This window comes from Kitasatospora nipponensis (genome assembly GCF_039528135.1).
In the GTDB taxonomy this organism is placed as follows: domain Bacteria; phylum Actinomycetota; class Actinomycetes; order Streptomycetales; family Streptomycetaceae; genus Kitasatospora; species Kitasatospora nipponensis.
Map to the genome: position 1 here is coordinate 57156 of NZ_BAAALF010000001.1, position 115343 is coordinate 172498.

General features: G+C 72.1%; 94 protein-coding genes and 3 pseudogenes (1 of these 97 only partly in view). 42 read left to right on the forward strand and 55 right to left on the reverse strand.

Features of this window, described 5'->3' with window-relative positions:
• Positions 1-609: discoidin domain-containing protein (locus tag ABD323_RS00230; protein WP_344437507.1), on the forward strand; the 609-nt coding region annotated here is incomplete at its 5' end.
• A gap of 5 nt (positions 610-614) precedes the next feature.
• Here ABD323_RS00230 and ABD323_RS00235 read toward each other — a convergent pair.
• Both ABD323_RS00235 and ABD323_RS00240 read right to left on the reverse strand, forming a co-directional pair.
• The gene (locus ABD323_RS00235; protein ID WP_344437510.1) at positions 615-3863 is read right to left on the reverse strand and encodes an ATP-binding protein; all 3249 of its coding nucleotides are present in this window, start codon (positions 3861-3863) and stop codon (positions 615-617) included.
• Between the two features lie 295 nt (positions 3864-4158).
• Positions 4159-4785 carry a response regulator transcription factor gene (locus tag ABD323_RS00240; RefSeq protein ID WP_344437513.1) on the reverse strand — a complete coding sequence of 209 codons (627 nt, stop codon included), beginning with the start codon at positions 4783-4785 and terminating at the stop codon, positions 4159-4161.
• A gap of 212 nt (positions 4786-4997) precedes the next feature.
• Between ABD323_RS00240 and ABD323_RS00245 the strand changes: the two genes are divergently transcribed.
• Entirely contained in the window at positions 4998-6425 is a 1428-nt protein-coding gene (locus tag ABD323_RS00245) for a COG1470 family protein (protein ID WP_344437515.1), read from the forward strand.
• Between the two features lie 53 nt (positions 6426-6478).
• Here ABD323_RS00245 and ABD323_RS00250 read toward each other — a convergent pair whose 3' ends face one another.
• Positions 6479-6868, reverse strand: a complete 390-nt coding sequence (locus ABD323_RS00250) for a DUF4280 domain-containing protein (protein WP_344437517.1) — start codon at positions 6866-6868, stop codon at positions 6479-6481.
• Between the two features lie 357 nt (positions 6869-7225).
• Here ABD323_RS00250 and ABD323_RS00255 point away from each other — a divergent pair, with 357 nt between their 5' ends.
• Both ABD323_RS00255 and ABD323_RS00260 read left to right on the forward strand, forming a co-directional pair.
• Entirely contained in the window at positions 7226-8707 is a 1482-nt protein-coding gene (locus ABD323_RS00255) for a condensation domain-containing protein (RefSeq protein ID WP_344437519.1), read from the forward strand.
• 274 nt (positions 8708-8981) lie between these two features.
• The gene (locus ABD323_RS00260) at positions 8982-11285 is read left to right on the forward strand and encodes a chitobiase/beta-hexosaminidase C-terminal domain-containing protein (protein WP_344437521.1); all 2304 of its coding nucleotides are present in this window, start codon (positions 8982-8984) and stop codon (positions 11283-11285) included.
• A gap of 106 nt (positions 11286-11391) precedes the next feature.
• Here ABD323_RS00260 and ABD323_RS00265 read toward each other — a convergent pair whose 3' ends face one another.
• The 3 genes from ABD323_RS00265 to ABD323_RS00275 all read right to left on the reverse strand — a co-directional run bounded on the left by ABD323_RS00265 (position 11392) and on the right by ABD323_RS00275 (position 14288).
• Positions 11392-12714, reverse strand: a complete 1323-nt coding sequence (locus ABD323_RS00265; RefSeq protein WP_344437523.1) for an NAD-binding protein — start codon at positions 12712-12714, stop codon at positions 11392-11394.
• 180 nt (positions 12715-12894) lie between these two features.
• Positions 12895-13680 (reverse strand): neprosin family prolyl endopeptidase, encoded by a 786-nt coding sequence (locus ABD323_RS00270; protein ID WP_344437525.1) that lies wholly within the window; start codon positions 13678-13680, stop codon positions 12895-12897.
• Between the two features lie 287 nt (positions 13681-13967).
• The gene (locus ABD323_RS00275) at positions 13968-14288 is read right to left on the reverse strand and encodes a DMT family transporter (protein WP_344437528.1); all 321 of its coding nucleotides are present in this window, start codon (positions 14286-14288) and stop codon (positions 13968-13970) included.
• Between the two features lie 456 nt (positions 14289-14744).
• Here ABD323_RS00275 and ABD323_RS00280 point away from each other — a divergent pair, with 456 nt between their 5' ends.
• The 10 genes and pseudogenes from ABD323_RS00280 to ABD323_RS00325 all read left to right on the forward strand — a co-directional run.
• The gene (locus tag ABD323_RS00280; protein WP_344437530.1) at positions 14745-15776 is read left to right on the forward strand and encodes a LacI family DNA-binding transcriptional regulator; all 1032 of its coding nucleotides are present in this window, start codon (positions 14745-14747) and stop codon (positions 15774-15776) included.
• Between the two features lie 515 nt (positions 15777-16291).
• Positions 16292-17428, forward strand: coding sequence for an ABC transporter substrate-binding protein (locus tag ABD323_RS00285; protein WP_344437533.1), 1137 nt, complete (start codon positions 16292-16294; stop codon positions 17426-17428).
• A gap of 3 nt (positions 17429-17431) precedes the next feature.
• Positions 17432-18346 (forward strand): ABC transporter permease, encoded by a 915-nt coding sequence (locus ABD323_RS00290; protein WP_344437535.1) that lies wholly within the window; start codon positions 17432-17434, stop codon positions 18344-18346.
• Complete coding sequence (locus tag ABD323_RS00295; protein WP_344437537.1) at positions 18343-19233, forward strand: ABC transporter permease; 891 nt, start codon at positions 18343-18345, stop codon at positions 19231-19233. The genes ABD323_RS00290 and ABD323_RS00295 overlap by 4 nt, the downstream gene beginning before the upstream one ends.
• Before the next feature lie 71 nt (positions 19234-19304).
• Complete coding sequence (locus ABD323_RS00300; RefSeq protein ID WP_344437539.1) at positions 19305-20363, forward strand: ABC transporter ATP-binding protein; 1059 nt, start codon at positions 19305-19307, stop codon at positions 20361-20363.
• A gap of 143 nt (positions 20364-20506) precedes the next feature.
• The gene (locus tag ABD323_RS00305) at positions 20507-22168 is read left to right on the forward strand and encodes a TIGR03767 family metallophosphoesterase (protein ID WP_344437541.1); all 1662 of its coding nucleotides are present in this window, start codon (positions 20507-20509) and stop codon (positions 22166-22168) included.
• Positions 22169-22272: 104 nt separating this feature from the next.
• Entirely contained in the window at positions 22273-23244 is a 972-nt protein-coding gene (locus ABD323_RS00310; protein ID WP_344437543.1) for an inorganic phosphate transporter, read from the forward strand.
• Positions 23241-23909: a DUF47 domain-containing protein gene (locus ABD323_RS00315; RefSeq protein WP_344437545.1), complete on the forward strand. Its 669-nt coding sequence runs from the start codon at positions 23241-23243 to the stop codon at positions 23907-23909. The genes ABD323_RS00310 and ABD323_RS00315 overlap by 4 nt, the downstream gene beginning before the upstream one ends.
• A gap of 68 nt (positions 23910-23977) precedes the next feature.
• Positions 23978-25749, forward strand: a pseudogene (locus ABD323_RS00320) (glycerol-3-phosphate dehydrogenase/oxidase).
• 547 nt (positions 25750-26296) lie between these two features.
• A pseudogene (locus ABD323_RS00325) lies at positions 26297-26704 on the forward strand (EamA family transporter); the annotation flags it as partial.
• A 50-nt stretch (positions 26705-26754) separates the two neighbouring features.
• Here the strand turns inward: ABD323_RS00325 and ABD323_RS00330 are convergent.
• From ABD323_RS00330 to ABD323_RS00375, 10 genes are all read right to left on the reverse strand, one after another.
• Entirely contained in the window at positions 26755-28818 is a 2064-nt protein-coding gene (locus ABD323_RS00330) for a WD40 repeat domain-containing protein (protein ID WP_344437547.1), read from the reverse strand.
• Positions 28819-28915: 97 nt separating this feature from the next.
• Positions 28916-30103 carry a cytochrome P450 family protein gene (locus tag ABD323_RS00335; protein WP_344437549.1) on the reverse strand — a complete coding sequence of 396 codons (1188 nt, stop codon included), beginning with the start codon at positions 30101-30103 and terminating at the stop codon, positions 28916-28918.
• 119 nt (positions 30104-30222) lie between these two features.
• Positions 30223-31194, reverse strand: coding sequence for a sugar kinase (locus ABD323_RS00340; RefSeq protein ID WP_344437551.1), 972 nt, complete (start codon positions 31192-31194; stop codon positions 30223-30225).
• Positions 31191-31817 (reverse strand): bifunctional 4-hydroxy-2-oxoglutarate aldolase/2-dehydro-3-deoxy-phosphogluconate aldolase, encoded by a 627-nt coding sequence (locus tag ABD323_RS00345; protein WP_344437553.1) that lies wholly within the window; start codon positions 31815-31817, stop codon positions 31191-31193. Before ABD323_RS00345 ends, ABD323_RS00340 begins: the two co-directional genes overlap by 4 nt.
• A 20-nt stretch (positions 31818-31837) precedes the next feature.
• Positions 31838-32683 carry a hypothetical protein gene (locus tag ABD323_RS00350; protein WP_344437555.1) on the reverse strand — a complete coding sequence of 282 codons (846 nt, stop codon included), beginning with the start codon at positions 32681-32683 and terminating at the stop codon, positions 31838-31840.
• The gene (gene dgoD / locus ABD323_RS00355) at positions 32677-33822 is read right to left on the reverse strand and encodes a galactonate dehydratase (RefSeq protein WP_344437557.1); all 1146 of its coding nucleotides are present in this window, start codon (positions 33820-33822) and stop codon (positions 32677-32679) included. Before dgoD ends, ABD323_RS00350 begins: the two co-directional genes overlap by 7 nt.
• Positions 33819-34535, reverse strand: a complete 717-nt coding sequence (locus tag ABD323_RS00360; RefSeq protein WP_344437559.1) for a FadR/GntR family transcriptional regulator — start codon at positions 34533-34535, stop codon at positions 33819-33821. Before ABD323_RS00360 ends, dgoD begins: the two co-directional genes overlap by 4 nt.
• Before the next feature lie 84 nt (positions 34536-34619).
• The gene (locus ABD323_RS00365) at positions 34620-35387 is read right to left on the reverse strand and encodes an SDR family NAD(P)-dependent oxidoreductase (RefSeq protein ID WP_344437561.1); all 768 of its coding nucleotides are present in this window, start codon (positions 35385-35387) and stop codon (positions 34620-34622) included.
• 76 nt (positions 35388-35463) lie between these two features.
• Positions 35464-38646 (reverse strand): NACHT domain-containing protein, encoded by a 3183-nt coding sequence (locus ABD323_RS00370; RefSeq protein WP_344437563.1) that lies wholly within the window; start codon positions 38644-38646, stop codon positions 35464-35466.
• On the reverse strand, positions 38643-38987 hold the full coding sequence (locus ABD323_RS00375) for a trypco2 family protein (RefSeq protein WP_344437565.1): 345 nt from the start codon (positions 38985-38987) through the stop codon (positions 38643-38645). The genes ABD323_RS00370 and ABD323_RS00375 overlap by 4 nt, the downstream gene beginning before the upstream one ends.
• A gap of 265 nt (positions 38988-39252) precedes the next feature.
• Between ABD323_RS00375 and ABD323_RS00380 the strand changes: the two genes are divergently transcribed.
• The 6 genes from ABD323_RS00380 to ABD323_RS00405 all read left to right on the forward strand — a co-directional run bounded on the left by ABD323_RS00380 (position 39253) and on the right by ABD323_RS00405 (position 54035).
• Entirely contained in the window at positions 39253-42549 is a 3297-nt protein-coding gene (locus ABD323_RS00380) for an AfsR/SARP family transcriptional regulator (RefSeq protein WP_344437567.1), read from the forward strand.
• Positions 42550-42749: 200 nt separating this feature from the next.
• Positions 42750-43946: a DUF4185 domain-containing protein gene (locus tag ABD323_RS00385; protein ID WP_344437569.1), complete on the forward strand. Its 1197-nt coding sequence runs from the start codon at positions 42750-42752 to the stop codon at positions 43944-43946.
• An 18-nt stretch (positions 43947-43964) separates the two neighbouring features.
• Complete coding sequence (locus ABD323_RS00390; protein WP_344437571.1) at positions 43965-46325, forward strand: DUF8189 domain-containing protein; 2361 nt, start codon at positions 43965-43967, stop codon at positions 46323-46325.
• 65 nt (positions 46326-46390) lie between these two features.
• Entirely contained in the window at positions 46391-47914 is a 1524-nt protein-coding gene (locus ABD323_RS00395) for a PLL family lectin (protein ID WP_344437573.1), read from the forward strand.
• A gap of 182 nt (positions 47915-48096) precedes the next feature.
• Positions 48097-50901: a helix-turn-helix transcriptional regulator gene (locus tag ABD323_RS00400; protein WP_344437575.1), complete on the forward strand. Its 2805-nt coding sequence runs from the start codon at positions 48097-48099 to the stop codon at positions 50899-50901.
• Between the two features lie 674 nt (positions 50902-51575).
• Positions 51576-54035, forward strand: a complete 2460-nt coding sequence (locus ABD323_RS00405) for a ricin-type beta-trefoil lectin domain protein (protein WP_344437577.1) — start codon at positions 51576-51578, stop codon at positions 54033-54035.
• 116 nt (positions 54036-54151) lie between these two features.
• Here ABD323_RS00405 and ABD323_RS00410 read toward each other — a convergent pair whose 3' ends face one another.
• On the reverse strand, positions 54152-54520 hold the full coding sequence (locus ABD323_RS00410; protein ID WP_425555815.1) for a winged helix-turn-helix transcriptional regulator: 369 nt from the start codon (positions 54518-54520) through the stop codon (positions 54152-54154).
• A 219-nt stretch (positions 54521-54739) separates the two neighbouring features.
• Between ABD323_RS00410 and nadC the strand changes: the two genes are divergently transcribed.
• The 3 genes from nadC (at position 54740) to ABD323_RS00425 (ending at position 57071) form a co-directional block, all read left to right on the forward strand.
• Positions 54740-55669, forward strand: coding sequence for a carboxylating nicotinate-nucleotide diphosphorylase (gene nadC, locus ABD323_RS00415; RefSeq protein WP_344437581.1), 930 nt, complete (start codon positions 54740-54742; stop codon positions 55667-55669).
• Positions 55657-56514, forward strand: a complete 858-nt coding sequence (locus ABD323_RS00420; protein ID WP_344437584.1) for a PhzF family phenazine biosynthesis protein — start codon at positions 55657-55659, stop codon at positions 56512-56514. Before nadC ends, ABD323_RS00420 begins: the two co-directional genes overlap by 13 nt.
• 290 nt (positions 56515-56804) lie before the next feature.
• Complete coding sequence (locus ABD323_RS00425; protein ID WP_344437586.1) at positions 56805-57071, forward strand: hypothetical protein; 267 nt, start codon at positions 56805-56807, stop codon at positions 57069-57071.
• 24 nt (positions 57072-57095) lie between these two features.
• Here the strand turns inward: ABD323_RS00425 and ABD323_RS00430 are convergent, their stop codons facing one another.
• Complete coding sequence (locus ABD323_RS00430; RefSeq protein ID WP_344437588.1) at positions 57096-57530, reverse strand: hypothetical protein; 435 nt, start codon at positions 57528-57530, stop codon at positions 57096-57098.
• Between the two features lie 467 nt (positions 57531-57997).
• Positions 57998-59695, reverse strand: a complete 1698-nt coding sequence (gene dacB / locus ABD323_RS00435; protein WP_344437590.1) for a D-alanyl-D-alanine carboxypeptidase/D-alanyl-D-alanine endopeptidase — start codon at positions 59693-59695, stop codon at positions 57998-58000.
• Between the two features lie 376 nt (positions 59696-60071).
• Here dacB and ABD323_RS00440 point away from each other — a divergent pair, with 376 nt between their 5' ends.
• The 3 genes from ABD323_RS00440 to ABD323_RS00450 all read left to right on the forward strand — a co-directional run bounded on the left by ABD323_RS00440 (position 60072) and on the right by ABD323_RS00450 (position 63223).
• Positions 60072-61004 carry a LysR family transcriptional regulator gene (locus tag ABD323_RS00440; RefSeq protein WP_344437592.1) on the forward strand — a complete coding sequence of 311 codons (933 nt, stop codon included), beginning with the start codon at positions 60072-60074 and terminating at the stop codon, positions 61002-61004.
• Between the two features lie 166 nt (positions 61005-61170).
• A complete protein-coding gene (locus tag ABD323_RS00445) occupies positions 61171-61428 on the forward strand; it encodes a hypothetical protein (protein ID WP_344437594.1) in 258 nt (85 codons plus the stop codon).
• A gap of 25 nt (positions 61429-61453) precedes the next feature.
• A complete protein-coding gene (locus ABD323_RS00450; RefSeq protein WP_344437596.1) occupies positions 61454-63223 on the forward strand; it encodes a serine/threonine-protein kinase in 1770 nt (589 codons plus the stop codon).
• Between the two features lie 76 nt (positions 63224-63299).
• On the opposite strand, the gene ABD323_RS00455 is transcribed toward ABD323_RS00450, so the two are convergent.
• Complete coding sequence (locus ABD323_RS00455) at positions 63300-64133, reverse strand: S1 RNA-binding domain-containing protein (RefSeq protein ID WP_344437599.1); 834 nt, start codon at positions 64131-64133, stop codon at positions 63300-63302.
• 129 nt (positions 64134-64262) lie between these two features.
• Between ABD323_RS00455 and ABD323_RS00460 the strand changes: the two genes are divergently transcribed.
• Positions 64263-65321, forward strand: coding sequence for a hypothetical protein (locus tag ABD323_RS00460; protein WP_344437601.1), 1059 nt, complete (start codon positions 64263-64265; stop codon positions 65319-65321).
• A 180-nt stretch (positions 65322-65501) separates the two neighbouring features.
• Positions 65502-65690, forward strand: a complete 189-nt coding sequence (locus ABD323_RS00465) for a hypothetical protein (RefSeq protein WP_344437604.1) — start codon at positions 65502-65504, stop codon at positions 65688-65690.
• Positions 65691-65932: 242 nt separating this feature from the next.
• Here ABD323_RS00465 and ABD323_RS00470 read toward each other — a convergent pair whose 3' ends face one another.
• Both ABD323_RS00470 and ABD323_RS00475 read right to left on the reverse strand, forming a co-directional pair.
• Positions 65933-66679 carry an alpha/beta fold hydrolase gene (locus ABD323_RS00470; RefSeq protein WP_344437608.1) on the reverse strand — a complete coding sequence of 249 codons (747 nt, stop codon included), beginning with the start codon at positions 66677-66679 and terminating at the stop codon, positions 65933-65935.
• Positions 66680-66951: 272 nt separating this feature from the next.
• Positions 66952-67686, reverse strand: coding sequence for an SDR family oxidoreductase (locus ABD323_RS00475; RefSeq protein ID WP_344437613.1), 735 nt, complete (start codon positions 67684-67686; stop codon positions 66952-66954).
• A gap of 70 nt (positions 67687-67756) precedes the next feature.
• On the opposite strand from ABD323_RS00475, the gene ABD323_RS00480 reads away from it, so the two are divergent.
• The gene (locus ABD323_RS00480; protein ID WP_344437616.1) at positions 67757-68704 is read left to right on the forward strand and encodes a LysR family transcriptional regulator; all 948 of its coding nucleotides are present in this window, start codon (positions 67757-67759) and stop codon (positions 68702-68704) included.
• Positions 68705-68773: 69 nt separating this feature from the next.
• Here ABD323_RS00480 and ABD323_RS00485 read toward each other — a convergent pair whose 3' ends face one another.
• The 15 genes from ABD323_RS00485 to ABD323_RS00555 form a co-directional block, all read right to left on the reverse strand.
• Positions 68774-69742, reverse strand: coding sequence for a hypothetical protein (locus ABD323_RS00485; protein ID WP_344437619.1), 969 nt, complete (start codon positions 69740-69742; stop codon positions 68774-68776).
• 14 nt (positions 69743-69756) lie between these two features.
• Entirely contained in the window at positions 69757-70605 is an 849-nt protein-coding gene (locus ABD323_RS00490; RefSeq protein ID WP_344437622.1) for a papain-like cysteine protease family protein, read from the reverse strand.
• A gap of 964 nt (positions 70606-71569) precedes the next feature.
• Positions 71570-72367 carry a DUF427 domain-containing protein gene (locus ABD323_RS00495; protein ID WP_344437625.1) on the reverse strand — a complete coding sequence of 266 codons (798 nt, stop codon included), beginning with the start codon at positions 72365-72367 and terminating at the stop codon, positions 71570-71572.
• Positions 72368-73269: 902 nt separating this feature from the next.
• Positions 73270-73617, reverse strand: a complete 348-nt coding sequence (gene cas2e / locus ABD323_RS00500; RefSeq protein WP_344437628.1) for a type I-E CRISPR-associated endoribonuclease Cas2e — start codon at positions 73615-73617, stop codon at positions 73270-73272.
• Positions 73614-74594 (reverse strand): type I-E CRISPR-associated endonuclease Cas1e, encoded by a 981-nt coding sequence (cas1e, locus tag ABD323_RS00505; protein ID WP_344437632.1) that lies wholly within the window; start codon positions 74592-74594, stop codon positions 73614-73616. Before cas1e ends, cas2e begins: the two co-directional genes overlap by 4 nt.
• 39 nt (positions 74595-74633) lie before the next feature.
• On the reverse strand, positions 74634-75344 hold the full coding sequence (gene cas6e / locus ABD323_RS00510; RefSeq protein WP_344437635.1) for a type I-E CRISPR-associated protein Cas6/Cse3/CasE: 711 nt from the start codon (positions 75342-75344) through the stop codon (positions 74634-74636).
• On the reverse strand, positions 75344-76069 hold the full coding sequence (gene cas5e / locus ABD323_RS00515) for a type I-E CRISPR-associated protein Cas5/CasD (protein ID WP_344437638.1): 726 nt from the start codon (positions 76067-76069) through the stop codon (positions 75344-75346). Before cas5e ends, cas6e begins: the two co-directional genes overlap by 1 nt.
• On the reverse strand, positions 76066-77268 hold the full coding sequence (cas7e, locus tag ABD323_RS00520) for a type I-E CRISPR-associated protein Cas7/Cse4/CasC (RefSeq protein ID WP_344437640.1): 1203 nt from the start codon (positions 77266-77268) through the stop codon (positions 76066-76068). Before cas7e ends, cas5e begins: the two co-directional genes overlap by 4 nt.
• A gap of 56 nt (positions 77269-77324) precedes the next feature.
• Entirely contained in the window at positions 77325-77951 is a 627-nt protein-coding gene (casB, locus tag ABD323_RS00525; RefSeq protein ID WP_344437642.1) for a type I-E CRISPR-associated protein Cse2/CasB, read from the reverse strand.
• Positions 77948-79684 (reverse strand): type I-E CRISPR-associated protein Cse1/CasA, encoded by a 1737-nt coding sequence (gene casA, locus ABD323_RS00530; protein ID WP_344437644.1) that lies wholly within the window; start codon positions 79682-79684, stop codon positions 77948-77950. Before casA ends, casB begins: the two co-directional genes overlap by 4 nt.
• A complete protein-coding gene (gene cas3, locus ABD323_RS00535; protein ID WP_344437647.1) occupies positions 79674-82538 on the reverse strand; it encodes a CRISPR-associated helicase Cas3' in 2865 nt (954 codons plus the stop codon). The genes casA and cas3 overlap by 11 nt, the downstream gene beginning before the upstream one ends.
• 48 nt (positions 82539-82586) lie before the next feature.
• Entirely contained in the window at positions 82587-83951 is a 1365-nt protein-coding gene (locus tag ABD323_RS00540) for an AAA family ATPase (RefSeq protein ID WP_344437649.1), read from the reverse strand.
• The gene (locus ABD323_RS00545; RefSeq protein ID WP_344437651.1) at positions 83948-85450 is read right to left on the reverse strand and encodes a hypothetical protein; all 1503 of its coding nucleotides are present in this window, start codon (positions 85448-85450) and stop codon (positions 83948-83950) included. The genes ABD323_RS00540 and ABD323_RS00545 overlap by 4 nt, the downstream gene beginning before the upstream one ends.
• Entirely contained in the window at positions 85447-86598 is a 1152-nt protein-coding gene (locus ABD323_RS00550) for a hypothetical protein (RefSeq protein ID WP_344437655.1), read from the reverse strand. The genes ABD323_RS00545 and ABD323_RS00550 overlap by 4 nt, the downstream gene beginning before the upstream one ends.
• A 93-nt stretch (positions 86599-86691) precedes the next feature.
• Positions 86692-87549 (reverse strand): hypothetical protein, encoded by an 858-nt coding sequence (locus tag ABD323_RS00555; protein ID WP_344437658.1) that lies wholly within the window; start codon positions 87547-87549, stop codon positions 86692-86694.
• A 1315-nt stretch (positions 87550-88864) separates the two neighbouring features.
• Here ABD323_RS00555 and ABD323_RS00560 point away from each other — a divergent pair.
• On the forward strand, positions 88865-89431 hold the full coding sequence (locus ABD323_RS00560) for an NUDIX hydrolase (protein WP_344437660.1): 567 nt from the start codon (positions 88865-88867) through the stop codon (positions 89429-89431).
• A gap of 138 nt (positions 89432-89569) precedes the next feature.
• On the opposite strand, the gene ABD323_RS00565 is transcribed toward ABD323_RS00560, so the two are convergent.
• The 13 genes from ABD323_RS00565 to ABD323_RS00625 all read right to left on the reverse strand — a co-directional run bounded on the left by ABD323_RS00565 (position 89570) and on the right by ABD323_RS00625 (position 99464).
• Positions 89570-90202, reverse strand: coding sequence for a mycothiol-dependent nitroreductase Rv2466c family protein (locus ABD323_RS00565; RefSeq protein WP_344437662.1), 633 nt, complete (start codon positions 90200-90202; stop codon positions 89570-89572).
• A gap of 55 nt (positions 90203-90257) precedes the next feature.
• A complete protein-coding gene (locus ABD323_RS00570) occupies positions 90258-90920 on the reverse strand; it encodes a 3'-5' exonuclease (RefSeq protein WP_344437664.1) in 663 nt (220 codons plus the stop codon).
• Positions 90921-91014: 94 nt separating this feature from the next.
• On the reverse strand, positions 91015-91980 hold the full coding sequence (locus ABD323_RS00575; RefSeq protein ID WP_344437666.1) for a phosphoribosylaminoimidazolesuccinocarboxamide synthase: 966 nt from the start codon (positions 91978-91980) through the stop codon (positions 91015-91017).
• A gap of 45 nt (positions 91981-92025) precedes the next feature.
• Positions 92026-92811 (reverse strand): dTMP kinase, encoded by a 786-nt coding sequence (locus ABD323_RS00580; protein WP_344437669.1) that lies wholly within the window; start codon positions 92809-92811, stop codon positions 92026-92028.
• An 82-nt stretch (positions 92812-92893) separates the two neighbouring features.
• Positions 92894-94006, reverse strand: coding sequence for a DegT/DnrJ/EryC1/StrS family aminotransferase (locus tag ABD323_RS00585; protein ID WP_344437672.1), 1113 nt, complete (start codon positions 94004-94006; stop codon positions 92894-92896).
• On the reverse strand, positions 94003-95037 hold the full coding sequence (locus ABD323_RS00590; RefSeq protein WP_344437674.1) for a radical SAM protein: 1035 nt from the start codon (positions 95035-95037) through the stop codon (positions 94003-94005). The genes ABD323_RS00585 and ABD323_RS00590 overlap by 4 nt, the downstream gene beginning before the upstream one ends.
• Positions 95027-95749, reverse strand: a complete 723-nt coding sequence (locus tag ABD323_RS00595; RefSeq protein ID WP_344437675.1) for a dTMP kinase — start codon at positions 95747-95749, stop codon at positions 95027-95029. The genes ABD323_RS00590 and ABD323_RS00595 overlap by 11 nt, the downstream gene beginning before the upstream one ends.
• Complete coding sequence (locus tag ABD323_RS00600; RefSeq protein WP_344437677.1) at positions 95746-96564, reverse strand: class I SAM-dependent methyltransferase; 819 nt, start codon at positions 96562-96564, stop codon at positions 95746-95748. The genes ABD323_RS00595 and ABD323_RS00600 overlap by 4 nt, the downstream gene beginning before the upstream one ends.
• On the reverse strand, positions 96554-97087 hold the full coding sequence (locus tag ABD323_RS00605) for a phosphoribosyltransferase (RefSeq protein WP_344437679.1): 534 nt from the start codon (positions 97085-97087) through the stop codon (positions 96554-96556). The genes ABD323_RS00600 and ABD323_RS00605 overlap by 11 nt, the downstream gene beginning before the upstream one ends.
• A gap of 38 nt (positions 97088-97125) precedes the next feature.
• Positions 97126-97764, reverse strand: a complete 639-nt coding sequence (gene folE, locus ABD323_RS00610) for a GTP cyclohydrolase I (RefSeq protein WP_344437681.1) — start codon at positions 97762-97764, stop codon at positions 97126-97128.
• A 48-nt stretch (positions 97765-97812) separates the two neighbouring features.
• A complete protein-coding gene (locus ABD323_RS00615; RefSeq protein WP_344437683.1) occupies positions 97813-98523 on the reverse strand; it encodes a 7-carboxy-7-deazaguanine synthase QueE in 711 nt (236 codons plus the stop codon).
• Positions 98524-98555: 32 nt separating this feature from the next.
• Positions 98556-98966: a 6-pyruvoyl trahydropterin synthase family protein gene (locus ABD323_RS00620; protein ID WP_344437685.1), complete on the reverse strand. Its 411-nt coding sequence runs from the start codon at positions 98964-98966 to the stop codon at positions 98556-98558.
• A gap of 39 nt (positions 98967-99005) precedes the next feature.
• Positions 99006-99464 (reverse strand): ATP-binding protein, encoded by a 459-nt coding sequence (locus ABD323_RS00625; RefSeq protein ID WP_344437687.1) that lies wholly within the window; start codon positions 99462-99464, stop codon positions 99006-99008.
• Positions 99465-99682: 218 nt separating this feature from the next.
• Here ABD323_RS00625 and ABD323_RS00630 point away from each other — a divergent pair, with 218 nt between their 5' ends.
• Both ABD323_RS00630 and ABD323_RS00635 read left to right on the forward strand, forming a co-directional pair.
• Complete coding sequence (locus ABD323_RS00630) at positions 99683-100543, forward strand: helix-turn-helix domain-containing protein (protein ID WP_344437689.1); 861 nt, start codon at positions 99683-99685, stop codon at positions 100541-100543.
• Positions 100540-100770: a DUF397 domain-containing protein gene (locus ABD323_RS00635; protein ID WP_344437691.1), complete on the forward strand. Its 231-nt coding sequence runs from the start codon at positions 100540-100542 to the stop codon at positions 100768-100770. Before ABD323_RS00630 ends, ABD323_RS00635 begins: the two co-directional genes overlap by 4 nt.
• A 306-nt stretch (positions 100771-101076) precedes the next feature.
• Here ABD323_RS00635 and ABD323_RS00640 read toward each other — a convergent pair whose 3' ends face one another.
• The 5 genes and pseudogenes from ABD323_RS00640 to ABD323_RS00660 form a co-directional block, all read right to left on the reverse strand.
• Positions 101077-101490, reverse strand: coding sequence for a transposase (locus tag ABD323_RS00640; RefSeq protein WP_344437693.1), 414 nt, complete (start codon positions 101488-101490; stop codon positions 101077-101079).
• Positions 101491-101492: 2 nt separating this feature from the next.
• Positions 101493-102365 (reverse strand): transposase, encoded by an 873-nt coding sequence (locus tag ABD323_RS00645; RefSeq protein WP_344437695.1) that lies wholly within the window; start codon positions 102363-102365, stop codon positions 101493-101495.
• 242 nt (positions 102366-102607) lie between these two features.
• Positions 102608-105694, reverse strand: coding sequence for an FxSxx-COOH system tetratricopeptide repeat protein (gene fxsT, locus ABD323_RS00650; RefSeq protein WP_344437697.1), 3087 nt, complete (start codon positions 105692-105694; stop codon positions 102608-102610).
• The gene (locus ABD323_RS00655; protein ID WP_344437699.1) at positions 105691-106020 is read right to left on the reverse strand and encodes a hypothetical protein; all 330 of its coding nucleotides are present in this window, start codon (positions 106018-106020) and stop codon (positions 105691-105693) included. The genes fxsT and ABD323_RS00655 overlap by 4 nt, the downstream gene beginning before the upstream one ends.
• A 253-nt stretch (positions 106021-106273) precedes the next feature.
• Positions 106274-107675: pseudogene (locus ABD323_RS00660) on the reverse strand (transposase).
• Between the two features lie 821 nt (positions 107676-108496).
• Between ABD323_RS00660 and ABD323_RS00665 the strand changes: the two are divergent.
• The 10 genes from ABD323_RS00665 to ABD323_RS00710 all read left to right on the forward strand — a co-directional run.
• Positions 108497-109117, forward strand: coding sequence for a hypothetical protein (locus tag ABD323_RS00665; protein ID WP_344437701.1), 621 nt, complete (start codon positions 108497-108499; stop codon positions 109115-109117).
• Positions 109118-109347: 230 nt separating this feature from the next.
• Positions 109348-110013, forward strand: coding sequence for a hypothetical protein (locus ABD323_RS00670; RefSeq protein WP_344437703.1), 666 nt, complete (start codon positions 109348-109350; stop codon positions 110011-110013).
• A 47-nt stretch (positions 110014-110060) separates the two neighbouring features.
• Entirely contained in the window at positions 110061-110693 is a 633-nt protein-coding gene (locus ABD323_RS00675) for an SAF domain-containing protein (RefSeq protein ID WP_344437705.1), read from the forward strand.
• Positions 110693-111490, forward strand: a complete 798-nt coding sequence (locus ABD323_RS00680; RefSeq protein ID WP_344437707.1) for a MinD/ParA family ATP-binding protein — start codon at positions 110693-110695, stop codon at positions 111488-111490. Before ABD323_RS00675 ends, ABD323_RS00680 begins: the two co-directional genes overlap by 1 nt.
• Positions 111487-112836, forward strand: coding sequence for a TadA family conjugal transfer-associated ATPase (locus ABD323_RS00685; RefSeq protein ID WP_344437709.1), 1350 nt, complete (start codon positions 111487-111489; stop codon positions 112834-112836). Before ABD323_RS00680 ends, ABD323_RS00685 begins: the two co-directional genes overlap by 4 nt.
• Entirely contained in the window at positions 112833-113705 is an 873-nt protein-coding gene (locus tag ABD323_RS00690; RefSeq protein ID WP_344437711.1) for a type II secretion system F family protein, read from the forward strand. The genes ABD323_RS00685 and ABD323_RS00690 overlap by 4 nt, the downstream gene beginning before the upstream one ends.
• 212 nt (positions 113706-113917) lie before the next feature.
• Positions 113918-114589, forward strand: coding sequence for a type II secretion system F family protein (locus ABD323_RS00695; RefSeq protein WP_344437713.1), 672 nt, complete (start codon positions 113918-113920; stop codon positions 114587-114589).
• A gap of 32 nt (positions 114590-114621) precedes the next feature.
• The gene (locus tag ABD323_RS00700) at positions 114622-114843 is read left to right on the forward strand and encodes a hypothetical protein (protein WP_344437714.1); all 222 of its coding nucleotides are present in this window, start codon (positions 114622-114624) and stop codon (positions 114841-114843) included.
• A 55-nt stretch (positions 114844-114898) separates the two neighbouring features.
• A complete protein-coding gene (locus ABD323_RS00705) occupies positions 114899-115255 on the forward strand; it encodes a TadE/TadG family type IV pilus assembly protein (protein ID WP_344437715.1) in 357 nt (118 codons plus the stop codon).
• A gap of 22 nt (positions 115256-115277) precedes the next feature.
• Positions 115278-115343, forward strand: partial view of a TadE family protein gene (locus ABD323_RS00710; protein WP_344437718.1) — the start only. It continues 366 nt past the right edge of the window; 66 of the gene's 432 nt are visible here — the first part of the coding sequence; the start codon lies at positions 115278-115280; the stop codon falls past the right edge of the window.

Consider the following 115343-nt stretch of genomic DNA (forward strand, 5'->3'; position numbering starts at 1 on the left):
TGGCAGAGTCGCCGGCGGCGCCGCCGGCTCGCCCGCCGACGGCGGGGCGGACGGCTGAGGCGGCTGGTCACCCGGCTGCTGGTGCTCGCGCTCCTGGTGGCGCTGGCCTACGGCGCGGTCGCGCAGGGCCCGCGGCTGGTCAGCGCGGTGCGGGACCGCTTCACGCCGCCGACCCCGGTGAACGCCGCCTCGGTGCGGGCCTCCAGCGAAGCCCCGGGCCACCCGGCCGCCGCCGCGGTCGACGGCACCTGGGACCACTACTGGGCACCGGTGGATCCGCCGTCGGGTCCCCCCGTCGGGCAGTGGCTGGAGGCGGACTTCGCCCAGCCCTTCCGCCTGGTCGACCTCGTGGTCAACTCCGGTTCCTCGGCGCACCAGGACGAGTTCCTGACCCAGGCGCGACCGGCCGACATCGAGATCACCGCCTGGGGCGGGGACGGCCGCGTGGTCCACAAGTCCGTCCGCCTGGAGGACAAGCCGGACTCGCAGACCGTGCAGCTGCCGATCGCCGGCGTCGTACGGATCCGGCTGACGGTCCAGTCGACCTACGGGATGCAGCCGGGCCGGCTGGTGGCCCTGGGCGAGGTCGAGTTCTACCAGCGGAGCTGACCCGGTCAGTTGCTCAGGGTCAGCGAGTGCAGCATCCCCTCGTACTCCTGGCGGGCCCGCTCGCCCGCCGCGACGTCGCCCGCCCGGTGGGCGGCGGCGATCAGCACCCGCCAGGAGGCGTCGCGGAAGCGGTCGAGGTCCAGGCTGCGCCGGGCGGCTGTGGCCGAGGCGTCGAAGTGGTCGAGTCCCAACTCCACCTCGGCCAGGGCCTGGTAGGCCTCCGCCGCCAGGTTGCGCAGCCGGGCGCGTTCGGTGACGACCCACTCGGCCGGGCCGTCCTCCGGCAGCAGGTCCCCGGTGTACAGCCGCACGGCCGCCTCCAGCAGCTCACCCCCCTGCGGCGCGGGCAGCGGGCGCGCGTGCCGCCAGCGCCGGACCGCGCGCTCGAACTCCTGCACGTCGCAGCGCACATCGGGCTCCGCGGCGAGCCGGTAGGAGGCGCCGTAGCGCACCAGGAACCGCGCCGAGCCGCGACGGCTCTGCGGTTCCAGGAAGGTCCGCAGCCGGGAGACCGTCACCTGAAGGTTGCGGATCCCCTGCTCGGGGGGGAGACCGGGCCACAGCGCGTCCAGCAGGTGGTCCCGGTGGAGCGCGGCGCCCGCGTGCATCGCCAGCAGCCGCAGCAGCGTGCCGGCCTTGGGACGGACACCCGACAGGTCGAGCTCCACGCCACCGCGCTCGATCCGGAAACCGCCCAGGCAGTGGAACCCCAGCGGGCCCGAAACGGCCACCGTCCCCGCCCGGTTGGCCACCGCCGTGGCCCCGCGGCCGGTGGCGTGACCCGCCGCGTGGCCGGCACCGGGCTGCCCGACCGCCGCGACCGCACCGACCGCCGCGACTGCACCGACCGTCGCGACCGCACCGACCTGCCCGACCGCTCCGACCGGCCCGACGCCCCTGCGGGTCCCGCCGGGCGAGGGCGTGCCGGCGGGCTCGGTCGGCTCGCCGGGCCCGCCCAGCACCACCGCGCGGGTCTGCAGCGCGAGCTCCAGCGCCCGCGGCCGCCCCCAGAGTTGGGCGAGCCGCACCTCCTCGGCCGAGAGCCGCTCGGCCTCCTCCTGCTCGCCGAGCCCGTGGTGGGCCCGGGCGGCCAGGGAACGCCAGTGTCCGTAGGCGATGCCCTGGATGCCCTGCCGGGCCAGGAACCGGCCGTAGCCCAGCGCGGCGTCCCGCGCCGTGCGCAGGTCCGACTGCTCCAGGCACAGGCGGCCGAGGGTGAGCAGGATCTCCGGCGGCCGCCCGCCCGCCTGTCCGGCGCTCAGCCCGTCCTGCTCCATCCACCGTGCCGCCTCCTGCGGCAGGCCCAGGCTCAGCAGGGCGTCGATCAGCAGGGCCTGCGCACGGACCCACAGGGCGCTGTCCTGCCGGACACCGACCCGCTCGACCAGCGCGCACGCCTCCCGGGCCGTCTCCACGGCCTGCGCCGTGCGCTCCTGGGCCAGTTCGAGGCGACCGCGGGTCAGCAGGCCGACCGCCGACTCGGGGCCGCGCCCCCACGGGGCCAGCAGCGGCGCGCAGGGCCGGTGGAGGCGGGGCAGATCGTCCTCCTCGGCCCGCATCAGCGTGCGCAGGTTGGTCCAGAACACCATCTCGTCCAGGAAGGCGTCCTGCGGGCAGTCCGCCAGGGCGCGGCGGGCCTGGGCCGCCGCGGCCGCCGCCGACCGGCCGGCCCGGCACTCCTGCACCCCGCGCAGGGTGGCCAGCACGCGGCGCACCTCGGGGACCCCCCGCCCGCGGCCGTCGAGCCGGGCCACCCGGCGGTCCAGTTCCCCCGGCGCCGTCTGGTCGGCCAGCACGGTGACCAGCGCCCGGGCCTCCAACCGCAGGGCCAGGTCACCGCCGTCCAGTTGGCGGACCGCGCCGTCCAGCACCCGGCGTGCCTCGGGCAGCGAACCGGAGGCGGCCAGGGCGTCGGCCAGTCGCTCCGCGACCTGGGCCTGCTGGAAGGGGCCCCGGGCGTGCCCGGCCGCCTGGGTCAGGTGTCCCACCGCCGCCCTGACGTCGGTGCGGCCCTCGGCGGTCCCCAGTTCGCGCAGCAGCGTCAGCAGGGCCTCCGGGTCGGGCTGGGGTTCGTACAGGGCGCGGGTCAGGTACCGCACCGCGGCCTCGGAGCGTCCCGCCGCGGCCGCCGCGCGGCCCGCCGCCCGCAGGATCTCCAGGGCCCAGCCCTCGCCGACCGGATCGGCCAGCAGCAGCTGGTGCACCGCCTCCTCCTGCCGTCCGCCGGAGCGGTACAGCACGCGGGCCGCCCGGACCCGCAGCGTGCTGGCGGTTCCCGCCGGCAGGAACCGCGCGATGGCCGCCCCGACGACCGGGTGCCGGAAGGCGAGTTGACGCCGGTTGAAGAGCACCCGGGCCTGGATCAGCCGGTCCGCGGCCTGCACCGCCGCCGCGTGCGCGAGCGGCACGACGGCCGCCGCCAGGGCCAGGTCCGCGCCGTCGCCCAGGACCGCGACGGCCCGCGCCAGGGCGAGGGCGTCCATGCCCAGGCGTTGCAGCCGCCCCTCCACGTCCTGCGCGATCGCCTGCGGCACGTGGGCCAGCAGGTCCACGGGACTCTGGGCGGACACGTCGCGGCGGGCGAGCTCGCCGAGCAGCCCGCGCAGCATCCGGGGGTTGCCGCCGGTCGCCTGCCGGCAGGCGAGCACGAAGCCCGGGTGCGGCTCACCGTCCAGGACGGTCCGCACCAGCCGGGCGACCTCCTCCGTGCCGAGCCCGGACAGCTCGGTGCGCAGCAGGTGGTCGGCCACGTCCTGGAACGCCTCCGGGTGGCAGACCGGTTCGCCGGCGCGCACCGCGACCACCAGGACCAGCGGCAGCCGCACGGCGAGGTGGACCAGCTGGCTGATCGCCTGGAGCGAGGACCGGTCGCACCACTGGAGATCGTCGACCACCAGCAGCAGCGGGGAGCGGGAGGCCGCCTCGTCGAGCCGGCGGTAGAGCGTGACCAGGGCTTCGAAGAGCCCGGCCTCGGAGGCGCGGCCGCCGTGCGGGACCGGATCCAGGTCCGGCACCCCCGTGAACCCCGGGGTGGCGAGCTGCAGGGAGGCGAGGACCTGCCGGGCCACCCCGAGCGGCTGCCCCCGGTCCTGCGGGTGGCACCGGCCGCGGGCGACGGTGAACCCGAGCCGCCGGGCGCGGGCGGCCGCCTCGACCAGGAAGGCGGTCCGGCCGATGCCCGCCTCGCCCTCCACCAGCAGCGCACCGGTCTGCCCGCCCAGCGCGGCCCGCAGCGCCCGCTCGACCGACGCCATGGTGGCCGCCCGTGACGATCCGCCGGCCTCCGCCCGGGACACCTGACGGGGTGGCCCGGCGTCGCTCCCGGTGGCGGCCGCCGCAGGGGCCGCGAGCGGTCCGCGCGGCCCGGACGTGGTCGACCCCTCGGGAACGGTGAACCGATGATGCGTCAAGTCAACAACCTCGCGCTGTCTGAGCGTCAGATGGGCGCCAACGGGACGTGCCAGCCGACCTTAACCGACGGGTAACCTGATGTCATCGTTCTGTGACGGCCGGCTGACAGGGACGCCCCAAAGGCTCCACCGCGCACCCTCAGATCAGGCCCTCCCGCAGCGCGTACGCCACCGCGTGCGCGCGGTTGCGAAGCTGCAGCCGGCTGGTCACGTCGTGCAGCACGTTCTTGACCGTGCGCTCCGAGTACGCCAGTTCGTCGGCGATCTCCCGGGTCTCGCGACCCTCCGCCACCAGCCGCAGCACCTCGATCTCGCGCGGATCCAGGCCGGAGAAGGAGATCCCGCGCGGATCCAGGACCAGGCGTTGCAACCGGCCCACCTGACCGAGCAGCCGGCCCAGCAGGTCGGGCGGTACCGCCCCCTCGCCGCGCGCGGCGGCCGTGATCACCTGGGTGAGCCGCAGCGCGGTCACCTCGTGACGGCGGATCAGGCCCACCACCCCGCACTCCACGGCCGCGGCCAGTCCGGACTCCGCCACCCGTGCCACCACCAGGACCAGCTTGGCCGCGGGACTGCGCCGGCACAGCCGTCGCAACAGGGCCACCGTCGCCGGGTCCACGCGTTCGGAGACGATCAGCAGGACGTCGGCCTGCTCCTCCTCCGCCGCGTCCAGGACCCGCACCTCGGGACAGAGGCGCAACTGGCTGACCACCCCGGACTGCGAGATCAGGTCGTCGGCGTGGACGAAGACGGCAACGCGTTCCACAACGTTCCTCCAGGGGTCGGACGGTCGCCGTCGCCGGGCCGGGTGCCCACGGCGTACGCGGGCGCACCGGGCCCGCTCCGGCGAGGGGGCACTATTGTGCGAAGGCGAGTTGCCATGTCCCTAACAGCGTCCTAACGGTCCGTCAGCTCTGCCCCCCACCGTGCCCCTACGGGCGCTGTGAACGGCCCGCGACCTGCCTACATTCGGCCGGCATGACCGTAACCGCCCACTTGGATTCGCACTCCCTCTCGGTAGATCCGGGCAGCGCGCAGCGCACCACCCTGCACATCCGCAACGAGGGTGACATCGTCGAGTCCTACCGGCTCTCCGTCGTCGGGGCCGCGTCGGACTGGACCGAGCTGGAGCCGTCCGCTCTGACGCTCTACCCCGGCACCGACGGGACGGTCGCCGTGACCTTCCGGCCACCGCGCTCCCACCAGCTCGCCGCCCAGGAACTCGCCTACGCCGTCCGGGTGGTGCCCACCGAACGCCCGCAGGGCGCGACCGTCCCCGAGGGCGTGGTGCGGGTGCTGCCCTTCCACGAGCTCGACGTACGGCTGCTCCCCAAGTCGACGCAGGGGCGGTTGCGCGCGCGGTCCCAGGTCGGGATCGAGAACCGGGGCAACACCGCCGCCTCGGTGCTGCTCGCCGCCACCGACCCCACCGAGCGCCTGCGGTGCTCCCTCAAGCCGGCGGCGCTGGTCGTGGGACCGGGGGAGCGGGCGCACGTCGACCTGGCGGTCCGCGCCAGGAAGCGCCTGTGGCGCGGGCGGGCCAAGGTCCATCCCCACCAGGTCACGGTGGAGACCGGCGAGGGCACCGAGCCGAGGACGGCCACCCTGCCCGGCAGTTACGAGCAACTGCCGATCCTGCCGGGGTGGTTGTTCGCGGCGGTCGGCGCCCTCGCGGCCCTGGTCGCCCTCTGGTTCGCCCTGGTGCGGCCCACCGTGCAGTCGGCGGCCCGGCAGTCGGTCGACGCCCAGGTGAAGCAGGCCGTCCAGGCGGCCGTCAACCCGCCCGCGGTACCGGGCGCCGGCGGGCAGGCGCCCGCACCGGGCGGATCGTCGGCCAAGCCGCTCGCCGGCCCGGGGGCGAGCCCGGGGGCCGGGCACGCTCCGTCCGGCGGTACGTCGGGCGGTGCTTCCGGTGCTCCGTCCGCCGGTTCGGAGCCGGCCGGCGGCAACGGCACCCCGCCGCCCGGGCCCGGCGGCGGTGGTGGCACCAACGGCGGCGCGACGGCGGGCGCGGGCAGCGTCCAGGGGCAGTTCTCCACCCGCCTGGACACCACGGTCAAGCCGGGCAGCCACGGTGAGGCGACCTTCCAGGTCCCCGCCGACCGGATGCTGCTGATCACCGACATCGTGGCCGAAGCCCCGCAGGGGGACGAGGGAGTCCTCACCGTGAGCATCGACGGCACGGTCGTGAGCTCCCTCGCGCTGGAGAACTTCCGCGACCACGACAGCCACTGGGTCACCCCCGTCCAGGCGTCACCGAAGAGCAGGATCGTGCTGTCGGTGGCCTGCCGGAAGCCGGGCACCCCGCCCGACGCGTCCGCTTCGACGGCCTGCGTCGAGTCACTGTTCGTCAACGGGCAGGCGGTCGCACCGCCCTCGCCGTCCGGCTCGCCCTCACCGCACTGAGCGAGCGCGCCCGCCCCCGGCCCGCCGCGCGGGCGGGCGCGCTCCGCGAGGCCCTATCCCGCCACCTCGGTGGCGACCTGACCCGCCGTCACGATCGTGATCTCGCCCTCCCAGACGCAGCCGCACATCGAGGCGTCGGTGAGCGCGGGTACCCCGGCGACCAGGACCGTGGGCGAGCCGGGTTCCCACGGCCCGCTGACCACCGGAACGCAGGGCTGTGGCGTGAGGACCCCCAGGGACTCCAGCGTCGCGTTCACCGCGGGGTTCTCCGGGCTCACGCAGACGCCGAACGAGGGGATGTTGACCAGCGGCACGGCGTCGGCGACGGTCGCGATCGGACCTCCCTGGGCCGTCGCGTCCTCGCGCAGGACCGTCAGCGGCACCGGTCCCCCCTGGCCGAACGAGCACGTCACCGCGGCGCCGTGGACCACCAGCCTGCCCATGCTCCCGTCCTCCCCACCCTCGACGCGGCCGCGGGCGTGGTCCCGGGCGGACGGCGCGCCCGGCCGACAGCCGCCGACAGTACCCCCCGGCCCGTCGGCTGGGCACCCTGCGCGCACCGGCGGCCCGCCGTCGCCCCGCCCGCACGGTCCCGCGGAGCCAGTCGAACCCTGCCCCGACCGGTGCCCTCGCGACCGTTGCACCGCCGCCCGCCGGCGCACTTCGTTAGCCCAGACCGGTCTACCGCGTTTCTCCCAGATGATCCGATCGTTGGTCTGCTCGTGCGGTCGAGCGATGCCCCGCGGGCACGGGTCGACGGCAGCCTGTCCGTGCCCCGGGGGCCTGCGAACGGAGACTTCGTGCGAGTGACCGACCTCCAGCGGTGCGAGATCCGGCCCGGACGCCTCGTGGAGTGGACGCTGCATCCGAGGGTCGTCGAGGCCGCGAGCCGCCTGCCGGACGATGCCCGCCCGCCCGCGTACGTGCAGGAGTCCCACGTGCGAACGGCCCGGGCGGTCCGCCGGGCCGGCCTGTTCGTGCCGACCTGGCTCGGCACCGCGTTCGACATCCCGGGGCGGGTCGACCTCGACGTCCTCGAAGGCGCGCTGCGGGCCTGGACGCTGCGGCACGAGACGCTGCGCAGCGGGCTGCGCTGGGTCGGCGAGGAGATGCGGCGCTTCACGCTGGACGCCGACGCCGTCGCGCTGCACCGCGCGGAGGTCGGCGACTTCCCCGACGCGGTGGCGCTGACCCGGTACCTCCAGGACCGCTTCGACCACGCGGCGGACGCGCTCACCTGGCCGAACTTCATCTTCACCGCCGTCGTCAGGGACGACGGCACGAGTGTCTACCTGGCGTTCGACCACACCAACGTCGACGCGTACTCGCTCCAGCGCATCGCCGCCGAGATCCACGAACTCTACGCGGCGGGCCTCGAGGGCCGTGCCGTGGAGCGGACGCCGGTCGCCAGTTACGTCGACTTCTGCGCCACCGAGCGCGCGAGCGCCGACCGGATCGACGACACGCACGCGATCGTCGCGCGCTGGCGGGAGTTCATCCACCGGTGTGACGGCAGACTGCCGGCCTTCCCCCTCGACCTCGGCCTCGATCCCGAAGCGCCGTTGCCGAGGCAGAAGTTGATGGACGAGATGCTGGTGGACGCCTCCGACGCGGCGGCCTTCGAGGCGTACTGCCGGCCCTACGGCGGGAGCCTGAGCGGCGTCCTGGCGGCCACCGCACTCATCGTCGGCGAGGCGGGCGGGCAGCAGGTGTACCGCACCGTCGTGCCGTTCCACACCAGGGCGCACTCCCAGTGGGCGGACTCGGTGGGCTGGTACGTGGGCGGCGCGCCGATCGAGGTTCCGGTGGCGCGGGCGCCGGACTTCGACGGCGCGCTGGCGGCGGTCCGCACGGCGCTGCGGGAGAACCGGCCGTTGTCGCGGATGCCCATCGCCCGGGTGCTCCAGTTGCTGGGCTCGGACTTCCGGCCCACCTCCCCGGACCTGTACTCGATCGTCTCGTTCGTCGACGCGCGCGGCATCCCGGGAGCGGAGCGCTGGCAGGACCTCAAGGCCTGCGCGCTGCTGCGGGTTTCGTACGGCGACCAGGTGTGCGCGTGGATCACCAGGCTCCACGAGGGGCTGCAGTTCGCCAGCCGCTATCCGGACACCGGCGTCGCGGCGAAGAGCATGCGGCTGTACGTCGAGCGGCTGCGGGAGATCATCGTCTCGGTGGCGCGCGAAGGCGTGGCCCGGTCCGGATCGCCGGCGCGATCGGTGGGCACCGTCATCAGTCCCCGAAGGTTCAACTCCCGGCAGTCGGCTTCCCTCTTCAAAGAGTGAACATTGCGCTACCTCTTGACGATGGTTCAGACCACTACGAGACTCCCTCGGAGGCGCTCGCTCCCGATCACCTCTAGGAGTGAGTGCCTTGTGAACTGACTCGAAGGCCCCTCCCCACGGCGGCCGGGAGTCATGCTCCGAGGTGACACCTGCACTTCCTCGGGGCCGATCTGGCGTTCACTTCACGAACACAGGCGAGAGGACCCCCCACCTCATGCATCGCACCGTTCCTCCGAGTCGCAGGCCCTCCCATCCGGGGCGGGGGCACCGCACCGTGGCGTTGCTCGCCGTCCTCGCCCTGGCGCTCGCCGGGCTGCTCGGCCTGACGTCCACCTCCGGGACCGCGGCCGCCGCGTCCGGCGACTACACCCAGAGCGTCACCCCACTGGGCGCCTCGCAGGCCCAGATCACCTTCACCCCGACGACGCCGGCCCTGTACGTCGACGTCCACTACCTGATCAACGGCACGGGCCAGCAGAACTTCCGGATGACCGACGCCGCCGGCAGCTGGACCCGGACCGTCGGCTCGCTCACCACCGGCACGCTGGTCGAGTACTGGTTCACCTACGAGAAGAACGGCCCGCAGTACGACACCCCGCACTTCAGCTACACGCAGGGCGCCGCAGGCGGCCCGGGCCAGGTCGCCACACCGGCGTTCAGTCCGGCCGGCGGCTCCTTCCCGAGCGCCCAGTCGGTCACCATCACCGACGCGACGGCGGGTTCGACCATCCGCTACACCCTCGACGGCTCGCTGCCCACGGCGTCGTCGACCCTCTACACCGGGCCGATCACCGTCGCCGCCTCCGCCACCGTCCAGGCCGTCGGCTCCGCCCCCGGCCTGACCGACTCGCCCGTGGCCGCCGCCACCTTCACCATCGGCGGCTCGACGACCGGATGCCCGACGCAGTCCGACACCCCCGACTTCGGGCCGAACGTGCACGTCTTCGACCCCGGCATGTCCAGCGCCGCCATCCAGTCACAACTCGACGCCCAGTTCGCCCAGATGAAGGACACCACCACCGCGCAGTTCGCCGAGAACCGGGTGGCCGACCTGTTCAAGCCCGGCGTGTACACCGTGGAGGACAACGTCGGCTTCTACACCTCGGTCGCGGGCCTGGGGCAGAACCCGGACGACGTGACCATCAACGGCCACGTCACGGTCGACGCGTTCAACGCCTCCGACGCGGGCAACGCGACGCAGAACTTCTGGCGTTCGGCGGAGAACCTGGCCATCAACCCGGCCGGCGGCGACCGCTGGGCCGTGGCGCAGGCGGCGCCGTTGCGTCGTGTCGACGTCCACGGTGACCTGCAGCTCTACCCCGCCAGCTACGGCTGGGCGAGCGGCGGCTACCTGGCCGACACCAAGGTGACGGGCCAGGCGTCCTCCGCCTCGCAGCAGCAGTGGTACACCCGTGACAGCAGCCTCGGCAGCTGGAGTGGCGGGGTGTGGAACATGGTCTTCTCCGGCACGGCCGGCGCACCGGCGACCACCTTCCCGAACCCCCCGGAGACCACGCTCGGCACCACCCCCGTCTCGCGCGACGTGCCCTACCTCTACCTCGACGGCACCGGCAGGTACCGGGTCTTCCTGCCCGCGCTGCGCACCGGCGCCTCTGGCCCCAGCTGGGCGGGTGGCAGCACCCCGGGCAGTTCGCGGGCGATGAGCCGGTTCTACGTCGTCAAGGCCGGCGACACCGCCACGACCATCAACGCGGCGCTGGCGCAGGGGTGCGACCTCTTCGTCACCCCGGGCGTCTACCACCTCGACCGGACGCTCAACGTCACCAAGGCCGACACCGTCGTGCTGGGCATCGGCTACCCGACGTTCGTCCCCGACAACGGGGCCAACGCGATGCAGGTGGCCGACGTCGACGGCGTCCGGCTCAAGGGCCTGCTCTTCGATGCCGGCACCACCAACTCGGCCGCGCTGCTGACCGTGGGGACCACCGGGTCCTCCGCGAGCCACGCGGCGGACCCGACGACGATCCAGGACGTGTTCTTCCGGATCGGGGGCGAGATCGCGGGCCGGGCGACCACGAGCCTGATCGTCAACAGCAGCGACGCGATCATCGACGACATCTGGGCCTGGCGCGCCGACCACGGCAACGCGGGCACGGTCGGCTGGGGCGTCAACACGGCCGACCACGGCCTGGTCGTCAACGGCGCCAACGTCGAGGCCACCGGCCTGTTCGTCGAGCACTACCAGAAGGAGGAGGTGACCTGGAACGGGCAGAACGGCAGGACGATCTTCTTCCAGAACGAGATGCCGTACGACGTGCCGAACCAGGCCGCCTGGACGGGTCCGAGCGGGGCCAACGGCTACGCCGCCTACAAGGTGGGCGCCGGCGTCACCTCGCACGAGGCGTGGGGGCTGGGCAGTTACTGCTACTTCAACGTCAACCCGTCGGTGAACGCCTACCACGCCTTCGAGGTCCCGGCCGCGGCGGGCGTGCGGTTCCACGACACGTTCACCGTCTCCCTGGGGGGCAAGGGCACCATCACCCACGTCATCGACGACACGGGAGCGATCACGCCCACGGGCAGCACCGTGCCCAGCAACGTGGTCTCCTTCCCCTGATCCGTCATCTCTCACCCGTCACCGGGAACCCGTCACCCCGCACCGGGCACCCCTCGCGCCGGCCGGTCCACGCTCCTCGGGCCGGCCGGCGCCGGCGCCCCCTGCGCTACCCGGTTCGCCCGGCCGGCGACGGTCCCGGGGCGACGTGGTCGCAGTCGTCGCGGGCCGGGACCGGGCGGGGCACCAGGCCCTCGTCCGGCAGGTCGAGGTAGTCGCAGTCGAAGTCGGCCACCACCAGCCGCGGCCGCTCGCCCAGGAGGGTGGCGACGACGAAGGCGGCGCTCGCCCGCGTGGTGTCGCGGGTGTGACCGAGCGGCAGCAGCGAGCGGGTCTCGGCGATGGCCTCGTTCTCCCCGGCCCGCAGCACGACACGGACACCCGGTGCCGCGCCGTGGGCGGCGACGGCCACGGCGATGTTGTCCAGCTCGTCCGACCCCATGGCGGCCAGCGCCCGCGCGCGGTGCAGTCCCAGCCGTCGCAGGACGCGGCGGTCCTCGCCGTGGGCGAGGACGACGGGTATGCCCTGGGAGCGGGCCAGCCGCAGGTGGGCGGCGGTCGGGTCGCGTTCGACGGCGACCACGGGGATGCGCAGCTGGTGCAGCGCCTGGCACAGGCGCAGGCCCACCTGTCCGAGCCCCACGACCAGCACGTGGCCGGAGCGGGGCAGCACCCGCGGGCCGAGGAGGCCGACCAGGCGCGGGCCGCTCATGCGGTTGACGAGGCCGGCGGTCAGCAGGGCGGTGAAGCCGAGCGTCGAGAGCATCATCGCGCCGGACACCGCCTGGTAGGCCCGGTGCCCGGGGTGCGTGCCGGCGGGTCCCACGGCGGTGACGACCCGCGCGGCCTCGACGAACGCCGTCCCCACCGGTTCGTGGAAGGCCGTGCAGAGCCAGGCCCAGTCCAGGCCCAGGACGGCCGTGATGCCGAGGAGTCCGCCGAGGAGCATCCGGGAGTCCGCGTCGTGCGGCCGCAGCTGGCCGCTCAGCCGCCCGACCAGCGACCGCCACCGGGCGGCTGGCGTGCTGCGCCACGGTGTGCGGACCAGCCGGCCGTCCTGCCGGCGCACCGCGGGCGCCGTGCGGGGCAGCGCCAGGAGGTCGGGGTCCGCGCAGAGTCCGGCCAGGGTGGGGGCGAGCAGTTCGGCCGGGGAGAGGGTGGTGCAGTGCGGCAGGAGGGCCTGGAGCTGCTGGGCGATGGTGCGGTCGAAGACGGCGACGACGACGGGTGTGGTGGGGCTGAGGTGCCGCACGGCCAGGGCGTAGCGGAGCGCGGTGACGTCGTCGCCGGTCAGGACCGCCACGCCCGGCGGCCCACCGCTCAGCGCCCGTTCGAGCTCCTGGTCGTCGGGGGTCGTCAGGTGGTGCACCCGGCGGCGCTGTTGGCGCAGCGCGGCGCAGACGCGTCGGGTGAGGCCGGTCGTCCCGATCACGACGAAGCCGTCCGGGTGTGGCGCGCGGTTTGAAGTGGCGTGACTGGCAGAGGCGTTGGGCACGGGGGCTTCCTCGTCGAGGCCTGGGCCGGGGGCCGGTGGCCGTCCGGCAGGGGGCGCGGCTGCGGGCGACTGCTGGGGGAGTGTCCGTAGCCGCGCCCGGTCAGCGCGGGAGCCGGCTCAGCAGGAGCCGCCGGCGCCGGGTCCGCCGAGGTGGAACGACGTGGCGGTGACGCTGCCGAAGCCGTAGGACCGGGGATCGGTCGCCCGCACCGTGAAGTTCGGCTGGTCGCTCGACCCGTACAGCTGGTAGCCCGAGATGGCGGAGGAGGTGGACCAGCTCCCGCAGGAGCCGTTGCCCATCCAGCTCTGGCTGGTCTGGTTGGGGTCGGCGACCTCACCGAAGGCGCTGACGAGCTGTGCGCTGGTGAAGGTGTCGGCCTGGGTGAGGGGGTCCCGCCAGAGCGAGTCGGGGAAGTCGCCGACGGCGTGGCCGTTGTAGTAGATCCACCAGGCATGGCTGGTGGCGTCGTGGTTGATCTGGAAGGTGGCGGTGGCCCCCGAGGTGACGGCCATGCCGGGCTGGACACCCGTGCCGCTCGCCGGCACGAAGCCGCAGCCGTTGTAGCACGTGACCTGGCCGCTGACCCAGTGGAAGACGAACAGGTGCGGCAGGTAGTCGCCGTTGACCTGCGGGTCGACGGTCCAGCCCACCTCGATCGTGGACTGCTGGTTCGCGTCCTGGAGGGAGAGCTCCTGCAGCGTGTGGCCCTGGGCGCTGGCCAGGTAGGGGGTGGCCTGCGTCATGGTGACGCCCGCGCCGGTGGCGTGGGTGCTCTGCTGACCGGAGACGTAGCTGAACCACGCGCCGTTGCGGTACGTGGCGGCCTGCGCGCCCTGGGCGGGCAGCAGGAGGGCGAGACCCAGCGCGGCGCCGAGCGCGGTGAGGGTTCTTCGGGTGGACATGGGCGACCCGGTTCTCTGTGGGGGTTGGTTCCGGGACGGGCTGTCCCGGGGGTCGTCGGGGTGCGGCGGCGACCGCTCGCGAGGCGGCCGCCGCCGCACCCCGCCGGGGAGGGGCCTGGAATCACGGACGAGGGCGCGGCGCCGCGGCCCGGGATCAGCCGGCCGCGCGGCGGGAGCACCGCTCATCGCGAGATAACTCCATTTACATGGCTGGTTAAGTTAGGCGTGACCGACGGTGCTCCGCAACCCCTGCGGCCGAGTCATTCGCTGCCGGGTCGTCGGCGTCCTCAGTGGCCGCCCCGCAGGTTCAGCACCACCACGCCCGCGATCACCAGGGCGATGCCCAGCCACTGCAGGCGTCCCATCGACTCCCCGAACGCCGCCACACCGATCGCGGCCACCGCCGCCGTTCCGGCGCCCGACCAGACGGCGTAGGCGACCGAGACCGGGATGGCGCGCAGCGCCCTTCCCAGCAGGGCGAAGGAGAGCGCGTACCCGAGGACGACGGCGACGCTCGGCAGCAGCCGGCTGAAGCCGTCGGTGAGCTTGAGGCAGGTGGTGGCGCACACCTCGGCGGCGATGGCCAGGGCGAGCAGCAGGTAGGGCATGGATTCTCCTGGTCACGGGTGGGCGCGCGCCGACGCTCCGGGCTCCGACGGCACTTGAGCGCCTGGCGGACTCGCCCGGCCTGCGCGTCGAGCGGCGCGGCAGGTCGCACACATCGGTCGTGCCGGGCACCCGCACCGGCCTCGCGCGGCCGTGCACCCGACACGGGCAGCGGCCTCGCGGCAGAATCTATACCTCACCGTCCCCTGCCGGTCGGCCGTCCCGTGCCGTTGCGCGCACCCCACCCCGCACCCCACCCCGCACCCCGTCCCGCACGCCCGCCCCCGCAACCGCCGGGCCCGTGGCCTGCCGTGATCGCGAAAAGTCCCTCGTGGGTGGGGGCTCAGGGCATACGGTGGTCGGCGTGCGACCCTCGACGGCCGGTCGCCCGAGTGGTACAACCTGGGTAACCAAATCGTTTTAGAAAAGTTGCAGCGCAAGACCTCCGGGAGGGTCGGATGACTCCGCGTGGCGGCGAGAAGCCCGCACGGCGGGCGGTCGGTATCCGTGACGTGGCCCGTGAGGCGGGTGTCTCGGTCACCCTGGCCAGCTTCGCGCTGAACGGGCGCGGCGGGGTCGCCGACGCGACCAGGGAGCGCATCCTCGCCACCGCGGACAGCCTCGGCTACCGGGCGAACCCGCACGCCCAGGCCCTGCGCAGCGGCCGGAGCACCATCTACGGGCTGGTCGTGCGCAACCTCTCCAACCCGTTCTTCCTCGACGTGATCAGCGGCGCCGAGGACGTGGCGCACGACGCGGGGGCGACGCTGCTGGTGGTGGACTCCGACTACTCGCAGGAGCGCGAGCGCCAGCACATCGAACGCCTCGCCGGCTACCGGGTGGGCGGGCTGGCGATCGCCCCGGTCGGCACCGGCGAGTCGGTCCGCTTCTGGCAGAAGCTCTGTCCCGACCTGCCGACCGTGGTGGTGAACGCGACCGCCGAGGGGATCGACGGCGTCTCGCGGGTGTCGCCGGACAGCCGGCAGGCCGTCGAGCTGCCCGTGCAGCGGCTGGCCGAACTCGGCCACCGGGAGATCGCGTTCCTGTCCGCCCCCGAGGCCCTGATGGCGGACAGCGACCGGCTGCGGCAGTTCCGCACCAGCGCCCGCCGGCTGGGGGTGAAGCCGCACGTGGTGCGCACCCCGCTGAACCTGGAGGCGGTGCGGAACGCCACCCTGAAGCTGCTGCGCGGCCCCCGGCGGCCCACCGCGCTGATCACCAACTCCGACTTCACCGCCTACGCCGTGTACAAAGCGGCCCGCGAACTGGGCGTCACCGTGGGCTCCGAGCTCTCCGTGGTGGGGCACGACGACCTGCCCACCTCGGAACTGCTCGATCCCCCGCTGGCCACGCTGCGCCTGGACCGGCGGGCGATGGGCCGTGCGCTGATGACCCGTCTGCTGGAGGACGGCTCCCCGGCCGACCACCAGCAGCACGTCGAGCTGGTCGAACGCGCCTCGATGGGCCCGCCGCCGGCCCGCGACCACTGACGCGCACCGCCGCGGGCCCGCGACCACCGACGCGCACAGCCGTGGGCGGGGACCGCTGACGCGGATCGCCGCCGCACCCCGCCGGGCGCCGTCCGCGGGCCGCGGTTCCGCCCCCTTGCGGCCGTCCCCCGGAGCTCCCAGGTGCCGTTCGGGGACGGTCCGATCGCGGTCCGACCACGGGCCGGTTGCGGGCCGGTAACAGCCGGGCCTCCCAGCTCTCCTGGCGTCCCGTCGGCCACTCGATCGGTTCCCGATCGCCGCCGTCCCACCCCTTGACAGCGAGCTGCGCTGTTCCCAGACTGGCCCAACTAAAACGTTTCAAGCAACGGGCAGTGAAGCCGGAACCCCCTCACCCAAGGGCTCCGACCTCGCCGGTCGCCGCCTCGGGGCACCGAGGAGGGCGCCGGTCCGCCCGCTGCACCCGGCACACCACACCCCCACACAGCCCCGCCCCGCGGCCGTCCCCTCAGGCGCCGACGGGATCGCGGGGCCACTCCCCACGAGGAGGTCGGCCCGTGAGGCGGACACGTCCCGAGAGCATCCTGGCCCTGGTCGCAGGCAGCCTGCTGCTGGCGAGCGCGTGCGGCGCACCCCCCGCACCGAGCAGCACCACCGGCGGTGCGGCCGGCCAGGCCGCGACCGCGAAGTCGGCAGCCGACCTCGGCGGCATGGACGCGCTGGTGGCCGCGGCCAAGAAGGAGGGCAAGCTCAACGTCATCGCCCTCGCTCCCGACTGGGCCAACTACGGCCAGATGATCGACGCGTTCACCAAGAAGTACGGCATCAAGGTCGACTCCAGCCAGCCGGACGCCTCCAGCCAGGAGGAGATCAACGCGGCCAAGCAGCTCCAGGGCACCGACCGGGTGCCGGACGTCTTCGACCTCGGCCAGAACGTGCTGCTCGCCAACACCGGTGTCTTCGCGCCGTACCAGGTGCAGACCTGGAAGGACATCCCGGACACCCTCAAGGACCCGAACGGCGTCTGGGCCGGCGACTACGGCGGCTACATGTCGATCGGGTACGACGCCTCCAAGGTCCCGCCGCCCACCTCGATCCAGGACCTGCTGAAGCCGGAGTACAAGGGCAAGGTCGCCCTCAACGGCGACCCCACGCAGGCCGGCGCGGCGTTCAACGGCGTGGTGGCCGCGGCGCTGGGCAGCGGCGGCTCGGCGGACAACATCGCGCCCGGCGTCGACTTCTTCGCCAGCCTGAAGAAGTCCGGCAACTTCCTGCCGGTCGACCCGACCCCCGCCACGATCGCCAGCGGCCAGACCCCGGTGGTCTTCGACTGGGACTACCTGCACGCCGTGCAGGCCATCAAGCTGGTCGGCAAGGTCGGTTGGAAGGTCGTGGTGCCCAAGGGCGCGGTCGTCGGGTCGTACTACGCCCAGGCCGTCAACAAGGGGGCGGCCCACCCGGCGGCGGCCCGGCTGTGGGAGGAGTTCCTCTACTCCGACCAGGGCCAGAACATCTGGCTGAACGGCTTCGCCCGCCCGGTGCGCGCCGACGCGATGCAGAAGGCCGGCACCATCGACCAGAACGCCTTCGCCAACCTGCCGGCGGTCGACGGCACCCCGGTCATCCTGACCCCGCAGCAGGCGGACACGGCCAAGGCGTACCTGGCCGCCCACTGGTCGAGCGCTGTCAGCTGATCCATGGCCTCCCTCACCCACACGCCCGCGGCGGGCTCCCCGAGCCCGCCGCGCGGCGGCGCCACCCGGCTGCGCTCCCTGGCGGCCTACCTCGGCGCCGCCCCCTTCCTGATCTACGTCGGCGTCTTCCTGCTCTACCCCACGCTCATCGTGGTCCTGGGCGCCTTCCAGGACGACGCCGGCCAGGTGTCCACCGAGAACGTCCAGGCGCTGACCGGCGGCGTCTACCTGGAGGCGTTCCTGCGCAGCATCGAGCTGTCGGCGACCACCGCGGCGATCGGCGCGGTGCTGGGCGCCCTGCTCACCTGGGCGGTCTCCACCGCCCGTCCCGACGGCGTGCTGCGCCGGGTGGTCACCTCCGCCTGCGGGGTGCTGGCCCAGTTCGGCGGCGTCACCCTGGCCTTCGCGTTCCTCGCCACCTTCGGGCTGACCGGCCTGGTGACGGAGTTCCTCAAGGACCACCTGGGCATCGACATCTTCTCCGGCGGCATGTGGCTGTTCGACATGCCGGGCCTGATGCTCATCTACACGTACTTCCAGATCCCGCTCATGGTGATCGTCTTCCTGCCGGCCATGGACGGCCTGCGCGCGCAGTGGCGCGAGGCCGTGGAGAGCCTCGGCGGCTCCACCTGGCGCTACTGGCGCCACGTGGCCGCGCCCGTGCTCGCACCGTCCTTCCTGGGCGCGGCCCTGCTGCTGTTCGCCAACGCCTTCTCCGCCTACGCCACCGCGGCCGCCCTCGTCTCGCAGGGCAGCCCGATCGTGCCGCTGGAGATCCGGGGCTTCCTCACCAGTGAGGTGATGCTCGGCCAGCAGAACGTCGGCAAGGCGCTGGGCCTGGGCATGATCGTGGTCGTCGGCGTCGTCATGGGCCTGTACGCGCTGCTCCAGCGCCGCGCCGCGAGGTGGTTGCGATGACCGTACCGACCAGCCCCACCGACCCCACCGGCGTGGCCCGGGCCGCGGCACGGGTGCCGGCGTCCGCGCCACCCGCACGCTCCGCGCGAGCGCCCCGCTCGGCCGCCCAGGCCCGCCTGCGCCGCCAGTCGGCGCTGCGCTGGGCGGTGCTGCTCCCGCTGGGCGCGTTCTTCCTGCTGCCGCTCGCGGCCATGCTGGAGTTCAGCACCCGCGAGGCGGGCAACCGGCACGACCTCGCCGCCTGGGCCGCGATCGGCGACACCCCCGAGCTGGTGCAGGGCATCACCACCTCGCTCTCGCTGGCCGGCCTCACCGTGCTGGTGATGCTGGTCCTGCTGGTGCCCACCCTCACCTGGGTCCGGCTGCGACTGCCCCGGCTGCGCCGGCTGGTGGAGTTCCTCTGCCTGCTGCCGCTGACCATCCCGGCCATCGTGCTGGTGGTGGGCATCGCACCGATCTACGCCTGGGTCGCCTACCTGATGGGCGACTCGCCGCTGACCCTGACCTTCGTCTACGTGGTGCTGGTGCTGCCCTACAGCTACCGGGCCATCGACGCGGGCCTGGCCGCGGTGGACCTGCCGACGCTGGCCGAGGCGGCCCGCGGGCTGGGCGCCTCCTGGTGGACGGTCCTGCTGCGGGTGGTCGTGCCGAACATCCGGGGCGCGCTGGTCGGCGCCTCGTTCCTGGCCCTGGCGCTGGTGCTGGGGGAGTTCACCCTCGCCTCGCTGCTGAACTTCGACAACCTCCAGGTCCAGATCAACCTGCTGGGCAAGCGCGACGCCGCGGAGTCGGTCGCGGTCTCGCTCGCCTCGATGCTCTTCGCCTTCGCCCTGCTGCTGGCGATCTCCTTCGTCGGCCGCCGGCGCCGCGGCACCACCTCGTCATGACGAACGGACGCGCAGGAAGCCTGATGGACCGTCACATTCGCTTCGGCGACCGGAGTTAGGGAACACAAGCCATGGGCTACCTCGAATTGCAAGCGGTCCGCAAGTCGTTCGGCGGCACCAGCGCGCTGGACGGTCTCGACCTCGAACTCGCCGCGGGTGAGTTCGTCAGCCTGCTGGGCCCCAGCGGTTGCGGCAAGACGACCGCGCTGCGCATCGTCGCCGGCTTCGAGTCGGCGGACAGCGGCCGGGTCGTGGTGAACGGCAAGGACATCACCCACGTGCCGCCCAGCAAGCGGGACATGGGCATGGTCTTCCAGAGCTACAGCCTCTTTCCCAACATGACCGCGCTGGGCAACGTCGAGTTCGGCCTGCGGCTGCGCAAGGCGTCCCCGGCCCGGCGGCGCTCGCGGGCCGCGGAACTGCTCGACCTGGTCGGGCTCTCGGCGCGTGCCGAGCGCTACCCGCACCAGCTGTCCGGCGGCCAGCAGCAGCGGGTCGCGCTGGCCCGCGCGCTGGCCATCGCGCCCAAGGTACTGCTCCTGGACGAGCCGCTCTCCGCGCTGGACGCGAAGGTGCGGGTGAACCTGCGCGAGGAGATCCGGCGCATCCAGACCGAGCTCGGCATCACCACGCTGTTCGTCACGCACGACCAGGAGGAGGCGCTGGCCGTCTCCGACCGGGTCGGGGTGATGTCCGAGGGCCGGCTGGAGCAGCTGGCCGCGCCGTCGACGATCTACCGGGAGCCGGCCACCGCGTTCGTGGCGCAGTTCGTCGGGATCACCAACGTGCTGCCGGGGGTGACCGACGGCGGCCACGTGCTGGTGCACGGGCACCGGGTGGCGGCCGGCGCGGCGAGTGGGCACCGGCGGGGCGCCCAGGTGAAGCTGATCGTCCGGCCGGAGGAGATCCGGGTCAGGGCCACCGAGCAGACCTCGGCGGACGAGCTGGCCGGGGTGGTGGTGACGCACAGCTTCCTCGGCCCGGTGACCCGGCTGAGCGTGCGCCTCGAGCACGGCGAGGGACAGATCGTCCGGGTGGACACCCCGTCCCGGCCCTTCGACGAGCACGTCGCGGGTGCCCGGGTGGCCCTGCGGCTGGAACCCGCGGCGCCGCTGGTCGTGGCCGCCTGACGGCCCGTCCACCGCACCCGCACCCGCACAGCACGACACAGCACGGCACGACACGGCACGACACGACACGACACGACACGGCAGGGCACGGCACCGCGCACCACCCGTACGACACGCACGACTGTCCACGAAAGGCAAGGCGCATGGGCGGATCACACCACACCACGCTGCACCGGACCCTGGGGGCCGGCCGGATCCTGCGGCAGGGCACCGAGCGGCCCTACCGGGAGCTGACGCTCCAGGACGGCGAGTCGCACATCGTCCGCGACGACCTGCTCGGCCGGGGCTGGGAGGCGCCGCCGGTGCGCGAGCGCCGCTCGCTGGTGTGCGTCGGCCATGTGACCGACCTGCAGATCGCCGACGTGCAGTCGCCGGTGCGGTTCGAGTTCTTCAACCGGGAGTTCGACGACCCGCGCTTCGCCGCGCTGGTCCCGGTGCAGCGTCCGCAGGAGGCGCTGACCGTGCACGCGGTGGACGCGGTCGTGCGCACCCTGAACGGCCTCGACGGCAGCCCGGTGACCGGGACCCCGTTGAGCCTGGTGGTGACCACCGGCGACGCGATCGACAACGCCCAGTGGAACGAGATGCAGATGTTCCTCGCCCTCCTGGAGGGCGGCCGGGTGCGGCCGAACTCGGGCGGGCCCGGCTACGAGGGCGTGCAGGGGCTGGACTGGCCCGACCGGATCTTCTGGCGGCCCGAGGGCGAGGGGCCGCAGGGCCCCGACCTGTGGCGGGAGCGGTACGGCTTCCCGCACCACCCCGGGCTGCTGCGGGCCGCGATCGCCGAGTTCGACGCCCCCGGACTGCAGCTGCCGTGGCTGGCCTGCTTCGGCAACCACGAGGCGCTCACCCAGGGCGTCGGGGCGCTGACCCGCCCGCTGCTGGAGTACCTGGTGGGCGGCCGCAAGCCGGTGGACCTGCCGAGCGGGCTGGACCGCGACCGGGCGCTGGACCTGTTCACCGAGCACCCCGAGGCGTTCCTGTCGGGCCGTCAGCAGCCCATCACCCCGGACATCGCCCGGCGCGGCATCACCCGCGCGGAGTTCGTCGCCGAGCACTTCCGGATGGGCGGACGTCCCTACGGCCACGGTTTCACCCAGGAGAACCTGCGCGAGGGCACGGCCTACTACACGCACGACGACCCGGACTCGGGCGTGCGCATGATCGGGCTGGACACCAACTGCCTGGCGGGCGGCGCCGACGGCTGCCTGGACGCCGAGCAGGGCCGCTGGCTCGAACAGCAGCTGGTCGAGGTGCACTCGCGCTACCGCCGCGCGGACGGCACCGAGGTGCGGACCTCGCACGAGGACCGGCTGGTGGTGGTCTTCTCGCACCACGGTCCCGACACCCTGATGAACCGCCGGGGCCTGGCCGCGGACTCCTCGGGGCCGCTGCCGCTGGTGGGCGCGGAGGACCTGGTCGCGCTGCTGCACCGCTTCCCGAACGTGGTGCTCTGGCTGAACGGGCACACGCACGTCAACACGGTCCGGCCGCGGCCGAACCCGAACGACACCGGCCGCGGGTTCTGGGAGGTCACCACCTGCGCGGTGATCGACTGGCCGTGCCAGGCCCGCCTGGTGGAGCTGGTCGACAACGGTGACGGGACGCTGTCGGTGCTGTGCACGATGGTCGACCACGACACGCCCGCCCGGCCGGACCCGGCCGACGAGCGGACCTGGCTGGCCTCGCTGCACCGCGAGATCGCGGCCAACGTGCCGTGGTCGGGGCTGACGTCGGCGATGGCCGGCGCGCGCACCGACCGCAACGTGGACCTGCTGCTGCCGTTCCCGTTCGGCAGGCCCTGATCCCGCACCGCGGGCTCCGCCCCTCAGGGGGAGGCGGAGCCCGCGGGGTGGGCCTCGGTCGGTGGCGGCCAGCAGTTCTAAAACGTTTTAGAGAGAAGGATGACATGACGTTCCCACAGGTGGCCTTCCTGCTGATAGCCACGCTGTTCGTCATCGTCACCGGCATGAACGACGGCGGTGCGGTGCTCGCCCCGGCGCTCAAGGTCCGCACCGTGTCGCTCGGCGCCGCGGTCGCCGTCCTCACCGTGCTGGTGGCCCTGGCCCCCGCGCTCTTCGGCACCCAGGTGGCGACCACGTTCGCCCGACGGCTCGTCACCTTCCACGGTGCGGACGGCCGGTTGGCCCTGTTCGTCGGCGTGGCCGGCGCGATCGTGGTGGTGGGCGCGCTCACCTGGCGCGGCATCCCGACCAGCCTGACCCTCGCGGTGGTCGGTGGCCTCAGCGGCGCCGGACTGGCCTCCGGCCAGCCGGTCGCCTGGGCGCGGGCCGGACTGGTGCTGCTCACCGGGGCACTGGCGCCGCTGGTCGGCGCGGGGGCGGCGTACGGGTTCTCGGCCCTGCTGGACTGGGTGCCCGCGGGCGCCTGGCTCGGCCGCGCGGTGGGCCGCACGCACCGGCTGGCGTTCCCGCTGCTCTGCTTCGCCTACGGCGTCAACGACGGGCAGAAGATGCTCGCCGTGCTCGCCGCCGCGACCACCGCCGGCACGCTCACCCGGGTGACGGCGGCCCCGCTCCCGCTGCTGGCGATGGCGCTGCTCTTCGTCCTCGGCCTCGCGCTCGGCCTGCGCCGGGCCGGCAACGGGCTGGGCAACCGGTTGCTCGCGGTGCGGCCGATGCACGTGGTGACGGCCGAACTGGCCGCCGCCGGCGTGGTGATCGGCTCAGCGGCGCTCGGCATGCCGGTCAGCATGACCCAGTCGCTCGCGGGCGGCTTCGTGGGCGCGGGAATGCGCCAAGGACTCCGGAAGATCCGTTGGGAGGCGGTTATGAAGATCGCGATGGCCTGGTTGGTGACCCTGCCCAGTAGCCTGCTCGTCGGCGCTGCGGCGGCGACCGCGGTGGGGTGGGCCCGATGAGCTCGCCGATGGCGTTCGCCCGCAGGACGATGGGCCCGCGCCGGCTGCGGACCCGGCTCGCACAGCTCTCCAACAGTGGGCAGGTGGACCTGCTGAGACTCCAACTCGGCGTCACCCGCCGGGCCGTGACCGTGGTCGGGGCGATGACCCTGGACGAGATCAGCCCGGCCGACGCGCGCGAGCTGATGACCTCCATCGAGCACGAGGGCGACGACTGCCGCGCCGAGCTGGTCGACCAGTTGGCCCGCTCGCTGGTCACCCCGATGGACCGGGAGGACATCTACCGGCTGTCGCGGTCCATCGACGACATCCTCGACTCGCTGCGCGACCTGGTCCGCGGCTGCGACCTCTACCAGGTCAACGACCTGGCCCGGTTCGCCCCCTTCCTGGAGGCGCTCTCGGCCGGGATCGACCACCTGGAGCTGGCCCTGATCGCCTTCACCGACTCGCGCGCCTCGGTGGGCCGCGCGGTGCTGGCGGCGAAGAAGTCCTGCAACCGGATGCGGCGGCTCTACCAGGAGCAGGTGGCCGAGCTGTTCGCCCGCGAGATCACCGCGGACGCGTTGAAGGAGCGCGAGTTGCTGCGCACCCTGGACACCGTGGGCCTGCACCTCGGCGCGGCCGGCGACGCCCTGGCCGACGGCGTCATGAAGCGCTGGCACTGAGCCCCGCCACGGCCAGGGCCTCTCTCACACCCCCCGACAGACGCAGGACAGGAAGGAACCGAGCGACCATGAGCCGGACCGGAACACTCGGCCCAGCCCAGCGCGACGAGGCACTCGCCGCGCTGGGCGGAGGCCACTTCGACGTGGTGGTGATCGGCGGCGGGGTCACCGGCTGCGGCGTCGCCCTGGACGCCGCCACCCGTGGCCTGTCGGTCGCCCTGGTCGAGGCGTGCGACTACGCCGCGGGCACCTCCAGCCGCTCCAGCAAGCTGATCCACGGCGGCCTGCGCTACCTGGAGCAGCGCGACTTCGCCCTGGTCAGGGAGGCCCTGCGGGAGCGCGGACTGCTGCTCGCCACGCTGGCGCCGCACCTGGTGCGGCCGGTGCGCTTCCTGCTCCCGCTCACCCGGCGGATCTGGCAGCGCGCCTACCTGGGCGCGGGTGTCGCGCTGTACGACCTGCTCGGCGGCGCCCGCTCGGTCCCGCGGCACCGTCATCTGACGAAGCGTCAGGCTTTGCGCGAGGCGCCCGGACTGGACCCGAAGGCGCTCACCGGGGCGATCCAGTACTACGACGCCCAGATGGACGACGCCCGGTTCACCGTGACGCTGGCCCGCACCGCGGCCGAGCACGGCGCCGTGGTGGCCACCGGCGTCCGGGTGGTCGCCCTGCTGCAGGAACAGGGCCGGGTCACCGGCGTCAGGGTGCGCGACACCGAGGGCGGCGGCGAGTACGAGGTGTCGGCCGGCCAGGTGATCAACGCCACCGGCAGCTGGAGCGACGACCTGCACGCCCTCGCCGGTCTGCGCGGGCAGCGCGCCGTGCGGGCCTCCAAGGGCGTCCACCTCGTGGTGCCGCGCGAACGCATCCGGCTCGCGGAGACCGGGCTGATCTCGCGGACCGAAAAGAGCGTGCTCTTCGTGATCCCCTGGGGCGCGCACTGGATCGTCGGCACCACCGACACCGAGTGGGACCTGGGCAAGGACCACCCGGCCGCCACCGCCACCGACGTCGACTACCTGCTCGACTGCGCCAACCGCCTGCTCGCCGACCCGCTCACCCACGACGACGTGGTCGGCGTGTACGCCGGGCTGCGCCCGCTGATCGACTCCGGCTCCCACCACACCGCCCGGCTCAGCCGCGAGCACGTGGTCTGGGAGCCCGTCCCCGGCCTGCTCACCGTGGCGGGCGGCAAGTTCACCACCTACCGGGTGATGGCCAGGGACGCGGTCGACGTCGCCGTCCGCGCGCTGGAGCGGGACGTGCCGCCGAGCCGCACCGAGTCGGTCCCGCTGCTCGGCGCGGTCGGCTTCGAGGCCCTGTGGGCCAACCGGGCCCGCCTCGCGGTCCGGTACGACCTGCCCCTGCCCTGCGTGGAACACCTGCTGCAGCGCTACGGCGTCGGCGTGAACGACCTGTTCGCGCTGCTGCGGGCGCGGCCCGAGCTGGCCCTGCCGCTGGAGGGCGCACCCGGGTACCTGGCCGGTGAGCTCGTCTACGCGGCCTCCCACGAGGGCGCCCTGCACCTGGTCGACGCGCTCACCCGCCGCACCCGGATCTCCGTCGAGCTGGCCGACCGCGGCCTGGCCGCCGCCCCGGCGGGGCCCCCCCCCCTGTGGCGGAGCCGGCCGACGGCGGCCGGGCCGCCGCCCGGGCGGCCGCCCGCCTGCTGGGCGAGGTGCTGGGCTGGGACGTCGGGCGGACGGCCGAGGAGGTCGACCACTACCGCCGGCGGGTGGCCGCCGAGCTGTTGTCGCAGCGTCAGGCCGACGACGCGAGCGCGGACGCCGCCCGGGCCGCCGTGCCCGACCCGCGGGAGCGCGGGGTCGAGCTCGTATGAGCCGGCGACCGGCGGACACCGGGCCGCCGGCCCCGCGGCCGGCGGGGGGGGGGGGGGGCGGGGGGGGGGGGGGCGGCCGCGGGGGGACTCCACGATGATCGTCGCCCTGCTGGTCGTCTCGGGCGCCGCCCACGCGATCTGGAACGCCCAGGCGAAGCGGATCAAGGGTGACCGGTTCGTCTTCATCGCCTCGCTGCCCGCGGTGATGGCGGTGCTGGTCGGCCCCTGGGCCGTGCCGCACCTGTCCGGCGCGCTGTCGGCGGGGGTGGGCCTGTTGGTGCTGGGCCAGGCGCTGCTCCAGCTCCTCTACTTCGGCGCGTTGGCCCGGGCCTACGAGCTCGTCGACCTGTCGGTGGCCTACCCCGTGGCCCGCAGCGCGGCGCCGCTGGTCTCGGCCGGCTGCGCGCTGGCGCTGCTGCACGAGCGCCCCGGGCCGCTGGGGCTGCTGGGCGTCCTGATCACCAGCGCCTCGATCGCCTGGCTGGCGAGGGGCGCGCGCGGGGACCGGGCCCTGGGCCGCCCCCGGCTCTCCGTGTCGGGGCTGTGCTGGGCGCTGGCGGCGGGAACCTTCGCCGGCCTCTTCCTGGTCGTCGACAAGGAGGCCGTCGCCCGGGTCGACCCGGTGACCTACCTCTTCCTCACCTCGGTCACCGTCTCGGTCCTGCTCTACGGCTGGCTCCTGGCGCGCGGGCGGGCCGCGGCGGTGGGCGCCCTGCTGCGCGGCTCGGGCGGCCGGCTCGCCGTCTGCGGCGTCCTCGCCTGCGGCGCCTACCTCTCCGTGCTGATCTCGCTGGCCCACGCCCGCGCGACCTACGTGGCGCCCCTGCGCGAACTGAGCATCCTCTACGGCGTGCTGGCCGGCCGCTGGCTGCTGCGCGAGGGCGACGGCGCCCGCCCGCTGCCGCCCGCCCTCGGGATGGTCCTGGGCCTGCTCCTGGTCAGTCTGCCGTTGTAGCCGCGATGTCCCTGACGGGGCCGCCCCGGCCGCCAACGCCGCCTATCTGGTCAGCGGTGGGCCAGGACCGCGATGTCCGGGCCGAAGCCGACCACCAGTCGCCCGTCCGGGGTCACCTCCAGCGCGCTGACCCCGGCGGGGAAGGCGTACGTGCCCAGTGGCCGGCCCGTGGTGGCGTCCCAGACCCGCACCGCTCCGTCCTCGGCCCCGGCGGCGGCGACGAGGCGGCCGTCCAGCATCCCCACCGCCCCGGCCAGCACCCGGATCCCGTGTCCCGTCAGGGGCGGTCCGACGGGTTCGCCCGTGGCCAGGTCCCACAGTCGCACCTCCTGCGCGCCGCGGCCGGTCAGGACGAGGTCGCGGCCGCCGACGGTGGTCAGGGCCAGGGCACCCCACTGCTTGGGCTGCACGCCGATCCACGCGCTCGCGGTCAGGTCCCAGACGCGTCCCTCCGAGGTCACGCCGACGAAGCGGCCCCCCACGGCCGCGAAGAAGGTGATGGACAGGCTGGCGTACTCGCTCGTCGACCGTCCGTGCAGCTGGTCCCGGGTGCCGAGGTCCCAGATCCGCACCGCACGGGCCCGGTCGCGGGTGATGAGGGTGGGCCGGCCGTCCACGGTCCCCACCGTCAGCCGTTCCAGGCCGTTGATGGGACCGCTCACGGGCTCGCCGAGTTGCCCGCCGCCGTCGAGGTCCCGGATCCGCACCCGGGTGTCCGAGCCGTAGGTGAGCATGACGGGGCGGCCGTCCAGCACGGCGGTGGTGAGCTTCCGCACGGGCTCCTCGGGACCTGTCGGCCGGCTGGTCGGCTCCCTCTCACCGTCGAGGTCCCAGATCCGGACCGACCGGTCCTCGCCACCCGTGACGGCGAGGTGGCGCCCCCGCACCACCGCCGTCGCCACCGCCCGCACGGTCCGGTGGTGGCCGGTGAGCGGTGGGTGCAGCGACTTGCGGGCGGACAGGTCCAACAGCTCGACGGGCCCGGAGCGGTCGAACGCGACGAGGGCCGCGGGACGGCCCTGGCACACGGTCAGGGCCGCCGCCTGCGCGAACCAGAACCCCGGCAGGGGCTCACCCACCCGCTCGCCCGTGGCCAGGTCCCAGAGGTACGCCTCGTGGGCGTTGGCGCTGACGGCCAACGGGGAGGCGAACGTCGGGTCGGTGGCCAGCAGGCGCGTCCTGGCCTCGAGCTGCATGGTGCCGCAGACGCGTCCCGTGCCGCCGCCGCCGCCTTCGCCGCTGCTTTCGCTGCCGCTCCGGAGGTCCTCGGTGTGGTCGCCCCGGGCGCCGAACTCCCGTCCCGTGATGAGGTCCCAGGTCCGGATGGCTCCCTGGTTGTGGCCGGTGACGGCGACGGGACGGCCGTCCACCTCCGCCGCCGCCAGGGCCCCCGCGATGCCGGCGCGGATGACCGGCAGCTCACCGCCGCGGGCGCGGGCGGCCGGATCCCACATCCGGACCGTGCCGTCGGTGCCGCAGCCGACCACGACGGGCCGGCCCTCGACCCGGGCGAGGGCCAGTGCGGTGACCCGGGAATCGCCGTCGGGGTGGTACCGGGCGACCTCTTCTCCCGCGTCGAGGTCCCACACCCGGACGGTCCCGTCGGAGCCGGCGGTGACGGCGACGGGACGGCCGTCCACCGCCGCCGCCACCAGGGCCCGCACCTCGCCGGTGTGATCGGCCACGACCGTGCCGAGCTTCTCTCCCGTGGCCGGATCCCACCAGTGCAGCGTGCCGTCCTCACAGCCGGCGACCGCCAGTCCACGGCCCTCCAGGACCACGGTCGCCACCACACCCACCTCGGCCGGCGCGGGCCAGGCGTACCGCAGCCGGGAGTCCAGGCCCGTACCGGTCGCCCACCGCACCACCCAGGGGTCGGGTGCGTCCTGATCGATCGTCACGTCCGCCAGTCCCGCGGCCAGCTCCCGGTCCCCGTACCGGGCGGCGTCCAGCGCCAGCACCTGCCGCCGCACCCGCGCGCCGGCGTCCCGGTGCAGGTGCCCCGACGCCCGGTACACGGCGGCCGCCAGCACCTCCTCCGGGCCGACGGCGCCGTCCAGCGCCGCCACGACCCGCTCGGGTTCGGCGTGCACCAGCCACGCCGGATCGGTCAAACCGCCACCCACCGCCGTGACTTCGCGGCCCGGACCATCGCTTCGGGAATCACTGGACATGGCCGGCAGCCTAACCGCAGCCACCCCGGGCCGGATGTCACAGGGTGACGGGAAGCGCGACCAGGGCGCGGCTGCGCAGCGAGGGCCGCCAGGCCAGCTCGTCGGGGTGGCAGGCCAGCGCGAGCCGTGGGAAGCGGCTCAGCAGGGAGGTGACGGCGATCTCGTTCTCCAGGCGGGCCAGGGCGGCGCCGACGCAGTAGTGCGCCCCGTGCCCGAAGGCCAGGTGCCCGGTGGTCGCCCGTGAGGGGTTGAAGGCGTCGGGGTCCTCGAAGGCCCGCGGGTCGCGGTTGCCGGCGGCCCAGGAGAGCCAGACCCGCTCCCCGGCGCGCACCGGGGAGCCGGCGATCCGGGTGTCCCGCACGGCGAAGCGGCGGACGGCGAGCATGGTGGGCGGGTTCCACCGCAGGACCTCCTCGGTCACCTCGCCCATGGTGAGCCGACCTGCGTCCAGCGCGCGCCGGTGGGCGGGGTGGGTGAGCAGTGCCATCACCGTGGTGGCCACCAGGGCGGCCGAGTTGTGGTAGCCGCCGAAGAGCAACAGGAAGGCCATGGCCACGAGTTCGGCCTCGCTCAGGCGTGCGCCGGCGTCGTGGGCGGTGATCAGGTCGCCGAGCAGGTCGTCGCTGGGCGCCGCCCGCTTGGTGGTGATCAGCGCCACCAGGAAGGCGTGCATCTCCCGCATCGCCGCGCGCGAGCGGGCCGGAGCACCGGGCACGGGGGACAGCAGCGTGTCGGTCCAGGCCGAGAAGTCGAGCCGGTCGACGTCCGGGATGCCCAGCAGGTCACTGATCACCGTCATCGACAGCGGCATCGCCAGCTCGGCCAGGACGTCGACGCGCTGACCGTCCGTCATCGCGTCCAGGAGCCGGTCGGTGGTCGCCCGCACCCCATCGCGCAGCGTCCGGATGCGACGGGGACCCAGCGCCCCGCCCACCAGCGCCCGCAGCCGCCGGTGATCGACCCCGTCGGTGTTCAGCAGGTGCGCGTCCAGCTCGGGCGGCAGCGAGTCGCCGGCGCTGCCGCGCGTCCGGGCGTGGCGCTTGTCGAGCGCCAGCCGGGCGTCGCCGGCCAGCTCCCGGACGTCCCGGAAGCCGGTGACCAGCCACACGGGCGCGTCGTCGGGCGCGGTCGCCCGGTGGATCCGCCCCGAGCCGCGCAGCTCCGCGTACCCCGTCATCGGGTCGCCCAGCAGCGCCTCACCCAGCTCGACGGGCGGATCGGTCACCGCGGACCCCCTGACCGATGCCCCGTCATCATCCGACGCCACGTCACCTCCCGCACGGCCAGGACCCTACCGGCTCCGCATGCCGCGGGAACGCCCGAGCACCAGTTCGGTGCCCGCGGTCAGCGGAAGGTGGTGCCGGCGGGCTGGTCGAGCAGGGGGAGGTCGCGGCGGGTGGGCAGGCCCTCCCAGTCGCCGCGGGTGGCGACGGAGAAGGCGCCGGTGGTGGCGGCCCGGTGGAGGCGTTGCGCGATGTCGAGTCCGTCGAGCAGGCCCGAGAGGTAGCCGGCGACGAAGGCTTCGCCGGCGCCGACCACGTCGACCACGGGCACCCTGCGTGCGGGCGTGTCGAGGGTGCCGTGGGCGGTGATGGCGCTCGCGCCGTCGCCGCCGCGGGTGATCACCACCTCACGGCGGCCCTGGGCGATCAGCGCTGCGACGGCCTCCTGCTCGGGCAGGGCCGGGTCCTCGCCGACCAGGTGCAGTTCGTCGGCGGAGGCGACCAGCACGTCGGCCAGCCGGGCCAACGGCAGCAGGGCCGTCCGCGCCCGCGCCGGCGACCAGAGGCGGGCGCGGTAGTTGACGTCGAGGCAGACGGTGATGCCCAGCTCGCGGGCCCTGGCGGCGGCCGTGCGGACGGCCTCGGCGGCGCCGGGACTCAGGGCGGGCGTGATGCCGGTCAGGTGGAGGACGCGGACACCCGGGTTCAGCGCGGGCAGCACGTCCGCCGTCCGCAGCGCCGATCCGGCCGATCCCGCACGGTAGTAGGCGACCTGGGCCAGGTCGGCGATCCGGTCCTCGCGGGCCAGCAGGCCCGTGGGGCGACCGTCGCCGTCAACCCGCGCATGGCTGACGTCGACCTGCTCCGCGCGCAGCGTGCGCAGCACGAGGGCCCCGAACTCGTCGTCACCGACCCGCCCGACCCAACCGGCGCGGTGTCCGAGTCTGGCCAGGCCGATGGCGACGTTGGCCTCGGCGCCGGCGACGGAGAGCCGCATCGGCGCCCCGAGCCTGATCGGGCCGGTGGCGCGCAGCGCGGCCATGGTCTCCCCGACGGTGACGGCCTCGGGGCCGGCGCCGCTCATGCCGCTCATGCCGCGCCGTCCCCGGTCAGGGCGGTGCGCCACCGGGCGACGCGCTCGCGCAGCGCGGCCAGGTCTCCGCCACTGGCGGCGTCGCCGACCAGCGGTGAGCCGACGCCCACGGCGACCGCGCCGGCGGCGAGGTAGGCGAGGGCCGAGTCGGCGTCGACGCCGCCGACGGGCACGAACGGCACGGTGGGGAAGGGGTCCCGCAGGGCCTTCAGATGGCCGGGACCGCCCAGGGAGGCGGGGAAGAGCTTGACGGCGAGGGCGCCGCTCTCCTTCGCCGCGATCACCTCACTCGGCGTCAAGGCGCCTATCAGTGCCGGTAGTTGCAGCGGAAGGCAACGGCGTAGGTGCTCGCCGAGGCCAGGGGTGACCAGGAAGCCCGCGCCGGCGTCGGCGGCCCGGGCGGCGTCCTCGCCGGTCAGGACGGTGCCGGCGCCGAGCGTGGCCCCGGGACCCAGTTCGCGGCGGGCCCGCGCGATCACCCACAGGGCGCCGGGGGTGGTCAGCGAGACCTCGGTGGCGGTGATGCCCTCCTCGGCGAGGGTGAGAACGGTGCGCAGCGCCGCGTCGCGGTCGGTGCCGCGCACGATGGCCAGGGTGCGGTACGGCAGTTCGGTCAGGTTCACGGGGAGGCCTCGTCGGTCGGTCACAGGATGCGGGTGCTGGTCGCGGTGAGGTCGAGCTGCCAGCTCAGCGTGCCCGCGGCCGGGACCGTGGCGGCGTCGCCGGGCGCTGCCGTGGCGAGGTCGAAGACGGATCCGAGCATCGGCTCGACCCCGATGCTGCGGTAGGGGGCCGAGGCGGGGAAGCCGCGCAGGTTGCGCCACAGGGCGACGGAGAGGGGCACGTCGGCGTCGGTGCGCAGGGACAGCGAGAGCGTGTCGGGGCCGTCGGTGACCGTCACGTTCGCGCAGTCGGTGAGGATCGCGCCGACCGCGGTGCCGTCGTCGGGCCCGAGGCGGTCCAGCCGCAGGCCCTGCGGTGCCGGCCAACCTCCGGTGACGTGGTGGGCGCCGCCGGGCCAGGGTCGGTCGAGCAGGCCGGCCGCTTCGGGGAAGAGCCGGGCCGAGGCGCCGTGGGGTGCGTGGAGGTGGGCGTCCGGTGTGACGTCGAGCAGCGCGTGGGCCGCCCACAGGAAGCGGTACCCGGGTGCGGCGCGCAGCTCGTAGCGGGCGCGCAGCCCGCCCGCCCCGCTACGGATGCGTCGGCGCAGCTCGAAGTCGGGGCACCGCAGCACGTCGGTGTCGCCGTCGCGGTGCCAGGGCCGGGACCAGGCGTCGCCGTGGTCGGGGGTCCCGCGCACGGTCGGGACGCACTCCTCCAGGCCGCCGGCGTCGACGAAGGCGTCGCCGGGGCGGACGGTGGCGCGGGCCGGGTCGGGGCGGTGCCAGAGCCATTCGCGCTCACCGGCCCGCAGGGAGGTCCACCGGCCGCCGTGAGCCGGGTCGGTGCGGACGGTGAGGGGGACGGTCGCCGGGGGGCCGCTCACCATTCGGCGAACGATCCGTCCGGGTGGTGCCAGACGGGGTTGCGCCAGCGGTGGCCGCTCTGCGCGGCGCGGCGCACGGCGGCCTCGTCGATCTCGATGCCCAGGCCCGGACCGGTGGGCCGGGCGGCGTGGCCGTCGGTGAAGCGGAAGGGTTCGGGGTCGACCAGGTAGTCCAGCAGCTCACCGCCGCGGTGGTAGTGGATCCCGAGGCTCTGCTCCTGGATGAGGAAGTTCGGTATCGCGAAGGCGAGTTGGAGGCTCGCCGCGAGGGCGATCGGGCCCAGGGGACAGTGCGGCGCCATGGTGACGTCGTGGACCTCGGCGAGCGAGGCGATGCGCCGGACCTCGGAGATGCCGCCGGCGTGCGAGACGTCGGGCTGGGCGACGGCGATGCCGGTGGTGAGCACGTCGCGGAAGTCGGCGCGGGAGTAGAGCCGTTCACCAACGGCCAGCGGCACCGAGGTCGAATCGACGAGGTGGCGCAGGTCGCGGGAGTGTTCGGGCAGGACGGGCTCCTCGACGAACAGCGGGTGCAGCGGCTCGAGCAGGGGGAGCAGGCGCCGGGACATGGCGGTGGACATCCGGCCGTGGAAGTCGATGGCCACATCCCGCTCGTCGCCCAGGACTTCGCGCACCGCGGCCACCCGGTCGATGACGGCCTGGGTCCGGGCGGGCGTGTCGATGGGGCGCAGTTGCGCCGAGCCGTTCATCTTGACGGCGGTGAAACCGGCCTCGACCTGGGCCCGCGCGAGTTCGGCGACGTCGGCGGGGCTGTCGCCGCCGATCCAGGCGTACATCCGCACCCGGTCGCGGACGTGGCCGCCGAGCAGCTGGTGGACCGGAACGCCGTGGGCCTTGCCGGCGATGTCCCAGAGCGCCTGGTCGATGCCGGCGACCGCGCTGGAGAGCACCGGGCCGCCGCGGTAGAAGCCGCCCTTGGTGAGGATCTGCCAGTGGTGCTCGATGCGCAGCGGGTCCTCGCCGACCAGCTGGTCGGCGAGTTCGCGGACCGCGGCCCGGACGGTCTCGGCGCGCCCTTCCACCACGGGCTCGCCCCAGCCGGTGATCCCCTCGTCGGTGGCGATGCGCAGGAAGAGCCAGCGCGGTGCGACGAGGTAGGTCTCCAGTGAGGTGATCTTCATCGGGTCTCTCCCCGGCCGGCGACGTCGGTCAGGTTGCGCAGGTCGGCGGCGGCCTGGGCGAGCAGGGCGTGGACGGCGCGGGCGGCCGTCTCCGGCTCCCGCGCGCGCACGGCGTCCAGGACGGCCCGGTGGGCGGGGACCGCGTCGGCCCCGTGGTCGGCGCCGTGCACGAGGTGGTCGCGCACCCGCAGCCCGGCCTCGATCACCACCTCCATGCGGGTCAGCAGCTCGTTGTGGGCGGCGGCCAGCAGCGCGCGGTGGAAGGCCAGGTCGGCCTCGACCGCGGCGTCGGTGTCGTCGCCCGCGGCCGCCATCCGCGCGAGTGCCTCCTCCAGCGCCGCGAGGTCGGCCTCGTCGCGGCGCTCGGCGGCGAGTCGGGCGCCAGCCGGCTCGACGATGCCGCGGACCTCGCCGAGGTTGTCGAGGAAGGTGCCGTCGGGGGTGCCCAGGCCCTGCCAGCGCAGCAGGTCGCCGTCGAGCAGGTTCCAGTCCGAGCGGGGCCGCACGAAGGTGCCGCGCTTCTGGCGGGAGTCGATCAGCCCCTTGGAGGCCAGGACCCGCAGCGCCTCGCGCACGACGGTCTTGCTGACTCCGAGTTCCTGCTCGATCCGGTCGGGGTGCAGCAGGTCGCCCGGGGCGAGGGCGCCGCTGACGATCCGCTCGCCGATGACCTCGACGGCCTGCCCGCGCAGGCCCCGTACCGTGGGGTTCACAGCGGTTGCTCCTCTGTCGTCCCGCGCGGGCCGTCGCCGGCGCGTCGGTCCTCCGCGCGGTCAGGCGTCCACGCGTCCATGCGTTCACGCGGAGGCTTTGACGACGGACCAGCCGCCGTCCACCACCAGGTTCGCGCCGGTCACGTAGGAGGCGTCCGAGGAGGCGAGGAAGGCCACGGCGGCCGCGACCTCCTCGGGCCGGCCGAAGCGCTTGGCGACGGTCCCGGCGACGCTCTCGGCCCGGCCGGCCTCGTCCACCCGGTCCCAGGCCGCGGTCATGACGGGCCCGGGCACGACGGTGTTGACGCGCACCCGCGGGCCGTACTCGACGGCGAGCTGACGGCCCATCGCGCACAGGGCGCCCTTGGCGGCGGCGTAGGCCGGGTGGCCCGGCAGTCCCACCAGTGCGTGCACCGACGAGGTGAGCACCACCGCACCCTCGCTCTCGTGCAGGGTCCCGGCGAAGGCGCGGACCGCGAGCCAGGAGGCCTTGAGCGTGACCGCGAGCTGGAGATCCCATTCGGTCTCGGTCAGTTCGTGGGCGGGTTTGACGACGACGGCGTAGGCGTTGCTGTGCAGCACGTCCAGGCGCCCGTACCGGCTCCGCACGTGCGCGACCAGCTCGTCCCACATCGCCGCCGAGGTCACGTCCCCGTGCCGGTACTCGGCCCGGCCGCCCTCCCGCGTGATCGTCTCGACCACGGCCCGACCGGCCGCATCCGCGATGTCGAGGGCCACGACGGTGGCGCCCTCGGCGGCGAGGCGCCGCGCGGTGGCGGCGCCGATGCCACGGGCGGCACCGGTGATCAGGGCGACGCGGCCCTCGAACCTTCGACAGCTCTGCTCGGTCACGTCGCCACCGTACCGCTTGTGATTAATTATGCAAATATCCTCGCGAGGTCGCGGTTCATCGTCGCCCCGCGCCGGATCACCCGGGGTCCAGGGAGACCGTCAGGCGGTCCGGCGGGAAGAGCTCCGCCCCCACGATCCGGATGTCCGGGCCGTCGGCGTCCTGCCCCACCCGCACCCGCAGCCGGGGGTGGTCGCTCAGCTCGCGGAGGTCGATCACGGTGCAGGCGGTCGGATCGGGGAACAGCTGGAGGTTCTCCATCCCGGGGAAGACCTCCAGCAGGCGGCCCAGCGGCTGGCCGTCCGCGACATAGGACAGCAGCACGTCCTTGACGGTGGGGACGGCCACGGTCGGCGTCCAGGCGGCGAACTCGTGGCCGCTGAGGTAGACCTCGGCCAGCTGCGGCAGCTGGGTCAGGATCTCGAGTGAGCGGCCCAGTGGGCGCCGGTCGGGCCGGTCCACGATCGACAGGTCGGTCAACGGGAGTCCGCGCAGCGGTTCGAGGTCCACCAGACCCGGGCAGCTCGCCAGGCGCAGCGCCCGCAGCCGGGTCCATCCGCGCAGGAAGGACAGGTCCCGCAGATCGTCGACACCGGCGAGCCCGAGCCTGTGGACGCTCTCGCCCAGGAACGCCCACTCGGCGTCGTCGAAGCCCTGGACCTCGAGCACGTCCAGCGCCGAAACGGGCTTCAGGGCCCTCAGTTCGCGCAGCTGTGACCGGGAGGTGACGACGATCGTCCCCTGCGAGAGGTCCGCCCTGGCCAGGACCCGGGCGGCGAACTGCCGCTCGTCGAAGTGGCGCCACTGGCAGAGCACCCCGGCCGTCAGCAACTCCACGCCGCTGTCGACCAGTTCCGCCATCAGGTCCAGCGCCGCGCTGCCGGCGATCGACCCCAGGACGAAGGTCAGCCGCCACGCCGTGTCAGGGTGCAGCCGAGCCCCGTCCGGCAGCGCCAGCTCCCGCAGCAGCGGGACGAGGTCCTCGCCCACGCCCGCGAGTTGGCGCCATCGCACGGGGTCGGCGAGCAGCTCCGCCAGGTGCTCGCGGCAGCAGTTCAGCACCGACTCCCGGACGCCGCGCTCGAGTTCGGGCGCGTAGGGGAGGCAGCCGGCCACCAGCAGGACAAGGTCCGAGCGCCGATCGCCCGAGGAGGTCCGCTCGATCTGCGCCAGCAGCCGGTCGAAGAGCTCGGCCCGGTCCCGGCGGCCGCAGTGGCCCATCGTCATCCGGATGACGTCACCCCAGCGCTCGTCGCCCGCGTGGCCCGCCAGCAGGCCGAAGTCACGCTCCTCCTGGAGTTCCATCCCCGCCAGGTAGTCCTGGAAGGTCCGGTGGACGAACTGGAAGGTCTGCACGCTGGTTTCGGTGATGAGTCCGCTGCGGTTGAGCAGATGGAGGTAGGCGGCCTCGGCGTCACCCTGCCGCGCGGCGTTGGGCAGGTCGCGCAGCGCGCGCTCCAGTTGGGTCACGGCGTCCTGGTGCTTGCCCTCGACCTGGTTGTTGCGCACCAGCCAGTGCGCGATCCGGCGCAGCATCGCCAACTGCTCGGCCTCGGACAGCTGCAGCCGCTCCGGGTCGGTGATCCGGCGGCTCTGGTCCCGGCGGGTGAGCATCATCGTCAGGGCGTCGCGGTAGACGTCCATGCGGTGGCTGGGCAGGACTCCGTGCGACTCCCGGTTCAGCGCGCAGATCATCGCGCAGAGCAGCGGGCTGTCGGTGAGCTGCGAGAGATCGGACGAACTCTCCAGCGCCCGCAGCAGGTCGTTCCTGTCCCGCTCCACCAGTGCCGCCTGCCGGGCGATCTCGGCGGGCTGGTCGTCGGGCAGGAGCGCCTCCTGGAGGGACGCGCGGTGCCAGCGATCGATGAACCGCTCCCGGTCCTCCGTGCCCATGGCGCAGAGCGACAGCTCCTCGAAGCGCAGGTGGTCCAGCCAGCCCGGCGGCACCGCGGAGGGTCGCACGGTGGCCAGGACCCAGACCCGGGGGTAGTGGCGCAGCAGGTTCTCGAGCCATTCGAGGACCTCCTCGCGCTGGGCGGCGGGCACCTCGTCGAGCCCGTCGATGAGCAGCAGCGCCCGCCCGCTCCGCAGCACCCGGTGCGCCCAGCCCGCGGGCTGCTGCTCGGCGCAGATGCGCCCGTCGAGGTCCAGGAACTCCTCCGGGCGGGGCCGCAGGTTCCCCCGGCGGAACAGCTTGCGCAGCTGGAGGACCAGCGGTACCCGGTGGTTGAGCTCGGCGAGTTCCTCGCCCAGCCGGCCGGCCGACGCCCGCACCGCGAGCCACTGCACCAGCGTGGTCTTGCCCGATCCGGCCTGCCCGCGCAGCAGCACCCGGCTCCGGCCGCCGAGGACGCGTTCGATCCGCTGGGGCCCGGCGGCCAGTGCGTCCAGGCCCCGGCCCCCGGGTGGACCGAAGGAATCCACGGGCTGGGTCGCGGGGCGGGCCTCCAGACTGAGGTAGGCGGTGTCGAGCGCCCAGCCGCCGCGACTGCGGCCGTCCGACTGCCGCAGCCCGAAGATCCGGACCCGACCGTAGTCGACCCCGATCGCGGCGGCGTAGGCGCGCTCGAAGCGGCGGTCGTGCGCCTCCTCGCAGGCCACGTCGACCGGCTCGGGCGGCAGATCGGGCAGGTGTTCCGCGAGCGCCCGCCGAAAGCCGGGGTCGCGCAGGAGACCGGCGGCCGGCACGGCCTCGATCCGCGCGTGCCCGTGGACGGCCGGCAGGTGGTCGGCGACCACCACGCCCAGCAGGAAGTCCTGGTGGAAGAGGGCCGCGCCGGACATGCCCGCCCAGGGGGAGAGCGCGGTGGGAGCGGTGGCCGGAACGTGGTGGTCGTCCGCGAGGACGTAGCGCCCGGCGACGACGGAGGACCCGGCCAGGAAGGTCCCGGCCAGCTGTTCGCTGTCCGTGCGGCTGCTGCGCCGGCCCCTGACCGGGAAGCCGGTCGCATGACAGTCCTTCAACGGCCGCACACTGCCGGCGCGGCCCCAGTCCAGGGGCGCGAAGGCGGCAGCCGTGGCGGGAGCGACGAGGTCCTCGCCGGCCAGCAGCAGCGCGGTGTCCTGCGCCGCCGTCTCGCGGCCCGCCGACCACAGCACCCGGCACTCGACCGGGCGGCCGCCCGGCACGGCCACCTGACAGGTCCCGTTCCCCTCGCCGACCACGTGCGCCGCGGTCAGGACGACGCGCGCCGTGAGCAGGTACCCGCTGCCCTGGGCCGCGCCCCGCACCCAGGCCACCCGCTGGGGGGAGAGGGTCACGCCCCGCCCTCACCGGCCGCGGGGGCGCCGAAGGGGTCGAGCGGGCCGGCGTCCGGATTCCCGATCAGGAGGCTGCCGTCCGTGCCGGTCGGCCTCGGGGTGAGGGTCACCGAGATCCGCTGCACCCGGTTCTGCGCCAGTCCGGCCTCCAGGTCGCCGGAGAGCACCCACGCCTTGATCCCACCGCTCGCCCGCGCGTCGCGCTTCAGCTCGACCGTGAAGTCGAGCGTCACCGGCCCGACCTCGAACTGGATCGGCTGGCCGGCGCCCCGCGCCGATGCGTCGGACAGCTGCCGGCGGATCACCTCGATCGCGTCGGACAGCTCGATGCCGTGCTCCATCTCCGCGGGTCCCCCATCTGTCGCAGAACGTCGTCGAGTTGAGGATATCGGCCGTCGACCACCCCGCGCGTGCGGATCCGTCGGCCCGACGAACGTCCAGCTCGGGCGCGGATCACGGTGGCGACACGCGCCCCGGTCGAACCGCCGTACCTGCGTCGCCTGCCCCGGCGCCGACCTGACAACCGGCGTGCGCCTGAGCGGGATTCGACCCTCCCTATACTGAGCATGACAATCGACCGGTCGTCGGCACGCGGGTGGGGGAGTGATGACGGTGCGGATCGGGCTGCTCGGGCCCCTGCGGATCAGCCGCGACGGGGTGGCGGTGGAACCGGGCGGGCAGCGGCAGTCGTGCCTGCTGGCGGTGCTGCTGCTCAACCACGGCCGCACCGTCTCCCGCGCCGACCTGGCCGGCTGGGCCTGGCCGGCGGCCCCGCCCGCGACGGTGGACCGGCAGATCGCCAACTACGTCGCCGGCCTGCGCCGCACCCTCGCCCCGGTGGCCGAGGAACTCGGCCTGCTGGCCCGCCATCCCGGCTTCAGCGCGCGACTGGCGCCGCAGGTGCTGGACGTGGACCGGTTCACCGCCCTGCTGGGCGCGGCCCGCACGGCGCACCGGGCCGCCGAGCACCAGCTCGCCACCGCCCGGGTGCGCGAGGCGCTCGACCTGTGGCAGGGCCAGCCGCTGGACGGGCTGGACACCCCCTACCTGCGCCGGCAGGCCGCCGCGCTGGAGGCCAGGCGGCGCGAGGGCGTGCTCCTGCTGGCCGAGCTGGAGCTGGCCGGCGGACGGCCGGAGCAGGCCGTGGAGCCGCTGCGGGAGTTGCTGGCCGGCCGGCCGGCCGACGAGGCGGCCACGCTGGTCCTGATCCGGGCGCTGACCGTCACCGGGCAGCAGGCCGAGGCCGCCGAGGCCGCCGCGCGGGCCACCCGGGCGCTGGTCCGGCAGGGCCACCGGCCCGGCCCCGCCCTCCAGCAGGCGCACCGCGAGGCCCTGACGGGCGGCACCGCCCCCGGCGCGCCGCTCAGTGTCCCGGTCGTCGCCCCGGGCGCCGGCGCCGGCCGGCCACGTCGTCAACTTCCCCCGGACACCAGTGCGTTCACGGGCCGTGACCGCGAGCTGCGGCACATCATCGCGCGCACCGAGGGGGCCGCCGCCGAACCGCGCGGCGGCGCGCCGCTGGTCTGCACGATCGACGGGATGGCCGGGATCGGCAAATCCGCGCTGGCCGTGCGGGCCGCGCACCTGCTGGCCGACCGTTTCCCCGACGGACAACTCCACCTGGACCTGCACACCCACAGCACCGGCCTGCCGCCGCGCTCCGCCTTCGAGGCCCTGGGCGTCGCGCTGACCGGCCTGGGCCTGCCGCCCCAGGCCGTCCCGCCCGAGCTGGACGCCCGCACCGCCGCCTACCGGGCCGCACTGTCCGGCACCCGCACCCTGATCTGCCTCGACGACGTCAGTGACGAGGCCCAGGTGCGCGCCCTGCTGCCGGGCGGCGCCGGCTGCCTGGTGCTGGTCACCAGCCGCAAGCGGCTCAAGGGCCTGGACGACACCGAGACGCTGAGCCTGGACCCGCTGCCCGAGGCCGACGCCGTCGCGCTCTTCCGGGCCACCTGCGGCCGCCGGCTCGGCGAGGCCGAGGCGTCGCTGCTCGCCGAGACCGTCGCCCACTGCGGGCGGCACCCGTTGGCGTTGCGCATCACGGCCTCGCTGCTGCGGCACCGCCGGGCCTGGGGACTGGGCGACCTGCTGGCCGAACTGCGCGAGGGCCGGGGCGACCTGGAGGTCTTCGACGACGGCAGCCGGAGCCTGGCGGCGGCCTTCGACCTCTCCTACCGCGCGCTGCCCGCCGAGCAGCGGACCCTGTTCCGGCTGCTGGGACGGGCTCCCGGCCGGGACGTCGACGCGTTCGGCGCCGCCGCGCTGCTCGACTGCGCCGCCCGGCCCGCCCGACGGCTGCTGCAGGCCCTCGCCGACCGCCATCTGCTCGCCGAGCCCACCCCCGGCCGTTTCACCATGCACGACCTGCTGCGCGAGTACGCCCGCGCGCTGGCCCGGGCCGAGGACCCGGCGACCGCGGGGGAGGCCGCGCTGGACCGGCTCTTCGACTACTACGAGCGCACCGCCCGGCGGGCCGACCGGCACACCCGGATGGTGCCGCGCGAGGAGGCCCCCGAGCCCACCGCGCCAGGGGAGCGGCCGCCGGCCGCCCCGCGGCTGGACTGTCGCCAGGACGCCGAGGCGTGGCTGGCCGCGGAGATCGAGAACGTGGTGGCGGCCGCCCGGTACGCGGCCCACCGTGCCGACCCCCGGCACGCGGTCACCCTGCCCCTGGCGGTCGCCTCCCAGCTCTACCACCACGGGCCCTGGCCCAGGGCCCTGGAACTGCTCTCCCGTGCGGCGGGCGTCGCCGGCGGGCTGGACGACGCGGGGGCCCGCGCCGCCGCGCTGCTGGCGGTCGGACCGCTGCGGCAGCTCACCGGGGACCGGGTGGGAGCCGCCGAGGCGCTGCACACCGCGCTGGACCTCTACCACCGCGCCGAGGACCCGCTGGGGCAGGCCAACATCCTCACCGAGCTGGGCCGTGCCCGCCTGCACGCGGCCGACTACCCGGCCGCCGCCGAGCACTGCGCCGGCGCCCTGCGGCTCTACCAGGAGGTCTCCAGCGGCCTGGGGCAGGCGAACGCGCTGAGCGTCCTGGGCCGGATCCGGCAGCGGACCGGGGACTACCGGCGCGCCATCCAGAACTCCCGGCGCAGCCTGCTGCTGTACCGCCGGGCGGGCAACCCGCTGGGCCAGTCACGCGCCCACAGCGAGCTGGGCACGGCCCAGTACCTGGCCGGCGGACACCGGGCGGCGATGCGCGAGTTCCTGGCCGCGCACCGGCTCTGCGAGGAGCTGAACAGCCCGCTGGGGCAGGCCGTCGCCCTGCTGGCCCTGGCCGCGGTGCGGCGCCGCTGCGGGAACTACCGCGGTGCGGCGCTGGACGGCGCCCGCGCCCTGGAGCTCGCCCGCGAGCTCGGCAACCGGATCACCTGGGCCGACGCGCTCACCGAACGCGGCCTGCTGCGCGGCCTGACCGGCCGGCTCGACCTGGCCCGGCTGGACTGCGAGCAGGCGCTGGAGCTCCACCAGGGACTGGGGCAGCGCAGCGGCGAAGCCGGCGCGCGGGTGCACCTGGGGATCGTGCAACGCCTGCAGGGCGACTGGGCCGGGGCGCTGGACTCCGGCGACGCCGCCCTGCGGGTCTTCACCGAGCTCGGCGAGCCGGGCAACGAGGTGTGGGCGCTGACCCAGCACGCCGCGGCGCTGCGCGGCGCCGGGCGTACCGAGGAGTCGCTGCGGGCGTACCGGCGGGCCCTGGAACTGAGCCGGGCGCTGTCCAAGGCGGACGACGAGGCGGCCTCGCTGGAGGGTGTGGCCGAGCACCTGCTCGACCACGGCGACCCGCGCCGCGGCGCGGACCTGCTGGACCGGGCCCGGCGGCACTACCACCGCCTCGGCATGCGTCCGGACCTGTGCCGCGTCTCGCGGCGCCTGGCCGCGCTGACCCCGGTCTGACCGGAGCACCGTCCGCCCCCGCTGCCGCGTCCCGCCCGTGCCCCGCCGATGCGCCGCGTGCCCCACCGACGCTCCGACGGTGCCCCGCCCGCGTCCTGACGGGCTGTGCGATCGCCGTGCTCGGATTGTGCACGGCTGCTGCGAGTCTGCTGCCCCGCGCCGCTCGGGCGCGGACCGGCACGCAGACGAAGGAGTCACCCATGCCCACACCCTCGGGGCAGTCCGGCGGGATCACGCGTCGCACCCTGTTCCGCACCGGAGCCGGCCTGGCGCTGGGGACCGGCCTCGCCGTGGGCACCGGCCTGCCCGGTGCCACCCCGGCCTTCGCGACCAACGGCATCGGGCAGACCGGAGCCCCGCTGTGCCAGCAGCCCGGCGACTCGGCGGCCGCCCACGGTCTGGGCAGCGGCGACCTGGGCATCCCCTACCTCCGCGAGCACGACGGCAGTTGGGGCTACGTCTTCGGCGACTCGTTCAACGTCGCCGGCGACTACCTGCGGTCCCCGGTGATGCTCAACCAGGGCGGCTTCGACAGCTCGGGGTCGGCGCCGATCGCGTTCAGCTGGGCCATGCCGAACGGGAACGCCGCACCGCTGTTCGACTACGTCTCCGGCGGGGACAACGGCTTCGGCACCGAGAGCACCCGCATCCCGAACGACTGCATCGAGTTCCGCGGCCGGACCTACCTGCAGTACACCTCCGTGCTGCACGGCATCGGCCCGGACCCGCTGCCGGCCGGTGACGACGGCTCGGTGATGTCCGGCGTCGCCTACTCCGACGACGGCGGGGTGACCTGGACCGACTACGGCTACCACTGGGACGGCCAGTACCGCGGCGTCAACCAGTCCATGTACGGGATGTGGTCCTTCGCGGGCATCGACCCCGACGGCTGGCTCTACATCTTCTCCAAGCGCTGGAACGGCAGCCACAAGAACACCGCCGACCAGGGCGCCATCCAGCTGTTCCGGATCGACCCCGACGACTTCCGGGCGGGCAACTTCGGCGCGCAGCAGAACTGGACCTACAACGGCCGCTGGTACTGGGCCTCCGACGGCACCCCGCCGACCCCGCTCTTCGGCCCGGGCAACAACATCGGCGAGTTCTCGGTGAAGCGGATCGGCGACACGTACTGCATGAGCTACTTCGACGCCACCGACGGCGCCCTCTGCACCAGGACCGCCCCGCGCCCGGACGCCGGATGGACCGCCCCCAAGACGCAGGTCGTCAACAACGCCCTGTGGCCGCCGAGCCACTGGGGCAAGCCGCAGCTCGACAACGTCTACGGCGGCTACATCCACCCCGGCAGCGCGAACGCCGGCTCGCTGACGCTGATCGCCTCGCAGTGGACGCAGCAGGGCGCCTACCGGGTCCTGCAGTTCGACGGCATCAACCCCTAGCAGAGACAGGACATCCGCATGGGACTCAGGATGCTGGCCGGCGCCCTCGCCGGTGCGCTGGCCCTGTCCGCCGCCGCCCTGTCCAGCGCCGCCCCGGCGATCGCCGATCCGGCCGGCGCGGCGCCGGGCAGCAGCACGGGCAGCAGGACGGTGACCTACCAGGGCGCCACGTTCCGGGTGCCGGCCGACTGGCCGGTGGTCGACCTGGCCGCCGCCCCGCACACCTGCGTGCGCTTCGACCGGCACGCCCTCTACCTCGGGCACCCCGACGCGCGCCAGGACTGCCCGGCCCACCTGCTGGGGCGCACCGAGGCGGTGCTGGTGGAGCCGGCCACGCCGGCCGCGCCCGGCGCCGTTGCGCCGGCCAGGGCCGTGGAGAACGCCTCCGCGCACGAGATCCGCGTCGACACCGCCCGGCTCCGGGTCACCGCCGACTACGGCGGCGACCGGGCGGGCGTGGCACGGATGTTGAGCGGCGCCGGCCTGCCCGCACCGGTGCGCGGCCAGGGCCCGGCCGCGCTGGCGGCCCCCCCCGCCGCCCCCGCCCCCGCGCGGGCCCCGGCCGTCCGGGCGGCGGTGGCGGGCGCGGTGGGCGGCGACGAGTCCAACTACCAGGGGCAGGGCTTCGACCTCTGCCAGGCCCCGGACTCGTCCGCGATGAGCAGTTGGATGACCGGCTCCGTCTTCGGCGCGGTCGGCATCTACGTCGGCGGCGTCAACCGCGGCTGCGACCAGCCGAACCTCAACTCCGACTGGATCGCGCAACAGGCCTCCATCGGCTGGCACTTCATCCCGCTGTACGTCGGCTACCAGGCCCCCGGGGCCTGTTCCTCCTGCTCGGTGATCCCCTCCGCCGGCCAGGGTTCGGCCGACGCCGACGACGCGATCGACCAGATGACGGCGCTCGGCTTCCAGCCCGGCTCCCCGATCTACCTGGACGTGGAGAACTACGACCCGGCGGCCCACTCGGACCAGGTGATGGGCTACGTCGCCGCCTGGACCGCCGAGTTGCACGCCCGGGGCTACCGCTCGGGGGTCTACGGCAGTGGCAGCAGCGTCATCACCGATCTGGTCGCCAACCACACCGCCTACCCGATGCCGGACGTCATCGACTTCGCCATCGCGCCCGGCGACGGCGGCGACAGCACCACGGACCCGCTGATCCCCGGCGACGAGTGGGCCGACCACCAGCGCATCCACCAGTACCGGCTGGACCACTGGGAGACCCACGGCGGCGTCAGCCTGCAGATCGACTCCGACGTCCTCGACGTCCGGCTGGCCCCCACCACCGGGACCTGGGACGACTTCGGTGACGGCCGGCAGAACCCGGCGGTCGGCCGGGAGGCCAACGGCGCGATGATCGCCTTCGCGGTCTCGCCCGACCAGCAGGGCCTCTACTACCGCGAGCAGTCGGGTCCGAACGCCGGCTGGGGCGGCTGGCAGCAACTGGGCGGCGCGGTCGGCGGATTGCCCGTGGTGGGCCGGGACCCGGACGGCCGGCTGGAGCTCTTCGTGCTGGGCCCCAACCGGGGCAGCATCATGCACATCTGGCAGATCGCGCCGGCCGGTGGCTGGAGCCCCTGGGACACCTCCTTCGGCGGTCCGGCCGCCGGGGTGACGCTGGGGCAGAACGCCGACGGCCGGCTGGAGGTCTTCGCCCTCGCGCCGGACCGCAGTTCGCTCTCGCACATCTGGCAGAGCGCGCCGAACGGCGGCTGGAGTGCCTGGAACGGTGACGGCAACGGGTTCTTCGGTGGTCCGGCGGGGGCCGTGCCGGTGGTGGGCCACGAGGCGGACGGTCGGATGGCGGTCTTCGTCCTCGGCCCGAACGGCAACGCCGTCGCCACCCGTGAACAGACCGCGCCCAACAGCGGCTGGGGCCCCTGGAACGGTTCCTTCGGCGGTCCCGCAGCCGCAGTGACGGTGGGGCAGAACGCCGACGGGCGGATGGAGGTCTTCGCCCTGGCGTCCGACCGGAGTTCGCTCTCGCACATCTGGCAGACCGCCCCGAACGGCAGTTGGAGTGCCTGGAACGGTGACGGCAACGGGCCCTTCGGTGGTCCGGCGGGAGCTGTCCCCGTCATCGGTCACGAGGCGGACGGCCGGATGGCCGTGTTCGTCCTCGGTCCGGGTGGCAACGCCGTCGCCACCCGTGAACAGACCGCGCCCAACAGCGGCTGGGGCCCCTGGAACGGCTCCTTCGGCGGCGCCGCGGCGAGCGTCAACGTCAGCCGCAACGCGGACGGCCGCATGGAGGTGTTCGCCCTCGCCCCGGGCGGCGCCAACATCTCGCACATCTGGCAGACCGCCCCGAACGGCGGCTGGAGTGCCTGGAACGGTGACGGCACCTTCGGCGGCGCCGCCTGGACCGGCCCGTGAACCCCTCGAAAGGACCAGGTGAGACCGTGAAGACGGATGCGACCCTTCGGCGGCGATCGGCGGGGGTGAGGCTCCGCGCGCTGTTGGCCGTCGCCGGCCTGCTCCTCGGCATCGCCGGACTCGGCCTGATCAGCAGCCAGTCGGCCACCGCCGACTCCGCGTTGGGCGGCCCCATCACCCGCAGCGAGATCATGTCCCGGGCCCAGTACTGGGTGGACAACCAGCCGGGCTCCTACGACTCGAACGTCACCTCCCCCGGCCCCGGCGGCGACTTCTCCTACCGCAACGACTGCTCCGGCTACGTGTCGATGGCCTGGCACCTGGGCGCCAACCCCTGGACCGGGGCGCTGTTCGACACCTACTCCTACGCCATCGACCGCAGCGCCCTGCAGTCCGGCGACATCATGGACGACTACAGCGAGCACGTCTTCCTCTTCGACCAGTGGCTCGACGACAGCGGCGACTTCTCGTACTACACCTTCGGCTCCACGCCGGTGCAGCACCTGACCGCCAACATCAACAACGCCTCGCTGGACGGTCACCCCAACGGCGACTACTCCGCCCGTCGTTACAACAACCTGATCGAGGACGGCGTCGCCAAGCCGCACCCGTACCCCGCCGGGCGGGTGGTCTCCGGCCGCGACGCGGACGGCCGTCTGGAGTCCTTCGCCGGCGGGCACGACGGGATCTGGCACGCCTGGCAGACGGCCGTCAACGGCGGATGGTCGGACTGGGTGAACGAAGGAGGCCCGGCCGACGCCCAGTTGGCGATCGCACCGAACCAGGACGGCCGACTCGAGCTCTTCGCCCTCAACGGCTCGGTGCTGGACCACATCTGGCAGACCGCACCGAACGCCGGCTGGTCGGGCTGGGCCCAACTGGGCGGCGGCGGTTACCGCCTGGCGGCCGGGAGCAACGACGACGGCCGGATCGAGGTCTTCGCCTCCAACGGCTCCGGCGTCTTCCACACCTGGCAGACCGCGCCCAACAGCGGCTTCGCCGCCTGGGCCGGGGTCGGCGGCCCGCCGAACTCGCGCCTGCAGATGGAGAGTTCCCCGGACGGCCGGCTGGAGGTCTTCGCGCTCTCCGACACGGCCTTCGGCCACCTCTACCAGACGGCCGTCAACGGCGACTGGTCCGCCTGGGACGACTTCGGCGGCGGTGGGCACGGGTTGACGGTCGACCACGACGCGGACGGCCGCCTCGAGGTGTTCGCCTCCAACGGCTCCGGGGTGTTCCACCGCTGGCAGACCGGTCCGAGCAGCTGGTCGGACTGGACCGGCACCGGCGGCGGGGCCACCGACTCCGAACTCACCTCCGCCCAGGCGGTCGACGGACGCATCGAGGTCTTCGCCGTCAACGGCGCCACCGCGACCCACCTGTGGCAGACCGGCGTCAACGGCACCTGGTCGGCCTGGGAGACCTTCGGCACCGGCGGCACCACCATCACCGCCGCCAACAACCAGGACGGCCGGCTGGAGGTGTTCGCCACCAGCAGCGCCGGGGTCTTCCACCGCTGGCAGACCGGCTTCAGCACCTGGTCCGCCTGGGCCTGGCTGGCCTCCACCGCGGGCCCGCCGATGAGCTGACCCTCCCACCCCGGCAACGCCCTGCGCGGCCCCGCCCCCGGCGAGGCCGCGCAGGCGTGCTTGCGCCCTCACCCGCACCACGTGGCGGGCCGAGGGCCGCCCCCCGGCGACCGGGTCGGCCCGGCCCCTTTCTTGCCACCCCCGGACACTGTGCCTAGGGTGACCGCGGGACGGTGATCAGGGTGTTCGCGGATGGTGAGGACGGGGCGGCGGGCCGGCGCGGCAGGTTCCCGATGGTGGGCCGCCACCGTGAGCTCGGGCAGCTGCTGGCCGCGGTTCGACAGGCCCCCGCCGTCGTGCTGGTCGAGGGGGAGGCCGGCATCGGCAAGTCCCGCCTGGTGCGCGAGGCCTCCTTCGTGCTGCACGCGGAGCGGTGGCGGGTCCTGTCCGGTGGCTGTCACCCCCTGCGCGAGCCGTTCCCCTTCGGGCCGGTGGTGGACGCCCTGCGCAAGGCCGATCTGGCGCACGCCCCCGTCTTCCCGCCCACCGCCGGTGCGCTCGCGCCGTTGCTGCCCGACCTGGCCGACCGGCTCCCGCCCCCACCGCCGCAGCCGGCCGACGTGTCCGCGCAGCGTTTCCAGCTCCTCCAGGCGGTCCGGTCCTTCCTCGCGGCGCTCGGCCCCACCGTGCTGGTCGCGGAGGACCTGCATTGGGTGGACGAGGCGACCCGCGACCTGCTCCTGCTGCTCGCCCGTGACCTGCCGCCGCAGCTGGCCCTGGTCCTCACCTACCGGGCCGAGGACCTGCCCACCGGAGGGACCGTGCTGGGCGCGGCCTACCGCCGGCCGCCGGGCACGGGCGGCACCCTGGTCCGGCTCGGCCCGCTGCCGCAGGCCGACGTGCGCGAGCTGGCGGCGGCCGCCCTCGGTGAGCACGCCACCCCCGCCCTCGCCGCCGCCCTGTACCGGCGCTGCGAGGGTCTGCCGCTGGTCGCCGAGGAGGACCTGATCACCCTCGCCGAGCAGGGCGGAGCCCACGGGTACACCGGATCGGCGCAGGGGCTGGCGGAGGCGGACGCACCGCCCGGCCTGCGCGAGGCGGTCACCGAACGGCTCGGCCGGCTGTCGCCGGCCGCCTTCGCCCTCGCCCGGGCGGCCGCGGGGCTCGCGGGCGCCCCCGGCGAGGAACTGCTCCGCGACCTGGCCGAACTCGACGCCGACCAGGGCGCCGAGGCGGTGACCGAGCTGCTGGCGGCGTCGGTGCTGCGCGAGGCGGACCACGGCGCGTACGTGTTCCGGCACGTGCTCGCCCAGCAGGTCGTCTACCGGAGCATCCCCGCCCCCGCGCGGCTGCGCCTGCACCGGCGCACGGTCGATTCGCTCCGGGGCCGCACCCCGGCGCCCCTGGTGCAGATCGCCCACCACACCCTGGCCTCCGGTGACCGCGCCGGCTGGCTGCTGCGGGCCCAGGAGGCCGCCGACCGGGCGATCGCCGTCCGTGACAACGGGACGGCCGCGGCGTTGCTGCACCAACTGCTGGGCCGGCCGGAGCTGCAGGGCGAGGGTCGGTCCCGTGCGGCCCTCGCGCTGGCCGGGGTCGCCGCGACCAGCCTCGAGTTCCGCACCGATGCCCGGCTGTTGCGCCGGCTCCTCGCCGACCCGCGGCTGCCGCAGGAGGTCCGCGGCGAGATCCGGCTCGGCCTGGGCCTGGGCATGCTCAACGAGACCGCGGATCCGGCCGGGTTCGACGAGGTCGAACGGGCGGTCGGCGAGCTGGTGGAGCGCCGTCCCGAGCGCGCCGTCCGGGCGATGGTCGCGCTGGCCCTCAAGGAGGCCGAGGGGCCGCAGTACACCGGGGCCTGGCTGGACCGGGCCGAGGCGGCCGTCCGCGACGGCGGGAACGAGGCGCTGCGGGCCGCCGTCCGGGCCAGTCGGCTGACCCTGATGACCTGTCAGGCCGACCCGTCCGTGTGGGAGTCGGTCGCACGGCTGCCGCGTGACACGCGGGACCGCGAGGTGCTCCGGCAGACCGGGCGCGCCCTGCAGAACGTCGCCGACACCGCCGCGTACCTCGGGCACGACGGACGGGCCGCCGCGCTGGCGACCGAGGCGGGCCAGATCGCGGCCCGGGTCGGCAGCCCGATCTCGGTGTTCCTGTCGGGTGGCACGCTGCTGCGGCTGGACGCCCTGGCCGGACGGTGGGACGGGCTGGAGGAGCGCCTGGACGCGCTGGTGGAGGCCTACCCGACCGCGGTCGCCCCGCTGACCGAACGGGCGGTGCTGACCGGCATGCTGGCCGCGGCCCGTGGGCAGCACGCCAGGGCGCTCCAGCTGCTCGGCGAGGCCGCCGGGATCGGTGGGAACCAGTTGGTGGTCGGCACGGAACTGCGGATCGCGACCGGCCTGAGCTCCCTCCACCTCGCCCGGGGCGACGCCCTGCGCGCCTGGGTGGTCGCCGAGCAGGCGGTCGAGACCGCTCGGCGGGCCGCCGCCTGGCCCCGGGCGGCCGAGTTCGCCCGCGGGCTCGTCGGGCGCGACGCCCCCGCGGCGGCCGCCGACCTGGCGCTGGCCCACGGCCTGCTCCGGCGGGAGGCCGAACCGGTCGCCGCCGCACGGCACTTCGCCGAGGCGGCGGACGGCTGGCGGGGGATCGGGCGGCCGTACGACACGGCCCGGGCGCTGGAACGGTGCGCGGACGCCCTGCTGCGGACGAGTCCCGGGCAGGCGGCGGCCCCGTTCGCCGAGGCGCTGACCCTCTTCACGGACCTCGGAGCCACCGCCGACGCCACCCGCTGCGGGAAGGTGCTGGGCGACCTCGGCCTCGTCCGCCGTGGGCCCGGCCGTCGAGGGTACGGCGGCACGCTCTCGCCGCGCGAGCACCAGGTCGCCGGGATGCTCGCGGCGGGCGCCACCAACCAGGCGATCGCCGACGACCTCCACCTGTCGCCGCGGACGGTGGAGAACCACGTCGCCAAGGTGCTGCGCAAGCTCGGCACCGGGCGGAAGGACGTGGCGACGGTGTACCCGCAGCCGTCCGACCGCGGCTGAGCGGGTCCGTTCCGGGTGGGCCGGTCCGGGCCGGGTGGGCCGGGTGGGTCGGCTGTCCGGGGGAGCGGTCGGTGGCGGGCCGCGACCGACCTGAACGGAACCGATCAGGCGTCGTCGCCTTTCACTCCCGACACCCGCACAGCACATCCGCCGGCGAGCCGTACCGTCAAGAGCTCGCGGCGTTCGATTCCCGGTCGATATTTCTCTGTTGCCCGGGGCCGTGCGGTACCCACGGAAACGACTACTCATGAATTCCCGATCGATTGAACAGGTAGTTCCGGTCGCGGGGTACCCATGGTTTTCCGGCGCCCCGGGCGAGTGGCATCCCGCCAGAAGTCCCCTGGTGACAGGCGTATAAGGTCGGCTCGGCTCATCGTCCGTCGCGGTCCCAGCGACTGCCCGCACGGTTTCCGGCCGGCCCGAACGGCCGTCGGTGCGGTGATTCCACCGCCTTCGGAACCGGTCGAGTGCGGGAATCGAAGACTGTCCGCCGGACCGTCGTCCAGAGATTTCGCCCGAAATTCCCGGCGGCCATTGACCGGTGGCCCCGCCGTCACCATACTGTTCGATTCTGGTCGCCTCTGTTGTTTTGCGATGGTTCGCGGCCGTCCACCCAGTCATCCGGAAGAGGCGTGCGGTACGCCGCTCCCGGTCCCGACGAAAGGCATCCCCCCATGCCCGACTCCCTCCGCCTGCCCAGGCCGGGACGCGTCCTGCGCAGGGCGGCGTTGGCCGTCTCCCTGCTGCTGTCCGGTGTGCTGACCGCCGGTCAGGTCATCGCCCCCGCGGTCGCCTCGGCCGCCACCGTGTCCACGTCCATCACCGTCGACGGCAGCCGCTCCGGCCGGGTCTTCGACGGCGTGGGCGCCGCGAGCGGCGGCGGTGGCAACTCCCGTCTGCTGATCGACTACCCCGAGCCGCAGCGCAGCCAACTGCTGGACTACCTGTTCAAGCCCGGCTACGGGGCCTCGCTGCAGTCGCTGAAGATCGAGATCGGCGGGGACACCAACTCCACCGACGGCGCCGAACCCAGCTACCAGCACACCAAGGGCACCGTCGACTGCAACCAGGGCTACGAGTGGTGGCTGGCCGAGCAGGCCAAGCTGCGCAACCCGAACATCAAGCTGTACGGCCTGGCCTGGGGAGCGCCGGGCTGGATCGGGGTGAACGACCCCGCCAACCCCTCGCCCGGACAGCCGTACTTCTGGTCGCAGGACATGATCGACTACCTGGTGGGCTGGTTCGGCTGCGCCGCCCAGCACCACCTGCCCATCGACTACATCGGCGGCTGGAACGAGCGCGAGTACAACGCCACCTGGTACAAGGACTTCAAGGCCGCGCTGGTCGCCTCCGGCCACGGCGGCACCAAGGTCGTCGCGGCCGACAGCTACGACTGGAACCTCGCCTCGGACATGGCCGCCGACCCGCAGCTGAACGCCGCGATCGACGTCGTCGGCATGCACTACCCGTGCGGCTACCTCGGTGCGATGAGCACCTGCAACAGCACGCCGGCCGCACAGGCGCTCGGCAAGCCGATCTGGGCCAGCGAGAGCGGCTCGCAGGACTACGACACCGGGGCCCAGGCGGTGGCGCGCGCGATCAACCGCGACTACATCGACGGCAAGATGACCTCGTACATGAACTGGCCGGTCATCGCCGCCCTCTACCAGAACCTCTTCTTCTCCACCGACGGCCTCTCGATGGCCACCCAGCCCTGGTCCGGCAGCTACTCCCTCGGCAGGACCACCTGGGTCACCGCGCACACCACCCAGTTCACCCAGCCCGGCTGGCAGTACCTGGACCAGGCCAGCGGCTACCTCGGCGGGAACCGGGCCGACGGCAGCTACGTCTCGCTCAGGTCGCCGAACACCAGCGACTACAGCACGGTCATCGAGACCGTGGACGCGACCGCCGCGCAGAGCGCCACCTTCACCGTGGCCGGCGGCCTGTCCACCGGCCAGGTCCACGTCTGGGCGACCAACCTCAACTCGACCAACCCCGCCGACTACTTCGTCCACACCCAGGACCTCACGCCGGTGCGCGGCTCCTACACGCTCACCCTGCAGCCCGGTTACGTCTACACCGTGAGCACCACCACCGGCCAGGGCAAGGGCACCGCCACCGCGCCGGCTCCCGCGCCGCTGAACCTGCCGTACGCCGACGGCTTCGACACCCCGGCCGCCTCCACCTCGCCGAAGTACTTCTCCGACATGAACGGCGCCTTCCAGACCGTCGGTTGCGGTGGCGGCCGCACCGGTTCCTGCCTGCGCCAGATGGCCCCCGCCGCGCCGATCCACTGGACCGACGAGGCCAACAAGGCGCCCTACACCATCGTGGGTGACAGCACCTGGGTCGACTACACCGCCGCCGCCGACACCCTCTTCGAGCAGCCCGGCGCCGCCGAGGTGCTCGGCCGGGTCAACCAGCAGGGCCGCAACGACAACGGCCTGAACGCCTACCACCTGCGGCTGAGCGACACCGGCACCTGGTCGATCCTCAAGAGCGACCTGAACTGGAACTTCACCACCCTGGCCTCGGGCACCGTCCCCGCGCCCGGCCTGAACAGCTGGCACCACCTCGCGCTGACCATGCAGGGCCCGACCCTCACCGCGGCGATCGACGGCACCACCGTCGGCACCGTCACCGACTACTCGTTCACCTCCGGCATGGCCGGCCTGGCCCTGACCGGCTACCAGACCCAGCAGTTCGACAACCTCGCCCTCACCCCGGGCACCGGGAGCGGCACCTCCTTCACCGGCCAGGTCCCCTCCGGTGTCACCGGCAAGTGCCTGGACGACTCCGGCAACTCCGCCGCAGACGGCAGCAAGGTCATCATCTGGACCTGCGACCCCACCGACCCGGCCCAGACCTGGACCTGGAACAACGGTCAGCTCCAGCACAACGGCAAGTGCCTGGACGTGATCGGTGCGGCGACCGCCTCCGGCACCCTGGTCGACCAGTGGACCTGCAACGGCGGCGGCAACCAGCAGTGGACGGTCCAGAGCGACGGCACCCTGAAGGGCGTCCAGTCCGGCCTCTGCCTCGACGACCCCGCCGCCAGCACCACCGACGGCACCCAACTCATCATCTGGACCTGCACCGGCGCCGCCAACCAGCGCTGGACCCTGCCCTAACCGGTCCCCCCACCCCACCCGGCCACTTCGTCGGCTGACCTGCCCCGGCCCGCTCCGCCCCGGCCCGCTCCGCCCCCTGCGCCCCGCCTTCGATCCGAGGCGGCCCTAGGCGGGCGTCAGTCCGTGGAATCCCTCTCCGGCGTCCCGTCGCCCCCGGTGTCCGGGCGCGAGGCGCGGCCGGCGGGCCGGTCGTCGGTGTGCTCCGCCGCGTGCGGGTCGATCGCGGCCGCCCAGCGCTGCGCCCAGTGGGCGAGGGGGTTCAGGGCGTCGCGCGCCTCTTGCCCCAGCGGGGTGAGCTCGTAGCGGCTGTCCGGCAGTTGGTGAATCACCCGGGCATCCAGCAGCTCGGTCAGGCGCTGTCGCATCACGCTGGAGGACATGTCGTCGCACTGCTTCTGCAGGGGGCGGAATCCGAGCGGACCCGCGCGCAGCTCCCACAGGATGCGCAGGCTCCACCGCCGCCCGAAGAGGTCGAGTGCGGCCATGAGGGGGCGGCCGCTGGTCGAGCCGCGAACGGGATGGCCAGGTCTGGGTGTCGCCATGTCGGGATGTCCAGCTCTCCAGGGTTGATGCTTCGAATTCCGACACGCTAGCATCGGTGACTGCTTCGGAAATCGAAGCGGAGGGGCTGGGGTGGCACCGCCACGCGGCAGATCGGGCGGTTGCCGCCACCACGCCGACGTCCACTGAGAGCTGGAGACCAGATGACCACGACCGAGTTTCCCGCGGCGTTTCCCCTGGCGTTTCCCGCGGCGTTTCCCTCAGCGGCAGCACGGGCCGCCGCCGCTGCCGCCCTGGTCGAGGACGCGGCCGGCGAGGACCTCACCACCGTGTGGAGCGTTCCCGAGGACCTGGCGGCCACGGCCGAGATCCGCACCCGGCAGAGCGGCATCGCCGCCGGCCTCCCCGTGGTCACCGAGGTCTTCGCGCAGGTCGACCCCGGGGTCACGGTCGAGCCGGCCGTTGCCGACGGCGCCCAACTGGTAGAGGGCCAGGTCCTGGTGCGCCTGTCCGGCCCGGCGCGCAGCCTGATCACCGGGGAGCGCACGGCGCTGAACTTCCTGCAGCGCATGTGCGGTATCGCGACGCTGACCGACCGCTACGTCCGAGCCGTGGCAGGCACCGGGGCGCGCATCCTGGACACGCGCAAGACCGCGCCGGGCCTGCGCGCCCTGGACAAGTACGCGGTCACCGCCGGCGGCGGCCACAACCATCGCCCCGATCTCGCGGCGATGGTCCTGCTCAAGGAGAACCACATTGCCGCGGCGGGCGGGGTGAGCGCCGCGATCGAGGCGGTCCGGCGCGGGACGGCGCGCACCGGGCAGACCGTGGAGAGCGATGTCGAGGTGCAGACCGTCACCCAGGCCGTCGAGGCCCTCGACGCCGGAGCCCGCTGGATCATGCTCGACAACATGCCGGTGGCCGACATCGAGCAGGTCGTGAAGCTCCGGGCCGGGCGGGCCGACGCCTCCCGGATCCTGCTGGAGGCCTCGGGTACCGTCCGCCTGGACACGGTTCTCGCCATCGCGGCGACGGGCGTCGACCTCATCTCGGTCGGGGCGCTGACGCACAGCGCCCCCGCACTGGACCTGACCATGCTGCTGACGAGCGGCCCGGTGCCGTGTCCGAGGTAGCGATCGTCGACGCGTGTCAGCGGGACGGCGCGGGCGGCAGCCCGACCGCCGTCCTGGACGACGCGCCGTTCACCGACGAGGAGCGACGCCGCATTCCCACGGAGTCGGGCACCTCGCACGCCGTCTTCCTCCGCGCGACCGGAATCGAGCGTCGTCAGCCCGCGTACACCCTGCGGTTCTTCACCGCGCAGGACGAACTGCCCGCCTGCGGCCACGGCACCGTCGCCGCCCTCGCCCTGCTCGCCGAACGGGACGGCGGCGACCACGACTTCCACGCCGTGCTGCGGACGGCCCACCGCAGCTTCGACGGCCGGGCAAGCCGAAACGGTGACGGTCTGACCGCCTCGTTCGACCCGGGCCCGGTCAGCCTGCGCAGCGCCGGTGGATCCGAAGTGAGCGCGGTCGCGGGCGGCCTCGGACTGACCCGGGACGCGGTCGCCGGCGACGCCCGCGTGGCGTCGAGCGGGCGGCCGAGGCTGCTGCTGCCCGTCCGGTCCCGCGCCGCACTGGCCGGACTCACGCCGGACTTCACCCGGTTGCGCGCAGCCTGTGACCGCTACGGTCTGCTGGGCTGCTTCGCCTACTCGCCCCCGGACCGCCACGGCCGAGCAGCGGCCCGGATGTTCGCCCCGTCGATCGGCGTCCCCGAGGACATCGCCAACGCCAACAGCACGGCCTGTCTGGCAGCGCATGCCGCCGGGTTCGGCACACACCGCCTCACCGTCGACATGGGTGACCACCTCGGCAGCCCGTCCACCATCACCGCGACCGTCCACCGCGACCGCACCGGGCACCGGATCCGAGTCGGCGGCCGAGCGGCGATCGTGCGCACGCTCATGCGCTGAGCCCCGCACTGAGCCCCGCACTCAGTTCTGCACTCAGCCCTTCGCTGTGCCCTACGCGCACAAGACGAGGCCGCCGGTGCGCAGCAGGCCCGACCGCTCCCCTTCCGGCGAGCCGTCCTTCTCCCTGTCCCCCCATCTCCCGGCCCGGCCCGCCCCGGACCCGATCCGAGTCCCGCACCCGATGTGGCAGGCCGGCCGGCCGGAACAGTCATGTCGAGGACGGGAGCCTCGTCCTCCTCGAAATCGCTCCTTCCATCCCGGCCCTCATCGAGTCCCACGCCCTGATCGACATGGTCTCGACCTGGGATCGCAGCTCAACCGGTGTCGACGGCTTCGCGCTCGCCCGCCGGCTCGACGGCCTTACCGACGTCCCCGAAGCCTCGGGCCCCACCGTTCGCTGGAGGGTCTCCGACAACGTTGCGGTCAAGGAATTCCAGAGCTGGACCAGCCAGGCGCCTCGCCACTGGCGCGCGGTCATCTGGAGGGGTGGTGAAACCGGCCGCCTCCAGGTCGAAGCGGCCGCCGTGTGCGCAACCGAGCAGCCACACGTGCGGTGACCACCGGCATCGACCCCCAGTCGGTCAGAGCCGCCGAGAGCCGAACGATGTCTCGACCGTCACTCCGACGGAATGGTGTCGGAGCCGGGAGGCTACGAGCTCCACCTCGACGAACGTGCCCACGAGACCGGTCGCCTTCAACACGTTCGCCATAGCCCGTGCTCGTGCCAGCGACAGGCCGTGCACCTCTCGAAGGGCGCGCAGGACGGGCACCGCACTCGCCTCGGGCGCTGTCAGCCGGAGCCGGGCGGGTCCGTGTTCCGCCAGGAGGGCCTGGCGGATCTCCTCCGGAGTCGCGTCACCGAAGTCCTGGTCGCACCAGGCGACGGGGCAGGACTGGCAGGCTCCCTCGGTCCCCCACCACAGACGTCCGCCTCCGATGTGCTGGCCGGTGTCGAGTATCAGCACACCGCCGCAGGCCTCGCATCGTGTCGTGATCGTCACGCCCTGGCTGATCACCGCGCTCCTGTTCATCGGACCTCGCCCCGGATGGTGCCGCAACGACACCCCTCCGTCGACCGAGTATCCTCGCCAAACCTCCCGGGTTGGTTGCGGGTACAGCTGCGGTCGCGATGCCGGCGCACCAGCCTCCCAGCCCGGGCCGATCGCGCTTGCAACCGGTGATGTCGCCGTGGTGCGGATGCCGCAGACGTCGGCCGTACGGCGTTCGCCCAACGCCAGCGCCAGGGACTGCCTGAGCTTTCGGAGGCCCGCTGCCGATCGGGACCGGGCGGGTAGCAGGGACGGGGCGATGCCGGGCTCGTAGGTCGAGTTCACCGACGTGGGTCACCGGCTTCGTCCGCCGAACGCCTGGTACCGGCCGCACCGGCCGCGCCGCCCGGGATGCCGGGAGCCAGAGGCCCCGAGCGGGCGGTCGCTACCGGCTGCTCGGGGCCTCTGGGTCGCGGTGGCTACGGAGCCGAGGCTCAGCAGCGGTGGAGGGACTCGCAGTCCTCCCAACGGGTGCCGCTGTCCGGGGTGGTGGAGCCGGGGGCCGGGGCCATCAGGGAGCGGGGGGCGGCCGGGGAGGTGGTGGGGGCCTGGTGGCCGGTGGCGAGGCGGACGGCGACGGCGTCGAGGATGTCGTGCGGGACGGGGCCGGTGAAGTTGTTCAGCATCGCGGTGAAGGCCAGGTGGTGGCCGTCGGGGGTGGTGACGTAGCCGGTGAGGTTGTCGACGCCGCTCATGGAGCCGGTCTTGGCGTGGACGTTGTTGGCGGCGGCGGTGCCGCGCATGCGGTTGGCGAGGGTGCCGCCGACGAGGCGGTCGGGGTTGCCGGCGACGGGGAGGGCGTTGTACCAGGCCTGGTACCACGGCTTGGTCTGGGCGGCCTTGAGGAGAGCGGTCATCTTGGCGGGCGTGATCAGGTCGTAGCGGGAGAGCCCGGAGCCGTCGACCTGGCGGCCGGCGGGGGTGGTGAGGCCGTTGGCCGCCAGGAAGCTCTTGATCTGGGTGATGCCGGCGGTCCAGGTGCCCTGGCCGGCCTTGACCTTGCCGATCTCCTTGGTGAGGTGCTCGGCCATGCCGTTGTTGCTGAGCTTGAGCATCGGCACGATGAGTTCGGAGAGCGGCGCCGAGTCGTGGCTCGCCAGTGGCTGGGTGGCCTCGGTGCCGGTGGCGGCCCGGACGTCGTCGTGGACGACGTGGACGCCGTGGCGCTCCAGGGCGCCGGCGAAGACGTCGCCGGTGTAGACGGCCGGGTTCTCCACGGTCTGCCAGAAGGTGACGGGGGCGGCGCCGATCGGCAGGCTGCCGTTCAGGTCGAGCGAGTTGACGGAGCGTCGGCGCTCGACGTCGGCGGTGGTGGTGCTGCCCGCCGCGCCGGTGGTGATCCTGCCGTCGAGCTGCATCGGCGCCTCGGCGGGCGACAGGCTCACCCGGGCGTCGTCCCCGGCGTTGGCGCCCGGGGTGACCGTCACCTGCACGGTGTCCATGGTGTACTCGGAGTCCGGGGCGACGGTGAGGCCGGATATCTGCGGGCTGTACGTGTACGGCTGGTCGTCCCAGGCCCAGCCGGGGCCGTACGGGGTGGAGTCGTAGCGGGTTCCGTCGGCGAGCACGCGGCCGGTGACGGTGGTGATGCCCGAGTCGGCGACCCGGGCGGCGAGGTCGTCGAGGTCCCCGGGCCGCAGGCTGGGGTCGCCGCCGCCGCGCAGGAGGAGGTCGCCGACCAGCACCCGACCGTACACGCTGCCGGCGGTGCGGACCTCGGTGGTGAACCGGTGGTCGGCGCCGAGCAGTTCGAGCGCGGCGGCCGAGGTGACGGTCTTCAGGGTGGACGCCGGGGTGAGCAGGGCGTCGGGCTGGTGCTGGTAGAGCACCTGGCCGGTGTCGGCGTCGATGACCTGCACGCCGGCCTGAGCGTTGGTCAGCCGGGCATCGGCAAGGATCGCGCCGAGGTCGGCGGTGAGCGTGGGATCGGCGGGCGCGGGGGTGTCCGCCTGGGCGGATCCGACGAGCAGGGACGCGGCGAGCATCACGGCGGCGAGCGGCAGGGTGCGGCGCTGCAGGCGTACGGTCAACAGGGGCTCCAGGAAGCAGGTCGGCGGGGGCGGTTCCGTCACGCCCCGGCCCGCGCGCAGGCGCGGGCGGTCGACCGAGATGCCCCCATTTGTCGTGATCACGCTACCAGTAGGGCGATCGGCTGTTCTGAGGGTGTGTCATGTGTCATCAGTAGTAATGCGCTGACGGTCGGAAACGTTGCACGGTCCGCTCGTCCTGGCACGGGTGCGGCCGGCGGCGCGCGAGGGCCCGCCTCGTCGTGGTCGTCCCGAGGTGGGCGCGAGGGGTGGACGGGCTGGTCGCTGCCCCGGCACTGATCCGCGAGTCATTGACCGTGAAACCGTCTCCGGTCGTCTTCATCGCCCAGTACTGCAGGACCTGGGATTCGGGAGACCGGTGTCCGCCTTTCCCACCGCCGTCGCCGTGAAGTCGGGCGCCGGCCCGCGCCGCCACCGGCGTCCCGGGCACTGGTAGGCGCAGCCTCCTACCGGCCGTAGCATGAGGGGCATGGAGCTGCGCCAACTCCGCTACTTCGTCGCGGTCGCCGAGGAGCTGAACTTCGGTCGGGCCGCTGCCCGGCTGCTGATCGCGGGCCCGTCCCTGTCCCAGCAGATCAAGGCACTGGAACGCGACCTCGGGGTGGTCCTGTTCGACCGCGACCGGCGCTCGGTCGCGCTCACTGCGGCGGGCACGGCGCTGCTCCCGCACGTGAGGGCCCTGCTGGACCGGGCCGACGACCTGCGGCGCCGGGCGGGGCGGCTGTCCGGTGCGGAGCCGGTCCGGCTGGGCTACGTCACCTGGTTGCCGCCCGACCTGACCGCTCGCACCTCCGCGGTGGCCCGGGTGCACATCGACGCGTGGGTTGCGCCCTCCCACGCCCAGACCGCCCGGGTCGCCGATGGCAGTCTGGACCTCGCGGTGTGCTGGGTGCGGGACGAGGAGCTGGAACAACTGGGCCTGGTGGCCCGGTTGGTCGGCGTGAACCGGCTCCATGCGGTGTCCGTGGGGACCGGCGCCGGTGCCGTGCGCGCCCGGGACACCGCCGTGCTTCTGGACGACGACGTCAACTCCTGGGCGTCGTGGAACGCCTACGCCGAGGAACTGGTCCGCGGCACGGGTTCGCGGGCCGAGCACATCGCCGACGGCGGTGTCATGGGTGCGGCGTTCTTCGACCACGTCCGCCGCCTTGGCCGACCGGTCGTCAACTCACCCAAGGGGCAGACGATTTCACTGCCTCCCGACCTGGTTCAGCGACCGATCGTGGCGCCCCAGGTGCACTGGACCTGGTTGCTGGTCCGGCGTGCCGACGAGCAGCGCGCGGAGGTGCTCGCCGTGGTCGACGCGCTCTGCGAGGCAGTCGGAGACCTCGGGCCGGATGGCCCGGACGCCTGGCTGCCGATGGGCGACCGGCAGCGGCGCTCGCAGCACTAGGGCGCTGACCAGGGTTGGAAGGCTGGGCCTTCCAGCAGGGAGGCAGTTGGTCCTGACGCTGGGCCGGCGGGGCGTTGCCCGCGGCGCAGCGGCCTGCCTACGGTGACGGAGTCGATCGGCGGCCGCGGCTGCGGCGGGGGACCGGCGCCCCGGGGACGGGCCGGCCGTGATCACCGGTGACAGCAGGGCAATCGCTTCCGCCGGTGAGAGCGCCGGATTCATCCGCACGAAGGTCGTGAACGAATTGGTCGGCGGGCACGTGACCGCGCTGGGCGAGGACAACGTCGAGATCACCGCCGATGGCGATGAACCGCACCGCACCGCACCGACCGCACCGAAGTGCACCGCACCGCACCGACCGCACCGCACTGCATGCCGGAGCTGGTCGGCGCCGCCCAAATCAGCTCCCAGTATCCATAGTTGACGCACAGTAAGGGTCATTGCAGCTCATGCCCGCAGATGCTCCGCACAACACCGCATCGCCGCAGTCCGCCTTCCAGCCCCTCCAGCCGGATGACCCGGGCGAGGTGGCCGGCTACCGGTTGTACGCGCGTCTGGGGGCCGGCGGGATGGGCCGGGTCTACCTCTCCTACACCCCCGGTGGACGCCCGGTGGCGCTCAAGGTGGTGCGCCCGGAGTTCGCCGAGGAGCCCGAGTTCCGTCGCCGGTTCGCCCAGGAGGTGGCCAACGCGCAGCGGATCCACGGCCTGTACACCGCGCAGGTGATCGATGCCGGTGCCGAGGCGGAGTCGCCTTGGCTGGTCAGCGCGTACGTGCCGGGGCCCTCGCTGCAGCAGGTGGTGCGCGAGCACGGCGCGCTGCCGGTGCGCACCGTGCTGCTGCTGCTCGGTGGCATCGCCGAGGCACTGCAGGCGATTCACGGCGTCGACGTGGTGCACCGCGACCTGAAGCCCGCCAACGTGCTGGTGGCCGCCGACGGCCCGCGGGTGATCGACTTCGGGATCGCCCGGGCCGCCGACGCCACCGCGCTAACCGGCACCGGTCTGCGGATCGGCTCGCCCGCCTTCATGTCGCCCGAGCAGGCCATGGGAGCGGCGGTCACCCCCGCCACCGACGTCTTCGCGCTGGGGGCGCTGGCCGCGTACGTGGCCGGCGGCGTGCAGCCGTTCGGTGAGGGCCCGGACACCGCGGTGCTCTTCCGGGTGGTGTACGAGCCGCCGGTGCTGGATGCGGTGCCCGACGAGCTGCGCGAGCTGCTGCTGCGCTGCCTGGCCAAGTCGCCCGAGGACCGGCCGAGTCCGGCCGAGATCATCGAGATCGCCCGTAACCATCCCGAGGTCGGTGGGCAGTTGCGGTTCACCGACGACTGGCTCCCCGCGCCGGTCGCCACCGAGATCACCCGCCGCTCCGACCTGCCCAGGGCGCTGCCGACCCCCACCGTCCTCGACTCGGTGCCCTCGTTCGGCACCCCGACGCCGGCGGCGGTTCCCCCGCCACCGATCAGCGAGATGCCCACCACGCAGGCGCGGCCCCCGGCTCGGACCGTCCCGGTCCCCGGGCCCGCGCCGACCCCGGCGGCGCCGCAGGCCACGGGCGTCTCCCGGAAGACCCTGCTGACCGTCGCCGTGGTGGTGGCGCTCGTCGGCGCGCTGGCCGGGGTGCTGCTGTCCCGGACCGACAGGTCGACTACCGGCAGCAGCGCCAACCACGGCCTGGCTACCGCGAAGTCCCCGTCCACGACCGCGAGTTCGCCTGCGACCGCACCGGTAGCCGCGCCGGCAGCCGCAGCGACAACCGCACCCACCGATGCGGCCTCCACCGCCGCGGCGAGCTACACCCCGCTGGTGAGCAAGGTCGAACTGGACATCCCGGCAGCCATGTACGCCACCACCGCCTACCAGGTCGACCTGAGCAGCGGAAAGCTGAGCCCCGCTGACAGCGCCCCCAAGTGGGGGCTCGCCCTGACGCACAACAGCCCCAGCGGCGGCGCCTCGGCCGACTCCTTCACCTGGGCCGGCTTCGACCACTCCGACTTCGCCGTGGCCACCGACCCGACGACCACCCCGGCCCGGTGCAGCAGCGCGATCGACACCCACCCCGAATCCGTCCCGAGCTTCGCCCACGCGAGCGCCGGCCGGCTGCTCTGCATCCGCGACCGCTCCACCGACTCCATCGCGATCGCGACCATCGAGAGCGCCGACGTACAGACCGGCGAGGTCAAGCTCTCCCTGAGCGCCTGGCAGGCCGGCAGCTCATGAACCCGGAGGGCGAGCTCGGCCTCGGCCTCCGGCAGTCAGCCGCTGCCTGGCCGGGAGGCCCGTCGCCCGGAGGGGGTCACCGGACGTCGGGGGAGACCTGTCGCCTGGAGAGGGCCAGCGTGCGTCGTTCCCGGTTGATTTCGATGACGACGACCGAGAGAGCCTCGCCGACCTGGACGACCTCTTCCGGGGCTTCCACGGGCTTCGTGGTGAGCTCTCGAAGATGGATCAGTCCCTCGACCCCGTCGGCGACCTGGACGAAGGCGCCGAACGGAACCAACCTGGTGACCCGTCCACGAAGGGTTTGGCCCACCGCAATGCCGGCCGCGACGGCCTGGAAGGGGTCAGGCTGCCTCGCCCTCAAGGACAGCCTGGCCTCGCCGTTCCACGTGTCGAACTGGAGGAACTCACAGGAGACCCGCTGCCCGATCCGAACGACGTCCGAGGCTGCTTCGAAGCGGCGCCAGGAGAGTTCGGGGATCGTGATGAACCCGACGCCGGGGAAGACCGGGTGGTCGGGGCCGTCGTCCATTGCCACGAACACGCCGAACCGCTCGATCGCCGCGACCGTCCCGGAAAGGATCCCGCCGCGACGAAGTGAGGCCAGGAACGCCCAGAGTTCGGGGTTCTCGGTGGCAGCCATCGACATGCGGGCCCGGCCCTCCTCCTGATCGACGGCGACCACCTCGGCGGTGATCCGCTGCCCGGCCTGCACAACGGCAGAAGGACGCTGACGCCAGGACACGTCCAAGTGGCCGACCGTCCCCAGCGGGCGCGCGGGGAAGCCGTCCAGGGTCACGGCCACTCCGTGAGGTCGAGTGACCTCTGTCGCGGTCCCGTGGCAGAGGTCACCGACGTTGAGTGTTGCCAGAAAGTCCCGGGAAGCCTGATCGTCCGACGCTCCGCCCATGCCGTCCAGCCTCTCATGAGCAGCAGTTCGCCGGCCCGGCAGTCTGGTCACGCTACGAGCCCCAAGAAAAGGCGTTGGCGGTTGATCACCGAGCCGGGATACTTCCGGTCTTAAGGGGTGGGGGGATGGATGGCCGTGTTCGCGTGTGCGGGGTGCGGTGCCGTGCTGACCGCCGAAGTGTCGCGGATCGCGCTTCCCGTCCACGCCCGCCAGAGGCTTGGACATGAACTGCTCCCTGCGCTGATGGAACCGGGGACGTACGCCGTCGACCCGGAGCCCGCTGGACCGCCATGGCGGCGGTGGAGTGAGATCGGGGCGGAGGAAGCCGACGCCCGTGGCGTGTTCGCGCCGGTTCCCGCCCTGTCCTTCGGTGCGTCGGGAGCGATCGTTCTCGCGCCGGGCGACACCCGCGGCACCGTTCTGATCCCGGAGCGGTGCGACGGCGGCTGCATGGGGCTGGACGGGAGGGAAGGCCCGAACCTGGCGTGCGCGCAATGCGGGCAGGCAGTGGCGACCCGCATCGACGACTGCTCGTACTGGCAGACGGTGCGGCTCGCCCCGGACGCCGTGTACCGCCTTTCCGCTGACGGCCCCACTCACCGGAGGGTCACCTGGGAGACGCTGGCGGAGGAATACCAGGGCACGCCGCCGATCGAGCCGCCCGGTCACTGGAGCCCGCAGTGGGAGGCGGCCGTCGGCTCGTCGCTGGCCCACCTGTTGGTGGCATCGGCCGGTACGCCCCTGGCCGTGCCTGAGGGTCTCGTGGCGGACACGTTCGGCCGCGCGCTCGACGCGCTGCTCCCTCAGGGGCGGCCGGCGAAGAGACTGGCGTTGGCCGGACCAGGCCTGCCTGCCCCCGACCCCGCCTCCGACATCGCCCTGGTTCCACAACATCCGCGGACGGGGAGGGCGTGGCAGCCGTCCGGCACCGCGGTTGCCGTGCCCTTGGCCGCCGGAGTGTGGATGCATCTGGCCTTCCACAACGAACGGTCGCTGGTGCCCGTGACGGGCGGAACGCCCGAGGATGTCCTGCGCGACGATCCGCTGCCGCTGCATCCATGGCGGCTGTTCCGGCCCGACTCGGGAGTGTTCCTCCACTCGCTGGCACGACTGCCCGCTGTCCGTCAGGAGTGGCTACGCGGGATCTACGACCAGGTGACGACCCAGCCATACGCTCGCCCCTTCTAGGCGGCCCAACACTGGTAGGAGTCGTTGCTCGACTGGTTCCGAATGGATCCTGCGATGTCCTATGCGCGTGACGCACCGTCACCGACAGAGCGTTCCTGAGAGGGACGTGGCGTCGGCCAATCCCGCCCATTGGGTCCAGTCCGTGGCGGGACTGGCCGATCGCACGGGAGGATGCCGACCATGACGATGAATGAGGGCCGCGTCTGCGGCTGCCGGTGCGGTGGCATCCCCGCCCGTGGGAAGTTCCTGCCAGGCCACGACTCGAAGATCGTGCCACAGCTTGAAGCGGACCACGGAAGCCTGATCGCGTTCTGGGCCTGGTATGAAGAAGCGATGACCGGCGCGCCGCCCAAGCCGCGAAGAGTCTGACGACGCCTGGTGGCCTCAAGCTCGGCGGCGATGACATGGTGTGCGGCGTCCGGGGGTCCTACCCGAACAGCCGGGAAGGATGCGGGCCCCGTGGAACCTTGGCCGATGTCCTGCCCCGGCGCGGGGCGGGGAACAGCGGGGGACCGACTCCCGGCGGCCGAGCGTGTCCCGTAGCCGGGTGCGGAAGGCCCGGCGCGTAGGGGGAGTCCTGCGCCAGGCCCTTTCGGCCCTGCCAGGTCGGTTCAGAGCTTGCTCAGCGCCGCCTTGATGAGGTCCGCCGTGCGGCGCGGCTGGGCCATGAAGGCCGCGTGGGAGCCGTCGACCTCCTCAGTGGTCGCGCCCATCCGCTCGGCCATGAAGCGCTGGGCCTGAGGGGAGAGGGCGTTGTCGTGCCGGGCGATCTGGTACCAGGACGGGACGGTCTTCCAACCGGCCCCGGTGGCTTCCTCAGCGAACGCCGCCGCCGCGATCGGCCGTTGGGCGAGGCTCATGGCCAGGGCCAGCTCGGCGGGAAGGTCGGCGCAGAGCGACTCGTGGAAGGCATCCGCGTCGACGTACAGGTCCGGGCCGCCTGCGGCGCCGTGCGCCTCGTAGGAGGTCGGCCGTACGGTCTCGGCCAGCATCGAGGGTGGGAAGGGGGCACCGAGGCCGGCGCAGCTCTCGCCCTCGTCGGGGCCGAACGCGGCGAGGTAGACCAGACCCGCCACGTTGTCGAGGCCGGCGGAGGCCTGCGTGATCACGGCACCGCCGTAGGAGTGCCCCACCAGCAGGACGGGGCTGTGGATGGCACCGACGACCGCGCGGACCACGGCCGCGTCACCGGCCAGACCCCGCAGGGGGTTCGGCGGCGCGACGACCCGGTGCCCGACGGCCGTCAGCTCGCGGATCACGCCCGCGAACCCGGAGGCGTCGGCAAAGGCTCCGTGCACCAGGACGACCACGGGCGCGCTCGACTCGGTCGGCGCGGTCGGCTGGACGGTTTCGGACATGGGGTGGACTCCTTGGTTCGGTAGCCGTAGATCGCTACTGGTGTGACTGGTGTGGTCGAGGAGACGGCGCAGCCGCCGCGGGAAGCGATGGTCGCCGGCGAGCCTTCCTGCCGCGCGGGGGTAAGCCCCGCGCCCGGCCGCCTGACGGCTCGCCAGGGCGCCTTCCGTGGGGAGGGCGTCGCGCAGGAGGCGGTCACCGGCGACCAGTGACCGTCACTGCGGAGGTTGAGAACACCCCGGCAGGCTTCGGGCGGAGACGGCGCGGCGCGGTCTCACCAGGGAATCGGCCCGTCCTCGGTCAGGAAGGCGCCCGTCGGGCCGTCCTCGCCCGCGGTCGCCAGGTCGACCGCGACGGCCGCGCCCTCCTCCGCCGTGCGTATCCCGGTGTGGCGGTTGAGGTCGGTCGCGCAGTAGCCGGGACTCACCGCGTTGACCAGGATCCCCTCGGCACGCAGTTCGTTGGCGTAGAGCACGGTGATCGCGTTCAGCGCGCTCTTCGAGCTGCAGTAGGGGAGGAGGATCGAGGTGTAGGCGGACCACGGGCTGCCCGGGTCGGCCATGTGGGCGAGGGAGCCGAGTTCGCTGGACATGTTGACGATGCGTGCGGCGCCGGAGCGGCGGAGCAGGGGGAGCATGGCGTGGGTCACCGCGACGACGCCGAAGACGTTGGTCTCGTAGACCTGCCGGACGGTGGCGGCGGAGACTTCACTCGGTGCTTGCTGTCCGGCGGCGATCCCGGCGTTGTTGACGAGGATGTCGAGGCGGCCGAACGTGGCGTCAATGTGCTTGGCGGCGGCCTGGACGGAGGTCTCGTCGGTGACGTCCAGCGGTACGAACCGTACGTCGCCGCCGTCGGCGCGGAGCTCCTCGGCCGCCGCCTCTCCCCGCTCGGCGTCGCGGGCGCCGATCAGCACGGTGATGCCCAGGGCTGCGAGCCTGCGCGCCGTTTCCTTGCCGATGCCCTTGTTCGCCCCGGTGATCAGAGCAGTCTTCTGTGGAGTCGTCATGGCCCCAGCCTCCCCTCGCCCGCGGGCGGAGGGGAAAGACCGGAAGACTCTGGATCTATAGTCCACGGATATGAGTGAGCTAGAGGTGCGGGAGCTGAGGTACTTCATCGCGGTCGCCGAGGAACTGAACTTCAGCCGGGCCGCGCAACGCCTGGGGATGGCGCAGCCCCCGCTGTCGAAGGCGATCGCTCAGATGGAGTCCCGGGTCGGCGTACGCCTGCTGGAGCGCACCACTCGGCAGGTGAGGCTGACCACCGCCGGTCAGGTGCTGCTCGACCAGGCCCGGATCGCGGTCGAGGCGGTGCACGCGGCGGCCCGGCGAGCACGCCGGGCCGGTCAGCCGACACCCAGGCTCGTCGTGGCGGTCAAGCCGGAAGGCGATGCCGGGCTGCTGCGCGAGGTCCTCGCCGCCTACCGGGGAACGGGTTCGCATCTGCCGCCGCCCGAAGTCGTCGTCGCCGGCAGCGGAGAGCCGATCGCCATGCTGCGGGACGGCCGTGCCGATGTGGCGCTGCTGCGCAGCCCGTTCGACGGTCGAGGGCTGGATTCCCAGACGCTCGTGGTCGAGCCGCGACTGGCCGTTCTCCCCGCCGGGCATCCCCTGGCCGGACGCCGGCGACTGCGGCCGGCCGACCTCAAGGGCGAACCGTTCCCGCGCTGGAAGGGGGCCGCCCCCTCCAACACCGCCTACTACACAGGATGCGACGGAGTGGAAGCGGGCGACGCCCCCGCCGGCTCGGCGCCGGCCGACACTCCTGAAGGGCCGCTCGTGGCCAGCGTCGAGCAACTCCTGGAGGTGGTCGCGCTGGGCCAGGCGGTGGCCTTCCTGTCACTCTCGACCACCAAGCGGCACCAGCGCCCGGACATCGCATACCGGCCGGTCACCGGCCTCAGCCCCAGCGCGGTCATGGTCGCCTGGCCGGAGACCTCGCGATCCGCAGCCGTCGCCGCCTTCGTCCAGGCCGCCCACGACGTCGCCGCCCACCACCCCGACCACATGACCGCACCGGCCTACTGACCGGGGGCACTCACCCCTCGCCGCCCGGGGAGAGCCTGCCCGCGGCAGCGCGGCAGGCTGCGGCAGCGGTCACCGCGCGGATGCTCCGCGGCGGCGGGATCGCAGGTACCCGCCGCCTGCGACAACGGCGAGCAGCACGATGCCGCCCACCGCCGCCGGCTGCCAGGACGTCGGCGAGGCCGCCGCAGCGGGCGCGGCGACCGGGTGGGCAGACCCCGACTCGCCTTGCCCCTGGTCCTGGCCCTGGCCCTGTGCCTGCTCCTGTCCCTTCTCCTGTCCCTGGGTCAGCCCGTAGCCGCCGGCGAGGCCCTTGCGGTCGTACGCGGAGCCCGGGAGCTTGTCGCCGTACCGGCCGTTGACCAGCTTCTGGTAGGCGGCGAGCGTCACGCTCGTCCTTCCGCCGAGGCCGGTGGTCGCCTCCTGGTTGAGCGGCTCCACGGTGCCGTTCCCGGTGAGTCGGTACCAGGCGTGGATCTGCGGTTCTGTGAAGGTGTGGTCCGTCGCGGTGCCGCGCTCGGCGAGGCTGAGGTCGGAGTCGCCGTCGCGGATGCCGGCCAGCTGCCAGCTGTGGTCCTGGCTGTGGGGGGCGAGCAGCACGGCGGCCTGGTGCCCGTCGGCGGCGGTCACCCGGGAGGCGAGGTACGACAGTTGGAGCGCGTTCTGTGCAGTGGCCGCGGTCTTGCCCGTGACGAAGTCCAGGGTCAGTTCGTAGAGCGGGACCGGGTTCTTGTTCAGGTCGAACCGCGGTGCCGAGGTGGCGTTCGGCACGCTGCGCGGAGCGCCGGCTGTCCCTCCGTCGGCGCCTGCGGCCGGGGCGGCCGCGCGCGGCGCCGAGGTGAGGAACCGGGAGACGGTGTCGTGCACCTGGGCGGAGTCGAGGACCTGCTGGGCAGCTCCGTAGTCGGGGATGTCGCTCCCGCTGTTGCCGCCGTCGGCGAACGCCGGGCCGGCGGCCAGCAGGACGGCCATCAGCGGGGCGGCCAGGGCGGCCGGGACGGCCGGCCGCGCGAGGGTGCGGGGCAGGTGTGTGGTCTGCATGGTCGGTCGCCTCCTCAGGCGTGGATGCCGATGCGGGAGTGGGTCCACTGGAACTGGTTGTTGGACGCGTAGGTGGAGTAGTTCCACCAGGTGTACGTCTGGGTGGTGGGCCACGGGTCGCCGACCGCGATCATGTTGCTGGTGCTGTCGTAGCCGTAGATGACGTTCATGTGGCCGCCGCCGGTCGACCAGCCGATGCGCACGGCGAACGGCCGTCCGCCTGCGATCTCGTTGCTGGTCTCGCCGAACGAGGCGCTGCGGGAGAGGTCGTAGCCGCTGTTGCGGAAGCCCATCTTGGCCAGGCCGTTGGCCATGTCGTCCAGAGTGGCCGGCTGGTCGTTGCAGTCGAGCCAGCTGCCCTGGGCGGCGAGGTGGCAGAAGTCGTACTGGCTGTACTGGTTGTAGCCCCAGTAGTTGGCGAGGGTCAACCCGGAGGCGTCCCAGCACCACTCGTCCTGTACCTGCTTCTGCATGGTGACGCCAAGGGCGGTCCAACTGGTCGGGCGGACCGACGTGCAGGTCGGCAGGTTGGTGGTGTTCTCCTGGATGAAGGCGTCCGCTATGTAGTAAGTCCCGGACCAGATCCACCGGTTGTCGTTCTCGACCGTGTCGCCGGTGGTACGGCAGACCATCGGGATCCGGTCGCCGACCGCCGAGGTACCGGTGATCCGGGAGGAGACGGAGGGCAGGCTGCGCTGGTTGACGGTGCTGTAGTTGCCCTGACCGGCGATCACGGTACCGGTGGGCTGACCGGCCTGGGCGAACGCGCCGATGGCCAGCATCAGTGCGCCCGACAGCAGGGCGACGACGGCGGCTATCAGCGTTTTCTTGCGCCGGGAGGCGCGGTGGCGGTGTCGGTGCATGGTGTTCCTTGGGTCGAGGAGGGTTGTGTCCGCTCGCCGTGGGCCGGCGTCGGTGTCGACGGCGGCAGCGGCGGCGCGGGTCCACCGGGTGGGCGGGTGGTGGTCCCGCGTCCCGGTAGGTGGTGCGGCGAGCTCAGCGCCGGGGACCGAGGGCCGGCAGTCCGCGCCACGGCGAACTGCCGTGGATCGCGGACTGCCGCCGCCGGCCTTCGACCTCGGTGCTGTGCCCTAGTGCCGTATGGGATCCCTGTGCCGCAGGCAAGTTGACGGATTGCCGGACTGACGTGTCGTCGGCATCGCGTCGATGGTCGACGTGCTGCGCGGCCGGGACAGCAGGCCGATTCGGTCGTTCGGTCGCTCCCCGGACGCTGCCCGCCGGGACCGCAGGGCGGGCAGCCTCGTGATCGGCCGGCGAGTCACTCCGTTGTGACCGGGCAAGCCGCACCTCATTCCTGTCGGAGATGGAAGTGCCGGGAAGCTTGCCAGAGTGGAGATCGGCCGTGGAGTGCCCGGTTCTACGCGCGAAGATGTCGCTGTTTCAACAAAGAAAGCCCAGTGGACATGATGGATCGTCAGTGCTGTCGCAGCTCAAGCCAGTTGTCGGACGCGGTGAGCGGTGGTCCGGTCTGCCCGGCACCCTGCTCTGCATACGTCTATATCAAACCGTTATGCATGACGCGGCACTATTGGAATCGCAGTCAAATAGTGCAATTGCGCAGAGTGTGTGCAATATTACTGGGCGTCGGTCGTCGTCGGCGATCACCGCTTCGGTCACAGGCTCCAGTCGTGAGCTCTGCCGGTGTCGATGAACCATCCGGTCACGTCATGAGCCTGATCGTCGATCAGCGTGCGCCTCGCGTCGACTCGCGCTGGATTGCCGCTACGCCGTTCGGGCCGTGCTCGGCCGGCCGCCCGGCAGGGGGGTATCAGCCGGGCCGAGCCGTCCGGGCGGCCTCCTGGTCGGTCAACCGGCCGCGCGGGCAGCGCGGTTCCTCGGGCGGTCGACCTGGTGGCCGTCGATGAAGAGATCGACCCGCTCGTTGTAGAAGGCGACCAGTCCGGCGATGGGCAGGAGGGCGGCGGTGGGGAAGTCGTAGCACCAGGCGAGGTCGGGGTGGAGCCGCTCGCCGATCCGGGCGCTCCAGTAGCCACTGGTCGTTCCCTTGTACGGACACGCGGTAACGGTGTCGGTGGGGATCAGTCGCCGGAAGTCGACATCGGTGCGGTTGAGGTAGTAGCGGGTCGGCAGGCCGGTCTCGAAGACCATGACCGGCGACGAGGACTCGGCCAGCAGCACGCCGTCGCGCTCGATGCGGACCCGGCGGGTCGAGCGCAGTGCGTCGACTCGCACGTACGGGCTGCGCGGGTGGACGAAGACCTGCTCGTCCTCCTCGAACCAGGCGTCGAGGGCGCCCCACTCGAAGCACACCGTTGCGCTGAGCCCGGCGATCGGTGACTCGCGCACCACGGTCGCGGCGCCCGGCCGCTCGATGTCGCCCACCCGCAACCCGTGCAGGTGGACCCTGCCCCGGGGCCCGTCCTGCGGGCCGCTCCCGTCCGCCACCAGCAGGTCGCCGCGGATGTCGTCCAGCGGGATGTAGTACCGCGGGTAGTAGGGCACCTCCCAGACGTAGCGGGCTCGCGTCGTGTCCAGGACGGTCTCTCCCGCCAGCACGGCACGGATCCGCCGTGGCACCGGCTCGACGTGGTTGACCTGCACGTTCACTGCGGGAAAGGCCTGACGCTCCGAGTACTCGCTCACCGCACGCTCCCTCGCTGGGACACCCGACGCCACCTCTCCAGCGTAGGGCGCCGTAGCCGGCGTCGGGCTCCGAAGGTCATCGCCGCAGGTGACAGCGGTAGGGCGATCTCGGCCGGCACCATGTCCGCGTGATCGTCTCGCTGCTGTCCAAGGTGGCCCGCACGTTGCCGTCCGTCCCGGGAGTGCTGCTGCGCCGCGACACCGCGAAGGATGCCGAGCTGCTCGTACTCCGGCAGGAGTACGCGGTGCCGCGCCGCCAGTTCGCCGGCCCGGCGCGCTACGAGCCGGCGGACCGACTCCGGCCGGCGGCGCTGTCAGGGCTGATATCCCGTCACCGGTGGCGTGACGTCCTCCCGGTAGGGCCCGGCAGGCTGTGGCCCGGCACCGTGGGTTCAAGGTCCGACCGAGGTTCCCTGCGGCGCCCGAACGCCAGGCCCCGCTGGACGAGGCAGTCGGCCTGGAATTGGCCCACAACGCAAAGGAGCGGATCGCGACTGTTGAGTCGCGATCCGCATCCATGTACGTATCGAAGTGTCCGAGGCCGGACACAGACCGTGAGCCGACGCCGATCCGGGGTGTTGGGGGAGCTGGATCTGGGGGCACTCTGATGATCGCCGCGGCCCGGGCCTGATCAGCTTGCAACGGGGCCCCTTTCGTCATCAGTTCGAGGGAAGGTGCTGGGTCTGGTTGGGGTGTGCACTGGGGCTTCGTGTAATGGCCTCGCGCGAGCGGGAGCAGTTATTGAGGACGGCACGCCAGATGGTGTACGGGGACCATCCCCGCGTGGGCGGGGAGCAGACTGCGTGACCAGCGGTTTTGTCAGGGCGGATGGCAGGATTGAGCTACTTGTTGGGAAGCCGGCAATTCAGGCAATTCACTCTCTTGTGGATCAGATGCCGCAGTCAGCGTTGCCCGAAGCGGCGCTTCGCGGCCTTGCTCCAGCCCGGCTTCGGGTTGGTGGCCGTCGTGATCGGGGGTGCGGCCGGGCGGTGAATGAGGGTCAGGCCTTCGTGGTCGATGGGTTCCCAGGCGTGGTCGTGGGTGCTGAAGGTGAAGCCCTGTTCGGTGTTGGTGCTGTGGACGAGCAGGGCGCGGCCCTGACCTGCGTAGATCCGGACCTCGTTCCAGAGCAGGTCCCGGATTCGCGCTGAGGGCGTGCCGATGAAGACGCCGGCGGAGATCTCCAGGAGCCAGCGGGTGAGGAAGCCCCGGAGGCCGGCTGGGCAGTTGGTCAGAACGATGACGGTCACCAGGACTCCCCGGTGTTTTGTGCGTCCCAGTTGGTGCCGGTCGGCAGGTTGACGTCGTGGTCGGACTGAAGGGTCATCCGGTCTGCTTCCCAGCCGAGTTCGGTACCCGTATCAGCACCGATGCTCGGTTGGGCGGTGTGCGGTAGGACGAGGTTCTTGATGTCGTCGACGATGCGGTCGAGCAACCCAAGGCTGTGGATGCGGTCGCGGAGCGCTCGCCGGGTTGCCGGGCCGACATCCTCGGGCGAGGTGGCGGCGGTGTCGAAGGCAACCGGGATTCCGATCTCGATCTTGTACAGGTCTGCGATGTCCAGGACGAAGGACAGCTCGTGCCCGGAATGGATGAAGCCGAGGGCCGGGGAGCAGCCCAGGGCTGTGACGACGGCGTGGCTGATGCCGTACATCACCTGCGCTGCGGCGGTGATGGCTTGGTTGACGGGGTCGCCGGAGCTGAAGTCGCCCGGTTTGTAGTGGCGACCCTGCCAGGAGATGCCGGTTCGTTTGGCGTTGGCCTGGTAGCAGTCCTTGACTCGGCGGCCTTCGCGGCCGAGGAGTTCGCGGCGCGTCAGGCCATCTACGTCTTCGCCAGGAAATCGGAGCCGGTACATGGACCGTGCGACCTCCAGCCGGGTGCGGCGGTTGGCCCAGCAGGAGGCCTGGCCCTCGGCGAGCGTGGCCGAGCGGGTCAGGGCGCGGCCGCCGGCGTAGTAGCGCACGCCGTTCTCGCCCACCGAGACGACTCCGGCTCCGGTCTCGCCGAGGATGCTCATCGCCTGGTGGGTGATGCGGGTGCCCGGGCCGAGGAGGAGTGTTCCGATGGTGGCCGAAGGGATGTGTGTCGTGCCCGAGGCGCTCTCGGCGGTGATCGCGTTGGCGTCGCGGTGGACGATGCAGCGCTCCAGGTAGACGAAGGAGAGCCGGTCGCCCACGCGAGCCAGCTGCACCGGGGTGCTCGCAGGCCTGTGGCCGGAGCTCATCGAACGCCTCCTGCGGATAACAAGTCAGCTGGCATGGTGTCAGGTGGCCAGCGGCGCGAGGGTCATCAGTCCGCAGCCGTAGGCCTTGGCTTTACCCAAGCCCTCGGTCAGGATCTTGCGCAGCGCGTCGGAGTCCGTGACTTCGAGCCGGCCGTCGTAGGTGACGGTCTTGATTGTGACTGGCGCCTTGGAGCCGGTCTTGCGGAACTCCAGTGACCGCTGGTCGCGGACGACGAGCTGATGGAGGTCTCCGTGTTCGGTGTGCCGACGATCCTGGGGCTTCTCCTGGATCCGGAACCCCCCGATCTCCTGGCGCCCCAGCAGCCAGTCGATCTGGTGCCTGGTGGTGACGTGCGCGGTGCGCTTGGTCGGTTGCCCGTCACGCACTCGGACGCTGTGCACGGGGTTGGCGGTCAGGCGGAAGTTCCAGATGTCCCCCTTGCCTAGGCGGTCCAGGAACGGCGCATAGCCGTACGTCCGCCAGCCAGGTGTGCCAGTGGCTGCGGCGGCGGGCCAGCCGGCCTGCTCGACCAGGTGCGTCAGGTCCGGGCGGCCGGCGCTCACCACGTACAGCTGCAGTTCGGCGTTGCCATTGCGATCCAGGCGCCACAGCACACGCGGCTGGTCGGCGGCGCTGGGCAGCAGGTCGGGGAACGAGGACATGACGGCGGCATGGAGTGCCTGTGGGGAGGCGATCAGCTTTCGAGCGCCGGGGCGGGCCGCGTTGAGACGGAAGCGGGTGAGGTGCATCAGGCGAGGTCCAGGAGGCTGGTCGGGTCGTGCGCCGGTACGGTCTGGCGGGTGCGGGCCCGAGGGTTGGGAACGGTCACGGTGGAGGTGTGCACGCTGCGCAGCCCGTACCGACGGTGCCGGGGATCGAAGCTGATCGGTTGGTCGCGGAGCGTGGCGTTGGGGGTGCTGCCAGATGCCGGCTCCTCGGTCAGCACGGTCAGTTCCACGTCCGCCTCGCGCTCGCGACGGCGCTGGTACCAGTCGGCGGCCCGCCACGGCTCGGCGCGCAGTACGCCGACGAGATCGTTGCCGGGGTGGACGGCGAGTTCGACGGGTCGGGCCGGCGGGCAGGAGCGTCGGCCCAGGTAGGGCAGGTAGGTGGGGCGGCGCAGCGCCTCGTACAGGTTGCTGACCACCGTCTCGCCACCTGCGACGGCTGCGACGAAGACCGCGTCGGACAGGTAGAAGCGCTCCGAGAGCGGCATCGGCTTGCCGGTGTCCAGGTCCCGTGCGGTCTGGAAGTCCCTTACTCGGTTGCCGGGTTGGTCGATCCGCACGCCGAAGTGCAGGGTCGCGAGTTCGGCGAGTTCCCTGTCGGCGTCCCGGGCCAGTCCGACGGCGGCGGCGAGCAGGCCCAGTACGCCGCTCTTGGTCGGCGCGTTCTCGGTCGTTCGGCGGGCGAAGCGGGCGGAAGCGCCCCAGGCCTGCAGTGGGCCGGCCAGCTGCAGCGTCAGGACGCTCATCCGCGCTGCTCCAGGCGCTCGGCGACGGCCGCACCGACCAGCGCGGTGAGCTGCTTCATGCTGGGTACCTCGGTGCCGAGATCGGCGAGCTTGTGAGTGGCAGGTCCGACGCGCAGGACCCAGCTGTCCGTGTCCTCCTCGCCGTAGGCACGCTCGATCTCCGGTACGTAGTCTGCGAGGCGGGCGCACGCCGGCTCCAGATGGCCACCGAACTCATCTGCAGTGATGGGCCGTTCGAAGGCGGAGACGAAACTGATGGGTCGGTTGGAACGGAGCTTGACGAGCACGAGGTCCGGGAGAGTGTGGTTGCCGAAGGTGTTGATCTTCCCGGTGGGCAGGGAGGAGACGAAGCCGTCGAGGAACACCTCGACCGCTCGACGCACGGGGGTGGCCGGGGAGGCGTCCTCGGCCAGGCCCTTGCCGAGGTTGTCCTCAAGGCGGTCGACGTCGAGGGCGGCGTACCGGTACAGCGTCGCGGAGTTGAAGTCGATGGTCCCGATCATGCCGGCCCCGGTCTCGTCCGCGGTGTTCCGGTCGTCCACAGCGGTGTAGTAGTCCGACTCGCTCTCCACGCGGTGGACGCTCAGCGCGTGGGCCACTTGGGCGGCGGCGTCGACGTTGATGTCGGCAGCATTGGCGACCATGCGTCCGAACAGGGCGATGTCCACCGAATGCTGAGTGTTGGCGATCTGCTTCGCCCGGTCCTTGTGCTCCTTGTCCTTGAGGAACGCCTTGATATCGGCGGCACCTTCGATCGCCAGGTCGGCCAGAGCGTCGAACTGGCGGTTGCTCAGGAACATCAGATAGGAGGCCTGCGGTGTGGCGTCGGCGGTGCCGCCGTCCTCCCCGGTCGCCTTAGTGTTCTTGCGCTTGGGTGCCTCGATCTTCGCGCCGGTGGCGGCTTGCAGGACCTCGACGGCCAGCGCCAGGGCCGGGGCTCCGCTCAGGTCCGCTCGCTTGGCAGTGATCCGCTGTGCCAGCAGTTCGGCTACCTGCTTGGTGCGCACGCCGAGTTCGCTCGGGTCTAGCACCGTGGCGAAGTGCTCGCGAGTGGCGCGCTTCCAGGCCTGGCTGGAGACACGGGCACGGGTGACACCGCCGTACACGGCGGTCTTCGGCGCGCCGGTGTCGTCCCGGTTGATGTTGCTCGGCGGCACGTTCTGGAGAGCGTGGATCTCGACGATGGTGCGGTTGGCCATGGCGTGTCCTCGAGTGGGAGCGGTAGGAGAGGCGTACAAGGGGTGGTGCCGGTGATTCAGGAGGTGGTCGGGCCGTCAGCCGGTGGACTCGTCTCGGCGTCTCGCCGGAAGGCGTGGAACGAACGGCCCCAGGCGCGGCGTACGCCGTCTGCCCGGCCAGGGAACTGCCACCAGTAGAGCTGGTCGGCGAGGACGGCGTAGTCGAGGCCGATGCCGTCGCGTCGTAGGAGGGTGACGAGTTCGCGCAGGCGAACCGACAGCAGAGTGAGCGTGGGGGCGGTGCCGGTGCGGACGAAGCGCTTGAGGATCGCCCCGTCGATCTCGCCCGCCCGCATCAGTTGACGCACGGCTGCGCCCAGTTCCTGGCTGCGCCGGTGCATCGGGTTGCCCTGTGACTGCTGGTGCACGGCCCACAGGGTCATCGCGGTGTACAGGGCGTTCTCTGCTCGGGTCTGGTGGAGATCGGGCTGCTCGTACAGCGGGTCGACGTCGAGCAGTCCCCACAGGTCCGGTACGGCGCTGGCGTCCCGGCCGGCGCCGCGGCGCAGCCGTGCGAGCGCGGCCACGGCATCCGAACGCTGGCCGAGGTAGCCACGCTGCAGCCGGGAGATCTCGGTGCCGGCGGTGGTGCCGACCGCGGTGAGCGTGGTGCGCTCACCGGCCGGGGGAGGGGCGAGGGTCATGCCTGGGCCTTTCTGTCGGCTGATACGGGGGCGGAGTTGCCGGAGTCTGCTTCGGTAGCGGTTCGACGGGCGTGCGGCAGGGATTCGTTCAGCCGCGTGCGGAAACGGAGCTCGGCCGAGGCGGTGTTGACCCATCGCTCGGAGCCGTCCTTGAACTTCACCATCCGGCCGGTCCAGGCCAGCTCCCCGGCGGCTGCCAACAGCTGCTCTGCCAGGCGGGCCGTCTCCCGGCGTGCGGTGCGCTGCCATGCCGCGGTGAGCTCCTGCGGATCGTCGCCGGGTGCGATGGCCGCCAACCAGGTGCGGTAATGGCCGTCCAGCTCGCCGTACGCGCGGTCGCGGGCCTGGTCCCGGGCGATTTCGGCCACCGTCTTGTCGTCGCCCTGGACCCGACGTTTGTCGTTGGCGGCCCCTGCTACCACCAGATCGTGTGCGAGGGCGCCTAGGACCTCCACCGCCGCTTCGGCGTGTGCGACGGCGTCCACCGCACAGGTGCCCAGTCGGCGGTCGGATTCGTCCAGAAGCACGACGTCCATCGCGACCTCGTCGGAGACGATCTCGTCGACCACGGACTGCTGGGTGCCGTAGACGGTGCCGTAGGTGCGCAGCCGCACCAGCTTGCCGTCCGGCAGCAGGCCGTCGTTCTCCAGTCGTCCCAACCAGTGGACCAGCATTGGTTGCAGGAAGTCGGCCGGCTCGCGGCCGGCGGTTGCTGCCGTGCGGTCGTTCGCACCCAGCAGTGCGGCAAGGCCGCGCCAGGCGGCGCGCTCGGGGTCGTGTTCGCGTGGCATGTAGATCAGCTGCTCGCCGTGCTTCTTCTCCTGAGCTCGGCTGCGGCGCCAACCGGTCATGGGTTCGACCTGCTGCCTGTTCCGTGGGGTGAGTGGGTCGCCGTAGGTCAGAAGGGCCCCGAACACGCCATCGGCGTCGGCCTGCAGGCGCACGCGCCGCGATTGCCAGGTGTACAGGTCACGGAGGCCGGTGGGGCGGTGGGCGAGGTCGCCTGTTCCTGGACCGTCCGGGGGTCGTCGCCAGGCCGGAACGTCTGAGTGCTGCGGACTCTCGGGTGCGACCAGGTTGAGCAACAGCGATTCGTGCAGACTCGCACCCTCGATGCTCACCCCACCCAGGTTCCCGGCCCAGGACGGGCCCTGAGGATAGGCCCGGCCGCCTGTGGCGCGCGGGTCGCCCAGGACGCCCGTCTTGATGCCCGAGGTGTCGAAGGCGTGTGCGTGGACGAGCCAGCGGGCGGCTTCGGCGAACGACAGCCGGGTGACACCCGGGAAGCGGGTAGTGAAGAACGGATCACCGTTCGGCACGTCCGCGACCAGCCGGTTCAGCGGGAACAGCCCGTCCTTGCCGGTGGTCAGGCCTGGAACCTGGAAGAAGGGAGTGCACGGGTGGCACAGATCGAATCGATGCCGGTGTTGCTCGAGATAGTCGGAAACCCCGGCGAACGGATCGCTGGAATGCCACAACTCCGCCCACTCGTCGCTGTCCTGCGGGCCGTTCAGTACGTCGTGCAGGATGGCGAGGAGCAGCCTCAGCAGCGCGAAGTCCTGCGTGGGGACATCTCCGGACAGCCGGCGGATCGTGTTCGCCTCTTCGAAGACCTCGCGCAGCGACAGTTCGCGCTCGCCGCCATCCAGTAACTGAACCGGAAGCCAGGGACGTTCTGTCAGGTCGAAGGGCGGCGGGCCACTCGGCCCGGTTCTCTTGTGATCATGCGTCACGTTGTACCTCCAGACCGTCGTCGCGGCTGTACGTCAGGACGAACCCTGCCAACCGCGCGCGACCGTCAGTGTCGAACGGAAGAATCAATTCACCTGCGAGCCAGTGGCTTTCCTTGGACTGCCAGGCCGGGGGACAGCGCCTCTCCAGTTCGCTGATGACCTGGTCGATGATGCGTGGCTGCGACAGGTGCAGCGGCAGGCGCAGCGCACTTGCCGCAGCAGCGCGGGCTGCCCGGCCCTGGGGTACCGCGTCCAGCGGGAGTGGGAGCCCACCGCGCCCATCCGCCAGCCAGGGGAAGGTCTGCAGGGAGCCGTCGGCCAGCTGCTGCACGGCGATCACCTCGAGGCTCTCCTGGCTGTCGCGGACCTGGGCTCGGCCCACGCGGGTGTCGTCGGCGTCGCCCACCCCCGCAGACAGCCAGCCGGTCAGCGGTCGTCCCGCGCGGGCCGTCGCCGCGATCCGGAAGACCTCGGCCCGCTGCTCCTTGCCGGCCAGCTCCTTCTCGTGCTGTCGGCACGCCTCGTCCATCGCTTCCGTCCACTGCGCCGGACCCACCGCAGCCTTACCGTAGGCCTGCTGGACGAGCGGGCTGATGTCCTGCGGCAACCGAAGGCCGGTGCCCGACAGATGTGGCTGGAGCACGGCGGACGAGCGGAGCAGGGCGTACAGCCCGTACACCGTGCGCGAGCCGGGCACCGGAGCCGGGACCGGCTCGCGCCAGTCCACCCCGGTCACCAGGCAGCGGGCGACGCGGAGCCTGTTCGGGCGAGTCCTGTCGTGGCGGTGCAGCCGTCCCATGCGCTGCAGCAGCAGATCGATCGGGGCGAGGTCGGTGACCAGCAGGTCGAAATCGACGTCCAGTGACTGCTCGGCCACCTGGCTGGCCACCACGATGTGCCGATCAGGCCGGTCCGCTCGGCACGCCTTCGCTGGCCCGAACCTCGCCAGCAGGTCCTCGTCCTTCACCGCGCGGTCGGTATCCACGAATCGCGCGTGTGCCACGGTCACCGCGTCGGCGCCGAAGCGTTTCCGGAGTGCCTCGGCGGTCTCCAGTACCCGATTGACAGTGTTGCGGACCACCAGCACGCACCCGCCGTCGGCCAGCTCACTCTCCAGCCGGCCGGTCAGCAGGTCGAGGTCGTCGGAGAGCGCCTCGACCTGCACTTCGGCAGCTCGCCCCGACGCAGCCGGTCGATCCTGCACCGGTATCTGCCCTGGTGCTGCTGCCGTGAGCAGCGGGTAGGCCTCGGCGGCGGCCAGGGCAGCGTACGCCGGTTCCTGCGCCGAGGCTCCGGCGTAGGCCGCTGCCAGCTCCGCCCGGCGTCCGGCGGGCAGCGTTGCTGACAGCACGACCACTGGAACCCGGTACGCCCCCAACCATTCCAGGACCCGGTCGAGGTAGCGGTTCATGAAGGCGTCGTAGGCGTGTGCCTCGTCGATCACCACCACCTTGCCCGCCAACGCCAGGTGGCGCAGGGCCAGGTGGCGGCTCTTGAGGCCGGCGAACAGGAGTTGGTCGACGGTGCCCGCGACGAAGGAGGAGAGCATCCCCTTCTTCCGGCCGCTCAGCCACTGGTGCGCAACCAGCTCAGCGGGCGCCGAACGCAGTTCCCGGCCCGGCTGCGGTAGCTCCGCTGCCCCGTCCAGGTCGACGGAGCGCAGGCGGCCGTGTCCGCGACCGGTCCGCAACCGGTCGAAGTCCTTGTTCAGGGCCGCCTTGGAGTGCGCGAGCAGGACCGACAACTGCTGCCCGGCCGGCCCCGGCACCCGTGTCAACCAGTCCAGCAGCCGCGGGAACATCGCGTTACTGGTGGCCATGGTCGGCAGGGCGAAGAAGACTCCGCCGGCTCCACTACGTGCGGCGAGCACCTCTGCGGCGGCCAGCGCCGCCTCGGTCTTGCCCTCGCCCATCGGCGCCTCGATGATCAGCAACCCGGGCACGGGCATCGTGCGCGCGTTGTGTACCGCCGCCTCCTGTACCGGGCGCGGCTCGGCACCCTCCGGCAGGTCGAAGCGGGCAGCGAACAGCTCGGTAGTAATGGACGGCGGCGCGGCGGGCTGCCACGGGGCAGGCAGGTCCAGTTGTTCCCAGGCGGCCTGGGCCCGCTCTGCCTCGTCCGCCCCGCCCACGGGGGAGACGTAAGGGAACAGGGACCGATTGCTGGCGATCCAGTCCGCCACGATGACCAGCGCCGAAAGCAGTACCTGCACAGGCTGGGGGAGCTTCACCTGACGCCAGTCCGCGAGCCTCTCGGCCACGCCGGCGCGCTGAGCGCACAGCTCCAGCAGCTCCACCTGTACCGACCGCCAGAGTGCCTCGGCAGCCCCGGAGCCGTGCAGCAGCTCGGGCCTCCGCCTGAGCGCCGTGATCTGCGGATCCTCCGGCGGCACACCGTGGTGACCGCCCACCACGACGGCGAACTGCGCACCGGCCGGTCGAGGCCAGCCGTGCCGCTGCTCCAACCACTCCTGGAGTAGCAGCTGTCCGGCCAGTCCGTGCGGGGCGAGCTTCCGATCTGCCCGAAGGACCTGCGCCGGCGGCATCGCCAGCCCGGTCGCTCGCATCCGCTCGGCAAGTGCCTCAACCTGATAGGCGAAGGCCGGGGTCGCCTTGCCGATGTCGTGCGTGCGAGCCAACCAGACCGCCAGCCGCCGTGCGTCGGACTCACCCCGAGGCATCACCTCGGCAACCAGTCGACGCACCTGTGCGGGTACCCAGTTGTCCCACAGCAGACCTGCGACGGCTCCGCTGTCCGCCATGTGCTGCCACAGTGGCAGCCACCCGTCGTCGTCTGTGTCGTGCTTGGCCCAGACCGTTCGAGCGGCCTCGGACATCATCTGCGCGGGTTCCATGGATCCTTCCGGTGGAGGCCACAGTGAGGCGGAGCCCCAAGTCGGTGATCAGAGCGCCCTGACCCGGTGCTCGGGCCGCTCCAGGTGGGTCATGACGCTCTGGTGGGCGCGCCAGCCGTCGGGGAACTTGGGTTTCACGTCGAGATGAACTGGCCGGGTCGTCGGGTGCCGGTCGAGGACATCGCGGATGCCGGCTCGGGCGACCACGATGCAGGCGTAGCGGTGCCGCGAGAGCAGGACGCAGAGGCGGCCGGCCTCCAGGTGGAAGGCGCTGGCATCCAGCCGTCCGGAGAGCGGGTGCCATACCAGCGTCACGTCGAACTCGCGCCCCTGCAGCCGGTTGGCAGTGTCCACCGTGATGCGGGTCAGCCCGCGCTCGGCGAGCCGTCGTCGGACGGCGGCCGCCTGAAGCGTGCGGGCGGTGCCGATCGCGATCCGGTCCTCGGCGAGCGGGAGGCCATCGCCCAGGGCACCACGCTCCAACAGCCGCGCCGCGGTGGCGGCGAGCGCCTCGGCAACGCCCGGGTCGTGGTCGAGGGTGTGCCGGGCTTCCAGTTCCAGCAGACCCCAGCCGGAGTCGGCAGCTCGCGCGAGAACCTCGTCGACCGGCCGGGCGGAATGCGCCGCGGTGACGAAACCCAGCCGGCGGTCGCCGGGCCCGGTGCCGGACTCGAACGGGGAGTACGGGTAGAACGCCCCCTCGACCAGTGGCGCGGCACTGGTGGGCAATCGCCAGGAGATCGGCAGCTGGTGCCGCGCCAGGTCGGCGGTGTGGGCGAGGGTGACATCCACGGCATTCAGCAACGGATCCCAACTCAGGCCCCGCCAGCGGTCCGTCTCGACGGTCGAGAAGGGATCGAGCTGCCCGGGGTCGCCGACGAACAACACTCGTGCATCCGGCTCGCCGAATAATGGCGCGGTGGCGAGCAGCGCGTCCGAGCGCATCTGGTAGGCCTCGTCCACGATCGCCCAGCGCCAGGGCTCGCACGTCTGCGGCGTCACGTATGACCACTTCTTCGCGGTCGAGAGCACGACCGGCAGTTCACGCAACGCCTGGATCCGCGTAGAGCCGCGCACCTGCGGATGACGGACGACGCGCTCGGGCAATTGGACCGCGGTGCCGTGCAGTCGACCGAGTGGGAGGTCGGGGTATTCGCTGGCCAGTCGATCAGTGAGGTCGTCGACCTGTTCGTTGGTCTGCGCCACGATCATCAGCTGATGCCCGGCCGCGGCCAGGTGCCCGGCGGCTTGCACCACCAGGGTGGACTTCCCGGCGCCGGGTGGGGAGTCCACGACGACACCGCGCCCAGGGCCTTGGTCGAGGTCGGCGATGATCGCGGCGACGGCCCGTTCGGCACGCTCGCCCGGCGTGCCTACCGCCGCCCGAGGAGCAATCGGCTCGGGGATGGTCATGCCCAGGCCTCCTCGGCGTCGTCGGCGGTCGGTTCATACGGTTGCGGCGGACCGCCGTGAGTCCACGGAGTGTCCTCGGCAGCGGGGAGACGAAAGGGTGGTGAGGAGGGGTCGAGCGTGGAGTAGGTCAACTCTTCACCCAGATCCGGCACCGCGCCTGGCGCCAGCGGCTGCTTGTACCCGCGACCGAGACCACCGGTGATCTCCAACAGCACCTCGAACTCGCCTTGCCCAGCTGGTGTGACCGCCTGAACCAGGGCGGTCTGGCCCGGCCGCACGGGGGAGCGGACAGTCGCGCCTTCGGCGACCTCTGGGCGGCCGGTCGCCTGCAAGGTGATGGTGGGCCGACGCCGAGGTGTTCTGCCGGCGTGATCCAGTCGGTCCGGGTCACGATCGACGACCGTGCCGGTGAACGCCTCCCCGGTCAGCTCGTACTCGGCCATCACCAGCGGATCGTCGAAGGCGCGCTGCACCTGGTACAACTGTCCGGCCTCCTCCAGCCGAGCCAGCCTACGGGCGGCGCCGACAGCCGCGTCGCGGCGGCCCTGCGGGCGCCCGTCCTCGGCCAAATACGTGCTGTAGGAGGAGAACTCAGCGCGGTCCTGCTGCCACCGAGTGACTGTCCGCGTGCCGACCGGTAGCGCCCGCAGCAGCCCAACTCCCTGCCACGTTGACTTCCAAGTCGGGAGCATCTGCGCTCGCAGTTCGCGGTCCATCCTGCGGGCTACGCCCGCACGCCCGCGATCGCTGAGCGCCTGGTCATAGCCGGCCATCAGGCCGTGCAGCGTCGTGACGTCGAACACCGGGTCGGTCACCGGGCCGGCTGGGGGGCAGATCGAGGGATCCTCGGTCACCCGGGCGGCGGCAGCGCCGCTCAACCCCGCCGGCGGGTCGATCCATGCCAGCAGCGAGGCCAGGTGGGAGTCCTCGGTGCTGCTCTGGCCGGTAGCCCAGTGATCGGTCAGCAGCCTGGTCATGGCCAGCAGCGTGCTGGTTCCGGGAAATTCGGAGCGATCGGTGAGCCAGGTCAACCACTTGCCGAGCAGTACCACGGAGGGGTGCACCGCGGAGGGGCCCTCGGGCGTACGTAACCGGGTCAGCCGGCCGAGCCGGCCCAGCCAGCCGATTCCCTCACCGTTCGGGACGATCAGCTGCGGTCCCCGCACGGCCCGGCTCCGTTCTTCCTTCTCCCGCCCGGACTGGTAGGCCTCGGTCTCGACCAGTCGCTCCACCAGGTACGGCAGTACCAGCTCGGCCAGCTCCTCGACGAAGCGGAACCGTGCTGCACGATCACGAGGTTGATGAACCGTCAGAACCACCGGCCGCTCCGGATCGGTGCCGGCCAGCGCGGCCATCGGAGCGCAGGCCTCGCCGGCGAGAGTGAGAGGCACCAGCACGAACGGCCTCTCCTCAAGGTGGACGTGGCGCACGGTGGCGATCGGCTCGGCGTAGCCGGTGCCGACCGCCCGCAGCGCAGCCAGCGTGGTGAGTATGGTCATGCGACCGCCCCCCGTCGCGCGCGCCGCAGCCGCTCGGCCTTGCGCAGCAGCTCCAGCACCTCAGCCTGCCCCGGGTCGACGGCAGAGCCAGCGGCAGGACCGGCCACACCATCGAGCTGTTCCAGTACCACTCGGATGGAGTCCATGCCCGGCATCACGCTGCGCACCGCCCTGCCCAGCCGTGCCGGCGACGCGCACTCCTCCGCCTCCTGCCGGCACAGGCGTGCCATCTCGCAGAATGACAGGCACTCCGGGGAGTAGGCGGCAGTCAGCGCGGACACCGACTGCGCCAGCTGTGCCGGGCTGTGCCCGGAGTCCTCCCTGACATCAAGGGTGGCGCCGTCGGGCAGTTGCGCTGCCAGGCTCTCCGCACGGCGCAGCCGAGTCAGTTGGAAGCCGATGGTCTCCCGCTCCTGCCGGAGGTCCACCAGTCGGCCGTACGGGCGATTACCGAAGTCCTTCGGGCACACCAGCAGGAACTCCTCAGCCACGAGGTCCGGGTCGTACCCGGCCGTCACGAAGGCTTGGCGCAGCGCGATCGCATAAACGGCGGCCTGCTTGGCCGCCTCGGCCACCGCGAGCGGGTCGGCGACCCCGTCGATGGCGGGGAACGATTTGATCTCCACCAAGTGGAAGCGACCGCCCACGCGGTGGGTCAGGGCATCCGGCTCCAGGTAGGCCGTTCGGCCGGCTACCTCCATAGTGAGCACGGGATGATCCAGGATCAGCCGTTCGGCATCACCCGCCGCCAACCGCTCGATCAACCGCGCGGTCTCCTTGTGACGGACAGTCAGTGAGGCGTTCCCTCCTACTTCGTTGAGGTCGGCCACGGCCGCCTCTGCGACCGGAGTTCCGGTCTGCTCGCGCAGTAGGCGCAGGAGCTCGGCGTAGCCGTCCCGCTTGACCAGCTCTTCGAAGGTGAGCCCACGGCTGATCGCGAACGGCGACTGCCCGAAGCGCGGGTCGTATCCGATCCGGCGAGCCAGGGCGGCCTTGTCGACACCAGCGGCATCGAGGACAGCTCGCCGGTCGCAGGCCGGGTTTGTGGTCAGCGCGGTGATCTTGCGGGCGTCGTACGCCTTGGGCGGCAGGGGGCCGCGAAGGCGCGCGAGCCGGTCTAAGGGCGCGCCGAAGGGAGGTAGGGGCATGGTTGGTTTCTTGGTTCGTTTCAACAGTGTCCCGATGCCGGGGGCTACCGGCGGCATCGGGCAGGGGAGGCTGGCCCGGGGGCCGGGAAGCGGTCAGGTACCACTGACGGTTCTGTGCCGCTCGACCTGCTGCAGCGGCGCACCGAACAGCACCTGGACATCAGTGAGTTGTCCTCGCGCCCGGACGGCTGCGGCGGTGCGTTCGAGGGTGTCGGTCTCTTGGTGGACGGTGATCTCTGCTTGAGCTGCGGCGATGACACGAGTGGGGTTCGGTTCGCCGTACTCGTGTGCGCCGGGAATGTTGAGAGCGAACCGTCGCAGCAACCGCCAGGCCCCCTCGCTCGGCTGATGACCGAGTGATGCGAGACGCTCGATCTGTGATGCCGTTCCGACCGCGTGGGTGAGGAAGTCCACGCGGGGGCTGAACGGGCCGATGATCCGGCGATCCAATGGCCAGGTGGAGACAGCGAGCAGTCCGCGCGCGACGGAGAACCTATCGTGGGTGAGCGCGGCGCAGATGTAGTAGGGGCGGGTGTGACCTTGGGATGAGAACGACCGTTCCTCGTCTCGACGTAGGGAGGCCAGCTTCGTTGCGATCAAGGGCTCGATGAAGAACGCCTGGTAGGCGGCGGAGATCAACTTTGGCGCGGCAGGGGCCCCGAGGACTGTCAGGGCCTGGTGCACCTGCTCACGGACGGGAATTCCCATCGGAGGTCGAGCTACGGTTTCCGTGTCCCCGCTCGGGGATGGCGTCGATCGGGACAGCACCGTTGAGTCGCTGGCAGCGCTCGCCTCCTCTCTGTCGAGGGCTTCCTCCCATGCGGCCTCGACGCCGCGCATCTCGCGACGGATGCGGCTGACGCTCGCCTTGTCACGGGCGCGGGTCGCCTCGCGCAGGTCCACCCGTAGGTCGGCCAGGCGCGCCTCGAGCTCATCGATGGTCTCGGCCATGTGCTCACGCTAGCGCATCGGATCCCTTGTTTTCCAAAGACTTCCAAACCTTCTCCAAGATTGAGCGTCGTCGCTATACTCCGCGCCTGCGGCTCGCATCGATGGCTATGCACCCTCAATCATGTTTGATTGAGGGAGGGTTGCGGTGTTTGAGCTCTGGGGTGACGCGTTGAGGCTGTGCACGGCCACCTGACGGTGTCGGCGCTGCGGCGGCCATGCCTGCGGTCGTGTCGCGGGGCCGCGCCCGGCCTCGTTGGCGGAGGTAGCCTGCAGACTTCTGACGGTAGATCGAGTGCCTGAATGAGATGGTGGGGCAAGTCTGGTCGGTCACTGTCGTCGTGAGTCTCGGAGGACTCCCGTGTCCGCTGTGCCCCCTGTTACGGCTTCGCCCGTGGTTCCCTGGCTCGTTGCGGCGGTCTGTGTATCGCTGGCGATCGGCATGGTGGTGGCCCTCATCGGGGTGAAGGAGGGGGATTCGAACGGCTCGGCTGTAAGGTCTGCCAGTAGGGCCTTCGGGGGTGCGATGACGCTTTGTGGCGGTCCTGGCAGTGGTGCAGCTTCGATGATTCGGAGCTCATCCTGTTCGCCAGGCACCGGAGGCGGTTGCGGCCTTGATGTGAGGTGCATCGAGATGACCCTTTTGCCCGGACGGGGGGTCTTCTCCTGGGGAGCTTGTGCTTGAGGCTTGTCCGGCATGGGTGGTTTGGGTGATATGAGCGAGTCGGGAAGAGTGGTATTTACGCGGCGATGCGACTGACGAAGGCGCAGGTCGCGCAGTCTGCTCCCCGCGCCAGCGGGGATGGTCCGGAGGCGTTGAACACCCACCTGCTGCCCCTGTTCTGCTCCCCGCGCCAGCGGGGATGGTCCCGCTGGCGCCAGCAGTACAACTGCGTCCACGTCCTGCGGTCGTGTCCCGCCGCGTGGTGTAGCGGATCAAGCCCTCAAAGGCCCAGTGCTCCTGGGCCACGGCCGGCCGCAGGAGGCGAAGCCGGCCGACGCTGCTGGCCGGCGGACCGCAGGCCGATCACGACGCGATGGGTTCCCTCGCTGTGTACCTGAACTGTGTCTTCGTCAGCTCGATCCACTAAAATGTCTGGTGGAACACGGTCGGCATCATGCAGAAGAGCATCCGCGATGTTCGACGGACGGCGGTGCGACGGCGCGTTGGCATGCGTCGACTCTGTTCAACTTGTAGAGTCCCAACTTCCCTGTTCATAAAGCACCTTGTTGGAGCTGACTGTGCTAGCACTCGTTGCCTGCAACCGATCGATGGGTTACGGGGAACCTCGCTCTCAAGCCGATGTGGGGGTGCATTGTGCCGATCAGTGATTCGGCCATCGCGGGCGTCCTTGCCAGCTACCTTGAGCGCCACCCGGACGAGATCGGGCAGTTGTCCGAACCTCTGCGGCTCCTGACCGAAGGGCGGGACTTCGCCTCGCGGCGGAGCTTCCCCATGCATGTGACGGTTGGCGCGCTTCTTGTTCGCGACGACGCCGAGGTCCTTCTCATCGAGCATCTGGCGTACGGGATCACGCTGCAGCCCGGTGGCCACCTTGAGCCCACCGACGATGATCTGTGCGCCGCAGCGCTGCGCGAGCTGACGGAGGAGACCGGGCTGGACCCCGCTGATGTGCTCCCGGCGTCGCGGACGCCGGTCTACATCGAGTTCGGCCTGGTTCCGGCTCGGCCCGAGAAGGACGAGCCGGCCCACCATCATCTTGACCTTGGATTCGCCTTCAGGACGGCTCACGCGAATGTCGACGTGGGCCCCCTCCAGGAGTCCGAGGTGACGGGCGCGGGCTGGTACCGGCTTGACACGGCCGAGCGCCTGGTCGGGCGCCGCATCGGCCGGGCGGTCAGCGCGCCGGCGCGGCTCGGCTGACCACCTCGTCGAACGTCGGGAGCCTGAGCCCGCCTGCCGACTCCGCGTCGTGGTCGGCCTGCTCATTAGGCGGGCCGACCACCACGGTGTCCAACCCGGCCGGGTGTGAGCCTGGGTGGACGAGCCGGTGGCGCTCGCTCATTCGAAGGACGGCTTGCGGTCCCGGCTTCGCTTGAGTTCGAAGAAGCCGTCCGTTTCCGCGACGGCGACCAGGCCGTCCCAGAGCCGTCCTGCGGCTTCACCACGGGGAGCCGGTGTGACGACTGGGCCGAACAGGGCCGTGCCGCGGATGCGCAGCACAGGCGTTCCGACGTCGAGGCCGACCTCGTCGAACGCCTCGTGGTGCGAGTCCTTGATGAACTGGTCGAACTCGGTGCTGGTGGCAGCCGCTGCAAGTGACTCGGGGAGACCCACCTCCGCGAGGGCCTCGAAGATGACCGTGGGGTCGTCGCGGCGCCCCTGATTGTGCAGCCGCGTGCCGATGGCGGTGTACAGGGGCCCGAGCACGGCGGGGCCGTCGTGCTCGGCGGCTGCGGCGCAGACCCGCACCGGGCCCCACGCCTTCGTCATCAGCTCCCGGTAGTCGTCGCTGAGCCCTTGGCCCTCGCGTTGGACGAGGTTCAGGTAGGACAGTGACATGATCCGCCAGTCGGCCTGCACCGGCCGGATCTTCTCCACCTCCAGGAGCCAGCGTGAGGTGATCCACGCCCAGGGGCACAGCGGGTCGAACCAGAACGGGACCGCTTCGCGGTCCAGCTGTGTGTCGCTCATGAGATGGTTACCGTCTTCGCTTGGGGTGTTGGGGCTAATCTGTGGCCCGGCGGCGTCAGAGGTCGAAGAGTCCGCCTTGGACGGGCAGGTTGCTCTTGGCCGTGCGCCCCGCGGTCTTCACCAGAGCCGCGAGGTCGTTGAGGCCTCCGCTCTCGTGCGCGAGGGTGACGAGCCGCTGGAACAGCTGTGCGGTGACGTCAACGTCGGCGTGGGCCCTGTGACGGTCTGTCGGCTGCGGGATGGAGAAGTGCGAGAGCAGGGTGTCGAGCTTGTAGTTTGCCAGCCCCGGGACGAGGTGCTTGGCCAGCGGGATCGTGTCGAGGAAGTTGACGCGGGCCAGGGCCGGGCAGTGCTCGCGCTGGTTGTAGATCACGTTGGCCTCGGTGGCGGCGTGCTGGGCCACCAGCAGGTACGGGGTGCCGGCCGTGAACCGTCTGTTCAGCGCGCCGAGCGCTTCGGCGGGTGTGGGCGCCTGCCGCAGTTGCTCGGCCGTCAGCCCGGTCTGGGCGGTGTCGGCCGGAGTCACCGGGGCCAACGCGGGCGGCCGGATCAGGGATGCGCTTGTCCCCTTCTGCGTCCATCCGCCGTCCTCGTGGCGCAGAGCGCGGGCGGCGACCTCGATCGGCTGGGCCGGGTAGCCCGTTGGCGTCGTTGTCTCGAAGTCGATGACCACGAATGTGACGGCTCGGAAGGCGGGGTCGTCGGTCAGGCTTCCCATGTCTCCAGCGTTCTCGCGAGGTCCGCACCGGTGCCGACCGGTGCCCGGCACGCCCATACGAGCATGCCGAAGCGGCAACGGTTCTGATGTGCCGTCACCGATGGATGGTCTCGGTGACGGCACGAGTGGCGGCCTTGAGGTCCGGTGCATCCCACAGCCGCTCGCCCGTCCACGCCTCGCTCAGGGCGCGGTACAGGTCCGTCATCACCGGTACGAATGCCGGCGGAAGTGGTGGTGGGTGTGGCCACTGGCTCCTGGGGGTGCCCGCGGCGATCAGCCTGCCGACCGGGATCTCGCGTCCGGAAGTGACGTACCAGTCCCGCAGGATCTGCTTGCCGCAGTGCACGCCGTTGAACATCAAGCGGCTCTCGTCCGGGGTGCCGGGGCTGTCGGCGAGCGTCAGTTCCCGATCGCCCGTCACCAGGTACTCGACCTTGCCGTCGCAGTGGCTCAGCCCGATCCTGGCCGCGTGCCCGGTCAACACCTCGTTGACCTTGAGGGTGGTCTCGCGCATGGCCTCGAACTGCTCGTCGTCCAAGCCGGCGAGACGCCGGGCCTCGCCGGGGGTGATGAAGCGGTTGACGACTTCGCGGGTGGTCGCGTACTCGATGAGCGGCCGTTCCAACTTCTCGCCGACCGTGGGGATCACACGCAGGCCGACGTCGGCTGCGGTCAGGTCGCCGGCGGCCAGTCGCCGGTGGACGGAGCTTCCTGGTGGGAGCTCGTTGCGGAAGAGGACCTGGAGGGGGAGGAGGTAGCTGCCCTGCTCCGGGGTGAAGGGGCGGGCGGTGGAGGCCGGGGGGCGCGCGAGAGTGAACTCGATCCGGTTCGGGGCGATGAAGCGGCGGAAGTGCGTCCGCACGCCGGCCGCCTCCAGCATCGTGAAGTTGGCGACGGCCATGCGGCATACCGCCTCGCCTTTGCCGGGAATCGGGTCCGGCATCCGGCCGTAGTGGAAGACGGTGTAGTTGTCCGTGTACTCGAAGATGCCCACACCTTCCCTGGCGGCGGTGGGCGGTTCGACGATCTGGAGGTTCTTGGTCGAGTGGAGGAAGGGCATGGTGCTCCGTAAGGTTCGACGGCATCAGGCCGTCATCGGGTGGGATCAACTGTTCGGGGAGTAGCGGCCATTCATGCCTGGTTCCGTGCCGCAGCACATGCACGCCGCTCCCGGGCCCTGCCACGGCTCCGACAAGCAGCCCAGGTCGTCGCCCGCACCTTCGATCCACGCCCGGATCTGCTGGGCCGCCTCGTACTCGTTGACGTGGCGCCGGTCCACGACCCTGTAGCGGACCGGATCGGTAGTGGCCAGCTGTTCGAAGAGCGTGCACGCCTCGGCCATGAACGTGGCCTGCTCGGTGGTGAAAGCGCACCGGTCCCGCCGCTGCGCGCGTTCCAGGGCCTTCGAGGGATCGTCGGTGACCAGGATCGTGAGGTCTGGCAGCGGACGGTAGGTGGCGGCGAGGCCGAGCAGGGCGACCGCACTCTGGCGGGCGGCGTCCAGATCGCCGGGGTGCAGCTGCAGCGCTTGGCACACGGCGGTGGTGTCCACACTCCGGCCCTCAATGACGGGACGTCCGCTGGCCAGTTCGGGCAGGACGGTGTCCAGGTCGTGCCGCTTGATGGCCATGAGGATCAGCGCCTCGGTCATGGGGGTGCCGCCGCGCAGGAACGGGTCGCCCACGCTGGCCTCGCGCAGCGCGCGCAGCAGAGCGTCGCCGAGACCCGGGTGCCTGGTGGCCCTCTGGGAAAAGGCGCCCAGCATCAACGGCTTGGGGCCGAGACCTTCGAGGGCGCGGTTGGTGAGGTACGTCTTGCCGACTCCGTTGAGGCCCTCGGCGGAGATCAGCGGGCCGCGGGTGCAGGCAGGGCGGTGCGCTGTGATCGTCATGCGGCGGCATCCGTTCGGTGACGAAGGCGGGGAGGGAAGTGTCGGAGGGGGCGTTCCGGTCGGTGCGGGCTCGGGGGTGCGGTTATGTGCACCATGCGGCAGCCTCCCGGGTGATGACGGCGGCGTAGTCGTCGAGCGCTGCTTCGTCGTCGCGTTCGGTGAGGACGAGCGCGAGGGTGCGGTCCAGGATCTGCGCGGCCCCGCGGCAGGGCTTCCGGTTCCCCCCAGCGAACATGGGCCGGGTGTCGCACGGCACGAGTCGGAAGGTGCCGGTGGAGTTCGGTACTTCCTGCTGGGCCAGGTGCTCGGCGAACGCCCGGGGGTTCGGCAGCCCGATGTGGAAGAGCGGGGCGTAGTGGTTCCACGTCTCGTCGGTGGCCGGCTGGAGCGGTGTCAGGCCGCGGGCGCGTTCCAGCGCGCGGATCAGGTACGCGCTCTGGGCGCGGCGGTACTCCAGCAGGGCCGGGAATCTGCGCAGGTTGGCGTGGGCGAGGGCGGCGAGCGGTTCGGCCAGGCGTCCGTTGAGGGCGATCCGTTCCTGGGGGTGGCTGCCGGGTGGGGGCTGCAGCCAGTGGCTGCGGAAGGCCCTGGCGTGGGCGGCGAGAGCGCTGTCGTCGGTCAGGACGAAACCGCCCTCACCACTCCAGAGGATCTTGCCGTCCTTGAGGCTGAAGCACCCGGCCGCGCCGATTGTTCCGGCCGCGGCACGGGCGCGTGACGTCCCCGCGGCCTGGGCGGCGTCTTCAACGACGGTGATCCCGTGGCCGGTGGCGAACGCCCGCAGGCTGGCCGGGTCGCCCATCCTGCCCCACAGGTGCACCGGAACGATCGCTCTGGTGTGGGCCGTGATCTTGGCGGCGGCATCGGTGTAGTCCAGATCGAGCGTCCGGGGGTCGCTGTCGATGAACACCGGTGTGGCACCGAGGTGTACGACCGGCGCGGCGGTCATGACGACGGTCAGGGCCGGCACCAGAACCTCATCGCCCGGTCCGACCCCGATCGCGGACAGCGCGGCGTGCAGGGCCATGGTGCCGGAGGATGCCGCGACCGCGTGCCGGCCGGAGAACGCTTCGGCGAGGTCGTGCTCCAACCCGCTGGTGAACGCGACTCCGGCCGGGTCCGGCATGCCGGCCAGGGCAGCCAACATGCCCTCGCCGAGGCCCTGTGCCGACGGGAGTGGTGGCAGGGCGGTCATGTTGCCTCCCGGGCGAGGAGGTGGGGCATGCCGAGCACGAGCGGGCCCATGTTGACGCAGTCGCGGGAGAAGTGGGAGCAGTCCGTGCACGCCGGGCGGTCGGCGAACAGGATCCGTGCGTCGGCGCCGACGATGCTTCGGTGTTCCTGGGGCGGCGTGGCGGCGATCCGCCGGTCGGAGGGGCAGTCCCACACCGAGCCGTCGGGCTGGATGAAGAAGAGCTGGGCGCCACCGAAGCAGTCTTCGACTCGGCCGCTGTCCTGGGTGGAGATCGAGGCGACGAACTGCCGCATGTAGGCGGGGCCGGGGATGGTGAGCCTGCCGGGGTGCTGCTGGAGGCGGCGCAGTTCGTCCGCGACGGCGGGCACGTCGCTGGGGTTGTGGCAACGCTCCGCGAAGAGCTTGTGATCGGGCGGGAGGGAGATGGGCTGTGGGACGTAGTAGTCGACGCCGATCTCGCGCGCGAGGTGGGCGACTTCGGTGATCTCGTGGGGACGGTCGCGGATCACCACGGTGTAGACGCCGACCCGGGGGCCGGGCCCGGTGCCTCGCTCGCTCAGCAGGGTGCGAATGCCCGCCAGGACCTCGTGGTGGCCGACCCGGCCGGACCGAGAGGGCCGCAGTCGGTCGTTGGTGGTCGCGTCCGCGCTGTCGAGGGACACCGAGACTCCGTCGACGCCGAGCTCCACGAGGCGTCGGGCGATTCCGGGCCGGGTGAGCGGCACGCCGTTGGTCGCGACGACGACCTCGCACCCGGCTTCCTTGATCGTCTTGATCAGGCTGAGGGTGGGCAGCCAGTCCAACGGCTCACCGCCGGCGAGGATGATCCGCTCAACCGGCGAGTCGGCGAGGGTCCGCGCGAACGCCTCCATGGCGGTGCGGTCGAGGTCGCGGACCGGGATGTGGGACAGCATTCCCGGGCTCACCGGGGGAGCCTCCTTGTGGTCCTCCAGCTCCCCGAAGTAGCAGTGGGGGCAGCCGAACGAGCAGGGTGAGCGCAGGGCCCACAGCAGGGTGATGTCAGCCGGCACGGTCGACCTCCCGGCGCGCCACGATGGCGCGGACGGCGTCCTCGACGGCTTTGCCGGTCTCCGCCCGGTCGTGGCCGGTCACGTCGATCAGGGTGAAGCGGTCCGGTTCGGCGGCGGCTAGCTCCAGGTACAGCTGCTCGGTCTGCGCGATCACCTCCAGGGCGCTCGCCGGGAGGGTGCGGCCGATCCGGGCGGCGAACCGGGCCGTGCACACCTCGCGGTCGCCGGTCAGCAGGAGGGTGGCGTCCGGCATCGACCGCCACCGGCGGGCAGTGGCCAGGATCTGGTTGGCCACCGCCCGGGCGGGCGTTGCCCGGTGCTCGGTATGCAGGATCGCTCCCTGGCACACGGCCACGCTGTCCACGCCGCGGTCCTCCACGATCACGTCGACGCCGTCCAGCAGCTCGGGGGTCAGGCGCTCGACCTCACGGAACTTGAGCGCCAGCAGCGCCAGCGTCTCCACGACCGGGTGCCCGGTCCGCAGGCAGACGTCCCCCTCCGCCGAAAGGGCGGCAATCACCCGGCCGGGCAGGGTGTCGGCGGCCTGGTCGGTCAGCTCGTCCAGCCGCAGGCACCGCGAGCCCAACGAGGCGGCCGTGGCGCGGACCGCGGTGGTCTTCCCGACTCCGTTGATGCCCTCCACGCTCACCCACAGCGGCCGGCCCAAGCCGTCCGCGGCGCGGCGGGGAGCGGGAACCCTGATGACGGTCATGCCGGCCTCCGGCACACGAACAGCAGCTCGGTCGCCCGGTCGGGCACCGCGACGGACGACACGGTGTCCAGCAGCGCCCTGGGCACCCGGGCGGCCAGGTCGCGGTACCAGTCGACCGCGCCGGCTCCGTAGCGCTCCGCCAACTCGGCGACCACCTCGTCCGGTTCGGGCGGCAGCACACCCATCACGTCGTCCACGACCAGGCCGGCGGCCTCGACGGCGCGCACGACCTCCTCGCGCGACCACTCGTACACGTGGACCCGGTACTGCAACGGGCGCGGCGGCGGCCCGAACGCCTGCGGCGTGGACAGGTACAGCACGCCGCCGGGGGCGAGCGCGGCCCCGGCGGCGGCCAGGCTCCTCACGCCGAGCTCGTACGGCAGGTGCTCCAGCGCCGAGGTGTACAGCACGACGTCGAACGGCGGAAACTGGGGCCACGGGGCGGAGACGTCGCACTGGACGAAGTCGACGGGAAACGGGCTTCCGTACTCCTCCCGCAGCAGGGTCAGGCGCGTGCGGGCCTCGGCGAGGTTCGCCGGGCTGATGTCGAGACCGACGTAGCGGGCGATCTTCGGTGCGTACCGGTGCAGCAGCGGCAGGGCCAGTCCACGGCCGCAGCACACGTCGAGCACGTTCGCCCCCTCCACGCACCGCTCGGCGACGATGAGGTGCTGCATCAGGTTCATCAGGCCGGACGGCTTCGCCTCGCCGACCGCGAGCGCGGAGTAGAAGTCGTCCATCTGGTTGGTGCTGTACGGGCCGATCATCGGTGTGCCCGGCCGGGTCCGGTACTGCTCGTCCTGTTCAGCGCTCATGCTGGTGCCCCTCCCAGGGGAAAACGATCCAGGTGTCGTTCAGCGATGCGATGTAGTCGATGACGCGCTGGGGCTCGGCCTCCCGCGCCCAGTTGGCCCGGTTCACCTTGAGGACCGCGGTGCGTACCTGGGCGGCGCCCAGGTCGCGGAGCATGTCCTCGGTGTGGGCCAGGGTCGCGCCGCTGCCGGCGATGTCGTCGACGAGGAGCACGTCCAGGCCCGCGAGGTCGCCGAGAGAGGCGGGATTGCGGGTGGTCGGCAGCGTGGTCTTGGCGGCGTTGATGCCGTCACCGGTGGTGCGGGTGACCTCGATGCTCCGCACGTCGCGGACCCCGAGACGATGGGCGAGCCACACCGCCGGGATCATGCCGCCGCGAACGATGCCCACCACAACCTGCGGCACCCCCGCAGCCGCCACCTGTTCGGCGAGGGCCCGTGTCTCGTCGCCGATGTCGTCCCACGTCAGGTACAGCGGCCCGGACCCATCGGTGTCGTGCGTTGCTGGCGTCCGCGACGTGGCCATGGCTTCACCTCCTTCTCGGTCTTCCTGTCGAACAGGGTTCAGGCTGTGGACTTTTGGACGGCGGCGAGGGTGAGGAACTGCTGGGTGAGCACCGGGTCGCTGGCGAACCGACCGCGGGTGTGGAGCGTGGTGGTCCGGGCGTCCTCCATCCGCACGCCGCGCATGCTCATGCACAGGTGCAAGCCCCGTACGGCAACCGCGACGTCCTCGCGTTCGATCAAGCCGGTCAGGTGCTCGGCGAACTGCTGGGTGAAGCGCTCCTGGACCTGGAGCCGGCCCGCGAAGTGCTGGGCGATCCGCCCGAACTTCGACAGGCCCACCACCTCCCCGTCCGGCACGTACCCGGCGCTGACCTGGAGGTTCATGGGCAGCAGGTGGTGCTCGCACAGCGACCAGACGCTCATACCGCCCACGATGACCAGCTGACCGCTCAGCTGGGACTCGGTGAAGCACGTGGCTGCCGCGGCGTCGTCCGGAGACAGGAAGGCGCGCCACCAGGCGGCGACACGCTCCGGCGTGTCGACCAGACCTTCGCGGGCGGGGTCCTCGCCGAGCTCAACCAGGAGCTGGCCGATCAGGTCGGCGATCCGGCCGGTGTCGACGGCAAGGGCGGGCCGGCCGGGTCCGGGGGCCGAGGCGCGCTGGTCCGACTCTGAGGCGGCAACGGAGATCGTCATGGGCTCAACTCGCCTTCTGGGGTTGCGGACAGGGATGGGTGCGTACGGTCAGCGGCCTCGGGCATCCGCGAAGGCCAGCACGTGCAGCCGGGCAGTGAAGTACCAGTGCCGGGCAGCCACCGCGTCCGCGAGGGCACGGGTCGTCTCGGTGACCGCCTGCGCGGTGCTGCCCTCCGGCATCACCCACACCGGCGAGAGCTGGTGGATGCCGGCCAGCTCGGCGATCCGGTCAAGGTCAGCCACCGAGGAGGCGACGAACTTGAACACCGCCCGTCCGGACGCCGCGAACGCCTCCAGCGCAGAAGGCACGATGCTCCTGCCCTCCTCCACGCCGAAGCTGGCGAGCTTGGGGGAGACGTTGAACCGGACCCCGGCGGCCACGAGTTCGGGCACGGGTGCGATGGTGCCGTTCGTCTCGAACTCCACCCGCTTGCCGGCGGCCAGCAGCTCCCGTACGAGCGGCACCAGGCGCGCCTGCTGGATCAGCGGCTCGCCGCCGGTGATCACGACCAGCTCGACCGGCGACGACGCGGCCCAGGCCACCAAGTCCGCCACCGTCCGCCTCGTCGACTCCTTGTGCGGGTCGAACCGGGACCAATCCCACGTGTACTTCGTGTCGCACTTCGCGCAGGTCAGGTTGCACCGGGAGAGGCGGATGAACAGGGCGGGGTGCCCGCAGCTCGGACCTTCGCCCTGGAAGGTCGGCACCTCGACGCCGAAGCACTCCGCGACGATCAGGCTTGACGCGGGGTCATACATGCTGACTCCGGAGGCGACCGGCCGGGGCTGGGTCACTGCCCCTCCACGTCGAAGCGGGCCCAACTGCTCCCGGTCTCGCGGACGAGGACAGCGACCAGACGGCCGGGAATCTTCGGCTGGAGGTTCTGGATGAACCAGCCGGCCAGGAACCGGGCCAGGCGCTCCGAGGTCGGCTCGAAGGGCAGGATCTCGTGCAGGTTGCGGTGGTCCAGCTCGGCGTCGAGGAACGTCCTGAACGGGCTGAGGGCACCGAAGTCCGTCACGAAGCCGGGCTCCTCCAGACAGGGAGCGGTGAGGATGACCTCGACCTCGTAGCTGTGGCCGTGCTGGCGGGAGCACTTGTGCTCGGGCGGTAGCCCGGGAAGTCGGTGGCCGGCCTCGAAGGAGAACCTCTTGCCGATGGTGAAGGCCCCGGGCAGCAGTGGGACGGAACGTAAGTCCATGATCTTCCTCAGTGAGTCAGTACGAGGCGGCCGCCTCGGTCAACAGGTGATCTCTCGCCCCGGACCGGCCGGCGTGCCCGGCTGCTGCTCGTTCGCACCCGTGGCGAGGGCCAGGCGGAACCAGACCTGCTTGCCCCGGGCGAGCGGGCGGACACCGAACTCCTCCGCGAGCTGAGAAAGCAGGAACAGCCCCCGCCCGCCCGGCTCGTCGTCAGTCGGCTCCTTGGCGACCGGCAGCCCGTCGTCGAAGTCGGTCGCTCCCACCACGACCCCGTCGCTGGTCTCGCCCACCAGTAGCTCGCAGTCGCCGCTCGCGTGGACCAGGACGTTGGTCAGCAGTTCGGTCACTCCCAGTTCCGCCACTTCGCAGAGCTCGTCCTTGCCCCATATCCGCAGCTGGGTCCGAACCATCTGGCGAACAAGGCCCATCGTCTCGGGGCGGACGACCGGGAGTGCCAAGCGGCACTCGCCGAGAAGATCGACAGACGCGACAGGCATGGAGCCTCCCAGAGTGCGAGCACGGCAGCGATCGTTGCGTTCTGTGCCCAGTGAGGCACTCTGCGCTGTCGTGTCATCGATGATGGACCCTTCATTGGCGGAAGGGCAAGTCACTCTGAAAGGAAAGTCTTTCTTTTCTGGCTGCCTGTCATATGCCGCTGCCAGCACGGGCACTACCCTGGCCTGAGAGAGATGCGGATCGTGAGACAGGAGGTGCGATGCCCGTCGAGCCGACCCCGCGCCGAAGGCGCCTGGGGACTGAGATCCGGCGCGCTCGCGAGGCGCTGGGCTGGAGCCAGGAGGAAGCCGCTCAGCAGCTCGGCTACAAGGCACTGTCGACCATAAGCAAGATCGAGAACGGGACGCAGGGAGTCAAACTCCAGGTCCTGCCCCACTTCTTCGAGGTCCTGCAGATCCATGAGGAGGCTCGACGTTCCCAATGGCGCGAGTTGGTCCGCCGGGCCGCCGAGCCGGACTGGCACCAGCGCTACCAGGGCGTCGTGGACGATCCCCTCAGCGACTACCTGACCGAGATCGAGGAAGCCCTCGACCTCTTCCACTGGGATCCCGGGGTCCTGCACGGCCTGCTTCAGGTCCCCGAGTACGAGCGGGCGATCATCGAAGGCAGCCGTGCATGGACCACCGCCGACGACATCGAGCGGTTCATCGCCATGCGCGCCGAGCACCGACAGGTCATGGCCGAGCGCCAACCGCCCCTGAAGATCTGGGCCGTGATCCCCGAAGGGCTCCTGCGCCAAGAGGTCGGCGGTCGCCCGGCGGCGAGGGCTCAGGTCGAGCACCTGATCGACCTGCTGCGGGGTGATCCGAACACCACAATTCAGATCCTGCCGCTGAGCGCCGGCGCTCACGCGGGCATGGACGGACCCTTCATGCTGATGTCGTTCGCCACCGGCAGCGATACTGTCACGATCGAAGCGACCCGTGCCCGCCTCCACCTCACGGACTCGGAGTCGGTCGAGGTGTACCGGACCACCAGTAATCACCTGAAATCGGATGCCCTCGGACAGAAGGCATCCCTGTCACTGCTCAAGACCATCGCCAAGGAACTCGCGTCATGAACAAGAACGACCTCGACCCCGCCTGGCTCGACGACCAGTTCGCCGGCGCCGAGTGGCAGACCGCCAGCAGCGGCGGGACCAACTGTGTTGAGGTCGCCTTCCTCGACCGCGGCATCGTGGCGATTCGTGACTCCAAGAACCGGGGCAAGACGCCGCACATCTTCGACGACGCCGAGTACGACACATTCGTCGCGGGCATCATGCGTGGTGAACTCCGCAGGAGGTGAAGCCCTGGCGCAGCCCTTGGCCGTGGACGACACGAGCGCGAATGACATGGAGCACTCCCATCCGATGTTCTGCGTTTCCGTCGGTCTTCCGCCGTCGCTCATGGACCTGGGGGTGACCGCGGAGTACGACTGGATTGCCCTCTTCGCGGTGACCACGACGGCCAACCACTGGGATGAGCCGGGAAGGGCCTCCGGGTCTCGTCGCATCTGTGGGTCGCTGGTGGCCGAACACCTGTCATGGTCCATCGGTCGACCGAAGGGTGCCTGGCTTAGCTTGACTCTGTCGGGATCTTGATTGCTTCGGCGTCAGCTGACGGATCGCCAGGAACGCAGGCGCCGGATAACTTGCCGGTCGAGGTGGCCCTGGAAGGCAGTCGGTGGTCGTGGGGGCGTGCTCTCGCCAGGAGGCTGTCGGCTGAGGCGTTCGATGTTGACGGCGATGGCGGTGAGCCCGTGCTGCAGCTGGGTCTTGGCCTGCCCGCGGTATCGGCAGTGGCGCATGCCGTGGCCGTGGGCGAACTCGCAGATGGTGCCCTCAATGCCGGACCGCACCGCGTAGCGCTTGTGCCAGGCCGGTTCCTGCTGCTCGGCGCGGTTGCGTATCTGTAGTTCGAGCAGCTCGCGTGGTGGGAAACCCACGTTGCGCCCGGCGTCACGAGTGGTGGTGCACTGGGCTCGGACCGCGCAGGGCTGGCACTGGCTCTTGGTGAAGCGGGCCACGATCAGCGGGGCGGCGGTCGGCGAGGAGGTCGGGTAGGGGCCGTGCCAGCCCCTGCTGACCTGGCCCTGCGGGCGGGTGACCTCCTGGCGGTCGAAGTCGATGCGGAAGTCGTCACGGGCGAAGCCCTCGCCCCGGTGGTGCTGGTGGGTGAGGTTGCCGGCGGCAGGCCGCTGTCGTCGCCGTCGTCGCGCCAGCGCAGGCGGTCGGCGGTGTCCCAGTAGTAGTTCTGGACGAGGATCTGTCGCAGGGCCCGCGTCTGGGGGCTGTCCAGCAGGCTGGGATGGTTCTGGGCCAGGTGTTCGAGCAGTCGGCGGGCGTCTGCCCCGGTGGTGTTGATCCTGGTCTTGGGCCGGGTGGGGTTCTTGCCCAGGCGCACCTGTCGGCCGTAGCGGCGGCCCCAGTCCTCCTCGACCACGTCGGCCAGTGCGTGGCCGGCTGTGCGGGCGAGTTCCTCCAGGGCCGCGCGCACCGCCTCGGTGACCAGCTCCAGGCGGGTCAGGTTGCGCACCGCGGCCAGGACGTGGGTGGAGTCTGTGCGCTGGGTGGTGCGCTCGCGGACCAGCCCGGCGTCTTTCAGGCGGGCCAGGGCGATGTCGAGGAGGCGGTCCGACCGGCCGTCCTCCAGCAGGCGGTCGCGGAAGTCGGTGAGCACGCTGTGGTGGAAGCCGGGGTCGTCGAGGTCGAGCGCGTACTTGAAGTCGATGCGGCAGCGCACGGCCTCGGAGGCGTCGCGGTCGGAGAGCCCGAGCAGGAACTGCAAAACGCTCACCGTGGCCAGCTGTGCGGGCGAGATCCCGGGACGCCCGTCGCGGGGATACCAGTCGGCGAAGTCCTCGTCGCTCCACAGGCCGTCAAGGCGGTCACGCGCCCACATCGCCGTCGTGCCACCAGGGTTGCTGGCACGGGCAGTCCGCGCGGTCAGCGCTGGTACCTCCACAGTCGGACGGGGACGCACCGACATCTCTCACTCCTCGTCAGTCTCAACGGGCCACGTACACCCGCGAGACTGACGCACCACCATGATCACAGGCAGCTGAAGGCCAAGATCCCGACAGAGTCAAGCTCAGCTGCGGCCATAGGAGCCCGATGGGGCCCGCGACCAGCCCACCTATCTCGTTACTTACCGTCCTCTCGGTCCCATGCCGCGAACCTCGCGTTCGCGGCGCGTTGACGATAGTCGTTGGCGGCTTCGGGTTGTTCGTCGACGTCCAGGGCTTCGGCGGCCAGCAGGTAGGCGCGGGCCAGGGTCGGGCCGTAGTAGGAGGGATTCTCGGCGAGGTGGGGGCCAACTGCCCGGACAGCGGCGGCCGCGTCTCGCCATGCCGCGGCAACATTCCCGGGCAGCAGCGCATGTCCACGATCGGTCAGGACCGCCGCCAGCGCGACCCTCAGACTGTCCGCGTCTGGGAAGATCCGCTCGCCTTCCCCTGGCAGCTCGTTCACCACGCGTTGCAGATGCGCAATGCCCTCGTCCCGGCGTCCGGCCTGATGGTAGTGGGCGGAGAGATTGGTGCGAGCGTGCAGCGTGTTGGGGTGCTTGGTCCCGAGGTCACGCTCCGTGGTGGCGAGGACCTGTTCCTCCAGGGCGATAGCCTCGTCTTGGCGTCCGGCCTTCCAATAGGAGACGGCGAGACTGCTGCGGACGATGAGGGTATCGAAATTATCGGGACCGAGGATGCGTTCGGTGTCGGCGAGGACCTTTTCCATCAGCGCGATGCCCTCAGTGTGACGGTCGGCCTGCCGGTACAGGACGGCGAGGTTGTGGCGGGTGGCGAGGGTGTCGGGGTGGTCTGGCCCAAGAACACGCTCCGTGCTAGCCAGGTTCTGTTCGTTGAGCTCAGCGGCCTCGCTGGTGCGTCCAATCACCCACAGCGACCATGCCAGATCTGCTCGGATGCTGAAGGTTTCTGGGTGGTCGAGCCCGAGTGCTTGCTCGGCGTCCGAGAGGATCCGTCGTTTCAGCGCGAGGCACTCGGTTAGGCGCTCAGCTGCCCCCAGAGCGCGGGCGAGATTGCTGAGGGCGGTGAAGGTGTTGATGTGGTGGGGACCGTGGACGCGTTCTTCGTCGGCAGCGACGCGCTCGCTCAGCGCGATGCCTTCGGTTAGACGTCCGACGTCCATGTAGTCGCCGGCGAGGTTGTGCCGGACGGCGAGGGTCGTGGCGTGGTCGGGGCCAAGTACACGCTCATGGTCCGCAAGCACGCGTTCCATGAGTTCAACGGCCTCGCCGAAACGCCCGGCCCCCCATACGGACATGGCGAGGTGGTGGCGGGTGTCAAGGGTGTCGGGGTGGTCGGGGCCGAGAACACGCTCACGGTCGGCAAGGACCCGTTCCTTGAGCTGGATGGCTTCGCTGATGCGCCCCGCGCTGCCGCAGGATTCCGCAACGTTGTGGCGTGCGGTGAGAGTCTGGGGGTGGTCGGCTCCCAGGACTCGTTCGGCGGTGTCGGCGAGTTGTTCCCAGTACTGCATGCGAGCCTCGTGGAGGTCTGACCGGTATAGATGCTTCCCGACGCGGACCAGAACGGGATGCGGTCCGCGGTCGAGGTCCCAGAGGAGGTCGCCGGCGTTCTCGTTGAGCGTGCCGGTGTTGGTCTCCAGGACGGAGGCGAGTTCGCGGTCCAGGTGGTCTTCCTCAGGCCAGGCGGCGTGCAGGGCGTCCCCTGCGGCCTGGATAAGGCTGGGCATGCGTGATCGGCACGGAGCGCTGTCACGGACGGCGCGTTGGACTAAGCGGTGGACGCGTACACTCCCCTGCCCACCATTGTCTTGGCTGTCGTCAGAGCCGATGGCGGGGGTGTGGTCGATGAGGTTGAGGAGGTGCAGTACCCGCAGCGCGTCTTCGGCATCCTCCTCATCTGGTACGCCATGGTCTCCTTCTGCCTCGGATACCGCCTCTCGGCTGGCCTGCTCCGCTTCTTCTCCGCCGTCGCCGGTGTCGGCCCCGGCCGCCGACCGCCCGATCAGGCCGAGGTAGGCGCGGGCAGCTTGGGTGGTGAGGACGGCGTCGGGGATGTGGTCCGCATTGAGGACGGCGGTGAGTTCGAGCAAGGGCCGCGCCAGACCCTTGGGGTGGCGAGCGTCGGCTTGTTCGATGGAGATGTCCCAGAGGGCGGCGACGGTGCGCTGCTGCTGGTCGGGCAGGCCGGTGTCTTTGTTGGGTAAGTGCTGGTCCAGCCGGCGGGCGCGGTCGCCCAGGGAAGTGCGGTAGCGGGAGATGGTGCGGCCGCTGTCGACGAGGTACGCGGCGGCTTGGGCGAGTGCGATGGGTAGGTATCCGAGGTCCGCGGCCAGCGCGGCGAATTGCTCCTCGCTGTCTCCGCGACCAGTGCGCTCGGCCCGGTCGAGGGCCTTGCGCAGGTAGGCGAGGGCCTGATCGGGGGTGTAGAAGCCGACGGGCAGGAGGGTGCGGGTTGAGGTGGTCCATGCGGCGTCCCGGCTGCGGGTGGTTACCACCACCCGGCCTTCTTCCACGTCAGCTGGCGGCCACAGACCGTTCAGCGCGGCAGGTGAATCGACGTTGTCCAGAACGACTAGCCACCTGCGGCCGCTGCTCTCAAGCCAGCTGAGGAACCACTTCGAGGCGCTCTCGGCATCCACGTCCTTGAACCGGTCAGGCTCTACATATCGCGCGGCCCGCGCGTACGCGGTGATCACGGCCTGCGGATCGGCGGCATTCACCCACACCACCAGGTCCACCACGACCTCGGCCACTTCGGTAGTCGGGATGCTCTCGCCCGCCCCCGCCGTCTCACCGGCCTCCGGCGCCAGTCCTAAGGCGGGTACCGCAGCACGGGAATGTTGCCACACCTGGCGCGCATAGTGGGCGGCGAGCTGGGTCTTCCCTACGCCGCCAGTGCCAGTCACGACCTGCCCGAGCACGGCCATCCCGCCACACGCGAGCGCCGCCTTGAGTGCGTCGCCCTCGGGCCGGTGCTGGAAGAACCCGGCTGCGTTGGGGATCGGACCCACCAGCACCGGCCACTTCACCGGTGTAGCCGGTGCGCTGTACTGCTTGACTGTAATGTCCCGGCCGGCGGCGAACGCCCCATCGGACGCCGTCACCCACACCGACGACACCCCGGTGCCAAATCCCGCCCCGGACCTCGGGACGCGATCCCGGCCAGCCGTCACATCTTTCGCGATCGCCTCGCCGTCCGTCGTGGACTTCCTGCGCCAGGGCCAGGTGGGAGATGGGGTCACGGCTGACTCCTGTTCAGGTCGATGCCGTGGATGTCGCCTCCAGCCGCGATCGAGCCCTGTCCAGTTGCGTTTACATCGCGCTTGTCGATGTGCGGCCACGGGTCACTACCGCCAGTGGCGGGTGGCCCGCTGGCTCCGGCCGCGATGATGTTGTCACCGGCCGCCACGCCGCCATTTTCCGCGTGCACTTGCCGCTCCCGCCCGCTGCCGCCGCCCTGCAGCAGTTCGCGCATCGTGATTGCGAGGCCGACAAGTGCGATGAGCGCACCGCCGATGCTTGCGAGCTTTTCCGCGGTCACCATGTCCACCAGGACTGCGACCGCCACCAACCCGGTCCCGGCCGTCGCACATACCCCGGCCGCCGTCCACCACGCCCACCGATGCGCCACGTACCCGCCCCCATCGTCAGCTCTTCACCGGCACAAGCCCCGTGGCCGGGATTGTGCCACCCGCAGAGCCCGCCCAAGCCCCGATTAGCCCAACATCCCGGCCCCAGCCTCTCAGTGGCTGTCATCTTCCGAGCTTGAGGGCTGCGTTTCCGCTGTTCAGGCATGGGGTCGGCGGTCTCAGCTTGTCGTTTTACCTCCAGTGATCATCTTCTGGGGCGTTCGGGTTCTCGCCTGTCTGTTCGTTAGTGGTTGCTGGCCAGGGCGAGTCCGACGTCGTAGATGGGGGCTCGGCGCCGGTTGGGCTGGCCGGGTGGACGCCCGGCACTGGGACGGGATGGTCTTGCAACGGCTGCTGGGCAGAGCAGAGTTGTGCGGAGGTTGCGGAACCCGCGTCGGACTCGGGCTGGGGTGAGGCGTTCGGCGGGCTGGGGCCCCAGGAGCGACGAAGGTCGACGGCCAGGGTTCTCGCGAGGCGGCGCTGGGTGTGGGCGGCCAGGACCAGGCCGGTCCAGCGGTCGGCCGCGGCGGGTTCGCGCAGTCGGGGACGGGTCCAGCCCAGGGTCTGCTTGAGGAAGCGGAAGGTGTGCTCCAGCTCGAAGCGTCGCAGGAACGCGTGCCAGGCGGTGTCGGTGTCCGCGACGCAGGGTGTGGGGTCGGAATGCCGCAGCCAGACCGGCTTCGGGGTGCCACCGGAGGGCAGGTGGTCGACGTCGAGGCGGATCAGGGTCCCTTCGACGATGGGAAGTTGGCCGCAGTGGTCGTCCCGGCCGGAGCGTCGCCAGATGCGCGGGTGCAGGCGGTGCCAGGTGCGGATGCGGGCGGTGCCGTAGCGTCGGGTGATGTGCTCGGCGTTGGTGTCGGGGTCGTGCCAGGTGGCGGTGTCGGACAGGGCGAACCGGGCGCCGTGGCGAGGTGGTTGACCCCCTTTGGGGCCTACCCGGTAGTCGGCGGGAACGGGCTGGAAGAAGACGCGGTCCGAGCGTAGGCGCACCACGATCTGGACGGGCAGGTCCCGCAGGAGGTAGGCCAGGCGCGGGCCGTCGTAGCTGGCGTCCGCCACGATCAGCACCGGCGGGTCTCCGAGCTTCCGTGCCCGGCGTTGAAGATGCCACGCAGGACCTCTCGCAGTTGGTCGGCGGTGACGGCCGCGGTGTCCGCGCCGGGTTCCAGCCGCTTGGCGTCCAGCAGGGCCGTCCACGAGGTCGAGCCCGACTCCAGGGCGGCGCGACGAATGAGTAGGGCCAGCCTGGCACCATCTCGTGCGTGTTCTCGCGCCGGCCGTAGGTGTGGCAGAAGGAACGGCCGTCGCTGGTGTTGGCGTCCGGCCGCAGCCAGGCGGACACGTCGACGGCGAGCACGATCCGTCCGCCAGAGCCGCGGGGCACGCTTCGGGCTGCGACCGCGGACCGAAGGCGATCATCGTCGAGGTATCCCCGGTTCAAGGCGGCGTAGAGGGAAGCGTGCGAGCGCCGGTGCTCTGGCGCCAGGGCCAGCTCGACCAAGGCGCGGACCGGACCGTCGGCGCACAGCAAGGCATCCGAGAGCTCAAACAGTGCGTCCGCGCGGCGGGGCATCGCGGCATACAAGTCCATTCGAAAGGAGGACAGTTCCGAGATTGCCCGCTGGCGAACGGCTTCAGGGACCACAATCGACACCGACGACCTCCGGCTCTGCTGTGCGACTCGACATCACACAGCGTGAGACGGAGGTCGTCGCCATGTCCGGCAGATCCCCATGTGGGTGACCAGCTCGAACAGCCTTGAGTCGATCACCGGAGTTAAAACGACAAGCTAAGCACTCGCTGCCTGAGCTCGACCAAACGGCCGTCGCGCGGCTTGGGCCGGACCGTCTCGACCCGGACCTGGGCGAGGCAGGCTCCAATTGCCCTGCAGCTGTTGAAGCCCCCAATTGCGGCAGGCAAGGAAGCCTCCGAATACGACCCGCATGTCATCGGCCAGTTCAGTCCCGAGCACCCCGTCGGTAGACGCGTCTGACCCAGTGCGGTCGTCGCAGCCCGGACTTGATCGGCCCTTCTGCGCGACGGTTCCCGGCCCTGACCCGCGCGCGCGGGTCAGGGCCACACACATGTCTTCGATGCCGCTTCCGTGGAATTCGCACGGATGGTCCATTAGTTCGCAGGGCCCGTCCTCCTCCCTGGTGAACACCGGGGCAGCACGCTGGCGCCCTGGCAAATCCTGGCCGTAGAAAGGCTCTTGAGAGCGCACAAACTGCTTGGACGATCCTGGCGGCGATTCCCGCTGGCGGGAGCGGCCTTGTCGGGTAGTCAGACTTTGCACTCTCTGGTGTGAGAAAGATCGCCAGCGCGATCTTCTTCGGTATCAAATGGAGCCCGCACAGCCGTCAGGCGTGGCGCTGGTTCTTCGTATCCAGAGCGATGGGTGAGGTGTGACCAGTGACAAAGCTGATTCCGCTGAACGGTCGGGGTCTGGCGGTGCTGACTGCCGGAATCGTCAGCCTGTTCGGGCTGGCGGCCTGTACGGCCGGGGGCGCCCCAAGCAACGAGGCCACCGCACAGCCGACTTCCGCAGCTTCCGGCGGTGCGACGTCGACGCACGAGCCTTCGAGTTCGTCGTCCGCGGCACCATCCTCCTCGTGGAGCGGTCCGCCCGCACCGCCGGAGGCGCTCGCCGCCTACAACGCGATGTGGGAGGACATCATGGCGGCCGCCCTGGCTGCCGACTACCGGAGTCCGCGTCTGGCAGCCCACATGATGGGGCAGCCGTTGACGACCTGGGCGCAGACGTTCGCGGACGAGCAGGGCAAGGGGTTGGTCGGCAGGGGCCGCCTGGTCTGGCAGCCGCGGATTACGTCGGTGACGCCGGCGGATGCGCCGAGCCGGGTCGAGGTCGCGGACTGCCTGGACGACACGCACTGGCTGAAGTACAAGGCGGACGGGAGCCTGGCGGACAACGTCCCCGGAGGCCGCAGCCGTTCGGCATCGGCGATCACCTTGCAGACGGACGGCCGGTGGCTGGTGACCGAGCAGATCACCGGCGCCGAGGGCACGTGCTGAGTCGCACCGCGGCCGCGGTCGCCGGCGCGCTGCTCGCACTCGTCAACCCCACGAGTACCGCGCTGGCAGACGGGCAGGGAACGCACTACGGCACGACGGTCTGCGGGAGTTCGGCGTGCGACCTGTCTGCCGCCCACCTCGGTGCTGCGCCGGCCGCGGCCGGCGCAGCACCTACCGCGGAAGGCGACGCAAAGCCTGCGGGGAACGGTCCGAGGCCGGCCTGTGTCAGCGTGCCGGCCTCGGACGTCCTCAAGCTCTCCGACGGCCATCAGGGGCAGTGGTACGAACTCGACTGCGGTGGGACCTTGCCGCAGGGCGGCTTCGGCTCCACCCCGCTGACCGGGGGACCGCTCTGGGCGGACCTGGGGAAGCCGGAGGCAGCCGAGCAGGCACCGGCGGTGGATCCGGTGGTGCTGGCGGCGCAGGCGGTCGCGCGCTTGGAACTGCCCCGCCCGACAGTGCGGATGTCGCCGCCGGAGACGTCGCACCAGGTGGTCGGCGTGCCTGCGTGGCTGTGGGTCCAGAAGTCCTCCTGGAAGCCGGTGCAGTCGAGCGCCGAGGTTCCCGGGGTGACGGTCCAGGCGACCGCCACGCCCTCTTCCGTGGTCTGGGAGTTCGGCGACGGGAGCGAGCCGGTCGTCTGCCGCGGCCCGGGAACCCCCTACAGCCCGGGCGCCGATCCGGCGGCGGCTTCCCCCGACTGCGGGCACACTTTCGCGCGGCCGTCGGCCGGTGAGCGGGACGGCGTCTTCCAGGCGGTGGTGACGACGCACTGGTCGGTGGTGTGGACGGGAGCTGGCCAGGGCGGGATCTTCCCGGACCTGACCTCGCGGACGGTACTGCCGGTGAAGGTCGTCGAGGTGCAGTCGCTGGTGGTGGCTGGGACCGGTCGCTGAGGACGCGGTCGGGAGGTTCGTTCGTGCAGGCCAGAGGAGGGTTCGAGATGGTGGACGTGAGGATTCCGCCGGCCCGTGCGGCGGGTGGCGGGGTACGGATCGCGGCCGTGAAGCGCCGGGACCGGCTACGGCTTGTGGTGGGGCTGGCGGTGATGGCCGTTTGCGCGTTGCTGTTCGGGGTGCTGGCGATCGTGACCGGGCATCGCAGCCGGGTGCTGGCGCTGGCTCGCCCGGTGCTCGCGGGGCAGGTGCTGTCGGCCGCGGATCTTCGGTCGGTGCTGGTGTCGGCGGAGCCCGGGACGGCGACGGTCGGTGCGGACCAGCGCGACCAGGTGGTGGGGCGGCGGGTGAGCGCCTCCCTGCCGGCGGGCCTCCTGCTGTCGGAGCAGTTGCTGGGCCTGCCGGTTGCCCAACCGGGCGAGGCGGTGGTCGCGGTGGCACTCAAGGAGGGGCGGTACCCGTCGGTGCTGGGGGCGGGGGACCAGGTGGACGTCTACGAGGCGCATCCCGGCTCGGGCCAGGCCCAGGCTGCGGCGCCGGTGGAGGCCCGGGTGGTGGACGTGCAGCCGGGTGCTGGTCCAGCCGGTGGGACGGTGGCGATGTTGAGCGTCCCGGTGGCTCGGGCCGGGCAGGTCGTTGCGGATCAGGAGCCGGCCGTGGTGCTGGTGGGTGGTCGCTGATGACCGTGATCGTGCTGGGGTGCGCGAAGGGCGCGCCCGGGGTGAGTACGACGGCGTTGGCGCTGGCGGCCGCCTGGCCCGATGCGATTCGGCCGCTGGTGGTGGAGGCCGACGCCGGAGGCGGCGATGCGCTGCTGCGCTTCGGATTGCCGGATAGCCCGGGACTGGTGAGCTTGGCGGCGGCGTCGCGTCGTGCCGGTCTGAGCGCGGCGCTGGTACGCGAACACGCGCAGGTCCTGCCAGGTGGCGTCGAGGTGGTGCCCGGCCCGGCGGAGGCGGCGCAGTGCGCTGCTTCCTTGGAGGCGTTGGGCCCGGCGTGGTCCGAGACGGAGTCGGACGGCGAGGTGCTGATCGTCGACTGCGGCCGGCTGCTCGCGCCGGTCGGAGCCCGTACGGAACTGCTGGGGGCGGCCCAGGCACTGGTGCTGGTGACGGCCGGGACGGTCGAGTCCCTCGCACACACCGCGGAGGCCGCAGAACGGATGCGGCCGCGGGTCGCGTGCCTGGTCATCGCGGTGGTGGGGGCGTGCTCCTGGCCATCGCACGAGGTACAGGCGGCGCTCGGCGCGGATGGGTGCCTGGTGCTGCCGCACGACGCGAGGAGCGCGGCGCTGCTCTGTGGCCGGCCGGCGCCGAGGCGTTGGTGGCAGCCCGGATCGCGCCACCCGTTGCTGGACGCCGCCCGGCTGCTCGCGCTCGACCTCCGGCAGCGGTTGCCTGCCCCGCTGCCCGACGAGGGGACCCCGCCGTGGGAGGACGAGCCGATGGCATCCGCACGACGAGGTGAGCCGGTATGACGATGACGCCGACGGACATCACCACGGCCTCCAACGGTCCGGTGTACGAGGGCCGGGAGCTGAGCGAGCGACTGCGGTCGGAGGTTGCACAGCAGCTCGTCGCCGACGCTCAGTACCGCGAGGAGCTGGGAAAGCCTCCGCGGTCGGCCACCGAGCGGCGGGCGGTGGGGGAGCGGTTGCTGAGCGAGGTGATGGAGCGTCACACCGCACGCCTGTTGGCCCAGGGAACCTCCGCGCTGGATCCGGCGGTGGAGCGGCGGGTGCTGCGAGCCGCGCATGACGCGCTGTTCGGCCTGGGCCGGTTGCAGGCACTGCTCGACGACGCCGACGTGGAGAACATCGACGCCAACGGCTGCGACGCGGTGTTCGTCCGGTACGCGGACGGCCGCAAGGAGCAGGCGGCGCCGATCGCCGCATCGGACGGCGAACTGGTCGAGCTGATCCGTACGATCGCCGCGCGCGGTGGCAGCGAGGAACGCCGGTTCGACCGGGCGGTGCCCAGGCTGAACGTGCAACTACCTGACGGTTCAAGAATGTTCGCGGTGATGGCGGTCTCGGGGCGGGTCTCGCTGTCTATCCGCCGGCACCGCTACCCGCGGGCCACGTTGCCCCAGCTGCGGGGGCTCGGGGTGTTCGACGTGGAGCTGGAGGACCTGTTGCGGGCGCTGGTCTTGGCCCGCAAGAACATCATCGTGGCCGGTGGCACCAACATGGGCAAGACCACTCTGCTGCGGGCCCTGGCCTCCGAGATCCCGGCCAGGGAACGGCTGGTGACGATCGAGGACACCTATGAACTGGGCCTGCACGAGGACGGCTTGCACCCGGACGTGGTGCCGATGCAGGCACGTGAGGCGAACATCGAGGGCGAGGGTGCGATCGAGCAGGCGGAGCTGGTGCGGTGGGGGCTGCGGATGGCTCCGGACCGGGTGATCGTCGGGGAGATCCGGGGCGCCGAGGTGGTGCCCATGTGCAACGCGATGTCCCAGGGCAACGACGGCAGCCTCTCGACGATCCACGCCTCCAGTTCGCGCGGGGTCTTCACCAAGCTCGCGGCCTATGCGGTCCAGGCCCCCGAGCGGTTGAGTCTGGAGGCCACCAACCTGCTGGTCGCCTCCGCGGTCCACTTCGTCGTCCACCTCACCCGGGACACCGCTGGGCGCCGGGCGGTTTCCTCGATCCGCGAGATCGTGGACGCGGACGGCGGTCAGCTCGTCTCGAACGAGATCTACCGGCCAGGGCCGGACCGGCGGGCGGTTGCGGGCGCTCCGCTGCGCGCGTCCACCCTGGAGGACCTGGCGGAGGTCGGCTACCGCCGGCCGCAGGCCGTGGGCGGGTGGGGGCTGTGAACGCCGGGCTGTCGGCGGTGCTGCTGCTGGGTGCCGGCTTCGGTGGCGGAGCGTGGCTGCTCTTTACAGGGCTGCGGCCGGCCGACAAGGTCGACGGCGAGGAGAGCCGTCTCGCGCGATGGTGGCGGGCCCACCGCCCGGCGCGCCCGGGGCGGCGGATCGCGGCCTGTGTCTGCTTCGCATTGCTGGTGTCCGTCGTGACCGGGTGGCCGGTGGCCGCGCCGCTGGCCGGCATGGCGGCGTGGTTCCTACCGGGGCTGCTCGGCCGGGACAAGGAACATGAGCAGGCAGTCGCCCGGATCGAGGCGGTCGCGACCTGGAGCGAGCAGCTGCGCGACACCCTCGCGGCCGCGGCCGGCCTGGAGCAGGCACTGCTCGCCACCGCGTCGACCGCACCGGTAGCGGTGCGCCCCCAGATCGCCGACTGTGCCGAGCGGATCCGGCGCGGCCAGCGACTGGCGGACGCCCTCGTCCAGCTGCAGGACGATCTCGCCGACCCCCTCGGCGACCTCGTGGTCATCGCACTGATCGGCGCGGCAGGCCGCCAGTCCGGCCGCCTCGCCGACCTGCTGGACGGACTGGCGCGCTCGGCTCGCGAGCAGGCGCTGATGCGTGCTCGCACCGCCTCCTCCCGAGCCAGGATCCGCACGTCGGTCCGGATCGTGGTCGCCACCACCCTCGCCATGGCCGGCGGCCTGGTCGTGCTCAACCGCTCCTACCTGGAGCCGTTCGACAGCCCCACCGGTCAGCTGGTCCTGCTGGTCGTGGGCGTCCTCTTCGCCGGCGCGTTCGCCTGGCTGCGGCGGATCGCGAGCTTCACCGAGCCGGCCCGTCTGCTCGCCACCGTCCGGACGGAGGCCGCCGCATGATCTATCTGCTGATCGGTGCGGGCTTCGGCGCCGGAGCATGGTGCGCCTGGCGTGGGTGGCGCCCGCCGGTCCCCGCCCTCGCCCACGCGCTCGTTCCCGCCCCTCCGCCGGCGCCGTCCACTCCTCTCGCGAGCGGACCGGACGGCTGGTCCGCCCGTCTCGGGCGGTTGAGTGTCCCGTTGCTCCTGAGGTGCCGACTGCCCGGCCGGAAGGTGGCCGCCGATCTGCGCACGCTGGCGGTCCCGGTCGAGCGGCACCTGGCGGAGAAGGCAACCGCCGCGCTGGCCGGTCTGCTGGGGCCTTGGCTCCTGGCTGCCATGGCGGCGGCGGCCGGTCCGGGGTGTCCGCTGCTCCTGCCGGCCTGGGGTTCGGTCGCCTTGGCGCTCGCGCTCTTCTTCGCTCCGGACCTGGCGCTGCGTCAGCGTGCCACCCGATACCGGGTGGACGTGCGCCACGCGCTGTCCACCTTCCTGGACCTGACCGTCGTCGCGCTCTCCGGCGGCGCCGGCGTCGAGCAGGCCCTGACCGCGGCGGCTGATGCCGGACACGGGCCGGCCTTCACCGCCTTCCGCCGCGCACTGCGCCAGGCCGAGGTCACCCGCACCCCGCCGTGGGCGCCGCTGGGCGAATTGGGGGAGCGGCTCGCCGTCGCCGAACTGTCGGAGCTGGCCGCCACCACCTCGCTCGCGGGTCAGGAGGGCGCCCGGATCAAGGCGTCCCTGACGAGCAAGGCCGCCACCCTACGCGCCCATCTGCTCGCCGAAGCCGAGGCCGAAGCAGCGTCGGCGACCGAGCGGATGAGCCTGCCCGTCGTCATCCTCTTCGCCGGATTCCTGCTCTTCATCGGCTACCCGGCTCTTGCCCACGCCCTCTCCGGGCTCTGATCCCCTACCGACCCCTCCCAGGGAGCACCTCGATGCGCACCACCTTCAGCTACGCCGACGCCTTCGCCCGCACCCTCGGCCGCCGCGTCGCCACCCGGCTCGCCGGAGCTCGGGCCCGGGCCAAGGCCGCGCCGGACGGCGGCTACACCACCGAGACCATCGTCATCACCGCCCTGCTCATCCTGCTGGCGATCGGCGCTCTCGGCATCCTCGCCACCAAGGTCACGGACAAGGCCAACTCCCTCAACTTCTAGGACCCTCGGCGTGTACCTGCGACGATCACCACACCATCAGCGGGACCGCGGCTCGGTGAGCGCCCAACTCGCGCTCGCCGCACCGTTGCTGTTGCTCCTCCTCCTGGCCGTCGTGCAGTTCGCCCTCGCGGTCCACGCGCACCACATCGCTCAGGCGGCCGCCGCCCGGGCGGTGGCCACGGCCCGCTCCGAGCGGGCCACCGCGGAGGCGGGCCGGGTCGACGCCCGATCCCTGCTCCAACAGATCGGCTCGGCGACCCTGACGTCACCCCAGGTGGCGGTGCGCCGCACCGCCCTTGAGGCGAGCGCCGACGTCACGGGCGGTGTCGTGCACGTCGTGCCCTTTCTCGACCTGCACGTCCGCGCCCATGCGTCAGGCCCTGTCGAGCGCCTCACCCCACCCGACCACTGACCCGCGACGAACGGAGGATGACGTGCACGCCCGCTCCCGCCTGCGCGGCGACGAGGGATCGGTGTCCGCGGAGATGGCCCTCATCACC

Bases quoted from the DNA above. Each gene is read 5' to 3' on its own strand.
- ABD323_RS00550 (WP_344437655.1), bottom strand. From the start codon at position 86,598: ATGCCCCTACCTCCCTTCGGCGCGCCCTTAGACCGGCTCGCGCGCCTT.
- ABD323_RS00305 (WP_344437541.1), top strand. From the start codon at position 20,507: ATGGGCGGATCACACCACACCACGCTGCACCGGACCCTGGGGGCCGGC.
- ABD323_RS00375 (WP_344437565.1), bottom strand. From the start codon at position 38,987: ATGGAGCACGGCATCGAGCTGTCCGACGCGATCGAGGTGATCCGCCGG.
- folE (WP_344437681.1), bottom strand. From the start codon at position 97,764: ATGACGATCTCCGTTGCCGCCTCAGAGTCGGACCAGCGCGCCTCGGCC.
- cas6e (WP_344437635.1), bottom strand. From the start codon at position 75,344: ATGCACCTCACCCGCTTCCGTCTCAACGCGGCCCGCCCCGGCGCTCGA.
- ABD323_RS00470 (WP_344437608.1), bottom strand. From the start codon at position 66,679: ATGTCCGAAACCGTCCAGCCGACCGCGCCGACCGAGTCGAGCGCGCCC.
- ABD323_RS00540 (WP_344437649.1), bottom strand. From the start codon at position 83,951: ATGACCATCCCCGAGCCGATTGCTCCTCGGGCGGCGGTAGGCACGCCG.
- ABD323_RS00295 (WP_344437537.1), top strand. From the start codon at position 18,343: ATGACCGTACCGACCAGCCCCACCGACCCCACCGGCGTGGCCCGGGCC.
- ABD323_RS00405 (WP_344437577.1), top strand. From the start codon at position 51,576: ATGCCCGACTCCCTCCGCCTGCCCAGGCCGGGACGCGTCCTGCGCAGG.
- ABD323_RS00585 (WP_344437672.1), bottom strand. From the start codon at position 94,006: ATGACCGCCCTGCCACCACTCCCGTCGGCACAGGGCCTCGGCGAGGGC.
- ABD323_RS00490 (WP_344437622.1), bottom strand. From the start codon at position 70,605: ATGCACCGACACCGCCACCGCGCCTCCCGGCGCAAGAAAACGCTGATA.
- ABD323_RS00620 (WP_344437685.1), bottom strand. From the start codon at position 98,966: ATGGACTTACGTTCCGTCCCACTGCTGCCCGGGGCCTTCACCATCGGC.
- ABD323_RS00380 (WP_344437567.1), top strand. From the start codon at position 39,253: ATGACGGTGCGGATCGGGCTGCTCGGGCCCCTGCGGATCAGCCGCGAC.
- ABD323_RS00440 (WP_344437592.1), top strand. From the start codon at position 60,072: ATGAGGGGCATGGAGCTGCGCCAACTCCGCTACTTCGTCGCGGTCGCC.
- ABD323_RS00575 (WP_344437666.1), bottom strand. From the start codon at position 91,980: ATGCCCTTCCTCCACTCGACCAAGAACCTCCAGATCGTCGAACCGCCC.
- ABD323_RS00455 (WP_344437599.1), bottom strand. From the start codon at position 64,133: ATGGGCGGAGCGTCGGACGATCAGGCTTCCCGGGACTTTCTGGCAACA.
- ABD323_RS00615 (WP_344437683.1), bottom strand. From the start codon at position 98,523: ATGTATGACCCCGCGTCAAGCCTGATCGTCGCGGAGTGCTTCGGCGTC.
- ABD323_RS00250 (WP_344437517.1), bottom strand. From the start codon at position 6,868: ATGGGCAGGCTGGTGGTCCACGGCGCCGCGGTGACGTGCTCGTTCGGC.
- ABD323_RS00425 (WP_344437586.1), top strand. From the start codon at position 56,805: ATGGTCTCGACCTGGGATCGCAGCTCAACCGGTGTCGACGGCTTCGCG.
- ABD323_RS00300 (WP_344437539.1), top strand. From the start codon at position 19,305: ATGGGCTACCTCGAATTGCAAGCGGTCCGCAAGTCGTTCGGCGGCACC.
- ABD323_RS00545 (WP_344437651.1), bottom strand. From the start codon at position 85,450: ATGACCATACTCACCACGCTGGCTGCGCTGCGGGCGGTCGGCACCGGC.
- ABD323_RS00475 (WP_344437613.1), bottom strand. From the start codon at position 67,686: ATGACGACTCCACAGAAGACTGCTCTGATCACCGGGGCGAACAAGGGC.
- cas7e (WP_344437640.1), bottom strand. From the start codon at position 77,268: ATGGCCAACCGCACCATCGTCGAGATCCACGCTCTCCAGAACGTGCCG.
- cas3 (WP_344437647.1), bottom strand. From the start codon at position 82,538: ATGGAACCCGCGCAGATGATGTCCGAGGCCGCTCGAACGGTCTGGGCC.
- casB (WP_344437642.1), bottom strand. From the start codon at position 77,951: ATGACCCTCGCCCCTCCCCCGGCCGGTGAGCGCACCACGCTCACCGCG.
- ABD323_RS00675 (WP_344437705.1), top strand. From the start codon at position 110,061: ATGGTGGACGTGAGGATTCCGCCGGCCCGTGCGGCGGGTGGCGGGGTA.
- ABD323_RS00680 (WP_344437707.1), top strand. From the start codon at position 110,693: ATGACCGTGATCGTGCTGGGGTGCGCGAAGGGCGCGCCCGGGGTGAGT.
- ABD323_RS00465 (WP_344437604.1), top strand. From the start codon at position 65,502: ATGACGATGAATGAGGGCCGCGTCTGCGGCTGCCGGTGCGGTGGCATC.
- ABD323_RS00485 (WP_344437619.1), bottom strand. From the start codon at position 69,742: ATGCAGACCACACACCTGCCCCGCACCCTCGCGCGGCCGGCCGTCCCG.
- ABD323_RS00270 (WP_344437525.1), bottom strand. From the start codon at position 13,680: ATGTCCACCCGAAGAACCCTCACCGCGCTCGGCGCCGCGCTGGGTCTC.
- ABD323_RS00385 (WP_344437569.1), top strand. From the start codon at position 42,750: ATGCCCACACCCTCGGGGCAGTCCGGCGGGATCACGCGTCGCACCCTG.
- ABD323_RS00350 (WP_344437555.1), bottom strand. From the start codon at position 32,683: ATGGTGAGCGGCCCCCCGGCGACCGTCCCCCTCACCGTCCGCACCGAC.
- ABD323_RS00340 (WP_344437551.1), bottom strand. From the start codon at position 31,194: ATGAGCGGCATGAGCGGCGCCGGCCCCGAGGCCGTCACCGTCGGGGAG.
- ABD323_RS00460 (WP_344437601.1), top strand. From the start codon at position 64,263: ATGGCCGTGTTCGCGTGTGCGGGGTGCGGTGCCGTGCTGACCGCCGAA.
- ABD323_RS00410 (WP_425555815.1), bottom strand. From the start codon at position 54,520: ATGGCCGCACTCGACCTCTTCGGGCGGCGGTGGAGCCTGCGCATCCTG.
- nadC (WP_344437581.1), top strand. From the start codon at position 54,740: ATGACCACGACCGAGTTTCCCGCGGCGTTTCCCCTGGCGTTTCCCGCG.
- ABD323_RS00595 (WP_344437675.1), bottom strand. From the start codon at position 95,749: ATGACCGTCATCAGGGTTCCCGCTCCCCGCCGCGCCGCGGACGGCTTG.
- ABD323_RS00245 (WP_344437515.1), top strand. From the start codon at position 4,998: ATGACCGTAACCGCCCACTTGGATTCGCACTCCCTCTCGGTAGATCCG.
- dgoD (WP_344437557.1), bottom strand. From the start codon at position 33,822: ATGAAGATCACCTCACTGGAGACCTACCTCGTCGCACCGCGCTGGCTC.
- ABD323_RS00280 (WP_344437530.1), top strand. From the start codon at position 14,745: ATGACTCCGCGTGGCGGCGAGAAGCCCGCACGGCGGGCGGTCGGTATC.
- ABD323_RS00290 (WP_344437535.1), top strand. From the start codon at position 17,432: ATGGCCTCCCTCACCCACACGCCCGCGGCGGGCTCCCCGAGCCCGCCG.
- cas1e (WP_344437632.1), bottom strand. From the start codon at position 74,594: ATGAGCTCCGGCCACAGGCCTGCGAGCACCCCGGTGCAGCTGGCTCGC.
- cas5e (WP_344437638.1), bottom strand. From the start codon at position 76,069: ATGAGCGTCCTGACGCTGCAGCTGGCCGGCCCACTGCAGGCCTGGGGC.
- ABD323_RS00580 (WP_344437669.1), bottom strand. From the start codon at position 92,811: ATGACGATCACAGCGCACCGCCCTGCCTGCACCCGCGGCCCGCTGATC.
- ABD323_RS00685 (WP_344437709.1), top strand. From the start codon at position 111,487: ATGACGATGACGCCGACGGACATCACCACGGCCTCCAACGGTCCGGTG.
- ABD323_RS00605 (WP_344437679.1), bottom strand. From the start codon at position 97,087: ATGGCCACGTCGCGGACGCCAGCAACGCACGACACCGATGGGTCCGGG.
- ABD323_RS00700 (WP_344437714.1), top strand. From the start codon at position 114,622: ATGCGCACCACCTTCAGCTACGCCGACGCCTTCGCCCGCACCCTCGGC.
- ABD323_RS00570 (WP_344437664.1), bottom strand. From the start codon at position 90,920: ATGGGAAGCCTGACCGACGACCCCGCCTTCCGAGCCGTCACATTCGTG.
- ABD323_RS00630 (WP_344437689.1), top strand. From the start codon at position 99,683: ATGCCCGTCGAGCCGACCCCGCGCCGAAGGCGCCTGGGGACTGAGATC.
- ABD323_RS00315 (WP_344437545.1), top strand. From the start codon at position 23,241: ATGAGCTCGCCGATGGCGTTCGCCCGCAGGACGATGGGCCCGCGCCGG.
- ABD323_RS00310 (WP_344437543.1), top strand. From the start codon at position 22,273: ATGACGTTCCCACAGGTGGCCTTCCTGCTGATAGCCACGCTGTTCGTC.
- ABD323_RS00555 (WP_344437658.1), bottom strand. From the start codon at position 87,549: ATGGCCGAGACCATCGATGAGCTCGAGGCGCGCCTGGCCGACCTACGG.
- ABD323_RS00275 (WP_344437528.1), bottom strand. From the start codon at position 14,288: ATGCCCTACCTGCTGCTCGCCCTGGCCATCGCCGCCGAGGTGTGCGCC.
- ABD323_RS00390 (WP_344437571.1), top strand. From the start codon at position 43,965: ATGGGACTCAGGATGCTGGCCGGCGCCCTCGCCGGTGCGCTGGCCCTG.
- ABD323_RS00235 (WP_344437510.1), bottom strand. From the start codon at position 3,863: ATGGCGTCGGTCGAGCGGGCGCTGCGGGCCGCGCTGGGCGGGCAGACC.
- ABD323_RS00625 (WP_344437687.1), bottom strand. From the start codon at position 99,464: ATGCCTGTCGCGTCTGTCGATCTTCTCGGCGAGTGCCGCTTGGCACTC.
- ABD323_RS00480 (WP_344437616.1), top strand. From the start codon at position 67,757: ATGAGTGAGCTAGAGGTGCGGGAGCTGAGGTACTTCATCGCGGTCGCC.
- ABD323_RS00600 (WP_344437677.1), bottom strand. From the start codon at position 96,564: ATGAGCGCTGAACAGGACGAGCAGTACCGGACCCGGCCGGGCACACCG.
- ABD323_RS00565 (WP_344437662.1), bottom strand. From the start codon at position 90,202: ATGAGCGACACACAGCTGGACCGCGAAGCGGTCCCGTTCTGGTTCGAC.
- ABD323_RS00635 (WP_344437691.1), top strand. From the start codon at position 100,540: ATGAACAAGAACGACCTCGACCCCGCCTGGCTCGACGACCAGTTCGCC.
- ABD323_RS00450 (WP_344437596.1), top strand. From the start codon at position 61,454: ATGCCCGCAGATGCTCCGCACAACACCGCATCGCCGCAGTCCGCCTTC.
- ABD323_RS00645 (WP_344437695.1), bottom strand. From the start codon at position 102,365: ATGTGGGCGCGTGACCGCCTTGACGGCCTGTGGAGCGACGAGGACTTC.